Below are 111,884 nucleotides of genomic sequence, written 5' to 3' on the forward strand. Positions count from 1 at the left end.
CCGGTCCCATCCCGAACCCGGAAGCTAAGACCCACAGCGCCGATGGTACTGCACCCGGGAGGGTGTGGGAGAGTAGGTCACCGCCGGACATACATTAGGTCGAGAGCCTCCAACCACCAGGTTGGAGGCTCTCCCCCTTTAACCCCAAAAACGTATAGCGCCCCTCCCGCACTCCCGGCGTGCACACCACCGACCCTTGTAAAGTTGATGCCTATGGATAACCTCTTCAGCCACGCCGCGGCAGCCCCGGAACCCGAGCCGGCCGAAGGGCTGGAGCCGGTGGTATGCACCGTCGTTGTCCCCGGCCCCGTGGCTCGGGCTTTCATGGGTTTCACCGAGCACACGCACCTCTGGTGGCCGCTCGAGGGCCACAGCGTCTACGGCCTGGGCTCTTATGTTGAGTTCGAGGAAAGCCTCATTCTTGAGACCGCAGACGACGGCAGGACCGCCATCTGGGGGTCCATCGACGACTGGCAGCCACCCTTGTCCTTCCACGCCACCTGGCATCCCGGGACGCAGGCCCTGTGGTCCACGGAGCTGCGGGTGGCCTTCCTGGCCGTTGAGGGCGGCACCGAGCTCCGGTTGGTGCACAGCGGCTGGGAGGGCGCGCAGGACCCCGCCGCTACGCGAGCGGACTACCAGACGGGCTGGCCCGGCGTGCTGCAGCGGTTCGTCCGGTTTATGGGCGGCGCCGATGACTGACGGTGAGCTGCCGGTGACCCGGCCCGTGATCCGTCGGTTCGAAGCGGGGGAGTGGAAACAGTACCGCGCCCTACGGCTGGAAATGCTGGAGGATGCGCCCACGGCTTACGTGGAGAGCCTCGACTCGGCCCGGGAGCAAACGGACCGGCAATGGCAGGAGCGCGCCGCGCTGATGGCGGCTTCGGGTTGCGTATCCCTCGTGGCCGGAGATGCCGCGGAGCCGGCTGATAGCCCGCATTCCGCCTCGCCGCTCCCTGCCGGCGGGGTGCCTGCCGAGGTCAAAGTGCCTGCCGGTGAAGACCTTGCCGCTGCCAGGCTGCGGGCACTGATGCGCGTTGTGCCGAAGGTCCCGCAGGATCCTGACCGTCCGCGCCAGGCAGTGCTGCTCAGCGTCTACGTGGGCCCGGAGTTGCGGGGCTCCGGCCTGGCCGACGAGATGCTGCGGCGGGCCATCGCCGGTGCCCGGGATGAGCTCGGCGCCGTCGTGCTGGAACTTGGCGTGCACGAGGCAAACGGCCGTGCCCAGGCGTTCTACTCCCGGCACGGGTTCAAGGACACCGGACGGCGGGAACCCTACCCGCTTGATCCGGACCGCTCGGAGATCATCATGGAACTTCCCTTGGACGCGCCCTGCGCACTAGAAGCACCAGAAGCTACAGAAGCGCCGGCAGAGTACAGCTAGCGCAAGGGTGCGGCGTCGGCCGGCGGGACGGCCGTGCTGGAACGGATCACAAATTTCGTCGGATACTCGGTGTCCGCCGCCGCCGTGTCCGCGCCGCCGTCGAGCCCTGCGAGCAGACGGCGGACCGCCATCGCCCCTTGACCGCGAGGATCCTGGTCGATGGTGGTGAGGCCGAATAGTTCGCCCAGTTCGTGGCCGTCGATGCCGATGACGGACAGATCCTGGGGAACGCGCAGTCCGAAGTCGCGGGCGGCGAGGATGGTGCCGATCGCCATCTCATCCGAGGCCGCGAAGACCGCCGTGGGGCGTTCCGGGGAACTGCCGAGCAGCTGACGGGCGCTGGCGTACGCACCCTGGATGGTGAAGTCGGCGGAGACCAGCCATTCCGGACGGATCGTCAGCCCGGCGTCGCGCATGGCCTTGGTAAAGCCGCCCTGGCGCGTGCCCGGCAGCCGGAAGTCCTTCTCATACGCCGCGTCACCGGTCATATGCGCAATCCTGCTGTGGCCAAGCTGGATCAGGTGCCGGGCGGCCGCCTCGGCGATGCCCGAGTCGTTGATCCGGATCGTCGAGGCGCCCGGCAGGGGCCCGCCAATCCCCACGATGGGGCGGTGGATGGCGAGCAGCTGCTGGATCTCGGCCTCGCTGAGCTCCAGGGAGACCGCAATGACCGCGTCCACGCGCTTGCGCAGCAGGAAGTCGTTGAGCACGCTGTGCCGGCGCTCCTCGCCCTCGCTGACGTTGTACAGCGTGAGGTCGTAGCCGGCGTCGAGCAGGGTCGCGGATACGCCCTCCACCACCGAGGAGAAGAACCAGCGGTGCACGGACGGAACCACGACGCCGACGTTGTGGTTCCGCCCGGACGCCAGGCTGGAGGCGTGGTAGGACAGGACAAAGCCGAGTTCGGTTGCGGCGGCCTGGGCGCGCTCACGGCTCTGGGCCGAGACATTGCCCTTGCCGCTCAAGGCGCGCGAAACGGTGGCGATGGAGAGGCCGGCCCGTTCCGCGACGTCCTTGATGCCGGGCATTTTTAGCTCTCCGTGTCCTCGATGTAGATTTCCAGCCAAACAGTTTCACCTGAGCTTAACCGATGGGCGTCTTCACCCTGTTCCCCCGACACGGAGCTGCGCAGCAGCACCTGTCCGGCGGGCAGTTCGAGCGGTTCCTGCCCGACGTTCAGCAGCACCGCGGTGGTGCCGTTGAGGTAGGCCAGCGAGGTGTCCGTGCACCAGTTTTCAATCCAGTTGAGGGAGCCCTGGCCGAGGCTGAGCTCGCGCCGGAGCGCCAGCATCCGCCGGTACAGGGACAGGTGCGACGACGGCGACGCGGCCTGCGCGTCCCGGGCCAGCTCTGCGAAGCTCGCCGGCTGCGGCAGCCACGGATCCGCTCCGGCGCCGAAGCCCGCGTGGGGCTCGCCGGAACGCCATGGCAGCGGCACCCGGCAGCCGTCCCGGCCCAGACGCTCGCCGCCGGTCCGACCGAAGGTGGGGTCCTGGCGCTGGCTGTCCGGAATGTCGATGCCGTCGGGGAGGCCGAGTTCCTCGCCCTGGTAGAGGTACGCGCCGCCGGGCAGGCCCAGCATGAACATGGAGGCCGCCGCAGCCCGGGAGCGTCCGAGTTCCTCGTCCGGCTGCACGTCGGCGGGGCCGATGCCGTCCCCGTCGCGGGGCGCTGGTCCGTTGTAGCCGAAGCGGGTGGCGTGCCGAACGACGTCGTGGTTGGACAGCACCCAGGTGCTCGGCGCACCGACGGCGTCCAGGGCGGTCAATGACTCCGTGATGACGTGGCGCATCCGGTGCACGTCCAGGCCGGCGTGCAGGTAAGGGAAGTTGAAGGCCTGGTGCATTTCGTCCGGGCGGACCCAGTCGGCGAGCCGGGGGAGCGGGTCCACGTTCGCTTCCGCGCAGAGGATGCGGTCGGGGCCGTATTCGGCCAGGATCCGGCGCCAGGTCCGGTAGATGTCATGCAGCGCCGGCTGGCCGAACATCGGGGCTTCGTGCCCGGGGAAGCCGTGCGAGCTGTTGCCGTCGGCGCGGCCGCCCCATTCGGGCAGGCCCGGCGCCTTGACGAGTGCGTGGGCGACGTCGACCCGGAAGCCGGAGACGCCGCGGTCCAGCCAGAAGCGCAGGACGCGTTCGAATTCGGCGTGGACGGCGTCGTTGTCCCAATTGAAGTCGGGCTGGGAGGTGTCGAAAAGGTGCAGGTACCACTGGCCGGGGGTGCCGTCCGGTTCGATGATCCGGGTCCACGCCGGTCCGCCGAAGTGCGACTGCCAGTTGTTCGGGGGCTGCTCGCCGGAATCACCGCGGCCGTCCCGGAAGATGAACATGTCCCGCTCCGGGCTGCCAGCGGGGGCTGCCAGCGCCGCCTGGAAGGCGGAGTGCTGGTCCGAGCAGTGGTTGGGCACGAGATCCACGATCAGCCGCAGCCCGAGGCGCGTGGCCTCGGCCATCATGGCGTCGAAATCCGCCAGGGTGCCGAACAGGGGATCGACGTCGCAATAGTCGCTGACGTCGTAGCCGGCGTCGCGCTGCGGGGAGCGGTAGAACGGCGAGAGCCAGACCGCGTCGATCTCCAGCTCGGCGAGCTGCGGGAGTTCGGCGGTGATGCCGGCCAGATCGCCGACGCCGTCGCCGTTCAGGTCCCGGAACGAGCGCGGGTACACCTGGTAGATCACGGCGGAGCGCCACCAGCCGGGGGTGTCATCTGCAGCGTGCACCAGGGTCAGCGGGCCGGCCAGTGCGGCGGGGGCTGTGAGTACTGAATCAACGGACATGCCGGTAATCGTAAGTCCCCGACGTCCAAATTGAAAACGCTTCCAGTCAATAAATCTTTTGAGTCTGCTCGGGGAGCCTGGGGTGGATCCGCGGCATGGGCCCGTATGTTCCGCGCCACTAGGCCTTCTAGAGGTGTCTCGCAGTCTCCCAGCGTGGTCGCCGCCCCGCGACACGCCACGCTAGAATGACTTTCCAAAGCGTCCATCACCGTGTAGCTTGGAAGCGCTTGCAGCTGTGAGCCACATCACCGACGATGCCACCGGGCCCAGGAGACTTCCGAAGAGCCCTACGCGTGGATGCAGGATTTTATGAAAGGGACACCAATGAAGGTGCAGAACACCCTCACAACCGGAACCAGCCGCCGGGTATTCACGGCCGGTGCGATCTCCGTTGTTGCAGCGCTGGCGCTCAGCGCCTGCGGCGGCGCAGCAGCCTCCGGTCCGGCCACGGCCACGGCCTCCGCCTCCGCGAAGCCGGACCTCAAGTCCGGCGGCGCCGGCACGATCACCATGTGGGTCGACGCCGAGCGTTCACCCGCTCTGAAGGACATCACCGCGAAGTTCAAGGCTGACACCGGAATCGACGTGAAGCTCGTCGTCAAGGACTTCGCAGCTGTGCGCGACGACTTCATCACCCAGGTCCCGACGGGCAAGGGCCCGGACCTCATCGTCGGCCCGCACGACTGGGTAGGCAAGTTCGTCCAGAACGGCGTGATCGCACCCGTCGAGCTTGGCGACAAGAAGGACGCCTTCCAGGAGTCCTCGATCAAGGCCATGTCCTTCAACGGCTCGGTCTACGGTGTTCCCTACGCGATCGAAAACATCGCACTGCTGCGCAACACGGCCATCGTGCCCGACGCGGCCAAGACCATGGACGAGGTCATTGCCAACGGCAAGAAGGCAGTCGCAGACGGCAAGGCCAAGTTCCCGTTCCTCGTCGGCATGGACCCGAAGCAGGGCGACCCGTACCACCTGTACCCGCTGCAGGCCTCCATGGGCTCGCAGGTCTTCGGCAAGGCTGCCGACGGCGGCTACGACCCGAAGCAGCTCCTGATCGGCGACGCTGCCGGCGTCGAGTTCGCCAAGAAGCTCACCGCCTGGGGCGACAAGGGCGAAAAGATCATCAACTCCAACATCACCGGTGACATCGCCAAGGAGAAGTTCCTCGCCGGCGAGTCCCCGTACTACCTGACCGGCCCGTGGAACCTCCCGGACGTACAGAAGAAGGGCATCAAGTTCGCCGTTGACGAGCTGCCGACCGCCGGCGACCAGCCGGCCCAGCCGTTCATCGGCGTCAACGGCTTCTTCATCAGCGCCAAGAGCGCCAACGCCCTGGCCACCAATGAGTTCGTCACCAACTACCTGACCTCCGAGGCAGCCCAGGACTCCATGTACAAGGCCGGCGGCCGCCCGCCGGCACTGAAGGCCTCCTTCGACAAGGCAGCCAGCGACCCGGTTGTTGCCGCCTTCGGCAAGATCGGCGCCACCGGCGTCCCGATGCCGGCTATCCCGGAAATGAGTGCTGTCTGGGCTGACTGGGGAGCCACCGAGCTCGCCCTGATCAAGGGCCAGGGCGACCCGGCTGCTGACTGGGCCAAGATGGCAGCCAGCATCAAGAGCAAAATCAAGGGTTAGTCCCCGCGCCGGTTCCTGACGCTTCCACGCGCCGGGAACCGGCAGCACCGGGCCGGGCGGCCACCAGGCTGCCCGGCCCGTTCCTGCATCACCCCAGCTTCTCCCAAGGACTGTAGACAGCCATGTCAGAAACCGAACTCCGCGAGGACACCGAGCCCGCAGCGTCGTCCGCCCCGGACCCCGCCACCACAACCTCCGGCCGGCAGGCCAGAACCCTCCGCCAACGCCGGACCGGCCCCGAGGGGGTGAAGGGCACCATCGCCAAGATCGTGCTGCTGGGCCTTGTCGATGCCCTCGCTGTCTACGTCCTGATCATGCTCTTCCTGAGCCAGTCCTGGCTGGCCCTGGGAGTCTCCGCCGCCGTCGTAGTGGTGATCAACTGGATCTACCTGCGCAAGGGCGGCCTGCCCGCCAAGTACCTGGCCCCGGGCGTGCTCTTCCTGCTGGTTTTCCAGGTCTTCGTGGTCATGTTCAGCGGCTACATCGCCTTCACCAACTACGGCGACGGCCACAACAGCACCAAGGATGACGCGATCGCCGCCATCCAGCTCACCGCACAGAAGCGGGTACCCGACTCCCCGGCCTACAAGACAGCCGTGCTGGCCAAGGACAACTCCTTCTACCTGCTCTTCACGGACCCGCAGGGCAAGGTCTCGCTCGGCAGCACCGAGACGCCGCTCAAGGAGGTCTCCGGGGCCGTCAAGGACTCCACCGGCAAGGCCAAGACGCTGGACGGCTACCAAACCCTGAACTTCCAGGAAATCGTGGCCAACCAGCAAAGCATCCTGGACATCACCGTGCCGGTCTCCGCGAACCCGGCCGACGGCACGCTGCGCACCGCGGACGGCAGCAACGCCTACCAGTTCAAGCCGGCGCTGAAGTACGACGCGGCCGCTGACACCTTCACCGACACCACCACGGGTGCGGTCTACCGCGACAACGGCAAGGGCGCCTTCGCCGCGGACAACGGTGAGACACTGTCCACCGGCTGGAAGATCGACGTCGGGATGGAGAACTTCGCCCGCGCCTTCACCGACCCGAGCCTGCGCGGACCCCTGCTGGGCGTCATCCTTTGGACCTTCACCTTCGCCGTGGCCTCCGTCGCGCTGACCTTCGCCATGGGCCTGTTCCTGGCCATCACCTTCAACCGCGAAGACCTCAAGGGCAAGAAGGTGTACCGGATCCTGATGATCCTGCCGTACGCTTTCCCCGCGTTCCTCACCGGCCTGGTCTGGTCCGGCATCCTCAACCCGGAGTTCGGCTGGCTCAACCAGACCCTGCTTGGCGGGGCCTCGATCGGCTGGCTTACGGATCCGGTCCTGGCCAAGATCAGCGTCCTGGTGGTCAACCTCTGGCTCGGCTTCCCCTACATGTTCCTGGTCTGCACCGGCGCCCTGCAGTCGCTGCCTAACGAACTGGACGAGGCCGCCCGGATGGACGGCGCCGGCCCGTGGCGCGTGTTCCGCTCCATCAAGCTGCCGCTGCTGCTGGTCTCGATCGCCCCGCTGCTGATCTCCTCCTTCGCCTTCAATTTCAACAACTTCAACGTGATCTTCATGCTCACCGGCGGCGGACCCCGGTTCGCCGACACCGACCGGGACATCGGAGCCACCGACATCCTGATCACCCTCGTCTACAAGGTTGCCTTCGGGCAGGGCACCGGCCGTGACTACGGCCTGGCCAGCGCCCTCGCCATCATCATCTTCATCATCGTGGCCACCGTTTCGGCCATCAGTTTCAAGCAGACCAAGGCACTCGAGGACGTGAACTCATGAACGGGTCAGCACCGCGCACCGCGGCTCCGGCGCACCAGGCCGAGCAGGGCATCACCACCGGCACCACCGACGTCGAATACCTCAAGTCGCTGCAGCGCCGGCGCCCCTTCGGCGTCTGGTTCAAGGACAAGGGCTGGCGCCACCTGGTGGGCGTCATCGTGACGATCTTCGCCGTCTTCCCGCTGCTCTACGTGCTCTCGGCGGCACTGAACTCCACCGGCACCCTGGTGGGTTCCAACGCGCTGTTCAGCAAGATCGACTTCGGGAACTTCACCGCCCTGTTCGACATGCCCTCGCGGCCCTTTGCGCAGTGGTTCCTGAACACCATGGTGGTGGGCGGCGTGACCTCCGCGGCCACGGTGTTCCTCGGGGCGATGGCCGCGTATGCCTTCTCCCGGATGCGCTTCACGGGCCGCCGGGTGGGCCTGCTGAGCCTGCTCCTGCTGCAGATGTTCCCGCAGCTGCTGGCCGTCGTCGCCATCTTCCTGCTGCTCAGCGGCATCTCCGAGGTCATCCCCGCCCTGGGCCTGGGCAGCCAGCTGGGCCTGATCATGGTCTACCTGGGCGGCGCCCTGGGCGTGAACACCTACCTGATGTACGGCTTCTTCAACACCGTGCCGCAGTCCCTGGACGAGGCCGCCAAGATTGACGGTGCGAGCCACAGCCAGATCTTCTTCGGCATTATCATGCGCCTGGTCACGCCGATCCTGGCCGTCGTGGGGCTGCTGTCCTTCATCGGCATCTCCGGCGAATTCGTGATCGCGTCCGTGGTGCTCACGGACCCGGACAGCCAGACCCTCGCCGTCGGGCTCTACTCCTTCGTGGCGCAGCAGCGCTCCGAGAACTGGGGTGTCTTTGCCGCCGGCGCGGTCATCAGCGCCATCCCGGTGATGGCCCTGTTCCTGTTCCTGCAGCGCTACATCGTCAGCGGGCTCACGCAGGGCTCGGTGAAGGGCTAGGCATGTCCGGCGCTGGCATGGCCGGGCTGCTGCCGCACCACGACGGGTCCGGCCTGCACGCACCGCAAACGGTGGAGGCCGGAGCCGCGGCCCGGCTCCGGATCCGCATCCCGGACGCGTGGGGCCGGGCCAGCCGGGTCTGGCTCCGCTCCGTGCACGACGGCGAACCCCGGTACACGGGCTGCGTGAACATCGGCGAGGCCGACGGCTGGGTGTGGTGGGAAGCTGACATGGCGGTCACCAACCCGGTGGCCCGCTACCGGTTCCTGATCGAGGCCGACGCGCGGTACTGGACCCTCAACGCGCAGGGCCTGTTCAGCAGGGACGTCTCCGACTACGCGGACTTCCGGCTGACTACGTTCCCGGCCGGCCCGCCGTGGCTGCGCCAAGGCACCATGTACCAGGTCTTCCCGGACCGTTTCGCGCGCTCGGCCCGGGCAGCGGCGCAGCCGGTCCCGGACTGGGCCGTGCCCAGCGACTGGGACGGCACCGAAGTGCAAGGCTCGTCCGCCGAGACACCCTTCCAGTTCTACGGCGGCGACCTGCACGGTGTCACGGAACACCTGGACCACATCCAGGGGCTCGGGGCGGACATCATTTACCTGACGCCGTTCTTTCCCGCGCGGTCCAACCACCGCTATGACGCCTCGACCTTTTCCATGGTGGACCCGCTGCTGGGCGGCGACGCGGCCCTGGTCGAACTCGTGGAAGCGGCCCACGCCCGCGGCCTGAAAGTGATGGGGGACCTCACCGCCAACCACTCCGGCGACGCGCACGAATGGTTCCAGCGCGCCCTGGCGGCACCGGACTCCGAGGAAGCCGACTACTACTACTTCAACGAGGACCACAGCTCCTACGAGGCTTGGTACGGCGTGCCGTCGCTGCCCAAGCTGAACTGGTCCTCGGCCGGCCTGCGGGACAAGTTCGTCTTGGACGACAAATCCCCGGTAGCCCGCTGGCTCCGCCCGCCGTTCAGCCTGGACGGCTGGCGGATCGACGTCGGCAACATGACCGGACGGCTCGGGGCGACCGACCTCAATCAGGAAGTGGCCCGGCTGATCGCGGAGCGGGTCCGCGGGATCAACCCGGACGCGGCGCTGCTGGCGGAGGCGACCAACGACGCCGCTCCGGATTTCAGCGGCGAACATTGGCACGGCGCCATGACGTACTCCAATTTCACCCGCCCGCTGTGGGCCTGGCTCTCCGGCGACGCCGGGCACGTCAACTTCTTCGGCACACCGCTGCCCGGGCCCAACCGGATCGGGGCTGAAGATTTCCTCGCCACGCACCAGGACCTGGCCGCCGCCTTCAGCTGGGACGTCCGGCAGCAGAACATGAATGCCCTGAATAGCCACGACACCGCCCGGGCCGCCACGGTCATGATCGACGGCGGCCAGCAGCTGGGCGCTGTGCTGATGTTCACCCTGCCCGGCGTGCCGGTGGTGTTTGCCGGGGACGAGTTCGGGCTCAAGGGCGACAACGGGGAGTTTTCCCGCACGCCCATGCCCTGGACCGACCCCGCGCGGATCCTGGCCGACCTCCGTGGCACGTATGCCGCGCTTACCGCGCTGCGCCGGGAACAGCCCGCCCTCACCGGCGGCGGACTCCGCTGGCTGCACGCGCAGGGGGACGCGCTGGCCTTTGTGCGGGAAACCGCGGACAGCACGGTGCTGGTGGTCGTGGCCAGGACCGCCGCAGACGTCGAACTCGCCACTGGCCTGCTCTCCGCCGGGCAGCTCGCCGCGCTTGCGCAACCGCATGTCTTTGCTGCCGGCGACATCGTGGCGGAGCCGGGGGCCGCAGGCGCGCTCTTCCGCAGTGGCGGCCCAGCGGCCGCCCTCTGGGTGCTGCCGGGCGTGGTGCTGCCGGCACCCTAGACTGAAGGGCGAGACTGACGGCCGGATTCGACGGAGAACTGGAGAGCGCATGCGCGGCATTGTTGAGGAGTTGACGTCCGCCCTGGGCGGGGCGAAGGTCACCGTGGATGAGGCGGCCCTGGCGGCGTACGCCGTGGACCAGGCGCCTGTACTGGACTACCAGCTCCCGCAGGCCGTGGTCCTGGCCGAATCGGTGGCGGACGTCCAGGCCGCCGTCCGTGCCTGTGCCGCCCACCGGATTCCACTGGTGCCCCGCGGCGCGGGCACCGGGGTCTCCGGGGGCGCCCACGCCAGCGAAGGCTGCGTGGTCCTCAGCCTGGAACGGATGAACCGCATCCTGGACCTCAACCCGGACGACGAGACCGCCGTCGTCGAACCCGGCGTCATCAACGCCGCACTGAACGACGCCGCTGCGATGCACGGCCTGATGTACGCGCCGGACCCGGCCAGCTACCGGATCTCCACCATTGGTGGGAACGTCGCCACGAACGCCGGCGGCCTGCGCTGCGCGAAGTACGGGGTAACGCGGGACTCCGTGCTGGCGCTCGACGTCGTGCTGGCGGACGGCACGCTGATCCATACCGGGCACCAGACCTTCAAAGGTGTGGCCGGCTACGACCTCACGGGCTTGTTCGTGGGCTCCGAGGGCACCCTCGGGATCGTCGTCGGGATCACGGTGCGGCTGAAGTACCTGCCCCGGGAAGTCCACACCATCGCCGCGTTCTATCCCGACTTCCGCAGCGCCGCGGCGGGCGTCCTCGCGGTGGGCAAGGCGCGCGTGCAGCCGGCCATCATGGAACTGCTCGACGGCGGCTCGCTCGCCCAGCTCGACGACGCCCACGGCTCGGACCTGGCCTCGCGGGGCGCCTCGCTGCTGCTGATCCAGACCGACGGTTTCGGCGCCGCCGCGGAGGCCGCCGCGATCCGGCCGCTGCTGGCCGCAGGCGGAGCGGTGGTGACCATGGAAGCCAGTGCCGAGGCCGAACAGCTGGTGGAACTCCGCCGCAACAGCCGCGGCGTCGAGGTCGACGACGAATACCGGGTGGGCGAGGACGTCGCCGTGCCGCGGTCCCGGCTGGTGGACTACGTTGCGGAGCTGGAGGCGATGGCCGTGCGGCACCAGGTCGAGCTCAAGGTGGTGGCCCACGCCGGTGACGGCAACCTGCACCCCACCTTCTGGGTGGACCGGGCCGGCGATGCGGTGGACGCCGCGGCCATGGAACGGCTGGGAGCGGCCCTGGACAACTCGGTCACCGTGGCCCTCGCGATGGGCGGCACCATCACGGGGGAGCACGGCGTCGGCCAGTACAAGCTGCGCTGGCTGGGCCTGGAGCAGAAGGAACCGGTGCGCGAACTGCAGCGCCGGATCAAGGAGCTCTTCGACCCGGCCGGGATCCTTAACCCCGGCAAGGCGATTTAGCCCGGCTGTGCCGGAACCGGTTCCACCCAACTAGCTCGCAATAGTTGTCGTTGTGAACTCTCAAAGCGACAACTAATGCGAGCTAGTTGGGCCGGGAAGCGGGTGTTCAGTCGTCGGAGTCCGGGTATTCGTCGATCGCCTCGTCGTCGCCGTACCGGGACTCCTCGGTTTCGACTTCCAGGATCTTGAGCAGTTCGGTGTCCGGGTTCAGCATGATCGCGGCCTCGTCCCGGCGGTGCCGGAGCTCGGAATCGATGTAGGACTGCACAGCCTCGGCCAGCGGAATGTGCCGGTTCTCCTTCTCGGACATGTACCAGCGGTGTTCCAGGATCTCGTGCACGGCCTCCGCCGGTTCGAGCTTCCCGGAGAGGTCGCGCGGGATCGACCGGACGATCGGCTCGAAGATCTGGCTTACCCACAGGTGCGCGCTGTATTCCTCGTCCATGCCGGGGTTGTTATCCGCCCGGAAGGAGTCCATGTCGTTCAGCAGCCGCCGGGCCTGGTTTTCCTGCGCATCGAGGCCGGTCAGGCGCAGCAGCCGGCGCTGATGGTGCCCCGCGTCCACCACCTTGGGCTGAAGCTGGATCGTGGAGCCGTTCTGCGTGGTCTTGATGGCGTATTCCTCGACGTCGAAGCCCAGTTCGTTGAGCCGGCGGATGCGTGCGGCCACCCGCCAGCGCTCACCGATTTCGAAGGATTCCTTTTCCGTCAGCTCGGTCCAGAGCCGCCGGTAGCTCTCCATGATGAGCTCGCTGGTGGCGACCGGATCGACCTTTTCCTCGATCAGGCCACCGTCGAGCAGGTCCATCAGTTCTCCGGCGATGTTGACCCGGGCGATTTCCAGGTCGTACTCGCGCTGTCCGGTGGACAGGTCCGGGTACAGCTCGCCGGTTTCGGCGTCCACGAGGTAGGCCGCGAAGGCGCCGGCGTCGCGGCGGAAGAGCGTGTTGGAGAGCGAGACGTCGCCCCAGTAGAAGCCGATCAGGTGCAGCCGGACCAGCAGCAGGGCCTGGGCGTCGATCAGGCGGGTCAGGGTGTCTTTGCGCAGCATCTGCGAGAACAGCGCGCGGTACGGCATGGAGAACTTCAGGTGCCGGGTGACCAGCACGGGATTCAGCGGCCGGCCCTCCGGGGTGGTGCGGCCGGTGATGACAGCGACCGGCTCCACGCAGGGGACATCCAGCCGGGCGAGCTTGCGGAGCATGTGGTACTCGTGCCGGGCGATGTGCTCCGAGGTTTCCTTGATGGCGATCACCGAGCCGCCCAGGTGGGCAAACCGCACGATGTGCCGGGAGATGCCGCGGGGGAGGGCGGCGAGGTATTCCGCCGGCCAGTCCTCCAGGGCGATGTGCCAGGGCAGGTCCAGCAGTTCGGGCTCCGTGGCCGCGGCGGTGATGCTCAGCGAACTGGAGACGGCCTTGTCGTTGGCGCTGGCGGCCTCGTACCGGGGCAGCTTGCCGATCTGGCCGTAGTCAGTGGGTTCGTCGTGCCACTGGGCACCGTTGTCCTCGGTCATGCGGTTTTCCTCGGTCATAACGCAATTCTCCCGTACGAGGGCGGGCCTCGCCTAAAATCTGCCGGTTAACGGCCGACGGCGGCCCTCCCGGAGGAGGACCGCCGTCGGATGCTGACGTGGGCCCACGCCGGCAGGGATCCCTAACCGAAGCGATGCGAGGTTAGGGGGCCGGTGGGTGGGCCCACGCCGGCAGGGATCCCTAACCGAAGCGAAGCGAGGTTAGGGGGCCGGTGGGGACTATTCGCCCAGGCGCAGGCCGGTCTTGGTGTCGAACAGGTGCACGTGGCCCGACTGCGGGCGGACCCAGACGGTCTCGCCCTTCATCGGGGGACGGCGGCCGTCGACGCGGGCCACGATGTCGTGGTCCTTGCCGTCCAGCGTGGTGTGGCCGTAGACGTAGGCGTCGGCGCCGAGTTCTTCGACGACGTCGACCTCGACCTGGAGGCCCTCGCCCTGCGGCGCAGTCTCGAGGTCTTCCGGACGGGTGCCCAGCGTGACGGTGGAGCCGGAAGCGTCCTCAAGGACATCGCGCGGGACCGGGTAAACGGTGCCCCCGAACTGCACGCCGCCGTCGACAACGGGGAGTTCGAGCAGGTTCATGGCGGGGGAGCCGATGAAGCCGGCGACAAAGACGTTCTTCGGCTTGTCGTAGAGGTTGCGCGGGGTGTCCACCTGCATCAGCAGGCCGTCCTTGAGCACAGCGACGCGGTCGCCCATGGTCATGGCCTCGACCTGGTCGTGGGTGACGTAGACGGTGGTGACGCCGAGGCGGCGGGTCAGCGACGCGATCTGCGTGCGGGTCTGCACGCGGAGCTTGGCATCCAGGTTGGACAGCGGCTCGTCCATCAGGAACACCTGCGGGTTACGCACGATTGCGCGGCCCATGGCGACACGCTGGCGCTGGCCGCCGGAGAGGGCCTTCGGCTTGCGGTCCAGGTACGGCTCGAGGTCCAGGAGCTTGGCGGCTTCACGGACACGCTCGGCGCGTTCTTCCTTGCTGACGCCGGCAATCTTAAGCGCGAAGCCCATGTTGTCCGCGACCGTCATGTGCGGGTACAGGGCGTAGTTCTGGAAGACCATGGCGATGTCGCGGTCCTTCGGCGGGACGTCCGTGACGTCGCGGTCACCGATCAGGATCCGGCCGGAGTTCACGTCCTCAAGGCCTGCGAGCATGCGCAGCGAGGTGGACTTTCCGCAGCCGGAGGGTCCAACGAGGACCAGGAACTCGCCATCGGCGATTTCAATGTTGAGCTTGTCAACAGCGGGCTTCTCTGTGCCCGGGTACAGACGCGTAGCGTTATCAAAAGTAACTGTAGCCACAGTTATCAATCCCTTCACCGGCAGGTACGTGCCGGACGATCCGTAGTGAATGGTTCTTCATATTCAGTTGTGGCATCCGGAGGTGGATGCGCATGCTCCCCGGCCAAGGCCGAGGAGCATCCAATGACGCCGCACGGTAGTTGTGCGCCACATCACATACAGAGTATGTCAGATTTTTGGCTTTTGGGCTAAAAAGTTACGGATGTCACAGGTGAGGTTGCGCACTCAGGCTCTCCGGGCGGTCTGTATGCTGTGCCCATGACGGCCTTGCAGATCTATGTCAGCTTCCCCGGCACGGCGCGGGAGGCGCTTGGCTTCTACGCGGACGTTTTCGGCGGGGGCTTGTCCCTGTTTACGTATCAGGAGTTCAACCGCACCGACGGCCCGCCGGATGCCATCGCGCACGGGCAGCTTAACGGCCCTGTAGCCCTGGCGGGATCGGATGTGGCGGCGGGCCAGCAGGGTGTCCGGTGCGAAGGCCTGATGCTCTCACTCCTGGGGACCGCCGCGCCGGCCGTCCTGCACGAGTGGTTCGACAAGCTCTCGGCCGGCGGCCGGGTGGTGGACCCCCTGGGCCCGAAGCCGTGGGGCGCCTCAGACGGCCAGGTCGTCGACCGCCACGGACTTCACTGGCTGATTGGTTACGAACCGGAGTCCGCATCCAGCTAATGGGCGTTGAGGCCTTGATCGTCAGCTAATGTGAGTCAGTTGGGTTCGGTTCCGACTCTTTTCGCGGGCGGGCTTTGCGCGTGGGGTCCACCGTGCCATCGGTCCCGTAGTTGCCCTCGGAATACCGTCCGACTTCCGAGTCCGCGGTGCGCGCCGGCGCAGATCCGGCCCCGCCGTAGTCCGCCCTGACGTAGCGTCCCGATTCCCGGGCCTTGTCGCCTAGCGGTTCGGGCAGTCCACCTTCGGATCCCGCCGCGCCGTAGTTGCCTTCAATGTACTGGCCTTCCTCGTCGTCCGCGTGCCGGCCGGACTGTGCGCCGGACTTGCCGAAGTCGCCTTCGACGTACCGGCCCCGGAGGTCTTTTTCCTCGGGGTTCGTGCCGGAACCGGCTGCATCCGAGGTGTTTTCCTTGCCGCTGTTCTTGGTCATGATCGTTCCTTCCCGAAACGAAATCTGCGTCTTGTGCGGCGCAATTTAAGTCTAGCGAGGGCAGGCGGTCATCAACAGGATGTGCCGGGAGCGCCGTGGTGAAGGCGTCCAGGAGCGGAGCGGCGACTGCCTAGGCGCCGACGGCCTTTCGCCGTTCCCGCAGCAGCGCTTCCAGAAACTCGGAGACATGCACAGGCGCCTCCACCCGGAACTCAGCCTGGGTGAAGTCCAATCCGACCTTGACGCCCAGGTCCCCGCGGATGAGGCTGCCCAGGGCGTCCTCGTCCGTGGTGTCGTCGCCGGCGAAGACGACTGCGGTGGCCCCGGTGGCCTGGCGGAGGAATGAGATCCCCTCGCCTTTGGAGGCGTGCACGACGGCGGTTTCCAGCACACGGTTTCCGGTCTTGAGGAAGACGCCCGCGCGGTCCTGCAGGGCGGCCTTGGCGGCCGCCACGGCATCCTCGGCGACGTCGTCGGCGGCCAGGCGGGTATGCAGCACGACGCCGGCGGGCTTGTCTTCGAGCAGGGTGCCGGGCGCGACGTCCACGATCTCGGCCAGGATCCGCCGCACGTCCGCGAGCAGTTCCCGCTGCGCGTCGTCGAGCTGGAGTGCGGTGGAACCGGGGCCCATCCAGACTTCCGCGCCGTGGCTGCCGATCAGCAGGGTGTTCTCCGGCGGCGAGGCGACCGCCCGCAGGCTGTCCAGGGCCCGGCCGGAGATGAGCGCCGTCGTCGTCCGCGGCAACTCCGCGAGGGCGGCGAAGGCGGCGGCCGAGCGGGGCAGTGCCCGGGCGTCCCCCGCATGGTCCACCAGCGGGGCCATGGTGCCGTCGAAGTCCATGGCTACCAACAGCTGTTCCGTGCCGGCGACGCGGTGCACGGCCGCCAGCAGTTCGGGGGAGAGGGAGAGGCTGGTCCGGGCTGGGTTGGGCTCAGGAGTCATCGCGGACCACCTTTTCCTTGAGCGCGCTGAGGAAGTCCGCGGACCAGAGGTCGACGTCGTGGGTGAGGATCTGCTTGCGCATCGCGCGCATCCGGCGAGCGGCCTCGGCGGGCTGCATGTTGACCGCCTTCATGATGGTGTCCTTGAGGCCGTCGATGTCGTGCGGGTTCATCAGGAGCGCCTGTTTGAGCTGGTCCGCGGCGCCGGCGAATTCGCTGAGCACCAGGGCGCCGTCGTTGTTGGTCCGGGCCGTGACGTATTCCTTGGCGACCAGGTTCATGCCGTCTCGCAGGGCGGTGACGAGCATGACGTCGGCGGCCAGGTACAGGGCCACCATTTCCTCGATCGGGTAGCTGTGGTGCAGGTACCGGACGGCGGTGTTCTGCATCGTGTCGTAGGTGCCGTTGATGTGGCCGACGGTGCCTTCCACTTCTTCGCGCAGCAGTCGGTACTGTTCGACGCGTTCGCGGCTGGGGCTGGCAACCTGGATCAGGGAGGCGTCCTCCACCGTGACCTTTCCGTCCTGCAGGAGTTCCTCGTAGGCCTTGAGCCGGTGCCGGATGCCCTTGGTGTAGTCCAGCCGGTCGACGCCCAGCAGGATGGTCTTGGGGTTGCCGAGGTCGCGGCGGATCTGCTTGGCGCGCTCGATGATCTCCGGCTTCCGCGCCAGTTCACTGATCTGCTTCACGTCGATGGAGATCGGGAAGGCCTGCGCGCGGGCAATGTGCGTGGTTTCGCCGTCGGCGCCCTTGACGTGGACCTGCTGCTGTTTGACGCTGGCCCCGAGGAAGCGGCGGGCGGAGCGCATGAAGTTCCCGGCGTCGCTGCTGCGCTGGAAGCCCACCAGGTCCGCGCCCAGGAGCCCGTCGATGATTGCGCGGCGCCACGGCAGCTGCGCGAAAATCTCCGGCGGCGGGAACGGGATGTGGTTGAAGAAGCCGATCTTGAGGTCCGGGCGCGCCTCGCGGAGCATCTTGGGGACCAGCTGCAGCTGGTAGTCCTGCACCCAGACAGTGGCGCCCTTGGCGGCATGGCGGACGACGGCGTCGGCGAACCGTTTGTTGACCTTGCGGTACGAGTCCCACCAGGCGCGGTGGAACTCGGGAGGGGCGATCACGTCGTGGTAGAGCGGCCAGAGCGTGGCGTTGGAGAAGCCCTCATAGAAGAGCTCGATGTCCCGCGTGCTGAGCTGGACCGGGATGAGGTCGATGCCGCCGTGGCTGAACGGCTCGAGGTGCTCGTCGGGGGCGCCGTGCCAGCCCACCCAGGCGCCGTCGGTCTTGGTCATCATCGGCGCCAGCGCGGTCACCAGGCCGCCGGGGGAACGGCGCCAGCCGTCCTCGCAGCCGGGCTCATCCGGGGAGCACCGGTCGACCGGCATGCGGTTGGACACCACCATGAAATCGAAGGTGGCGCCTGGCTCCGACGCGTTGGCGTGCATTTCGGTGGCGGGCTCGGTGTGTTGCCCCCCGTCGGCTGTCTGTGCAGTCTCCTGCTCGGCGCGCTGCTCAACGCTCTCGGTTGCTTGCATTGGTGCCCCCTGGGGTCGCTTGTGGCTCTCATCCACCCTAGCCGGGCGGAATCTTCTGTGCTATTCGTCCGTTGGGCACACGGAAGGAAACTTGAAAGCGCAAGCTCCTCAGGTTTCTCCCCTAAAATGATGAAGTTGCCACCCAGTGGACCATCCCAGGCCGATCGACACGAGGAACCAATGAGCGCCGCAAACGAACCCCGTCAGTCCAAAGCGGAGCGCACCGCCGCGGCCCGCGAGAAAGCCCGTGAGATCCGCGAGGCGCAGCTGAAGAAGGAAAAGCGCAACAAGCTGCTCATCGGCTGGGGCATCGTGGCCGCCGTCGTCGCCATCATCGTGATTGTGGCCCTGGTGGTCACCTCGAACATCAAGAACAACGCCCCGGTAGCCGACTCCGGCCCGACGCCGGCCAACGGCAACGTCCACGGCGGCGTCACCCTGCTGGCCAACACCGCAGTGGCGAAGACCGAACCGGCCACCGTCAATGTCGCGGATCTGCCCTCGCCCGCCGCGACGCCTCCCGCCGACATCAAGGCACCCGGCGCCGAGGCCGAGGCCGGCAAACCGGTCAAGGTGGTCCTCTACATCGACTTCATCTGCCCGGTTTGCAAGAACTTCGAGGCGCAGTACAACCCCACCCTCACCAAGCTGCGCAACGAGGGCAAGATTACGGTCGAGTACCGTCCGCTGGGCTTCCTGGACAGCCGCTCCAGCACCAATTACTCCTCGCGGGCCGCCAATGCCGCGGCCTGTGTCGTGAACGAATCCCCGGAAAAGTACTCGGACTTCGTTGACGCCCTGTTCGCCAAGCAGCCGGCCGAGGGCACTGCGGGCCTCTCCGACGCGGAGCTCAAGACGATGGCGACCGACGTCGGGGCCAAGAGCATCGACAAGTGCGTGGATGACAAGACGTACCGCCCGTACGTGAAGTACACCACCCAGGAGGCGGCGGCCATCGGTGTCACGGGTACGCCGACGGTCTTCGTCGAGGGCAAGCAGTGGGGCAAGGGCGCCAGCGCACAGACCCCGTTCGAGCAGTTCCTGCAGGCCGCGGTGGACGCCAAGAAGTAACCGCCGCACGAAACAGCAGCCCGGCCCCGGATCCGTCCGGGGCCGGGCTGTCTCGTTTCCGGCATTTTTCTCCGGCGGGGGTCCGTGGGCTACCCTTATCTAGCAGTCAGCGTCGGGCCGGATTTTCGGTCAGGCGACGACGGCGGATTGCCTCCTTAGCTCAGTTGGCCAGAGCACCGCTCTTGTAAAGCGGGGGTCGTCGGTTCGAATCCGACAGGGGGCCCCACGAACCCCTCCATTCCCCGCGATTTTGCCCGGGACGGAGGGGTTTTTTGTGCGCTTGGAGCCTGCCTGCGCCGCCGTTTCGACGGTTCCCTGCCCACTCGATGCTTCTCAACGTCGAGTGCGCAGGGAACCGTCGAAACGGGTCCCTGGGGAAGGCCGGGTTGACTTGCCAGGGCTGCTGACCGAGCAGGCAAGCCTCAGGGAGGGGGTGCCCCGGAGCCGCCGCCACTGCTTCGCCGCCGGAGCAGCCGGACTGCCCACGCGACAAGCAACGTCACGCCCTGCACCACAACGGCTGCAGCCACCAGGAGTAGCAGGAAGACCGTGATGTTCCAGCCCTCGACTCTCATGGAGCGGTGATCCTGATCCCGGCAACCGCCCCGGTCCAGGAGCCGTCCGGGTGGACGCGGGTGAGCTGGGCGCCGACGGGCCCTTCCGCCAGCTGAACTACCTGCGTCTGGGTCCGTGAGCAGTCAACCTCGAATACCGTATGCTCGGTTCCGCTGTCCGTGTCCTGGGAGAGGTAGATCTGGGCATGCGGAATGCCGACGCAGGCCATGGTGACAGTATGCTGACCGGCCGCCGGGACGGCCGCAGCCTTGCTGAATCCCACTCCCGGACCGTCGGCGGGGCCCGAGTCGGCCAGGATCACAGGCCCGAAAGCCTTCGCCAAGCGCCGCTCCAGTTCCGCGTAGTTGCGCGCCTCCACCGCCAGGACATCGGGATCCTTCGTCGCAGTGCTGGGCGCCGCCCCGTGGCTTTGGCTAGCCGTGCGTTGCGGATCGCCCGGATCCTCGTAAGTGCAGCCGCCCAGGCCCGCGGCCAGCAGCAGGCTGATGGTGAATGCCGCAATGGAGCGGACTGCCTTCGTTCCCCCAAAACCAGACATGCGCCGAGTCTACGGCCCCATTCCGCCACTTCGACGGTTCCCTGCGGATTCGACGCCTTGAAACGTCGAATTGGCACGGAACCGTCGAACCGGCCACTCACCCGCTCCTCACCCGCCCCTCACCCCTCCGGACGGGTGGCCTCTTCCAGGATTTCCAGCAGGTGCCGGTAGGAGTGGCCGGTGGCCTTGGACATGCCCAGTTCGCAGGTGCGGTTCGTTGAGGCGTAGGCGTCGAACTCGCGTTCGTTGATTTCCCGGGCCTGCTTGTCCGTGGCGGAGTCGGTCAGTTCCGGGTGCAGCAGGCCGCGGTCGCCGGCGAAGGCGCAGCAGCCCCAGTTCAGCGGCACAAACACGTCCCCGGTCACGGCCCGGGCGATGTCCATCAGCGCACCGTTGGTCCCCAGCTGGGTGGAAGAACAGGTCGGATGCAGGGCCATGGATCCCACCGGCGCGGTGACGGTCAGTTGCCCGAGCACGTGCTGGTGCACGAACTCCACCGAGTCCACGAACCGCAGCCCGGCGTACCGTTCCCCGCCCTCGGCCGCGAGCCGCTTCATGGTCTCCAGGCCCTCGGTGCAGGAGGCGGCGTCGCACACCACCGGCAGCCGGCCCTGGCCGCTGGCCTCGTAAAGGCCGTCCAGGACCTTCGCGGACATCGCCGCGTAGCCCTGCGCGAAGCCCTTGGATTTCCACGGGGTGCCGCAGCACAGGCTGCCGATGTCGTCCGGAACGGTCAGCCCCACGCCGGCGCGCTCGCAGAGCTCGAGGAACGCCTGGGCCGAGCCCTTGGCGGGGCCGCCCGCACCGCCCTCAGCGCCACCGGGCGTGTCCGCGGGGCCGAACATGGTGCCGATGCAGGCGGGGAAAAACACGGCGACGCTGTCCGGGTCGCGCCGCGGCCGGCGCCTGGAGCCGCCGCCGGGCAGCACTGCGTCGTAGGCGGGAACGGTCTCCGCGCCCAGCAACGCACGGCCGACGGCGGTCGCTGCCTTGGCCAGCGGCGCGGGCATCGCCTTCGCCACGGTCAGGGCCACGCCGCCGCCGGACGTGACCGCGCCCCAGTGGTCCGCCGCGGCGCTCCAGCCGGCTTCCGCGACGGCGTTCGCGTTTTCCTTCCGCAGCCGCCGCACCAGGTCCCCGGTATTGATCAGCACCGGGCAGGCGGTGACGCACATGCCGTCGGCCGCGCAGGTCTGCACGCCGTCGTACTCGTAGTCCTTGCGCAGCCGGGCGGCCAAGGCGTCGTCGCCGCGCAGTTCCGCGGCGGCCATCTCGCGCCGCAGCACGATGCGCTGGCGGGGCGTGAGAGTGATGTCCTTGCTCGGGCAGACCGGTTCGCAGTAGCCGCACTCGACGCAGCGGTCCACCTCTTCCTCCACCGTCGGCGCCACCTTGAGGTTCTGAACGTAGGAAAGCGGCTCCTCCGCGAGCAGCACGCCGGGGTTGAGGAGATTGGCGGGGTCGATCAGCCCTTTGATCTCCTGCATGACTTCATAGAGCTCGTCGCCGTACTGGCGGCGGACGAACGGGGCCATGATGCGCCCGGTGCCGTGCTCGGCCTTGAGCGAGCCGCCAGCGCCGAGGACCAGGTCCACCATGTCGTCGGTAAAGGCCTGGTAGCGCAGCAGCTGGGCGGGGTCGTCGAAGCGCTCGTTGAGCATGAAGTGGACGTTGCCGTCCTTCGCGTGGCCAAAGATCACCGAGTCCTCGTAGCGGTGTTCGGCGAAGAGCCGGGTCAGTTCGCCGCAGGTATCCGCCAGGGCTGGAACCGGAACCACGATGTCTTCCAGCAGCGCGTTGGTTCCGGAGGGGCGGGCGCCGGCCACCGTCGTGTAGAGGCCCTTGCGCACGTGCCAGAGTGCCGCGCGGTCTTTCGGGTCCGTGGTCAGCGCGAACGGCGAGGCCAGGTCCAGGGACGCGAAGAGCGGCTGCGAGTTGTGACGCTTGCCGGTCAGTTCCGCGGCGTCGGCGCCCTGGTGTTCCACCAGCAGCGCGGTGTGTCCCTCGACCGGGAGCGAACGGATGGCCGCGGGCGCGTCGGCAGCGAGCTGCGCGACCTTCAACGCGGCGGCGTCCATCAGTTCGATGGTCGCCAGGCCGGATGCCACCAGCTCGGGCAGGGCGGCCGTGGCTGCGGCGAGCGTGTTGAAGACCAGCAGCCCGGTGGCGACGGCGGGCTTGACCTCGACGGTGCGGAAGACCGCTTCCGCCACGAAGCCGAGGGTGCCTTCGCTGCCGATCATCAGGTGCATCAGGATGTCGACGGCGCGTTCGTAGTCCAGGAACGAGTTCACCCCGTAGCCCATCGTGTTCTTCATCGAGAACAGCGAGGTGATGGTGCGCACCGACTCCGCGTTTCCGGCCACCCGGCGGCGCAGCCGCAGCAGGCCCTCGTGGAGTTCCGGCTCCAGTTCGCGCAGGCGCGCGTCCGCGTCGGCGTCGGCGGTATCGATGACCGTGCCCGAGGGCAGCACCAGGACCATGGATTCCAGGGTGCGGTAGGTGTTGAACTCCATGCCGCAGGCCATCCCGGAAGAATTGTTGGCGATCACGCCGCCCACGGTGCAGGCGATTTCGCTCGCCGGGTCGGGGCCGAGTTTGCGGCCGAACGCGGCCAGGCGGGCGTTGACGCTGCGGATAGTGGCGCCGGGCTGGACGCGGACGCGGGCGCCGCCGTCGAGGACCTCGATGCCGCGGAAATGCTGGCGGGTGTTGATCAGCAGGCTGTCGCTGAGCGCCTGGCCGGAGAGGCTCGTGCCGCCGGAACGGAAAGTGGCGGGCAGGTTGAGCTCGCGGCTGCGGCGCAGCAGCTGCCCGACGTCGTCGGCGTTGCGCGGGGTGGCGACGCCCTGGGGGATCAGCAGGTAGTGGGACGCGTCGTGCGCCATGGCCCGGCGGTCCAGGTCCCGTGTGCTGACCGTGTCGAGGTTCAGCTGGTCGATCAGGGGTGCGGCGGCGGCCGTGGCGGTCATGGGGTGCTCCAAGGTGTTACGGGGTGGGAGGGGATTGCGGCGGGGTGGCTTCCTGCGCCCGAAGGTAGAACCACTCGATGTGTTCGCGCAGCAGGCGGCCCGCAAGCTCGCCGTCGCGCGCCCGGACGGCATCGAAGATGCCGTGGTGCTGGCTCCGTAGCTCGCAGAGGACATCCGGCCAGGACTCCATCGCGTCCATGGCGCCCTTGACGTAGCCGACGATGGAGCCGCTGAGGGACTCCATCATGGTGGCGACGACGGCGTTCCCGGCGAGCGAGCTCAGCGCGACATGGAACCGGGCATCCAGTTCGTGGAAGGTCGCCCGGTCAATCCCTGGATTGTCCATGGCGTCCAGCAGCGCGGCAGCCTGCTCCAGCTCTTCCTCCGTGCCGCCGCGGGCAGCCCCGGCCTGGGCCGACCAGGTCTCGAGCAGGATGCGGGTCTGCACGATGTCCTCGACGGGCAGCCGATTGCTGGCCACATGCAGGCGCAGGGCGGAGGACAGGCCCGCGGACGGGTCCGAGATAACGATGGCCCCGGAGGTTGGCCCGGAGCCGACGGAGCTGCGCAGCACGCCCATGGCGTCCAGGATCCGGATGGCTTCGCGGACCGAGGCCCGGGAGATCCCGTAGCTTTCCGCCAGGGTCCGCTCGCCCGGAAGGCGGTCGCCGAGCTTGATCTTGCCGGAGCGCAGATCGGCCTCGATGTCCTGCAGGAGCGCGTCATAGGTACGACGGCGGGGGGCTGCTCCTGCTTCGGCGGCTGTCACGGGCTTTTCCTTCCGGGCGGGAGTGCGGGCCGTGGCGCGGCCCGCACTCTTGATTGCGTGGGGGCTGGCGGCTAAGGCAGCATCCAGCCCAGGACGGGGGTGGACTGCAGGAAGGCAAGGGTGCACAGGACCAGCAGGAGAGCCACGCTCCACCCGACCACCTTACGCAGGATCACCGACTCCTGGCCGTCAAGGTTGACGGCTGTCGCCGCGATGGCGAGGTTTTGCGGACTGATCAGCTTGCCCACGACGCCGCCGGAGGTGTTGGCGGCCACCAGCAGGTTCGGATCGATGCCCGCCTTCAGGCCCGCGGTCTGTTGCAGCTTGGCGAACAGCGCGTTGGCGGATGTGTCCGAGCCGGTCACGGCGGTGCCCAGCCAGCCGAGCACGGGCGAGAGGAAGGCGAAGAAGCTGCCGGTGCCGGCCAGCCAGGTTCCGATCGAGACCGTCTGGCCGGAGTTGTTCATGACGTACGCCAGGGCGAGCACCGTGATGATGGTCAGCCCTGCCCAGCGCATCTTGAAGATGGTCCGTCCGATCTCCCGGACCGCGTCGCCGACCGAAAGGCGGAAGCGGCCGCCGTCGTCGTACTTGGAGTAAACCAGAGCCACCAGCAGCCCGGTGATCAGCAGCAGCGTGCCCGGGCTGGACAGCCACTGGAAGGTGTACACGGTGGAGGAGACCGGCTTGCCCTCGGCGTTGACCAGGGCGTCGTGCAGGATCGGCCAGGGGATCTTGATGTCCGTGGCGGCGAGGAACGCGGGCAGGTCGAGCCCGAGCTTCCAGAGCTTGGCGATGCCGAACACGACGATCACGAGGAAGTACGGAAAGAGGGCCAGCCACGTGCGCGTCGGGGTAAGGCCGCCGTCCGTGGCCTTTTCGGCGGTCACGACGCCGGCCTTGCCGGCATCCTGCGAGCCGCTGCTTCGGGCGGCGGTGCCGCGGGCAACAGCGTCGGCGGCAACGCCAAGGCGCTCGCGGGCGGCCGCGCTGCCCTTCGGCTTCCACATCCGGAAGAACACCACGGCGGCGCCGAGGCCCACAAGCGAGGCCAGGATGTCGGTGAGTTCATAGGAGAAGAAGTTGGAGCACAGGAACTGGGCGACGGCGAAGGAGCCGCCGACCACCAGCGCGGCGGGCCAGCAGTCCTTCAGGCCGCGGCGGCCGTCGATGATGAAGAGCAGGATCAGCGGCACGAAGGTGGCCAGCAGGGGAGCCTGGCGGCCCACGATGGAGGCGATGTCGGTCGCGTGCAGGCCGGTCAGTCCGGCGGCGGTCGTAATCGGGATGGCCATCGCGCCGAACGCGACCGGTGCGGTGTTTGCCACCAGCACGGCGGCGGCAGCACGCAGCGGCGGGAGACCCAGGGCCAGCAGCATGGTGGCGGTGATCGCCACCGGGGCGCCGAAGCCGGCGAGGGCCTCAAGCAGGCCGCCGAAGCAGAAGGCCACCAGGACGGCCTGCAGGCGCACGTCGCCGCCGCCGATCACGTCGAAGACGCGGCGCAGGTCCTCGAACCGGCCGCTGAGGACGGTCACCTGGTAAAGCCAGACGGCCATAACGACGATCCAGAGCACCGGGAAGGCGCCGAAGACCCCGCCCTGGGTGGCCGAAAGGATCGCCAGGCCGGCCGGCATGTGGAAGGCGGCGATGCCGACCACGAGGGCGGCCAGCAGGGCGAAGGCACCGGCCACGTGGGCCTTGGTCTTCACAACGGCCAGCAGGATGAAGAAGGTGAGCAGCGGCAGTAAGCCAACGATGGCCGACCAGGCCACGCTGTTCAGCACCGGGTCGGTGGTGGGGGTGAAGTGGTCCACGGAAGTTCCTCTGCGTTGAGAGACGACGAGTTCTTTGGTCAGACCACTGTGGTCGGACCATGAGAGTGTAGCGCAGATCTCATTCGGCGTGTGAGGGGGTTCACTTCCCTGTTCAGGTTGGGAGTGGCGGGCATCACGTGCTTTACTATGGTCAGACCACACACGTCGGCGCTGCTCGAAAGGCTGTCATGAGAATCGCTTTGTTCGCCACCTGCATCGTCGATGCGATGTATCCGCGCACCGCGCAGGCCACCGTGAGCATCCTGGAACGGCTGGGGCACGAGGTCGTGTTCCCGTCCGGCCAGGCCTGCTGCGGGCAGATGCACGTCAACAGCGGCTACCTCCAGGAAGCCGTCCCGGTCGTCGCCAACCACGTGCGCGCCTTCGACACCGGGGACTACGACGTCGCCGTTGCGCCGTCCGGGTCGTGCGTCGCCTCGGTCCAGCACCAGCACCCGATGGTGGCCCGCTCCTGCGGCGACAGAGCGCTGGAAGCCAGGGCTGCCGCCGTCGGCGCCAGGACCTACGAGCTCTCCGAGCTGCTGGTGGACGTGCTGGGCGTGACCGACGCCGGCGCCCAGCTGGGCTCCTACTTCCCGCACCGGGTCACCTACCACCCCAGCTGCCACGGTATGCGCCTGCTCCGCCTCGGCGACCGCCAGGCCCGGCTGCTGCGCAGCGTCCAGGGAATCGAGCTGGCCGAGCTGCCCGAAGCGGACCAGTGCTGCGGCTTCGGCGGCACCTTCTCAATGAAGAACGCCGACGTGTCCTCGGCCATGCTCGAGGACAAGACCGCCAACGTCCGCTCCACCGGCGCCGAGCTGTGCACGGGCGGGGACGCCTCCTGCCTGATGCACATCGGCGGCGGCCTGTCCCGGCAGGGCAGCGACGTGACCACCCTGCACCTGGCCGAAATCCTTGCCAGCACCGCGGAAGCGCCGGCGTCCGTCACCGGCGAGGTACGCGTTTCCACCGGAAAGGCAACACGATGAGCACCTTCCTGGGCATGCCCTCCCTTCCCGTCTTCGGCACGGGTAACCTGCATGCCGCCGAATCGTTCCCGACGGCGGCGCACCGCGAGCTGGGCAACGCCCAGCTGCGCGCCAACCTCGGCCACGCCACCCACACCATTCGCGACAAGCGTCTCCAGGTCGTCTCCGAACTGCCCGACTGGGAACAGCTGCGCGACGCCGGATCCGCCATCAAGGAATCCGTGATGGCCCGGCTCCCCGAACTCCTCGAACAGTTCGAGCAGCATTTCACCGCCCGGGGCGGAGTCATCCACTGGGCGCGCGACGCCGACGAGGCTAACGAAATCGTCGCGGGACTGATCCGGGACACCGGCGAAACAGAAGTGGTCAAGGTCAAGTCCATGGCCACCCAGGAGATCGGGCTCAACGAATACCTCGAACAGCAGGGGATCACGGCGTTCGAAACGGACCTGGCCGAGCTGATCGTGCAGCTGGACCACGACAAGCCCAGCCACATCCTGGTCCCCGCCATCCACAAGAACCGCACCGAAATCCGCGACATCTTCCTGCGCGAAATGCCCGGCGCGGACCCGGAGCTGACCGATAACCCCGCGGTGCTGGCCATGGCGGCCCGTGCGCACCTGCGCCGCAAGTTCCTCACGGCCAAGGTGGCCGTGTCCGGGGCCAACTTCGCGCTCGCCGATTCCGGCACCCTGGCCGTCGTCGAATCCGAGGGCAACGGCCGGATGTGCCTGACGCTGCCGGAGACCCTGATCACCGTGATGGGCGTGGAAAAACTGCTGCCGAGCTGGCAGGACCTCGAGGTGTTCATGCAGCTGCTCCCGCGCTCCTCCACCGGGGAACGGATGAACCCCTACACCTCGTTGTGGACCGGTGTCACCGAGGGGGACGGGCCGCAAAACGTGCACCTGGTGCTGCTCGACAACGGACGCAGCGCCGCGCTCGCGGACGAGCTTGGCCGCTCCGCACTGCACTGCATCCGTTGCAGCGCGTGCATGAACGTCTGCCCGGTGTACGAGCGGACCGGCGGCCACGCCTACGGCTCCACCTACCCCGGTCCGATCGGCGCCATCCTTTCCCCGCTGCTGACCGGCATCGAGTCGGAGGAAAACAGCTCCCTGCCCTACGCTTCCTCACTGTGCGGCGCCTGCTACGACGCCTGCCCGGTGAAGATCAACATTCCGGACATCCTGGTGCACCTGCGCAGCGTGGACGTGGACAGCAAGCGCGGAAAGAAGAAGCTGCCCAGCCAGATGGACGTCGGCATGAAGGCCGCATCCTGGGCGCTGTCCTCGGGGAAGCGGCTCGGGCTGCTCGAAAAGGGCCTTCCCGTGGGCCGCCTGGTGGCCGGTCCGGACAAAAAGATCACCAAGCTGCCCGGCATCGCCGCCGGCTGGACCCAAAGCCGCGACATCCCGGCGCCGCCGCAGAGATCCTTCCGCGACTGGTGGGCCAAGGAACACCACGGCCCGGAATCCGGCGGCACCCCCGCGGATACCCACAACAACGCCCAGGACAACGCCCAGGACAAGGAAGACAGAGCATGAGCGCGCGCGAAGATATCCTCGGCCGGATCCGTTCCGCGCTGCGGGACGCACCCGTAGCACCGCAGATTCCGCGGGAATACCGCGCATCATCCGAGCTGGACCAGGATGCGCTGATCCATCTGCTGGTGGACCGTTTGGTCGACTACAAAGCCCGGGTCTGCGTGGTGGACGCGGCCGAGGTGCCCGTGCGAATTGCCGAACTGCTCGCGGACGCCCGCAGCTACGTCGCGCCGGCGGGGCTCGACGACGGCTGGACCGCCGGCATCGGCTCCGCCCCCGACAGCGATCGCCGCCGCGTGGATTCCGTCTCTGAGCCGCTGACCGTTGCCGAGCTGGACGCCACCGACGCCGTCGTGACTGCCAGCGCCGTCGCCGTCGCCGAAACGGGGACGATCATCCTGGACGGGAGTCCCAACCAGGGCCGCCGCGCCATCAGCCTCGTCCCGGACCACCACATCTGCGTCGTGAACGCCGCCGACATCGCCGGCATCCTCCCCGAGGCGCTGCGGCGGATCGACGGCACCCGGCCGCTCACCATGATCAGTGGACCGAGCGCCACCAGCGACATCGAACTTGAACGCGTCGAAGGGGTCCACGGTCCGCGCACCCTCGACGTGATCATCGCGCGGTAGTCGCGGCGGTCCTGACCAACGCCGCAGGAAGGAAGCGTCCGTGGCCTATTACTGCCATCACGCCTGGCACGACCTGGTCGGCCTCGTCGTGGAGGTCCGCAGGGAAGGCGCGGTGGTCCGCGAAGGACTCGTCGACGCCGCCATGGCGGATTCCTCCGCCCTCTGGATCGCCGCCGACGGATTCCAGGACCGGGTGCTGATCGAAGCCGCAGAGGGCTATGAGGTGTGGCTGGAACCCCGTCCGCTGGACGGCAAGTCCGCTTATCGGCTGGCTCAGAGCTGGCCGGCTCCCCGGAGGCCCGGAATGGCATCTTCCTTGGTGGGGAAGTAGCCGAAGAGGACCTGCCGGGGCTGCCCCCGAGTCCACTTTCTGCCAAACGCGACGACCGCCGGCGGGACGTTCGGCCCTTGACCCTCCCAAGGTCGCGGCGAAGTGTAGGCCTATGACTGATTCACATCCGGAACTGACGCCGGACATCAAGTCCACCGACCTCGAGGAAAAGCCGACGGCGGTGCTGCGCGAGACCGTGCCCATGAATGCGCTGCGCGAATTCTTCGACCGCGCCTACCGTTCCGTGATGACGGCCGTGCAGCAGCAAAACGTCCAGCTGGCCGGGCCGCCGTTTGCCCTGTATCGCGGCATGCCCACGGACGTAGTCGACGTCGAGGCAGGCTTTCCGCTGGCCGCGCCGTATCCGGGCGGGGGAGCCCAAGCGGAAGAGTCCGGCGTGACGGCGGGCACGCTGCCTGCCGGGCGGGCTCTCGAGGCGATGCACGTGGGGCCATACGAGACCTTGCCGGAGACCTACAATGCCGTGATGGCCAGGATGCAGGCGGAAAGCCTCACTCCGGGCGACGCCATGTGGGAGTACTACCTCAGCGACCCCGCCACGGAACCGGATCCGGCGGTTTGGAAAACCCTCATCGTCTGGCCGGTGGCCTGAGCCCGGACGGAACCGGGCGCTAATCGGCGTCGATCTCTTCGAGGAGCTTCCGGGCTGCTTCGGCGATATCGTCGTGGCCGTGTTGCGCGGCCCGGCTCTCCAACGAAATGACGGCGCAGCGGTGGACTTTCTTGAAGTCGCCGAAGGGAAAGGTCACGCTGCCCTTGGTTCCCTCAGAAGCGTCCGGGTCCACCCCCAGATGCCAGTGGGAGAACTCCGCGAATCCGTTCTTTTCAATGAACTTGTTCTCCTGCTCGGCTGACGGTGCGTGCTCGCTCCAGTCGTCCCGGGTGTCCCGCTGGACCTTCCCGTCTTTGACCAGTCGGCGGGCGAGGGTGAGCGCTTGTTTGTTCAGTTTCGTAGCCATCATTGCCTCCAGATTGACCCTGTCCGGCGACGCTTAATGTCGCTTTCACCACACTATTCTTCATCTCCAAGGATGATGCCCTAAACTGCTTCACTGAGGTGCCTGAAATGGCGCTGCGCAGCAACGAAAGTGAACCCCGCTATGGCTACCGATTACGACGCCCCACGCAAGACAGAAGAAGAGTCTCCCGCTGAATCGCTGGAGGCCCTTCAGGCATCCCGTGGCGGCGGTGCCCAGACTGCTGTTATCGACGTCGACGAGAACGACACCGCTGAAGGCATCGACCTTCCCGGCGCCGACCTCTCCGGCGAAGAACTGACCGTCATTGTTGTTCCCGAGCAGTCCGACGAATTCACCTGTTCCTCCTGCTTCCTGGTCCGCCACCGGTCCCAGGTGGCCAAGGAAAAGAACGGCCTGAAGTACTGCCGCGACTGCGAAGGCTAAAGCCCTCCCGCTCGGACCCCCGGGCTCGTTTCGAGAATTTTGATTTACCCAAAGCAAAGCGCCGGACGCCCGCCAGGGCCCGGCGCTTTGCCGTACCCGCCCGCTGCCGAACCCACCTGACTCGCAGCAGGTGTCGTTTTGAACCCTCAAAACGACACCTGCTGCCAGCTAGTTGGGGCTAACGACCTCTCGTCAACCCAGACGGGCGGTTCTACTCTTGAGGTATCCGGGTGAGGTGGATGTCCGGATGATTCGAGGGGGCGGCTGTCGTGACAAAATCCCGAGCGAACAGGCTCACCGTCTGGCTGGTGGCCTTGCTGACGGCGGCCGGGCTGGGGCTCCTGGCGCCCGGGCCGGCCGCGGCGTCACCCTACTGCGGACTCGTCTGGGGATCCCTGGCCAAGGCCGACGCCGCGATGAGCCAGGCAAAGGTGGTCAACATCCGGACCGGCCAGCACTACTGCTTCGACCGACTCGTCATCGACCTCAATGGCCGCGCGGCCGGCTACTCGGTGCGGTATGTACCCCAGGTCGTTCAGGACGGTTCCGGCCTGCCGGTTCCGCTGCGGGGGCAGGCGTTCATCCAGCTCACTGTCAACGCGCCTGCCTACGACGCAGCCGGAAAGTCCACCTACAACCCGGCCAACAAGGCCGAGCTGAGCAACGTCAGCAGGTACCAGACGTTCCGGCAAGTGGCGTGGGCCGGAAGTTTCGAAGGTTACACCAGCCTGGGGCTCGGCGTGCGGGCTCGGCTGCCTTTCCGGGTCTTCACACTGGCCGGGCCCGGTTCGGGCTCACGTCTGGTCATCGACGTCGCCCACTTCTGGTGAACCGGCTCGGCTGAGCCTGTGGCGCCCGACGGCGGTAGCGGCTACAGCGCGCCGAGCTCCGCCCGAAGCGGGTATTCCTTGCCGTCCAGCACCAGCTGGGTGCAGCGCCTGGTGGCCGGGTTGAAGACGATCGGTGCCATCAGGTTCACCGTGGTGGAGACGGGGGAGTGGTTGACCACCACCAGCACCTGGGGCGCCTCGCCGTCGCTGAGTTCCAGGGCCTCCATCGCGGTGCCGGGGACCGGCGGGGTGTAGCCCGGAACGAACACCGCCGCGTCCGCGAGGAACAGCCGCACGGGTGCAGAGCCGGACTCGAGGGCGAACAGGCCCGGCGCGCTGTCGATGTTCCGCAGGGCGAAGTCGTGCACGTTCTCCAGCCCCGGCATCGGGGCGGTGAAGGTCACCGGGGTGCTGCTTAGGACGGAGTTCATCGCAGGAAGTCCATCAGGGTGGGCTGCAGGACCTTCGCCGTGGCGGCCAGGGCCACCTGGTAATTGGTTTCCTGAAGCTTCAGGTCCATGATCACGCTGCCAAGGTCAGCTTTTTCAATCCCGGTCCGCTGGGCGTCCAACGAAGCCTCCAATTCGGTGTTGACGTTGCCGGCACGTTCCAGCTGTGCCTGCCGTGTTCCAATTTCAGCACGGCCGTTGACGATGTTCTTGAATGCGGTGTCGACGTCGGCCACCCGCGGGGCGACATCCGTGCCTGTCCGCAGGTCGGCCGCCAGCTTGCCCACGATGTCGAAGACGGAACCGGTGCCGTTGCCGAAAATCGCCGCGCCGTCGGCGTCCACCCGCACAGTCTGGGTGGCGCTGATCCGGCGCTCCACCGGGTTGTCACCCGTCCCGTTAAACGTCGGCGGGGTGCCGGTGTCGCTGCGGATGGCGGGGTTGCGTGCGGTGCCGGGAGTGAAGGCACCAGCGTCATCCGAGTTACCGGCGAAAATGTTTCGGCCCAGATGCTGGGTGTTGGCGATCGAAATCAGGTCCGTCTTCAGCGACTCCAGCTCGGCGGCGATCGCGTCCTTGCCGGACTGGTTTAGCGAGCCGTTGCCGGCCATCACGGTGAGGTCCTTGACCCGGCGCATCACGTTGGTGGCCTGCTCCAGCGCGGAGTCGGCAGCGGTGAGCCAGGTGTTGCCGTCGTCGATGTTCCGGCCGTACTGGGCGTTGGCCGCCTGGAGGGACCGCGTAGCCAGCGCCTGGGCCGTGGCGGCAGGGTCGTCCGAGGGCCGGGAGATCTTGTTGAGCGAGGTGGCCTTGTCCTGCAGTTCGGCCAGCTTGGCCTGCTGGAACTGCAGCGTCCGCTGGGCGTTCGCGTTCATGGTCAGGTTTGTTACCCGGTTCAGCATGGTTATCTTCCTACCAGTCCGGTGCGGTTGATCAGGACGTCCAGGGCCTCGTCGACGGCGGTCATCACGCGGGCCGCGGCCTGGTAGGCATGCTGGTTGGTGAGCAGGTTGACGTTCTCTTCGTCCAGGCTCACCGACGACTGCGAGGCGCGGCTGGTCACCGCGGAGGCCTGGGCGGCGGACGTGAGGGATTCGCGCTGTTGCGCGCCGCGGGACTGGACGCCGATCCCGGTGACGATGCCGGACCACACTTTGTCCGGTGAGGCTGCTCCGGTACCAAGCTGCGAAATCTGGTCTGCGATGCTCGTGTCGAGGGCACCCGAGTCCGGCGCCCTGAGAGCAATGCCGGCGGTGCTGGCCGGACCTTTGATGCTGAGGGCGGCTGGGCCCGTGCCGCTGAGGGCGAAGAAGTCCTGCTTCGTTGCACCCGGATTCCCGGCGGAATCGTTCGGCAGCTGGCCTAGCTTATGAACGTCGTTGACCGACTTTGCCAACTCCTGGGCGAAGCCGTTGTACTTTTCGGCGGCCTCGGCAATAGCACCGCCGTTGCCCCCGGCAGCAGGAGCCAGCACGGAGAGGGCGCCAGCGATTTCACCGCCGTCGGAGGAAGCCACTCCCGCCGGGTTCTTCCAGAGCAGTTGCACGGTGGATCCGAGGGCATCCCCGGCCTGGCTGCCGGAGAGTTCCAGTTCCCGCACGGAGGTGCCCATTACGAGGGCATTGCCGCCGACATGGACGTCCACTGTGCCATCCGGCTGTTCGCGCACGGTGCCGCCGGCAAGCCGGGAAATGGTTTCGGTGAGTTTGGCGCGGGCGTCGATGAGTTCGTTCGCGGATCCGCCAGACGCCAGGGTGGAGCGGATGGTGGCGTTGTAGGCGGCCACCTGGTTGGCGGCGGCATTGACGACGCTGACGGCGTCGGCAGCCTGCGCGCGGACACTGCTCCACTGCCCTTGAAGGGCCTGGTAGGCGGAGGAAATCTTGGTCGTGAGGGAGTTGGCGGCGTTCAGCAGCAGACCCTTGGGGCCGTCCTCGCCAGGCTGGTTCGCGGCACCCTGCCACGCGGACCAGAACCCCTGGAGGGCGGCGGAGATGCCGTTGTCGCCGGGTTCCTGCAGGGTGGCCTCGATGCCTTGCAGGGCCGAGGAACGTATCCCGGCGTAGCCAGCCTGCGCACTGGCGGAGCGGACGCCGGCATCGAGGACGCTGCTGCCAAGCCGCGCGATGGCGTCAACCGAAACGCCCTGGCCCACCTGGACCGTGCCGCCGCTGAAGAGTCCGCGGGCCGGCGCGGCCAGAGCGGACTGCTCGACGCGCTGGCGGGTGTATCCCTCGGTGGCGGCGTTGGCGATGTTCTGGCCGGCAACGTTCATGCCCTGCTGGGCAGCAGTCAGCCCGCGGTAGGCGGTATTCAGGGCGCCGAAGGTGCTCATGGTCGCTTCCTTAGAATTGCTTGTCGAAGATGCGGGAGCCGGCGGATTCCCCGGTCTTGCCGTGGGCGTCGTACGTGCCGGGAGTGGCTGGCCGCAGATCGGCGAGGGACTCCTGGGTGGAGCGGACCGCGGTGCGCAAGTACTGCTCATTCGCATCGCGCAGTTCCTTGATCAGGGCAGTCTGGCGGGTCAGGGCTGCGAGATGCGCACTGAGCACCTCGGCCCAGGCGCCCTCCGGGGCCGCCTCAGCAAGCTCGCCGAGCGTGGCGTCGGTGGGCAGTCCCCACATTTCGGCGACGACGGCGGCTTCGATGGTGCGCGCGAGGCTTGCCTGGGAGAGGTGCCCCAGGACCTGCTCCACTTCCCGGGTGCCGTGGGGCAGCCAGCGGGACTTGCCGGAGGTGAGCAGCAGCTGCTCCTCTTCCAGCTTGAAAGTCAGAACGTCCAGAAGTTCACGCTCCCGCCACAGCAGGGCAGAAAGTTCGTGGATGGCCATGGTCCGGACGGCTCCCTCAGGTGTGTGGATAATACGGGCGAGTAACGCATTGGTGCAGAGGCGTTGTTGCATCGTGCGGACGGTGCAGTCTGCAGCAGGGTTCGTACAAACTATCGGCAGGGTTTCCGGACCCGTTAGCAGGAATAAGGCTGATGCCACGTGGATTAGGACAGGCGGGAAATTCCGAAAAGAATTTTGGATTTCTCCTTACCTGTGCAACACAAGTGGCGATAGCTACTGCTGAAGGCCCACGGATGGGCCATCGCTTACAGTCCCAAATCACGGAGGAAATACCATGGGCTTCGTTATTAACAACAACCTCGCGGCGAACAACTCGTACCGCAACCTCAACGCCACGCAGAACGACCTCTCCAAGTCCTTGGAGAAGCTGTCCACCGGCCTGCGCATCAACCGCGCCGGCGATGACGCAGCAGGCCTGTCCATCTCCGAGGGCCTGAAGGCACAGGTCACCGGTTCGGCCCAGGCCGCCCGCAACGCCCAGGACGGCATCTCTGTCATCCAGACGACTGAAGGCGCCCTGACCGAGGTTCACTCCATCCTGCAGCGCATGCGCGACCTCGCTGTCCAGGGTGCGAACGATACGAACAMCGACAAGGCCCGTGACGCGATCAAGGCCGAAGGCGACGCTCTCGGCAAGGAACTGAACCGCCTCACCGAAGCTACCAAMTTCAACGGCATCGACCTGCTGAAGGGTGCCTCCGGCACGGGAGTTACCGCAGACGCTACCGTCGCCACTGACGGCATTCTGAACATTCAGGTTGGCACGGGCAAGACGGCTGGAACCGATAGCATCGCTGTCAAGATTGGCGACGTCAGTACTGCTGTTGGTTCACTCTCAGGCACGGCTGATGCAGCCGACTTCCTGGTCGACAGCAGCACCAACGCCCAGACGACGATCGGTAAGATCGATGCCGCAATCGAGAACATTTCCAAGCAGCGTTCGGATCTGGGCGCTTCGCAGAACCGCCTCGAGCACACGATCAAGTCGCTGAACGTTGCCGGTGAGAACCTGCAGGCCGCTCAGTCCCGGATCGCCGACGTCGACATGGCTCAGGAAATGGTCAAGTTCACCAAGGCGAACATCCTGTCCCAGGCCGGCACCGCAATGCTGGCCCAGGCCAACCAGTCCAGCCAGGGCGTTCTTTCGCTCCTGCGCTAGGCCGGATCCGGTAGTCCAGCAGTGCGGCTGCCACTCTGATCGGACGAAAAGACACCCCCGATCATCAAGCTGCGGAGGGGCCGGACGATGGCAAAACCATCGTCCGGCCCTTACGTGCAACACCGATACTTCGGACTCAGCACCACCAACGAACGTTCTTGACAGCAAGGAGAGGCAGCGATGGGAATCTCACTCGACGGACTGGCCAGCGGGCTCGACACCACCGCCCTCATCAGCTCCATCATGCAGTCGGAGGCCCTCCCGCAAACGCTGCTCAAAAACAAGTCCTACGACATCCAGTCCATGGTGTCCGCCCTCCAGGGGCTCAACGGCAAGGTTGCCGCGCTGGCAACCCAGGCCACGGCCGCGGCCAAGCCCTTCGCCCTGGACCTCTATGCCGCGACCACGAGCAGCGACAAGGTCGTCGCCACCACTACCGCGGCTGCCAAAGCGGGCTCCCTCGACTTCCAGGTCACCAAGCTGGCCCAGACCCAGGTCACCGTGACACCCAAGGTCAACGCTGTTACCGGCTGGCCGTACACCACCATGACCATCAACAGCGGCGGCAAGGATTTCACGATCACCCCTGCGTCCAACAACCTGGACGACGTCGTGACCGCTGTCAACGCCGCCGGTGCCGGCGTCACCGCCAGCAAGGTCGACGTCGGCGGCGGAGACTTCCGGATCCAGTTCACCGCGACGAAGTCCGGCGCAGCCGGTGCGTTCACCATCACGGACCCTGGAACCACCTTCACCAACGTCAAGACCGCCCAGGACGCAGAAATTTCGCTCTGGCCGGGCACGACGGCAGCGCAGACCGTGACGTCGTCCAGCAACACCTTCACCAATCTTCTGCCGGGCGTCTCCATCACCGCCAAAGACGTCACCACCACGCCCGTGACCCTCACGGTGTCCCGCGACAACGCCGGCATCACGAAGCTGGCCTCCGACCTGGTTGACGGAGTGAACGGCATTTTCTCACTGGTTGCCAGCAAGACCGCGGTCAGCACCACCACAAACACCAGCGGCAGTAGCGTCTCCGCCGGAGTCTTCGCCGGCGACAGCACCGTGCGTTCCGTGAACCAGAGCATCCTCTCCGCCGCCTCGCTGCCCGTCGGCACCCCGCCGCGGTCGCCGTCGGAGATCGGCATCAGCATCACCAAGACAGGTTCGATGGAGTTCGACGCCACCAAGTTCGGCGCCGCCCTGGCCGCCGACCCGGCCGGCACCGCCGCCAAGGTGCAGGAACTTGCCGGCCGCATCGCGACCGCGGCTACCAACGCCTCGGACAAGTACACGGGCACGCTGACCACCAAGATCACCGGCCAGCAGTCCGAGGTCCGGGATCTGGCTGACCGGATCAGCGACTGGGATATGCGGCTCGCCTCCCGCAAGGCCACCCTGCAGCGCACCTACTCCGGCTTGGAAACCGCACTGAGCAACATGAAGGCGCAGCAGTCCTGGCTCACCTCCCAGCTCGCGGGCCTCTCCGGCGGGAGCGCCCAGTAATGACCAGCACGCCCTTCGGCGGCGGCTTCGGCGGCGCCGCCCAGCGCAACCAGTACCTCGCGGACTCGGTCCTCTCCGCCCCGCCGGCACGCCTCCTCACCATGCTCTACGACCGGCTCCTGCTGGACCTCGGCCGCGCCGAGAGCGCCCAGCAGGCCGCCAACTGGCCGGTCGCCTCGGAGAACCTGCTGCACGGCCAGGCGATCATCGCTGAGCTGATTTCCTCGCTCAAGACCGATGCCTGGGACGGCGCGGACGGCCTGCTGGGCCTCTACAACTATGCCTTCACGGCTCTCGTCAACGCCAACATCCAGCGGGACGCGGCACTGACGCGTGAAGCGATTGATTTGCTCGAGCCCCTGCGCCAGGCCTGGCACGAGGCCGCCGCGGCGATCCCGGCAGCCCAGCCGGCGTCTTCGGCCGCAGCCCCGGCAATCAAGCCGTTTGCAGCAGCCGGCGCCTGGGCCACGCAGCCGGGCTCCGGAGGCGGGAGCCTTGGGTTTGGCTGAGCCAGCCTTTCGGGGGGAATACGCGGCGGAATTCCCGCCCGCGGCGGAGCTTGCAGAAGATCCTGCCCTCGCCGCGTGGATGCTGGTGCTGGACGTGCTGGAGATGGCCGTGGTCGCTGCGGAGAAGACGCTGAAAGATCCGCTGGGACCACTCTCCTCGCCAGAGCAGCCGGTAGCGGCACTGCCGGCCGAGCGCTGGTCTCCGCCAACACTGAGCACGCCTTTGCCGCCGGAGGCGCGGCGCCGCGCCATGGCGCTCTCGGCGGCCCAGGAGCGCGTCGCCCGGCGACTGGAGGCAGCGAAGCACGACGTCGGCAGGCAGTTGCAGGCAGTCAGTTCGGTGCCCGGCATCGGCGACCCGGCGGGGGCAATTTACCTCGACGTCAACAGCTGAGCCTGCTGCAAAAACCGCCGTCGAACGGTTCATTGAAAAAACCCGAATAAACCTTTCACATTTTCTCTAACGCGGCGCTGAACAGTGCCGATAACCACAGTAAGAGCACGGATCGCTCGTTTACCGGCCACGGATCGGCCACCCCACAATTCCCCAGGCAGGACTCTGTGCTCGAATCCGTGACTTCCGCAGCCCTGGCCAGCGCCATGGACGGGCTGGCTTTGCGCCAACGCGCCATCGCGAACAACATCGCGAACGTCAACACACCGAACTACCACGCCAAGCGCGTCAGCTTTGAAGCTGCCCTTGCCGCGTCCGTGCAGTCCGGGGACGGCCACGCCGAGGCCACGACGGCGACCTCGCTCGAGCCCACCCAGCTCAACGGCAACAACGTCAATCTGGACACGGAAACCCTTTCCAACATCGACACGGTGCTGCGCTTCCAGTTCGCCGCCCGCGCCATCGGTGGGGAATTCAGCGCCGTCCGCGCCGCTATGAGGACCAACTAATGACCTTCGACGCAATCGGCATCGCCGGCTCCGCCCTCACCGTGCACCGCAAGTGGCTCGACGCGGTTTCGGACAACCTGGCCAACATGAACGACGCCTCCGCCACGTCCGGACCGGCGTTCCGCGCCAAGTACGTTGAAGCAGCCGAAGGCGCCGACGGCACCGGCGTGTACGTCAAAAGCACCCAGCTGGGCGACGGCGCGGGCCGCATCGTCTACCAGCCGGACCACCCGCTCGCCGACGCCAACGGCAACGTGAAGTACCCGGACATCGACATGGCCGAGCAGATGGGCGCCCTGATCATCGCCCAGCGCGGCTACCAGGCCAACGCCCAGGTCGTGGACCGCGCCCGCGAGACCTATCTCGCCGCACTTGAGATTGGAAGATCCTGATGCCTGTTTCGCCCATCGCGCCGGTCCAGGGCGTACTGCCCACGGACTACCTCTCCGGTGCCGCCTCGGTGCCTGCAACGGACGGTTCCGGTTTTGCCTCTTCCCTCACCGGCGCCGTTGACAACCTCCAGCAGCTGCAGTCGACGTCGAAAGAGCTCGCCGTCTCCGCCGTGACCGGCAACCTCGACGACATCCACAACGCCACCATCGCCGCCAGCCGGGCACAGATCACCCTTGAACTCGTGGCCACGGTCCGGAACAAGGGCGTTGACGCGTTCAACGAGATCATGAGGATGCAGGCCTGATGCCTCCGCAGATCACCGTCTTCTTCCAGCGCTTCGGCGCCGGCCTCAAGAGCTTCACCACCGGCCAGCGCACGCTAGCCGTCATCGGCGCCGCACTGCTGATTGTTGGCGTTGTCGCGCTCTCCGCCTGGCTCACCCGGCCCACCCTGGCGCCGCTGTTCTCCGGCCTCAAGGACACGGATGCGAACGGCATCGTGGAGCAGCTGCGCAAGGACAACGTCCCCTACGAGCTCAGCGACGGCGGCTCCACCATCCTCGTGCCGCAGGACAAGGTCTACGACGAGCGCCTCAAAGCCGCCGCCGCCGGCCTTCCGACCGCCGCGGCCACCGGCTACTCGCTGCTGGACAAGATGGGCGTCACGTCCTCCGAGTTCCAGCAGTCCGTGACCTACAAGCGCGCCCTCGAAGGCGAACTGGCCAGCACCATCTCCGCCATGGACGGCGTGAAGACTGCCGCGGTCCGGCTCGCCATCCCGGAAAAGACCGTCTTCGTCTCGAAGACCCCGGACACCACGGCCTCGGTCTTCGTCGAGACCGCGCCCGGCGTGACCCTCTCCGGCGACAAGGTCCAGGCCATCGTGCACCTGACCTCCGCCGCGATCGAGAACCTCAAACCTGCCAACGTCTCCGTGGTGGACTCGCAGGGCAACGTCCTCTCCACGGTGGGCGGCGGGGCAGCGGGATCCTCCTCCAAGCAGGCCGCCGACTATCAGCAGCGCACCGGCGACGCCGTCCGCGCCGTCCTGGACCGCGTAGTGGGTCCCGGCAACTCCACCGTGGCGGTCGCGGCAGATGTCACCGGAGAATCCGCCCAGCAAAAGAGCGAAACCTTCTCCAACACCCCCGGCGCGCTGCCGCTGAGCGAATCCTCCAAGACGGAAAAGTACAGCGGAGGCGCGGGCGGTGCCGCCGGCGTCCTCGGACCGGACAACATCGCGGTCCCCGGCGGAACCAGCGGCAACGGCAGCTTCGACTCCACGACCGCGACCAAGAACAACGCCGTCAACAAGGTCACCGAGGACCGGGTCATCCCGCCGGGCGCCGTGAAGCGCCAGACCATTTCGGTGGCTGTCAGCCAGTCCGCCGCGGGCGGGCTGAACATCGGCTCACTCACCGCGCTGGTGACCTCCGCCGCCGGCGTCGACAAGGCCCGGGGCGACACCGTCACCGTCGAGGTGATCCCGTTCAGCACCGCGGCCGCGGATGCGGCCAACGCCTCCCTCGACGCGGCCAAGGCTGACCTCGAGGCCCAGAAGCAGCAGGCGTTCTTCGCAACCCTGGTCACGGCCGGCAGCATCCTGCTCGGACTGCTGATCCTGGCCCTGGTCGTCACCATCATCCTGCGCCGCCGCCAGAAGCGTGAGCCGGTGGACCTGGGCGAGCGCCTGGACCTGCTGCCGGCGATCCCCGCTGTGACGGCCATCGATCCGGCCCCCGCGACGTCGGCCATCCCGCTGACGGCCCTGCCGCTGCAGCCGCTGCCGGCGCCGCCCATGGAGGTGCTGGAAGCCGAACGCCGCATGCAGGAGATCGACAACATGGTCGCCGCCAACCCGGAGAAGGCAGCCGACTACCTCCGCAGCCTCATGGATGACAGGCAGCCCGCATGAAACTCGCCGAATCGACCCTCACCGGCACCCAGCGCGCCGCCGTCGTCCTGATGCAGATGAGTCCGCCCAACGCGGCCCGGGTGATGGCACAGTTGACGGACTCCGAGGCGGAGGAAATCGCCGCCGAGATTGTCCGCCTCCGCAAGGTGGATCCGGAGGTCGCCGAGCAGATCATGAAGGACTTCCACGAGGCTGCCCTGAGCAGCCCGCGGCAGGCCCGCGGCGGCCGTGAGCTCGCCGAAGGCCTGCTCGAGGCCTCCTTCGGCTCGGAAAAGGCCGCCGGCCTGATCAACCGGCTGACCGTCAACATGGCCGGCAAATCGTTTGAGTTCCTCGAAGACATCGAACCGGTGCAGATCCTCGCGCTGATCGACGGCGAACTTCCGCAGACCATCGCGCTGGTCCTGGCCCACCTGAGCCCGCGCAAGGCCTCGGCCGTGATGTCCGGGCTGCCCGGCTCGCTGCGGGCCGACGTCGCGCTCAGCATCGCCACCATGGGCTCGGGCGCGCCGGAAGCCATCGGCATCGTCGCGGACACCCTGAAGCTGCGCGGCGGCGCGGCCGTCTCGCAGCAGGCCTCCAAAGTGGTCGGCGGCATCCAGCCGCTGCTGGAAATCATCAACCGGACCGACGCCGGCACCGAACGCTCCGTCCTGGACGGGCTCGACCTGCTGGATCCGGACCTCGCCGTGGAAATCCGCGCCCAGATGGTGACCTTCGACGACATCGTCAAGCTGGAACGCCGCGACGTGCAGCTGGTGCTCCGCGGCCTGGACGCCTCCGTGCTCGCCGTGGCCATGAAGGGCGCCACCGAACCGGTGCTGGAAACCATCACCACCAACGTCTCCGGCCGCAACCTCGAAATCCTCGAATCCGAGATGGCGGCACTGGGACCGCTGCGCGCCTCGCAGATCGAGGAGGCGCGGGCCGCCGTCGTCCGCTCCATCCGCGAGCTCGAAGCCGAAGGCCAGATCACCATCCAGCGCGGGGACGAAGAAGACTATGTTTACTGACGGGTCGTTTACGGACGCCGGCTCCGCCGAAAGCGCCCCGGCCCGCATCGTCTTCCCCTCGCTGCGGTCCAGCGGACCGGCCAACGAGCAGGCCGGCTACACCGAGGGCCACGCCGCGGGCTACGCCGCGGGTGTCCGCGCCGCCGCCAAGGAACAGCGCCGCTGGCGCGACCGGATGGCTGCCGAGCAGGCCGCCTCGCTCGCCGCCGGGCAGCAGGACCTGGACCGTGCCGTCCGCGCCCTCGCCGTGGCCCGCACCGACTTCGCGCACCGCAACGTCCAGGCCCTGTACGACGCCGAAGAGGTCCTGGCCCGTACCGCGCTGGAACTGGCCGAGGCCATCCTCGGCTACGAACTTGCCGAGGGCACCCGGACGGCCCGCGCCGCCCTGGACCGCGCCCTGTCCGGAAACGACGCCGCCACCGTGCTGGCCATCCGGCTGCACCCGGCCGACATCGAGGTGCTCGCCAAGGAAGGCCAGGACCTGCCGGCCGGCCTTCCGCTGCTCGCCGACGCGTCCCTGCAGCGCGGCGACGCGAAGGTGGAATACCAGCAGGGCTGGCTGGACGCCAGCCTGGGCAGCGCCCTGGCCCGCGCCAAGGCGGCCCTGATGGGGGACCAGCAGTGGCCCGCCGATGCCCCGGATTCGCTCTCCGGCGGGCAGCCATGATCGCCCAGTGGCGCCCCAAGGGCGACGACTTCGCGGCTGCCCTCGCCGCGGCCGCGCCGCAGCGCGTCGGCACCGTCACCTCCGTGATGGGCCTGGGCCTGGAAGTGTCCGGCCTGGACTGCGCCCTCGGTGACCTGGTCACCGTGGGGGAGAACCCCGGACTCGACGCCGAGGTCGTGGCGGCCCTGGACGGCTCCGTGCGCTGCATGCCGCTCGGGCGCCTCGCCGGCGTCGCCGCCGGAGACCCGGTCCGCGCCAAGGGCGGCACCGTGCTGGTCCCCACCGGTGCGGGGCTCTTCGGCCGCGTCATCGACGGCCTCGGCCGCCCGATCGACGGCAAGGGCCCGCTGCTCAGCGGACCGCGCGTGCCGATCGACAACGAGGCGCCGAACGCCATGAAACGCGCACGGATCGACACCGCGCTGCAGACCGGCGTCCGGGTGCTGGACACCATGACCACCCTGGGCAAGGGCCAGCGCATGGGCCTCTTCGCCGGCTCCGGCGTCGGCAAGTCTTCACTGCTGTCCATGATCGCCCGCGGCACCGACGCCGAAGTATCCGTGATCGCCCTCGTGGGGGAGCGCGGCCGCGAAGTCCGCGAATTCCTGGAGGACGACCTTGGCCCCGCCGGGCTGGCCCGCTCGGTCGTCGTCGTCGCCACCTCCGATGAGCCGGCGCTGATGCGCATGCGCGCCGCGTTCACGGCCACCCGGATCGCCGAGTCGTTCCGGGACCAGGGCCAGGATGTTGTGCTCATGATGGATTCGCTGACCCGCGTGGCCATGGCCCAGCGCGAGATCGGCCTCTCCGCCGGCGAGCCCCCCGCTACCCGCGGCTACCCGCCGTCGACGTTCTCCGTCCTGGCCCGGCTGCTGGAGCGGGCCGGCACCGCCGAGGCCGGCTCAGTGACCGGCATCTACACCGTGCTGGTGGACGGCGACGACCACAATGAACCCATCGCCGATGCCGCCCGGTCCATCCTCGACGGCCACGTGGTGCTGGACCGGAAGCTCGCCGTGACGGGACACTTCCCCTCGGTGGACGTGCTGGGTTCGGTCTCGCGCGTCGCCTCCAAGGTCAACGCCCGTCACCACCTCGACGCGGCCTCCACGCTGCGCAGGGTCCTCGCGGCCCGCAAGGCAGCCCAGGACCTGATCGACGTCGGCGCCTACCAGGCCGGGACCAACCCGCTGGTGGATGCCGCCCTGGCGCATGAGGACTCCGTCAGCGGCTTCCTGCAGCAGCCGATGGACGAGTCCACCCCCCACCCCGAGTCCTGGCGTCAGCTGGACCACCTCACTTCGATCCTGGGAGCCGCGGCATGAACCGGCAATTCTCGCTCGCGGGGCTGTTGCGCCTCCGCCAGATCCAGCAGGACCAGGCGGCGTCCGGGCTGGCCCGCGCCCGTTCCCGGTCCACTTCGGTCCGGGCCCGGGAAGCCTCGGCCCGCCGGCAGCTGTCCGCCACCGACGAGGACATCGTCAGCTCCGCGTCGCTGCGCGCCGTCGCGGCGTCCCGCGCGGCGTCCCACAGCATGCTGGCGGACCTGGAGAACCTGGCCCGCGCGGCCGAGACGGACGAGGCCGCGGCGCGCGAGGAATTCATCGCCGCCCGTACCCGGTCCGTCGGCCTGGAAAAGCTGCAGGCCCGCCACCACGCCGAAGTGAACACCGCGGAGTTGCGCGCCGAACAGTCCACCCTGGACGAGATTTCCTCGACGATCTGGCACCGGGACGAGCAGCAGGTGCGCTCATGAGCATGACCGAGGCGCTGGGCCGCATGCAGGGCATCCAGTCGATGATCGCTGAGCTCACCCGTTCCACCCAGACCGAAAGCACCGCCGCGGCGCTGAAGTCCGCCGCAGCCACGTCCCTCGCGACCGGGACCGGCACCGGCGACGCCGGCTCCTTCACGGAGGCGCTCACCGCGGCCCTCGGCGGAAGCGCAAGCGCCTCCGGAACGGATCCCTCATCCCTGGCCGGCGGCCTGGGCCTGGGCGGCACCGCGGGCATCGGCGCCTTCAAGGGGCTCACCGCACCGGCACCCGCTGTGCCGGTAGCTGCAGGCAGCGCGACCGGCACGGACGTGGTGGCCATGGCCAAGAAGTACATCGGGGTGCCCTACGTCTGGGGCGGCACCAACCCGGCCACCGGGATGGACTGCTCTGGCTTCACGCAGCGGGTCTTCAAGGACCTCGGCGTCGAGCTTCCGCGGGTCGTCAGCGACCAGATGAAGCAGGGAACCCCGGTGGCGTCCCTGGCCGAGGCCAAGCCCGGCGACCTGCTGATCAGTTTCGGCGGGAACCACATCTCCATCTACCTCGGCAACGGCAAAGCCATCGACGCGCCCGTGCCAGGCAAGACCATCCAGATCCGCGACGCCTGGGAGCAACAGTCCAACCTGACCTCCATCCGGCGGATCGTCCCGGCGGGAGGCGCCTCATGAAGGGCATGGCTTCGATGGACCTGGCGACTGCGCTCGCCGGGTCTCCGGTGCAGGCCCGCGGCGCCCAGCAAGGGAGCCGCGCGCGCACAGACAGTGGGGCGCCCGACGCCGGCGGCTTCGGGTCCGTGCTGAGCGACGCGGTGAGCTACGAGGCAGCTTCCGCTGCCCCGTCGTCCGTCGCGGCTGCCCCCTCGTCCACCGCCACGGCGCCCGGCACCGCTACTGCGCCCGGCACCGCCGCGGCGCCCGGCGAGGCCAAGACCTCGAAAGACGGGGCCCCGGCGGACGCCCCCGCCCAGGACGCAACTGCTGCCACTGAGGGCTCCGCCGCTGCGTCAGCGGCCGATGCCGGCATCCTGGCCGCTTCGGCCCAGTTCGCCGCGGCGATCCAGCCCGCCGCGGCCGCGGGGGAGACTACGGCCGCGACGGCGGCACCCGGCGGCATCGCCCCGCCGTCTGTGAGCCCAGCAGCAGCTTCCGGCCAGCTCTTTGTGGACCCGCGGCTGGCGCCCCCGACCGGCGCTGTGACGGCCCCGTCCGCGGGGGAGACTGCGGCGGCGCCCGCACCGGTCGTGGCGTCCGTTGCCGGCGGTGTCGCCCTGCGCCACGAACCGGCGAGCAACACAGCAGCGGGCCCCGCAGCAGCCGGCCTCGCCACACCACCGCAACCTGGTGCGGCGCTTCCGGGCATCGTCCTTCCGGCCGCCGCGGCTCAGGCTGCCCTCCGCCCGGCGGGCGTCCCGGCGGGTGGCAAGCCGGCCGCTGGCACGGCTGCCGGCGTCGTTCCCGCCCAGGCTGTTGCCGCGGCTGGAGCCACGACCGCCCCCGCCGCGCCCGCGGATCCCGCTGCGGCGCTGCCCCCGGCAGCCGCTCCGGCGACGGGAGTTCCGCCGACGGCGGCGCAGACCGCAGCGGCGCCCACCGCTGCCGGCACGGCGGCACCGGGCCTGCCCGGCGTCGTCGTCGGGACCGGAGGGAGGCTCCCCGGCGGGGCCCCCGACGCTCCCGCCGAGAGCCGTCCGGCTGCTCCCGCAGCGACGGACAGCGTGGCCGCTGCCGGCGCCGCGGCGGTGGCCCCGCCCGCGCCGGGCCCGGCCCGCAGCACGGCACTACCGGCGGCCGCGACTCCGGCCCAGCAGCCCGCCCTCACCCCGCAGCTGGCAAAGCCGCTGTTCACGCTCGCAGCGGCCCCGCACGGCCAGCACATCATGACCCTGAAAGTTACCCCCGAGGACCTCGGTCCGCTGACCGTGCGCGCCCACATCGACGGCGCCGGCGTTCGGATCGAACTGTTCGCTCCCGGGGACACCGGCCGGGAAGCGCTGCGCGGGATCCTGCCGGAACTGCGCAAGGAACTTGCCGACGCCGGCTTCGGTGCGACCCTCGACCTCTCGGACCACAGCGGACCGGCGGGCCGGGGCCAGGACGCAGGAGGGGACGCGGGACAGGGTGCAGCCGGCCGCGAAGCCTCCGACGCCGGCAGCGCCGGCTCGGGACCCGGCGGCCGGAACGGGCCCGGCGAACCGCGGCCCGGGCACCGGTGGGACGCCCTGGCGGACCAAGCGTCGCTGCGCAGCACCAGGATCCTGAACGGTCCCCAAACCACCCTCGACATTCTCGTCTGACACGAAGGAACCCGACCCATGACTATCCAGCCCATCGCCCCGCAGCCGGTTACGGCCGCGGGGACGACCCCGCAGGCTGCCGCCGTCCGGGCCCCCGTGCAGTCCATGGACGCCAACGTGTTCATGACCCTCCTCGTGGCCCAGCTCAAGAACCAGAACCCCAGCGCCCCCATGGATACGAACCAGATGATGGCGCAGACCATCCAGCTTTCCATGATGGAAAAGATGACCGAACTGACTTCCAACAGCAAGGAGGGATTCTCCCTCCAGATGCGCTCGGCAGCATCACAGCTGATCGGCCACTCCGTTGACTACAAACTCGCCGACGGCACCACCGGCACCGGAATCGCCAGCTCGGTTTCCTTCGCCGACGCAGTACCGACCGTCAAGGTCGGCGATCTCTCCATCCCCCTCGACTCCATCACCGGCCTTACCGCGCCGGCCGCTTCCTGACCAGTTTCCTCCCGTAGAAAGGCAGTTCCCATGCTCCGCTCGCTGTACTCCGGAATCTCCGGCCTTCGTGCCCACCAGACCATGCTGGATGTCACCGGCAACAACATCGCCAACGTCAACACGGCCGGCTTCAAGGCGTCCTCCACGCAGTTCCAGGACACCCTCTCGCAGCTGACCCAGGGCGCGTCCGCGCCGCAGGGTGAGTCCGGCGGCAGCAACCCGGCGCAGATCGGCCTCGGCGTCCGCGTCGCCGGCGTCAGCACCAACTTCGCCCAGGGCTCCTCGCAGAGCACCGGCCGCGCCACGGACATGATGATCTCCGGCGACGGCTTCTTCGTCACCAGCAAGGGCGGCCAGCAGCTGTTCACCCGTGCGGGATCCATGACGTTCGACGCTGCCAGCCAGCTCGTCAGCCCGGACGGCGGCATCCTGCAGGGCTGGACCGCCAACAACGGCAAGGTGGACCAGGCGGGTGCCATTGGCGACATCACGCTTAACCCCAACACCATGATCGCGACCCCCACGACCTCCATGACGCTGGACGGCAACCTGCCCGCGGACGCCGGTTCGGCGTCGTTCGACCGCGTGGTCAAGGTCTACGACTCCGTCGGCGCCGCCAGCAACCTCACCCTCACCTTTGTCCAGCAGCCTGGCGGCTGGGGTGTGTCCACCGACGGCGGCGCCACCATCGCGGACCGGATGAGCTTCACCGACGGCCGGCTGACCTCTCCGGGCAAGCTCAACGTTGCGGGCAAGACCATCGACGTAAGCCAGGTGTCCTCCTTCGCAGGCATGAGCTCGCTCACCGTCAGCGGCCAGAACGGCACCCCGGCCGGGAAGCTGGAATCCTTCACCCTCGGCAATGACGGCTCCCTGATCGGGTCCTTCAGCAACGGCACCAAGCAGGTCCTCGCCAAGATTGCGCTGGCGAAGTTCACCAACCCGGCCGGCCTCGAGAAGGCCGGCGGCTCCTCCTACGTCGCCACCGCCAACTCCGGCAACGTCCAGCTGGGCGCGGCCGGCGACCCGGGCATCGGCACCCTGGCCGGCGGCTCGCTGGAGATGTCCAACGTGGACCTGTCCCAGGAATTCACCAACCTGATCGTCGCCCAGCGCGGCTTCCAGGCCAACGCCCGCATCATCACCACCTCGGACGAGGTCCTGCAGGAGCTCGGCAACCTCAAGCGCTAACCCCTGGCGCACCGCGGTCCAAGGTCGCCAGCGAGGGGCGCACGGAAGACAGCCACGGGACTCATCCAGCTCCGAGGACCCGAGCTGTCCGCCGCATGCACCCGTTCGACGGCAGACGCGGTGCCGGCCGTGCTTTTTCGCACCGGTTTTGGAAAAACGCGGCGCGGGCGGCCTGATGCGCCCCGGATCCGGGGCGCGCAGGTCCGTTTCCGCCGCGGGTGTCCGTTGCCGTAGCGAAATTCGGGCGAACGAAGGCCGTGGAACGGCGGGCCACATGGAAGGGGTCCCTTGGGGACCCCTTTCGTGTGTCCGCGGCGCCTAACGAAAGCGCGGGGGCGGCCGACAGTAAGGGGAGAACACCCCTACCCGCCGCTTGGCCGCACCGCCAGGCAGTCCCCAGAGCAGAATCGGCCCATGATCGTTGTCACACGCCTCAACGGAACGCGCTTCGCGGTCAATCCGGACCTGATTGAACGGATCCACGAGAGTCCGGACACCCACCTGGTCACGCTCGACGGCGCCGCTTATGTTGTGCTCGAAAGCCTGGCCGAGGTGGTCGAGCTGATTGCCGACTACCGCGCCTACGTCCTGAACAAGGCGCGGGATTTCCCCGCCGTCACGGGCTACCCCTTGAGCCTGGTCCCGCCTGCCGGACCGGACGACGATGCCGACGCCTCCGCACCTGAACCACCAAGGAAGTAAGCCATGGATCCCGCAACAATCATTGGACTGCTCCTCGCGTTTGGTTCCGTCGTCACCATGGTGGTCATTGAAGGTGGCAGCATCTCCGGCCTGCTGCTGCCCGGGCCCCTGGTCCTGGTCTTCGGGGCAACCCTGGCCATCGGGCTGGCCGGCAACACGCTCAAGGACGTGATCCAAGCGTTCAGGGCCGTGCCGGCAATGTTCATGGGAAAGACGTCGAAGCCCCAGGAAAGCATCGACCAGATGGTCCGCTTCGCGGAAAAGGCGCGCGCCGAGGGCCTGCTCTCCCTTGAGGAAGAGGCCGCGAGCGTCAAGGATCCGTTCCTGGCCCGAGCCCTGCAGAACATCGCAGACGGCACCGACGCCGAGGACCTCCGGCTGCAGATGGAGGACGAGATTGACACGAAGTCCCGCAGCGACCACGCGTCGTCGAAGTTCTTCGCCAGCCTCGGCGGCTACGCCCCTACCGTGGGGATCGTCGGAACTGTCGTGTCCCTCACCCACGTCCTCGAAAACCTCTCCAAGCCGGACGAACTGGGGCACATGATCGCCGCCGCCTTCGTCGCGACCCTGTGGGGCCTGCTCTCGGCCAACTTCATCTGGCTGCCGTTCAGTTCGCGACTGGCCAGGCTCTCCGAGTTGAACATCGAACGCATGACCCTCGTGATGGAGGGCATGCTCGCCGTGCAGTCCGGCGCCCAGCCCCTGCTGCTGGCCGAACGGCTCCGTTCCATGGTCCCGGAGCACCAGCTCAAGAGCGCCGACAAGGGCCGCAAGGCGCCCAGCGGTGACGGCACCGCGGAGTCGATGGACACCGCAGCGTGAGCGGACGCCGCCGGCCCCGCAAGAAACCCGAAGCGCACCACGTCGACGAACGCTGGATGGCTTCCTACATGGACATGGTCACCGTGCTCATGTGCCTCTTCATCGTCCTTTACGCCATGTCCACGGTCGACGCGAACAAGTTCGAGAAGCTGCGCAACTCGCTCGCCACCGGGTTCGGCGCGGTGGCCTCGGAAACCGTGGACACCGCCTCCGGGACCGTGGTCCCGCCCGAATTCGTCAACAAAGACCTCGAGGCCTTTGCCGCCGTCCAGTCGGACGACAAGAAAGCCCAGGACGCAGCCCTCGCCGCCGCGAAGAAAGAAGTGGACCGGCTGCGCGCCCTCGAGAAAAAGATGAAGGCCGGCCTGGCCGCCGCCGGGCTCAGCCAGAACGTGGAGTTCCAAATCGACCAGCGCGGCCTGACGGTCAAGCTCATCGGCTCCCAGGCCTTCTTCGCCCCCGACCGGCCCGAGCTCACCAACCGCGCGTCCCAGGTGCTGCACATCATCTCGCCCATCCTCGGCCCCGCGGCGCTGGAGATCATGGTGGAAGGCCACGCAGCGAAGGGCATTACCGCGTACCCGTCCACTTGGGAACTGTCCTCGGCGCGCGCGGTCAACGTGCTGCGCTACATGGTGGACCGCGGCGGGATCCCGCCGCAGCGGATCGGGGCCGTCGCCTTCGGCTCGGCCCGCCAGGTCAACGACGATTCCACGCCGGCGCTGATGGAGCGGAACCGGCGGGTGGACATCGTAGTCATCTCCGACAAGCCCGACGTCGTCCGGGCCCTCATTCCCCAGGCCTTGAAGCTGACCCAGAAATAGCGGCTCTTTCGCGTGCTGTCTGACGCCCCGTTTATTGCCTGGGGCAGACTGCTTACGACGGCGGATCCCTTGCCGATAGTGGCAACCGTGAGTGTTCTGGATGAGCGGGAAGTGGTACGGGAGCGGACCGTCAGCGTCTATGACTTCCGGCGTCCCGCGACGCTGGCGCGAGAGCACAGCCGCGTCCTGGAACTCGCCTTCGAGACGTTCGCCCGCCAGTGGGGCACCCAGCTGACCGCCAAGGTCCGCGTGAAGTCCGTGGTGCGGCTCGAGGACGTCGGCATGCAGAGCTACGACGAGTACGCCGCCTCCCTCCCGGCGGTGACCGCCATGGTGCTGTGCACCGTGGAGTCGCACGATGCCAAGCTGGTGGTGCAGTTCCCCGCTCCTTCGGCCCTGGGCTGGATCAACCGGATGCTGGGCGCCTCGAACGACACGGTGATGCCGGACCGGAAGTTCACGCAGATTGAACAGGCCCTGGTCAAGGGACTTATGGACGAGGCCCTCGAGGACCTCGGCTACTCGCTCGGGCCGCTGTTGAGCGAAACCATCCGGGTGGACACCGTCCAGTACAACTCCCAGTTCGCCCAGGCCGCAGCGCCCAGCGAACTCATGATTGTCGCCTCCTTCACGATCAACGTCGGCAACATCAGTGCCCCGGCCACCCTGGCGGTGCCGGCGGGAATCCTGCTGGGCCGGCTGAAGAAGGTCAACCCGACGGACAACCGCGGGGACGCCGCCGCCCGCATCAGCTCGCAGTTGGAGCGCGTCCCGGTGGAACTCTCGGTGCGGCTCTCGACGTCGTACGTCACCCCCAGCCAGGTGCTGGGCCTCGCGGTGGGGGACGTCCTGACCCTCCCGCACCTGGAAAACCGGCCGTTCGACCTCACCCTGGATGGCACGAGGCTGGCCACCGCCGCCCCGGCCCGCAACGGGTCCCGGGCCGCAGCCGTCATTGTCACAATCGAGGAGAATAACCAATGAGCATCACCCTGACCAAGCATGAATCGTCGGCGGAACGGCTCGTTGAGGAACTGCCGAGCCCGGTAGCCCTGAAGGTCGTCGCGCTGGTCCCGGCCCGCGCCGCAGCCCCCTACGCCCGCCAGGCCGTCACCGCGACCTTCGTCGGCTCCGTGACCGCAGACCTCGCCCTGATGCTCAGCGACCGCACGTTCCTGGACGAGGCGGCCGGGGGAATGGCCGGCGGCCAACTCGGCGTCGTCTCCGTCACCGATGTCCTCCGCCCCGCGATGGAAAGCGCAAGCTCGGTCTTCGGCGCCGGCGTGCTCTCGGACCTGCGCGAGTCCGACGCGTCCGGGCTGCTTTCGGACCCCGACACTGCCGTCTTCGAACTCTCCGACGGCACCAGCCCGGCGGCATGGTTCGCGGTCCGGCTGCGCGAACACGGCACCAGCCAGGACCGTGCCGGCGACCTCTTCGGCGGCGGCGACACGGTGGCCGGCCGGCTGGGCCGCATCAACAACATCGAGATGGCCCTGACCGTGGAGATCGGCCGCACCCGCATGTCCGTCCGCGACGTGCTCTCGCTCGAACCCGGCAAGATCATCGAACTGGACCGCTCCGCGGGCGCCCCCGCCGACGTTCTGCTCAACGGACGGCTGATCGCCCACGGCGAGGTTGTGGTCCTGGACCAGGACTACGCCGTGCGGATCACCCGGATCCTCGACGTGGCCGAGGGGCTTAGCTGAATGGACTCGCTGATCCTCGGGCTGCGGGTAGCCGTAGCCCTGGGCGCGGTGCTTGGACTGATCTGGCTGCTGCAGCGCCGTCTCGGCAAAGGCACGGGACGACGCCGCGCTGACGCCGCCTTGAGCGTCGTCAGCCGCCAAAGCGTCGGCCAGCGTGCCTCCGTAGTGGTGGTCGACGCCGGTGGCCAGCGCTTCCTGCTCGGCGTCACCGACCACGCCGTCAACGTCCTGCACACCGGCGACATCCCGGCAGAGGCCGCAGAGGCCCTGGATCCGGAGCCCCGCCGCGCCGGTGCCGCCGGCGCTTTCGCGCAGATCCTCGCAAGCGCGGGAGCCGGAGCCGGAGCCGCTGCCTCCGCCGCACCCGTGAACGGGGCCGGGACCGCGGACCAGGTCGGCAGCCTTGCTGCTGGCGAGCCCGGGGCACCGGACCGGCCGCTGTCCCGCCGCAACTCCATCCGCCGCGAACCCCACCCCCGGACCGCCCCGGGGCGCGGGACCGCGCCCGCCGCGTCCCACCCGCCGCTGCACGGGTCAATTCTGGCCGGTTCCACCTGGAAGCAGGCCGCTGCCGCTCTCAGGAGCGGACGCCGCAATTGATCCGCCCTGCCACCGCCCGCTCCGCCCGCGTCCCGTCAACCAGCAGCAGCCGAACCGGCATCAGCCGAACCACAAGGTTCCTGGCCATCGGCGTCGCCGCCGTGCTCTGCGCCGTCCTGCTGCTCTGGCTTAACGCCTCCGCCGGCCATGCGACTGCCCCCGTGCCGCCGGTTCCGCCAACCCCGCCGGCCAGCCCGGACACCGGCAGCGTCAACATCGAGATCAACGGCATGGACGGAAAGCCCTCCACAGCGGTCCTGACCCTGATCGGGATCACCCTGTTGTCCGTCGCGCCCGCGCTGCTGCTGATGATGACCTCGTTCACCAAGATCTTCGTGGTGCTCGCGATGACCCGCAACGCGCTCTCGCTCCCGTCCATACCGCCCAACCAGGTGCTGGCGGGCCTGGCCCTGTTCCTGTCGATCTTCGTCATGTGGCCGGTCATCAACGAGATGAACACCATCGGCGTGCAGCCCTACCTGAACGGCACCTTGGATTTCAACGGCGCGCTCAGCGCCGGCTCGGGCCCGCTGCAGCACTTCATGCTGGCGCACACCCGCGAGGAAGACATCGCGCTGATGACCCGCGCCGCCGGCATGGAGAACCCGGCCACGCCGGAAGCGGTGCCGCTGCAGACGCTCATCCCGGCGTTCATGATTTCCGAACTCCGGGCCGCCTTCATTATCGGCTTCGTCATCTTCATCCCGTTCCTCGTGATCGACCTCGTCGTCTCCGCGGCCCTGATGTCGATGGGCATGATGATGCTTCCGCCGGTGATGATCTCGCTGCCGTTCAAGATCCTGCTCTTTGTCCTCGTGGACGGCTGGGGCCTGATCATCACCTCGCTGATCCAAAGTTATGCAGGCTCGGGATGAACGCCAACGCCGTCCTGGACATCTGCCTCCAGGCCATGATCGTGGCCGCCAAGCTCTCGGCCCCGGTGCTGGTGACCGCGCTGGTGGTGGGCCTGGCGATTTCCCTGCTTCAGTCCATCACCCAGCTCCAGGAAGCCACCCTCTCCTTCGTGCCCAAACTGGCCGCCGTGGCCGTGGCGCTGCTGATCTGCGGGCACTGGATGATCTCGGAGATGGTCGCGTTCACCAACGACCTCTTCGCCAAGATCCCCTCCCTGCTCGGAGGCTTGTGAGGTGGGCATCCCGATCGATCAGACGTGGCTGGAAGTCCTCCTGCTGGCCACCGTCCGGATGACGGCATTCCTGATCGTGGCACCGCCTTTCGCGCACCAGGCCTTCCCCGGGCGGATCAAAGCCATGCTGGGCGTCGGCCTGGGCCTGGCCGTCTCGCAGCGGCTCTCCGCCGGCTACGTCGCCCGCGACACGGCAGGCTTCCTCACCGGAGTGGTCCTGGAACTCGTCACCGGCCTAGTCCTGGGCTTCCTGGTGATGCTGGTCTTCGCGGCCGTCCAGTCCGCCGGCAGCCTGATCGACCTCTTCAGCGGCTTCCAGATGGCCCAGGCCTTCGACCCGCAGATGATGGTCAACGGCGCCCAGTTCACCCGGCTGCTGCAGATGGCGGCGCTCGCCCTGCTGTTCTCCTCGGACGGCTACCAGCTCGTCATCGGCGGCCTGACCGGAAGCTTCACCGCCCTGCCGCTGGCCGGCGGCCTTGACCTGGCCCAGCCGGTCCAGGCCATGACCTCCGCCGTCACCGGCATGTTCCTCGCCGCCGTCCAGATCGCCGGCCCGCTGCTGGTGGTGCTGTTCCTCGCCGACGTCGGGCTCGGCCTGCTGACCCGGGTGGCCCCGGCACTGAATGCCTTCTCGCTGGGCTTCCCGCTCAAGATCATGCTGACCCTCTCGTTGGCAGGATTCCTCTTCCTCGCCCTGCCCAGGATCGTCTCCACCCTCGCCGGGCAGGCCGCCAAGACTGTGCTGGGGGTGGGCTGATGGCGGATTCACAGGAAAAAACCGAACAAGCCACCGACAAACGCATGCGGGAGGTCCGCTCCAAGGGCCAGCTCTCGCGCTCCCAGGACCTCACCGCCTGGCTGGCGGTCGGCGCCGCCGCCGTCATGATCCCCGCGACCGTGCAGCGCGGGGCCAACGCGGCCACGGACCAGCTCTTCAGCGTCCGGGGCGTCATGGCGCAGCCCGACCCGGCAAGGGCCGTGAAGGCCCTCGAGGACGGCCTCGGCGCGCTCGCCGGAATCCTCGGACCGTTGCTAATCGTCGTGCTCCTTGTCGTCCTGGTGGGTTCGGCGCTGCAGGGCGGCATCCACCTGAAGAAGTTCCGCCTGGACTTCGAGAACTTCAAACTGCTCAGCGGGCTGAAGCGCATCTTCGGCACCCAGGCGCTGTGGGGCGGGGTCAAGGCGCTGCTGAAGGCCAGCGTTGTCGGCCTCGTGCTCTACTCCGTCGTTCAGGGGCTCATCCCGGTGCTGCTCACCGCCGGCGGCCTTCCGGTGTCCGGCGTCGTGGCGGCGGCCGGGAGCGGCATCTCCTCCCTGGTCCAGTTCGCCGTCTTCGCCGGCATCGCGCTGGCGGCCGTGGACTTCTTCGTGGTGATGCGCCGGAACCGGAAGAAGACCCGGATGTCCAAGAAGGAAGTCCAGGACGAGAACAAGAGCAGCGAAGGCGATCCGCTGATCCGCTCCCAGCGCCGGGCCCGGCAGCTGTCCATGAGCCGGAACCGCATGATCGCGGCAATCGGGGACGCCGACGTCGTCCTCGTCAACCCCACGCACGTCGCCGTCGCGCTGAAGTACGAGCCCGGAAAGTCGGCCCCGCGGGTGGTGGCCAAGGGTGCCGGCCACGTCGCGTCGCGGATCAGGCAGGAGGCCGAGGCGAAGAACGTGCCCATGGTCCAGGACATCCCGCTCGCCCGGGCGCTGCACGGCGCCTGCGAGCTGGGGCAGGAGATCCCGGTGGATTTCTACCACGCCGTGGCCGGGGTGCTGGCCTTCGTCATGTCGCTCAAGGCCCGCGGCGCCGGAGCCGGGCTGCACCGGATGGCCGGAGCCGCGCTATGAGCATCTTCGCGAACATTTTTGGAACCAGCGTCTGTGAAAGGACCGCATCATGAACAACAGGCTCGCCCGGCTGGCGGTGCCGATCGGCATCGTGGGCATCGTGCTGCTGCTGGTGGTTCCCGTGCCCGCCCCGCTGCTGGACTTCCTCATCGTGTGCAACATCCTGCTGGCGCTGCTGGTGCTGCTGACCAGCATGTTCGTGAAGAAGCCGCTGGACTTCTCCGTGTTCCCCTCGCTGCTGCTCGTGGCCACGCTGTTCCGGCTGGGCCTCAACGTTGCCTCCACCCGGCTGGTCCTGGGGAACGGTTACGCCGGCCAGGTCATTGAGGCCTTCGGCAAGGTGACCGTGGGCGGCTCCATGATCATCGGCGCCGTCGTGTTCCTGATCCTGGTGGTTATCCAGTTCGTCGTGGTCACGAAGGGCGCTGAGCGCGTCGCCGAAGTGGGGGCGCGGTTCACCCTGGACGCCATGCCGGGCAAGCAGATGGCGATCGACGCCGACCTCAACGCCGGCCTGATTACCGACACCCAGGCCCGGGAGCGGCGCGCCGAGGTCTCGGCAGAGGCCGACTTCTACGGCGCGATGGACGGCGCTTCGAAGTTCGTCAAGGGTGACGCCATCGCCGGCATCATCATCATCATCATCAACTTCATTGGCGGCATCGCCATCGGCATGCTGCAGCGCGGCATGGAAATCGGCGACGCCCTCAACACCTACGGCCTGCTGACCATGGGTGACGGACTTGTCACCCAGATCCCGGCGCTGCTGATGGCTGTCTCCACCGGCATGATCGTGACGCGGTCCAACGCGGAGGCGGACATGGGCCGGACGGCCTCCACGCAGCTCCTGCAGTCGCCCAACGCCCTGATGATCGCGGGCGTGGCCGCCCTCGCCATGGCCCTCATCCCCGGCATGCCGCCCATTCCGTTCGTCCTGGTCGGCGCCGGCCTGATCCTGGCTTCGCGCCGCACCGCCGCCGGCCAGCAGCAGGCGGAAAAGGCCCGCGACGCCGAGGCCGCCGCGCTGAACTCCCCGCAGCTGGACCCCAACGAGAAGCTGCTGGAGGACATGCGCGTCCACCCCGTGGAGATCCTGCTGGCCCCCGACCTTGTCGACATGGTCTCCGGCGCCTCCGACGACCTGCTGGCCCGGGTCCGATCGCTGCGGCACAAGATCGCGATGGAACTGGGCCTGGTCATCCCGCCGGTCCGCACCCGGGACAGTGTGGATCTCCCGCCGGCCACCTACGCCATTCGGATCGCCGGGGTGGAGGCCGGCCGCGGCACCGCCCCGGGCGGCCAGATGCTGGCCCTCGGCGACTCACTGGACTCGCTCCCGGGCGTCGCCATGATTGAGCCGGTCTTCGGGCTCGCCGGGAAGTGGATTCCGGCCGAGATGCGGCACAACGCCGAGATGACCGGGGCCACCGTGATCGACCGCGTCTCGGTGCTGGTCACGCACCTGTCCTCCATCGTCACGGGCAATGCTGCCCGGCTGCTCTCCCGCGAGGATGTCCGGGTGCTGACCGAGGGCGTCCGCAAGCAGAGCCCCTCCGCCGTGGACGAACTGACTCCCGCGCTGCTCTCGCTCGCCGAGCTGCAGCGGGTGCTCCAAGGCCTGCTCGACGAGCAGGTCCCCATCAACGACCTGGCCCGCATCTACGAGGCGCTTACCCTCCGGGCCAAGGTTTCCACCGACCCGGAGTCGCTGGTGGAGGCGGCCCGCCAGGCACTCGGTCCGGCGCTGACCGCCAAGTTCATGGAGGGCCCGGTGCTCAACGTGATCATGATCGACCCGCTCCTGGAACAGTCCATGCTGGAGGATATGCGGCCGGCCGAGGGCGGCAGCCAGATCGTGATGGGACAGGACCGGCTCGACGCCGTGCTCCGCTCGGTGCGCAACGCGGTGGACTCCGCGGCCGCCGCCAACCGGCAGGCCGTCCTGGTCTGCGCCCCGGCGCTGCGTCCGGCCATCCACCGGCTTATCGGAGCCCAGCCCGGGTCCGTCCCGGTGCTGTCGTACCGCGAAGTCACTTCCGCCAATGTCCGGATCGAAACTGTAGGAGTCGTGCGCCATGCCGAACCGCTATCGGCTTAAGGGAGCCTCGCTGGAGGAAATCCGCAGCAAGGCCGAGGCCCAGTACGGCCCGTCGGCCCGCATCGTTTCCGCCGAGCGCGTGATCAGTCCCGGCATCGCCGGGCTGTTCGCGGCGAACCGCTACGAGGCCATCGTCGAGGTCCAGCCCAAGCACGACGTCGTCACCGGCGAGGTCGTGCCGGATGCGGACATCCTGTCCGAGGGTGAGATCGTGGAGCGGGCCGCCGCCACATCGGCAGAGGCCCCGCGGGATAACGTCCGGGAAGCGCCGCGGCGGACGGAGACGCCGCCCGGCACGCGGATCGCCGCGGCCCCCGCTCACCAGCTGCAGGGCGACGCGATCGCCGCCCTGCTGGCCGAAGCCGACGCCGCCGAACTGACCCTGCACCGGACCGGCACCCCAGGGGTCTCGACCGAGTCGCAGGACTTCGCCGAACTGCTGGACCAGCTCGGATCCGGGCTGCGGCCGACGTCGGCCGGAGCGGGACAGCCCGACCCGGACCGGGCGGCACGCCCGGGGAACGGCGCGGGGGAGCGCACCGCACCGGCCCCCGACCGCGTGGCGCCGTCGCCGTCCGTGCGAAATGCCGCGCCGGCGCGCGAGCCGGTGCCGGTCCCGCTGAGCGGCACCGGGGACCTGGTGGTGCTGGTCGGCCTCGGCGACGACGCGATGGACACCGCCCTGGCCATGTCCATCGCCGCTGGCGGCGCGGACGTGCGCACCGCCGGAGAATTGAGCGCTTACGGCCACCTGCACCTGGACGGACGCCAGAGCGCGACGGCGGCCCGCGCCCACGCCGTGGAGACCGAGCAGACGGTGCTGGCCGCCTTCGGGCTCGGCAAGGCCCGCAATACCCTGGCGCGGCTGCAGGCGATCTCGGCGCTTTCCCCGGACCAGCTCTGGGTTGTGGTCGACGCCGGGCGCAAGCACGAGGACACCGCCCGCTGGGTGAGCCTGCTGCGGGCCCGGCTCGAGGTGGCCGCGGTGGCCGTGGTGGGCGCAGCGGACACCGGGACGCCCGAAAGCGTGGACGCCCTCGGCCTGCCGGTGGGCTGGATCGATGGCCGGCCGGCGACCCGGCCGACGCCGTGGGCCGCAGCGTCCGGCCGCGAAGGGTAGATTGAGAGAATGCTGGTACTAACACGCAAGCCGGGCGAACAGATCATGATCGGCGACGGCATCGTCATCACTGTTCTGGAAGGGCGCGGCGACGGCGTCCGGATCGGCATCGAGGCGCCCCGCGGCGTTCCGATCCAGCGGCGGGAAGTAATCGAGGCCATTGCTGCGGCGAACCTGGCGGCAGCTGAAGCAGGCGCCGAATCCGGTCCCGGCACCGAGGACGCGCTGCGCGGCCTGCTGCCCCCGGCGGCCGCCCGCGACTAAAGGCTGTCAGTGCGAGTTCGCGTCGTCGCCTAGGTACTGGGCCATGAGCGGCTGGGTCGCGCGGCGCGTAATGGCAAGGGCACGCTCAATGTTCCCGGCAACCGTCAGCTGTTCGAGGATTCCGGCAGGATCGTTCGGGCCCGTGGGCCGTTGCAGGCTTCGAAGCAGCTCCTCGTTGGCGCGGGCGGCCTCGCCAAGCCGGCCCATCAAGCCGCGCAATCCGTCCAAATGCTCCTGCAGGACGGTGGACCACGACCCCTGCGGCGCGGCGGCAATCAGTTCAACCAGCGTTGCCTGCGCCGGCAGGCCCCATTCGGCCGCCACCGCCGCGGACTCGACATTGCGGGCCAGCGCTTCGAAGCGCAGCCGGTCCAGGACGGCTTCCACCTCGGAAGCGGTGAAGGTCAGCCAGTGGGTGTTGCCGGCGGCCACGTGCAGGCGCTGGGTTTCCAACCTGAACAGGAGCAGTTCCAACTGCCGCCGTTCCTGCCACAGCGCCGCCGAAAGATCCCCTGCACCCATGGGCCCCATTTCCCCTGCCATCACGGCCAAATTACGGCTTTCCGCATTTTCCGCCAAGCTTTTCCCTGAGGGTACACGCAGATGCCGGATCAGGTGATAGGTTTCGTTCTGGGTGCTGCGCCCGAGCTTCGAACACCGCCTCCCATGGGGGGAGCGCTGGACCGTTTGTGGGTGCGGCTCTCAGGGATTTAAAGCTCCTGATCCGTCTCATGGGGGGACACACTATTGAATCGCGTGGAACGCAACGAGATGGTCACCCAGCACCTTCCGCTGGTCGGCTATCTCGTCTCAGATTTGTGCTCGAAGGCGTCCCACCTCTCGCGCGATGACCTGGCATCGGCTGGCGCCGTGGCCTTGATTACCTCGGCCGATTCCTTCGACCCTGACCTTGGCGTGCCCTTCGGCGCCTTCGCGCGCCGCCGCATCCTTGGCGCGTTCGCCGATGAGATGCGCGCCAGCGACTGGGCCACGCGCTCGGCACGCCGCCGGATCAAAGAGACCATGTCCGTTCAGGAAACCTTGGCGGCGGCTCTCGGACGCACGCCCTCGGTTGACGAGATCGCCTCCGCGCTCGGCGTCCAGCAAAGCGTCGTCGAAGCCGCCCTCGCGGACGCGTCGCGCACCCTCACACCGCTCGACGACGCCGTCGTTGACACCCTCGCCGCGGAGACCCTGTCCCCGGAAAGCTCGGTGCTCGCGGACGAACGGCTGCAGTACCTCCGTGCCGCCGTGAAGTCGCTGCCGGAACGGATGCGCTACGTCGTCGAGGAGATCTACTTCGGCGACCGGACGGTCAAGGACCTGGCAGCCGAACTGGGCTCCACGCACGCCGCCGTGTCGCAGCAGCGCGCCGAGGCGATCCGCCTCATGCGTGATGGCCTCACCGCCCACTACGCGGACGACCCGGACCAGGGCTTCGAGCCGCAGTCCCGGATCACGCCGCGCCGCCGGAACGACTACCTCGCCCAGCTTTCCGAAGCCACCGCCGGGGGGATCACCCGGGCCATCTTCCCGCAGGGGCCGATGCTGAACCAGGCCGTCTGAGCCGGCCCCGGGAGGCTTACTAAGCTTACTTAGTAAGCTGAACGTGAAATTGCGCCGCGACCATCGCGTGCCGTCTGCTCGGTGGGGTAGCGTCTGAGGCATAACGCCAAGCCGTTCCTATCAAGGAGGATGCATGAAAGCAACGCCCACCCTGACGAGCAACCTGCAGGCCGTTCTCGTGGACCTGATCGAACTCCATGTGCAGGGCAAGCAGGCGCACTGGAACATCGTGGGGACGAACTTCCGCGACCTTCACCTGCAGCTTGACGAGATCATCGAGGCCGCCCGCGGCTTTGCCGACGACCTGGCCGAGCGTATGCGCGCCCTCCACGCCCTGCCGGACGGCCGCAGCTCCACCGTTTCCAAGACCACCGCACTCGCAGAATTCCCGACCGGCCTGATCAACACCAAGGACGCGATCGACAAGATCGTCGCCGCCCTTGAGGCTGCCGTCGGTACGATGCGCAAGGTGCACGATGAGGTGGACGAGGAAGACCCCACCACCGCCGACCTACTGCACGCGTTCATTGCCAAGCTCGAGCAGTACGCCTGGATGGTCAACGCCGAAACCATGCGTGCCACCGCCAGCGTCACCACGCCGGACACCAAGAAGTAGCCGCTTCCTTCTACGCGCTTACTTCCACGCGTCCGACGCCGGGTTCCGTCCCGGCGTCGGACGCTTGCCATTTAACGCCTTGCCGGCCGCTGCCATCTGAACAGAGGTGCCCTGCACCTGACGCCTAGTTCGCCGTCGGTACCTTGCGCAGCACGACGGCGGCGAGGGCCGCGGCGCCGGCCATCAGCACCAGCGCGATGGCGGCCGTGATGTGAACGCCGGAGTCGAATGCGGCCCGGGCGGCAGCCATCACGGCCTCGGCCAGCGGAGCCGGGAGGGTATGCGCCAGTTCGGCGGCCCCGGCGAGGGTCTCGCCGGCCTGGGCCGCGGTTTCCGCCGGTGCCGTCCCGGCGACGCCGGCGGGCAGCTGCAGGTTGCGCTGGTAGGAGGCGGTCAGGATGGAACCGAGGATGGCGGTGCCGAGCAGGGAGCCTACCTCGTAGCCGGTTTCCGAGATGGCGGACGCTGCGCCCGATTTCGCCGCCGGCGCCGCCCCAAGGATCAGGTCGTTGGAGATGGTCTCGGCCGCGCCGACCCCCAGGCACAGCACCAGCAGGGCGGCCAGCAGCACGCCGGGCCCGGCGCCGTGGTCTCCGAAGGCCACGAGGCCATAACCCGCAGCGCTAAGGAGCAGGCCGCCCGCCACCACGAACCCCGGACGGACCTTGCGGACCAGCGGGACCACGAGCAGCCCGGCGACGACGGTGGCGACGAGTGCCGGGATCATCGCCATGCCGGATTCCGACGGCGACTGCCCCTCGAGCAGCTGCAAATGCTGGGCGAGGAACAAGATGAAACCGTTGTACGAAAACAGGGCCAGGACGTTGGCGGTGATCGCGGTGCTGAAGACCGGGTTGGCAAAGAGGCTGAGGTCCAGCAGCGGAGCAGAGGATGCCGAGGCCGCCAGCCGGCGCTGCCGCCGGACGAAGGCGTACCCCATCAGCAGCCCGATCCCGAGGGCCGCGAGCGGCTCCAGCGCCACGCCGTCGGTCGCAAGGATCTTGATGCCGTAGACCGCCGGACCCATGGCCAGCAGGGACAAGACGATGCTGGGCGCGTCCACCCTGCCCGGGTTGGGGTCCCGCGATTCCGGAATCAGCGCGGGTCCCAGGACCAGCAGGGGCAGGATGATCGGCACGGCGACCAGCAGGACCGCGCCCCACCAGAGGTGCTCCACCAGCCAGCCGCCGAAGATCGGGCCCAGCGCGGCGCCGCCGGAGAAGCCCGCGGCCCAGATCGCCACCGCGAGCCGCCGCCGGTTGGGCTCCGGGAAGATATTGCGGATCAGGGACAGCGTGGACGGCATCAGCATGGCCCCGAAGAAGCCCAGGCCGGCCCGTCCCGCGATCAGCCATTCCGCGCTGGGCGCGAAAGCCGTCACCGCGGAAACCAGGGCGAAACCGGTGCTGCCGATGAACAGCAGCCGGCGCCGGCCGATCCTGTCACCGAGGCTGCCCATCGCCACGAGCAGGCCGGCCAGCACCAGCGGATACGCATCGACGATCCACAGCAGCTGCACCCCGGTGGCGTCCAGGCTGCGGGCGATCGCCGGCAGGGCAAAGGTCAGCGCGGTGTTGTCCACGGCTACGAGCAGGACCGGGAACATCAGCAGCGACAAGGCCAGCCAGTCGCGCCAAGGCGCGCGCGGGGCCTGTTCGGTGCGGGTGGCTGCGGACAGGGATGCGGTGCTCATGACGGTTAACTGTACCGTCCAGACGGTACAGTTAAGAAATTCGCGTCACGGCAGGCATGATGGGAGCCATGGCCAGAAAACCCGTAGCCCGCGAAGCCGTCCTCGACGCCTTCGAATCCCTCCTCATTGCGGAGGGGGAGCGCGCCGCGACACTGGACGCGGTCGCCCGGCGGGCCGGCGTCTCCAAAGGCGGACTGCTGTACCACTTCCCAAACAAGGAGGCCATGATCTCGGTGCTGCTGGAGCGCCTGGACCGGCTCCTCGCCGCGGACCTGGCGGCCATGGCCGCGGCACCGGAAGGAGCGGCGGCGTACTTCATCAGATCCTCCGTATGGGCCGATACCCCGCTGGACCGGGTCTTCGTGGCCGCCACCCGGTTGGCCGAGGTGGCCCACGCCGAGACCCTGCGGCGGATGGCAGGAGTCCAGGCGAGCTGGCTGGCGCTCCTTGCCGCTGATGTGGGCCCCGCCATGGCCAAGCCCGTGCTGTACATGGGGGACGGGCTGTACTTCAACGCCATGCTGGCGCGGGGACCCGGCGAGGCGCCGGCCGAGGTGGCCGGCGACGTCGAGAGCCTGCTGGCCGCCGTCGAACGCCTGCGCAGCTAAGGGCGGCTTTAGGCTTGCCGGGCCGTCAGGTCGAGGCCGGCCAGCCGGAGCCCACAGCGTGCCAGGCGCGGTCGATGCCTTCCAGTGCAGAAGCCGGAAGAGGGCCCCGTCCGGCGGCGGTGATATTGGCGCGCAGGTTGGCCAGCTTGGCCGTGCCGGCAATTGCGGTGTCCACGCCGGGCGCGTACACCGTGAAGCGCAGGGCGAACTCGGCCCAGTCCAGGTCTCCTGGGTCGAGCTCCAGGGCCCGCAGCCGTTCCCAATAGAGCTCCGCGTAGTTCCCGGTGGGTCGTTCAGCGAAGCGCCACGGCGCGTTCGCGATCGGGCGCTTGGCGATGACTCCCGGGCCGAGCCGGGGACGGAGAACGTTTCGGAGATTCCACTGGTCGGCTATGTTGACGCTGGTTTCGATGGCACCGAACCGGCCGGAGTCCACAGCGAATGCGAGCGGCGCGTTGTCTCCGCTGTAGCCGGCGACACCGATCTTGCCGGCGGCGACTGCCTGGTCCAGGGTGTCCTGCAGATCGCCACGCCGCAGGATTTCAAGCGGGCATGAGTGCAGATAGAAGACGTCGAGCCGTTCCGACCGGGTCAAGCGCAGGGACTGTTCGATACTCTCCAGCACGCTGCCCGGCGACCAGTCCCGTTGGCCGTTGATCTTGGGCCCACCCTTTGTGGACAATACGAACTCGTCCCGGCGTCCGCCGAGGTGCCGGCCGATGCGCTCTTCGCTCAGCCCGTAACTGGCGGCGGTATCGATCAGCGTGACGCCGAGATCCAATGCCCCGTTGAGCACCTCGGCGGCTTCGGCCTCGGTGACCTCACTTTCACCGATCTGGCCGGCGCCGAGCCCCACGATGGAGACTTCCAAACCAGTGTTCCCGAATGGCCTTCGCTCCAGCATGAATTGTCTCCTTGAGTAGTAATTTGCCCAGTGGCCGCATGCGCCACCGCCTCGTGGCCACCGCTCTACCGTAACGCTGAAGCGGCCCGGGTACCGGAGTTTGCGGACGTGCCTCCGGCATAGGACAATGGGAGTTGTGACTGCGGTCACGAGCAATTGAATATGCCTTTGATCTGCGGCGGGAGAGTTCTGCAAGTAGGTACAAGCAGGCGCCGTAGGAGCAAACCCTCCCCAGGAATCTCTCAGGCCCATGTACCGCCGCGGCAAGGCAACTCTGGAAAGCAGCAAGTGCGTCACGCGGCGCGCTGTGCTCACCGACGGTGCAAGCGGAGCCTCGCGAAAGCGGCTGCGCGGAAACTCTCAGGTCCAATACAGAGCGGGGAGGAACCCGAATCAATGTGGCGTACCCTGCGCCGCCTTAGTTATGGAGTTCCTTGTGACTGTTACCTCAGCCTCCACGTCCTTCGTTGACCGGCATATCGGCGCCCGGCGCCAGGCCGACGTCGACGCCATGCTGAAGGCTGTCGGCTACGACACCGTCGACGCCTTGGTGGATACCGCCGTCCCGAAGGACATCCGGCAGGACTCCGACCTGGCGCTCGCCGCGGCGCTGAGCGAAGTGGAAGTGCTCGCCGAACTGCGCAAGCTGGCATCGAAGAACAAGACCGCAGTGCAGATGATTGGCCAGGGCTATTACGACACCGTCACCCCGGCCGTGATCCGCCGCAACATCCTCGAGGCACCGGCCTGGTACACCGCGTACACGCCGTACCAGCCCGAAATCTCCCAGGGCCGGCTCGAGGCGCTGTTGAACTTCCAGACCATGGTCCAGGACCTCGTCGGGCTCCCGATCGCCAACGCCTCGCTGCTGGACGAAGCCACGGCCGTCGCCGAGGCCGTGCTGATGATGCGACGGGCCAACAAGAACAAGACGGCCCACGACGGCAAGACCGTCCTCGACGCCGACTGCCTCCCGCAGACCATCGCCATCGTCAAGGGCCGCGCCGAGGCCCTCGGCTTCGAGGTCGAGGTCGCGGACCTGTCCAAGGGCCTGCCCGAGGGCGTCATCAACGGCGTCGTGCTGCAGCAGCCCGGTGCCTCCGGACGCGTGTTCGACCACTCGGACGTCATCGCGGACGCCAAGGAACGCGGCGCGCTCGTCACCGTGGCCGCGGACCTGCTGTCCCTGACCCTGATCACCTCCCCGGGCGAACAGGGCGCGGACATCGCGGTCGGCTCCGCCCAGCGCTTCGGCGTGCCGCTGTTCTTCGGCGGCCCGCACGCCGCGTACATGGCCGTCCAGAAGGGCCTGGAGCGCTCCATGCCCGGCCGCCTCGTGGGCGTCTCCAAGGACAACGCCGGCGTCCCCGCCTACCGGCTGGCGCTGCAGACCCGCGAACAGCACATCCGCCGTGAGAAGGCCACCTCCAACATCTGCACCGCCCAGGCGCTGCTGGCCATCGTGGCCTCCTTCTACGCCGTTTACCACGGCCCGGACGGGCTGAAGGCCATTGCCGAGACCACCCACGGCCACGCCCGGACCATTGCCGCCTCGCTGAAAGCTGCGGGACTGGACGTGCTGCACACCTCGTTCTTCGACACCGTGACCGTCTCCGTGCCGGGCAAGGCCGCGGAATTCATCGCCGCCGCCGACGCCAAGGGCATCAACCTGCGCGCCGTCGACGCCGACACGGTCGGCATCTCCGCCGATGAGGCCACGACGGCGGCGATCGTCGCCGACGTCGTCGCCGCTTTCGGCGCCAGCGTCGCGGATAGTGCCGCAGGCACGGACACTGCGTTTGCCCTGGACTCCGCCGTCGAGCGCACCTCCGACTACCTCCAGCACCCGGTCTTCAACACGCACCGCTCCGAAACCCAGCTGCTGCGCTACATCCGCCGCCTCTCGGACCGGGACCTGGCCCTGGACCGCACCATGATCCCGCTGGGTTCCTGCACCATGAAGCTGAACGCTACGGCCGAAATGGAAGCCATCTCCTGGCCGGAGTTCGCCTCCATCCACCCCTTCGCGCCCGAATCCCAGACCGCCGGCTGGCGCGAACTGATCGAGGACCTCGAAGCCCAGCTGACCGAGATCACCGGCTACGACCAGGTCTCCATCCAGCCGAACGCCGGCTCCCAGGGTGAGCTCGCCGGACTGCTCGCCATTCGCGGCTACCACCTCTCCCGCGGCGACGACCAGCGCAACATCTGCCTCATTCCGGCCTCCGCGCACGGCACGAACGCCGCCTCCGCAGTGCTGGCCGGCATGAAGGTCGTCGTCGTGGCCACCGCCTCCGACGGCACGATCGACCACGCTGACCTGCAGGCCAAGATCGAGCTGCACAAGGACGCCCTCTCGGCGATCATGATCACCTACCCGTCCACGCACGGGGTGTACGACGCCGACGTCCGCGAGGTCTGCGATGCCATCCACGCCGCCGGCGGCCAGGTCTACATTGACGGCGCCAACCTCAACGCACTCGTCGGACTGGCCCAGCCGGGCCAGTTCGGCGGAGACGTCTCGCACCTGAACCTGCACAAGACCTTCTGCATCCCGCACGGCGGCGGCGGACCCGGCGTCGGACCTGTCGCGGCGAAGGCCCACCTGGCCCCGTTCATGCCCGGCAACGCGGCTGATCCGGCCAACGGCGCCGAGGGCACGCCGATCTCCGCCTCCCGCTACGGCTCGGCCGGCGTGCTGCCGATTTCCTGGGCCTACGTGAAGCTGATGGGCGGACAGGGCCTGACCGAGGCCACCAAGTCGGCCCTGCTCGCGGCCAACTACATTGCGGCCCGCCTCAACGATTACTTCCCGGTGCTCTACACCGGCGAGGGCGGCCTGGTGGCCCACGAATGCATCCTGGACCTGCGCGAACTCACGGCCAAGACCGGTGTGACCGCCGAGGACGTCGCCAAGCGCCTCATCGACTACGGTTTCCACGCGCCCACCCTGGCGTTCCCGGTGGCGGGGACCTTGATGGTGGAGCCCACCGAGTCCGAGGACCTCGGCGAGATCGACCGGTTCATCACGGCCATGATCGCCATCCGCGCCGAGATTGACCAGGTGGCCCACGGAGACTTCACCGTGGAGCACAGCCCGCTGCGCAACGCCCCGCACACCGCGGCCGCCGTCATCAGCACCAACTGGGAGCGAAGCTACCCGCGCGAACAGGCCGTCTTCCCGGTGCACACGCTAAAGCAGGACAAGTACTTCCCGCCGGTCGGCCGGATCGATGGGGCCGCGGGCGACCGCAACCTGATCTGCTCATGCCCTCCCCTCGAAGCCTTCGAGGAAGACACAGCAGCCCACTCCGACGACTCCGCCAACTCCGCCTCTAACAACTAGGGACAGCCAACGATGACTGAGAACTACACGGCACTTTACGAAGAGCACAAAAAACTCGGCGCCTCCTTCACGGACTTCGGCGGCTGGCAGATGCCGCTGAAGTACAGCTCCGAACTCGCCGAACACCACGCCGTCCGCAAGTCCGCCGGCCTGTTCGACCTCTCCCACATGGGCGAGGTCTGGGTCACCGGCCCCGACGCCGCCGCCTTCCTGGACTACGCCCTCGTGGGCAAGATCTCCGCCATGGCGGTCGGCAAGGCCAAGTACTCGCTGATCTGCAACGAGGACGGCGGCATCATCGACGACCTCATCACCTACCGCCGCGGTGACGAGAAATTCCTTGTCGTCCCCAACGCCGGCAACGCCAAAGTCGTCTCCGCGGCCCTGGCCGAGCGGGCTGGAAAGTTCGACGTCACGGTCCGGGACGCCTCCGCCGAGACCTCGCTGATCGCGGTCCAGGGCCCCAAAGCGGAAGCGATCCTGCTCCGCCTGGTCCCCGCCGCCCAGCACGAGCTCGTCACCGGCCTGAAGTACTACGCCGCCGTCGACGTCCCGTTCATGGTCAGCGGCGCCAGCCAGGACCTGCTGCTGGCACGCACCGGTTACACCGGTGAGGACGGCTTCGAAATCTTCGTCTCCAACGACGACGCCGCCGCCCTCTGGCAGGCGCTCATCGCCATCGCCGAGGACGGCGAGCTGACGCCCGCCGGCCTGGCCTCCCGCGACTCGCTCCGGCTCGAGGCCGGCATGCCGCTGTACGGCAACGAACTCTCCCTCGAGGGCGACCCGTTCGCCGCCGGGCTCGGCCCCGTCGTCGCGCTGTCCAAGGACGGCGACTTCGTCGGCAAGGCTGCCCTGGCCGCCAAGAAGGAGGCCGGCGCAGGCTCCACCGCCGGGCGCAAACTCGTCGGGCTCAAGGGCCTCGGACGCCGGGCCGGCCGCGGCCACTACCCGGTCCTGAAGGACGGCAACACGGTCGGCGAAGTTACCTCCGGCCAGCCCAGCCCCACTCTGGGCTACCCGGTCGCCATGGCCTACGTCGACGTCGAGTTCACCGAACCCGGCACCGCCCTGGACATCGACCTGCGCGGCAAAACCGAGCCGTTCGAAGTTGTCGCACTGCCGTTCTACAAGCGCCAAAAGTAGCCCGGCTATTCGCGTCCCGGAGCTGTGGCTGGCTCCGGGACCGGCCGTCCCCGGCTCCGGGACCGACTAGCCCCAGTTTTCACGCGTGCTCGCTCGTTCCTCGCTTAGACGCACGCTTTCGAAAACCGCGGCCAGCCGCCCCCTCGTGGACAGCTCACCTTTTAGAACAACCCACAACACCAAAACCAACGGGAGCCATCGCCTTCGAAAGCCAAAGGTGATGGGGCCCGTACCGCCTACCGAGGGTCGGCTCTAAAAGATATCGACGGCCTCTGTTTCTTTCCGGAGAACGGCGGTTTGGCCCAAAACTATTGGCCTCCGGAACTGAACTGGCATTTAGCGGTGGGGGACGTCATCCGGAAGCGTGCGTCTAAGCGAGGGACGAGCGAGCACGCGGAGGATGGCGGGCCGCGCCGCGTAACCCGGCCACGGTCACTCCGCAACCCGGCCACAATTGATTTAGCACCAACGACCACTTCAAGACTTAGGAAAAACACATGGCAAAAGTTGCCCCTGAACTGCAGTACTCCGACGAGCACGAGTGGGTTGCGCGGGAGGCCGGGAACCTTGTCTCCATCGGCATCTCCGCGGTCGCCACGGACGCCCTGGGCGACATCGTCTACGTTGACCTGCCCGAGGTCGGCTCCGCGGTGACCGCGGGGGAGACCTGCGGCGAGGTCGAGTCGACCAAGTCCGTCTCGGACCTGTACGCCCCCGTCACGGGCGAGGTCACCGAAATCAACCCCGCCGTCGTCGACGACCCGGCCCTGATCAACAGCGACCCGTACGGCGCCGGCTGGCTCTTCAAGGTCGCCGCCGAATCGGACGGCCCGCTGCTCTCCGCGCAGGATTACGCGTCCAAGAACGGCGGCGAACTGTGAGCGCCGCCGCGGTCGCAGGTACAAACACCGCGGTATTCGAGCAGGTCGTTTCGCCGAGCCTGGACGCTGAACTGTCCGCGCTGGATCCGGAGATCGCCGCGAAGATCGACGCCGAGCTCAGCCGCCAGCGCGACGGCCTGGAAATGATCGCCTCGGAAAACCACACCGCCAAGGCCGTCATGCAGGCGCAGGGCTCGGTGCTGACCAACAAGTACGCCGAGGGCTACCCGGGCAAGCGCTACTACGGCGGCTGCGAACACGTCGACGTCGTCGAGCAGCTCGCGATCGACCGGGTCAAGGCCCTGTTCGGCGCCGAGTACGCCAACGTCCAGCCGCACTCCGGCGCGCAGGCCAACGCCTCGGTCATGCACGCCCTGATCCGTCCGGGCGACACCATCATGGGCCTGAACCTGGCGCACGGCGGACACCTGACCCACGGCATGAAGATCAACTTCTCCGGCCGGCTGTACAACGTCATCCCGTACCAGGTCCGGGAGGATGACCACCGGATCGACATGGCCGAGGTGGAGCGCCTGGCCCAGGAGCACAAGCCGGCCCTGATCGTCGCCGGCTGGTCCGCCTACGCCCGCCAGCTCGACTTCGCGGAATTCCGCCGGATCGCCGACTCCGTGGGGGCCTACCTGATGGTGGACATGGCCCACTTCGCCGGGCTCGTCGCGGCCGGGCTGCACCCGTCTCCGGTGCCGCACGCGCACGTGACCACCTCCACGACGCACAAGACCCTGGCCGGTCCGCGTGGCGGCATCATCCTCTCCAACGACGCCGACATCGCCAAGAAGATCAACTCGGCAGTGTTCCCGGGCCAGCAGGGCGGCCCGCTGGAGCACGTCATCGCCGGCAAGGCCGTGGCGTTCAAGATCGCCGCCTCGCCCGAGTTCAAGGAACGCCAGGAACGTGTGCTGGCCGGCGCCCGGATCCTCGCCGAGCGCCTGGTCCAGCCGGACGTCACCGCCAAGGGGATCAACGTGATCTCCGGCGGCACCGACGTGCACCTGGTCCTGGTGGACCTGCGCAACTGCGAGCTCAACGGGCAGGAGGCCGAGGACCGCCTCGCGGAAATCGACATCACCGTCAACCGCAACGCCGTTCCGTTCGACCCGCGCCCGCCGATGGTTACCTCGGGGCTGCGGATCGGCACCCCGGCGCTGGCCACCCGCGGCTTCGGCGAGGCCGCCTTTACCGAAGTTGCGGACATCATCGCCGAGGCGCTGACCGCCGACGCCGGCGCGGACCTGTCCGGTCTGCGCTCCCGCGTCGATGCCCTCGCCGCCGCCCACCCGCTCTACCCCTCGGTTGCTAATCTAGGTTGACCGCTGCGGCTGGCTCCGGGGCCGATCTCTTTCGGGTTGGCTCCGGGCCCGGCGGACCGGACTTTGCACGCGTGCTCGCTCGTCCCTCGCTTAGACGCACGCTTTCGAAAAGCCCGGCTCCGCCGGCCCCTCGTGGGCACCTCGCCCCCGCATTGACGTCTCAACCACATAGTGCCGCTCACGGTGACGGCCCCCGGGGAGGGGGCCGAGCATCCGGCAGCATGCGTCAAAGCGACGAAGGAGCAGCATGCAGAGGATGTCCGTCCCCCTCCCCGCCCGACCGCAGTGCCTAGTTAGGATTCAGTAATGGCTGTTGGCGTCTTTGATCTTTTTTCGATTGGGATCGGGCCTTCGAGTTCGCATACCGTGGGGCCGATGCGGGCTGCTGCGGTGTTTGCCGAGGAGCTCAAGGCCTCGGGGGATCTGGACCGCGTGGCGTCGCTCCGGGTTGACCTGTACGGCTCCCTCGCCGCCACCGGCCATGGCCACGGCACCATGACCGCCATCCTGCTCGGACTCGAGGGCTTCCACCCGGAGAAGATCCTCCCCGAGGAAGTCGAGGACCGGCTGGCCGCCATTGCCCAGACGGGCACCCTGCACCTGGCCGGATCCGTCGCGTTGCCCTACGGCGTGAAGGACATGGTGCTGCGCCCGCTCACCATCCTGCCCCGGCACACCAACGGCATGACGTTCACGGTGTCCGACGCCGACGGCGCCGTCGTGCACAGCGCCACCTTCTTCTCCGTCGGCGGCGGCTTCATCGTCCGCGAGGGTGAGGAGGACGCGGCGCTGAAGGAACTCGACGAGTCCAAGAAGGAACTCCCGCTGCCGTTCCGCACGGCCGCTGAACTGCTGGGCCGCTGCCAGTCCAAGGGGCTCTCGATCGGCGAAATCATGTTCGTAAATGAGCGCGCCTCCCGTACCGAAGAGGAGATCCGCGAAGGCCTCCTGCACATCTACTCCGTGATGGAAGGCTGCGTCGAGGTCAGCCTTAAGCGCGAGGGCCTGCTTCCCGGCGGGCTCAAGGTCCGCCGTCGGGCCCCCGACTGGCACGAACGGCTGATGAAGGAAAACCACGGCCAGGACCCGGACTACCGGGACCCCAAGTACTGGCAGGAGTGGGTGAACCTGATCGCGCTCGCGGTGAACGAGGAGAACGCCTCGGGCGGCCGCGTTGTCACCGCGCCCACCAACGGCGCCGCGGGTATCATTCCGGCCGTGCTTTACTACGCGCTGCACTTCGCCCCCGGCATGGATAAAGCCACCCAGGCCGACCGCGACGACGTCGTGGTTAAGTTCCTGCTGACCGCCGGTGCCATCGGGGTGCTCTACAAGGAACAGGCCTCGATCTCCGGCGCCGAGGTGGGCTGCCAGGGCGAGGTGGGTTCGGCGTCGTCAATGGCGGCCGCCGGCCTGGCCGAGGTGATGGGCGGAACGCCCCAGCAGGTGGAGAACGCCGCCGAGATCGCGATGGAGCACAACCTCGGCCTGACCTGCGACCCGATCGGCGGGCTGGTGCAGATCCCGTGCATCGAGCGCAACGCCATCGCCGCAGCCAAGGCGATCAACGCCGCCAAGATGGCCCTCTGGGGCGACGGCTCACACCGCGTGTCGCTCGACGAGGTCATCGTGACCATGCGCGAGACCGGCAAGGACATGAGCTCCAAGTACAAGGAAACCGCCATGGGCGGCCTCGCCGTCAACGTGGTGGAGTGCTGATTTCCCAGTCGTTCCTGATTGTCCTCAGTTGTTCAGTGCCGCCCACAGATTCAGTGACGCGGCGAACACGATCCAGGACAGGTAGGGGAGCAGCAGCAGCCCGGCGGTGCGGCTGATCGGGCCGAAGCGCAGCACGGTGGCGGCCACCGCGACCGCCAGCGCCACGATGATGACGAAGCCGATCCAAAGCGCGGGGGAACCCATGGCGGGGTACAAGCCAAAGAACACCGGGGTCCACAGCAGGTTCAGCACCAGCTGGACGGCGTAAGCGGTGAGGGCGGGCCTGGCGCCTTCCGCCCGGCTGCGCCAGACCAGCCATGCCGCTACGGCCATCGCGATGTACAGAATCGTCCAGACGGGCCCGAAGAGCCAGTTCGGCGGAGACCACGGGGCCTTGTCCGCGGCCGCGTACCATCCGTCGACGTTGCTGGCGCTGGCCAGTCCGCCGAGTGCCGCCACGAGGGCCGAAGCGCCGAGCAGTACCAGCAGGGCCACCGCCTCGACGCCGGGCCGGCGCGTCCCGGCCCCGCCCGGACGGAACTGCCGGCGGACGGCTGACGGTTCCGGCTGCGCATCCATACCTTCAGCGTAAACCCGGTGCGACGGCCGGCACAGGGCCGCCGCGCCCTGAGAGCCGCCGGCCTCCCGATAGACTTGATGCTGCATGCCAGCCATGCCGCCGAAGCTCGTTCCGCAAAGATTGGATACCGCACCCTTGCGAGAATTCACTGCCCGCTTTGCCTCCGCCGAAGAGGTTGCCAACTGGGACGCCCACGTCACCGCGAACCCCAACGGCGGGAATTTGCTTCAATCCGAGGCCTTCGCCGAGGTCAAGCAGCACTTCGGCTGGAAGCCCCTCCACCTGGTCTATGAGACGGCCGACTACACCAGCTACAACCTGGTCCTGGAGAAGTCCTTCCCCCTCCTCGGCAAGCTCTGGTACCTCATCAAGGGCCCGGATGTGGCGTCGGTGGAGGACATCCCCGGCATCGCGGCCGCCAACGCCGACTTCGTCAAGCGCGCCCGGCTGGGGGTATTCGCCATCAAGATCGAGCCCGACATCGTCCTGTCGGAGGACGCGCGGCGCGTCATCGAAGGCGCGGGCCTGGTCAAGACCCACAACCTCCAGCCCAACGACTCCACCGCGCTGCTGGACATCTCGCCGCAGGAAAACCAGCTGCTGCGCAACCTGCACTCCCGCGGCCGCAACGCCGTCCGGCGGGCCATCCGCGAGGAGGTCGAGGTCCACAACGTGGAGCCGACCGAAGAGAACTTCCGGGCGATGTACGCGCTGATGACGAACACCGTGGAGGCCAAGTCCCAGGTCCGGGTCCGCGAGTACGAGTATTACCGCCAGTTCTGGACCAACTTCGTGGACCGCGGCCAGGGCCGGCTGCTCTTCGTCTATGAAAACGGCGTGCCCTCGGTGGGGGCGTTCGTGATCAACTACGGACGGAAGGGCACCTACAAGGACGGCGGTTCCCTGCAGAAGCGCAGCCAGTACGGCGACTCGCACCTGGTCCAGTGGACGGCCATCAACCAGCTCAAGGAACTCGGCTGCACCGAATACGACTTCTGCGGCACGCCGCCCAGCGACAAGCTGAAGGACACCTCCAATCCCTTCCACGGCCTCGGCCTGTTCAAGACCAGCTTCAGCAAGACCGTCACGGACTTCGTCGGCTGCTACGACCAGGTCTTGAGCCCGCTGAAGTACAAGGCCTGGATGGCCGCCGGGGAGCGCGTCGCCCGCCAGCTGTACACGCGGCGCACGGGCCAGCAGTTCTACTAGACCGCCCGCAAGGTGAAATGAGGAGGCCGGAATGACCAAACCACCCGACGGCCGCCGCGGGCCGCAGACGGACGGCCTGCCCCGGACCGAGCCGATGTCGCCCCTGCAGGTGCGCCAGAACGCCGCCGCCAAACGCATGCTCCGCAGGCTGGTCCAAGGTGAGAACCCGCCCACGGCACCGCTGAGCATCGTCGACCGGCTGGCCGGCAGCCCGTACGCCAACCCGATGATCCAGGTCGGAGGCGTGGACACCTCCGCCCGCAAGACCATCGACTTTGCCCTCAAGCTGGCCGAATCGATGTTCCGCTACGGCGCCGGTGCCCTCGAAGTGGAAACCAGCATCATCGCCATTACCGCCGCGCTGGGGCTGAAGAACATCGAGGTGGACATCACCAACCAGTCGGTGGCCATCAACTATGCCCCGAAGGACCAGACACCCATTACGCTGCTGCGCGTGGTGCGGTCCTGGACCAACAACTACGCCGGCCTCGCCCAGGTCCACCAGTTGGTCACGGACATTGTGGCCGGCGGAGTGGGCCGCGAGGAAGCGGTGCGCCGGCTCGAAGAGATCACGCACAGCTCGAAGCCATTCCCGCGCTGGATGGTCACCGTGGCCTTCGGCGTCTTCTCCGCGGTGTTCGTCGGCGTGCTGGGCGGCGGGGTGGCCGCGTCCGGCATCGCCTTCCTGTCCAACCTGCTGATCAGCCTGCTGGCGCGGCAACTGGGCCGCTGGCGCACCCCGGACTTCTTCATCACGGCGTCCTGTTCCTTCGTTGTCACCCTGATCGCCCTGCTGCTCTGGCGCTTCGGCAGCCCGCTGGGAATCCAGATCGCCCCCGCCATCGTGGTGGTCGGCGGAATCCTCCTGCTGCTGCCCACCGGTCGGCTCGTCTCCTCGGTGCAGGACGCCATCAACGGCTTCCCGGTGACCGCGGCCGGCCGGTTCCTGTCCACCATGCTGACCTTCGGCGCGCTGGTCTCCGGGATCGCCGTCGGCTTTGTGGTGGGGGCGATGACCGGGATGCAGTCCATTGACGTCACCGAAACATTCCCGCCGAAGTATCCTTTGTGGGTGCTTGTGCCGCTGGTGGCCATCGCGGTCGTCGCGATCGGCGTCACCGAGCAGACCTCGCTGAAGCTGTTGCTGCCGACGGCGGCCGTCGGCGTCGTGGGTCATCTGGTGCTGATCGGGGGAACAGCCATCGGCATCGGTCCCCGGTTCGCCCCGGCCCTCGCCGCCGTGGTCATCGGCCTCCTGGCCCGCGTGGTCGCACTCCGGATGGGGGCCCCGCAGCTGGTCGTGGCGGTGCCCGCGGCGCTCATCCTGCTGCCGGGCCTGACTATATTCCGTTCCATGTATGTATTGACGATTGAAGAGTCCGAGATCCTGATGGGAGCCGGCGGGATGCTCAACGCCGGGGCAATCGTGCTCGGCGTCGCGGCCGGCATTGTGCTCGGCGACACCCTCGCCCGGCCGTTGACCCGGAGCCTGGCCAGCAACGAGCGGCGCCGCGCCCGCCGCCGCTAACGACGGCGGAGATGGCTCGTCTGCCTACGAGCTGAAGCGCCGCGTTTCCCCACCTTCGCCGGGCTCCGACGGCGTGTCAGCCCGCCGCGCCGGGCTGTCCCGGCGTCGTGGCGGCAAAAGTGGGGAAACTCCGCGGCGCCAGACCGCGTCAGCCGTGGATGGCTGGCTAAATCTTGCCGATCGGCAGCTTCTTTTCGGCCTGGAAGTCGTCCTCCACCCGGCCACTGGCCCAATACCCGGAGAGCGAGACCTGGCCACGTTCGAGGCCACGGTCGGCAAAGAACACCGGGCGCAGGGCCTTCATGTAGCCGCGCTCCCCGTGCGCGAAGACCTGCACTCGGCCCTCGGGCCACTGCGCGCCGCGTACGGCGTCCACCAGCAGGGTCCCGCTTCCGGCCGGAGTCCCGCGGCGCAGCAGCCAGCGCAGTTCCACCCCGGCCGGGGCGTCGATCGCCAGGACGTCGGCGTCGCTGTCCACCTCCAGGAAGGCCAGACCGCGGGCATCCCGGGGGAGTGACTCGATCGCGGCGCTGATCGCCGGCAGGGCGGACTCGTCGCCCGCGAAGAGGTACCAGTCCGCCGCCGGGTCAGGGTTGTAGCCCCCGCCCGGCCCGGTGAAGACAAGGCTGTCCCCGGCCTGTGCGGAGGCGGCCCACGGCCCGGCCAGGCCCTCATCGCCGTGGATGACGAAGTCGATCGCCAGCTCGCCCGCCGCCTCGTCGACCCAACGGACGGTGTAGGTCCGGGTGTGCGGCCACTCTTCCCGCGGGTGGGACTCCCGGATGGCCCAGAGATCCAGCGGCTGCGGATAGTCGACCCCCGGCTGCGGGAACGCGATCTTGACGTACCGGTCCACGTAGCCGTTGTTGACGAAGGCAGCGAAACCCGGGCCGCCGGCGACGATCCGGACCATGTGCGGCGAGAGCTGCTCGCGGCGCAGGACCGTGAGGTTGGTCTGCGGCCGGGAGTTCCGGTTGGCGGTGGTTGTGGCGGGGACGGAAGTCATGGAGCTAAGCCTAGCCAAGAACCGGGTCAGGGCAGCGGCGGCAGTTCCCAGTCCACGGTGCCGTCACCCTGGGCGGTGAGCAGGTCATTGGCGCGGCTGAAGGGGCGTGAGCCGAAGAACCCGCGCGAGGCCGAGAGCGGGCTGGGGTGGGCGCTGGCGATCACGGCGGCCGAGCCCAGCAGTGGCCGCACGCCCTCCGCGTCCTTGCCCCAGAGGACCACCACGAGCGGCGCGGGGCTGCCGTCGTCTCGGCGCCGCTGCGCGACGGCCCTGATGGCGGCCGCCGTGACGGCCTCCCAGCCCTTGTTCCGGTGCGAACCGGCTGCTCCGGCCCGGACGCTTAGGACTCGGTTGAGCAGCAGCACCCCCTGCTCCGCCCACCGGCTGAGATCACCGTGGACGCGGGGCGGCAGCCCGAGGTCGGCGTCGAGCTCCTTGTAGATATTGGCGAGACTGCGCGGGATCGGCCGGGTGCCGCCATCCACCGCGAAGGACAGCCCGACGGCGTGACCCGGTGTGGGGTAGGGGTCCTGGCCCACAATCAGAACCCGCACGCCGGAGAGCGGCTGCCGGAAGGCCCGGAGGATGTTCGACGGCGCCGGCAGCACCTCATGGCCGTCGGCCGTCTCGGCGGCGAGGAACGCGAGGACCGACCGCAGCTGTCCCTCGACCGGTGCCAGCGCCGCGGCCCAGTCCGGCGCCACCAGCCCGTCCAAGGGGAGGTGCGCCATCGCCGCGAGGTCCACCGCCTCTGCGGCGGGGTCAAGTTCGAAGAGCGCGTCGGGATTAGATGAATCAGGCACGGCTTCATTCTCGCAGGAGCCCGGGCAGCCGGCCGGGCCGGCTAAATGACAAGCCTGTTATTCGGCCGTAACATGTGGGGGAGACCTATCGGAACGAGCCAGGGAGTGTGCAGTGGCCGAAGCAGCACCCGAGTACCTGTCGGCGGATGACGCCGACGCCGTGCTGGCGGCAGTCTCCGAAGACTCGCCGTTGAGCAGCCGGGAGCAGCAGATGCTTGCCTTGGAGCGGCAGTGGTGGAAGTACGCCGGCGCCAAGGAACAAGCCATCCGGGAACTCTTTGACCTCTCCGCCACGCACTACTACCAGATCCTCAACGCCCTGATCGACACCGAGGCGGCGCTGGCCCACGATCCCATGCTGGTGAAGAGATTGCGTAGACTACGTACGTCACGACAACGTGCCCGCACTGCACGCCGTTTGGGCTCGGACGCTTAAGAGCACGTGAGGTCCGGCCGGAAGCGCGGAATTTCGCGCGGATTCCGGCGTCGGGCCATCAGCCAGAAATCAGCAAGGACGTCGTTTTACCATGACCAAGTACGCACGGGATGAATTTGATCGGGTCCCGGAGGCCTCCACGCGCCAGGGTGTCCACCGGACGGTCGCCGCTCCCGGTGCCCGCCGGCTGGGCCCCGTCCTCGCCACCGGCGCCGCGGCCCTGGTAGTCGGCCTCGTCGCCTTCCTTCTGCTGCCCAAACTGGGCTTTGGTCCCGCCGGTGGCTCGGCCATGACCGCGGACCAGGCCAGCAACAACGCCGCGGCGTCGCAGGCACCCACAACGTCCGCCGGCTCGAAGCCGTCCCCCAGCAGCCAGCCGACCGGGAGCCTCGCCCCCGCGGGCTCCAAGCCCTCCGCTTCTGCAACGCCGAGCGCCGCCGCGGACCAGTCCGGGGACCAGAAGCTTGACAAGACCCAGCCCGTGGCGATCTACAACGGCACCACGACGCCGGGCTTGGCCGGTCGCGTCGGCTCCAGGATCTCCGCCGCCGGATGGGTCCAGGGCCCGCTCGGCAACTGGGGCGGCGCCCCCCAGCAGACCTCGGTCGTCTTCTACAACGGCCCGGCGCAGAAGGCCAACGCCGCAGAGTTGGGTTCCCTCCTCGGGATTGGCACCCTGGTGGATTCGGCGGAATTCCAGATGCCGCTGGTCATCGTCCTCGGCCCCGGTTTCAATTAGCCCCAGGCTGGCCGCCGGCTTCGGTTACGCCTGAATAACTATTCCCGGCCGGGCCGGGACCCTGCCCGGGCACCGGTGGAAGGCTGTGGGTAGAGTGTCTGCGGACTTCATTTCGCATAACGCGGCGCACATTGGGGTGGGCCGTTCGCAAGCTAGCTGAAAGTGTGGAGAACATGGCACTGGGGACCGTCAAGTGGTTCAACGCCGAAAAGGGCTACGGGTTCATCACCGTCGACAGCTCCGGGGCCGACGTCTTCGTGCACTGGTCCGCGATCGCGGGCGAAGGCTACCGTGCTTTGGCTGAAGGCCAGCGGGTGGAACTGGAAGTCGGCGAGGGCGAAAAGGGCCCGCAGGCCGAAAGCGTCCGGCCCGCCTAGTGGCAGTCTCCGCTGCGGCAGCTGCCCCGAAGAGCGATGGCCGCCGGCGCAAGCTCCGGCGGTTCAGCCGTGCAGCGGCCGCCGGCGTGGCCGCAGCCGTGGCGCTGGCCGCCTGCGCCGGTCCCACCGGCAATGCCCGGGTGGATGCCGCGGAGGCGAGCGGCGACGGAACGCTGCGGATCGGCCTGATCCTGGACAACACCGGCCGGCAGGACTTCCTCAATCCGCCCCAACTGGCGGCGGCGAAGCTGGCGGTCAAGGAAATCAACGCGGCGGGCGGCCACAAGGGCAAGCCCGTGGAACTGCTGCCGGAGTCCATCGGTACGGACACCGCGGCCCAGGCCAAGGACCTGGTGGCGGCCAAGGCCGACGTCGTGATCGGGCCCACCGACTCCAGCCGCGCCGCCGGCGCCATCGACGTCCTCTCCCGCGCCAAAGTCGCCCTCATTTCACCGGCCAACACCGCACCGGGGCTCAGCTCGTACAAGAGCGGCGGCTACTACTTCCGGACCGCGGCCGCCGACATCGCGCAGGCCTCGGTCCTGGTCAAGCTCGCCCAGGACGGCGGCGCCAAGACCCTTGCCGTGGTGCACGAGGAAGGCGACTACGGCAAGGACGTCTCCGTGGCCGTCTCGGCGGCCGCGAAGGCCGCGGGCCTGGGCACCTCCGTCGACGCTGAATTCAAGGCCGGTCAGGCGCAACAGGCGGCCGCGGCGGCCAAGGCTGCCTCGCCGGACGCCGTCGTGCTGGTGGCCCGGGACGGTGCCCAGGGCGCCATTGCCGAGCTCAACAACGCGGGACTGTCCGGAAAGAAGCTCATCCTCAGCGACGGGGCCGTAAACCAGTACGGCGACGGCCTTGGCTCCAAGGCGCTGGACGGCGCCCGCGGGGTCCTGCCGGGCACGTTCCCCTCCGCGCACTTCCAGGCGGAACTCGTGGCCGTCGACCCGGGCCTGAAGGACATGGCGTTTGCCGCCGAGACGTACGACGCCGTCAACCTCGCCGCCCTCGCCGCCGCCGCGGCGGAGGACGACGCGGGGACCTCCATCGCCTCGAAGCTGGTCGCAGTGTCCGGCGGAACGGCTGCCGGCACCGGGGCCCCGTCCGGGGAAGCCGCGGCCTGCAAGTCCTACCAGGAATGCGTGGCCGCGCTCCGCGCCGGCAAGCGCCCCGACTACGACGGCGCCTCCGGCCCGATCAACTTCGACAGCAACGGCGACGTCACCGCCGCCGCCTACATGGTCTACAGCTATGGCCCGGACAACAACGCCGAGATGACCGGCAGCGAAACCGCCCGCAGCGCCGGCTCCTGATCGCTCCTAGCGAAGAGCGCCCGGCGGGGCGCACCCTGACCTCACCACTGCTTGCACTCTCCCCGGGGGAGTGCTAATTATGGAGTTAGCACTCCCGCGTATTGACTGCTAACTCGACGCCCCGGTTCGCCCGGTCGCGTGGAGGCGGCGGACGGGCCGGGAGCGAGAGAAATACCTGGCTGGGGTGAGATCCCCGGCCCGGCGGCGTACAGAGGCTGCCGGGTTGGAATCGTCCGTCGCGGGCACCGCAGCGCAAGGTTCATTCTTAACGACTGTCCCGAAAGGACTACTGCCGTTATGGCCAAGATCATTGCATTTGATGAAGAGGCACGCCGCGGTCTTGAGCGGGGCCTGAACATCCTCGCCGACGCCGTCAAGGTCACCCTCGGCCCGCGTGGACGCAACGTCGTCCTCGAAAAGAAGTGGGGCGCCCCCACGATCACCAACGATGGTGTTTCCATCGCCAAGGAGATCGAGCTGGACGACCCTTACGAGAAGATCGGCGCCGAGCTGGTCAAGGAAGTTGCCAAGAAGACTGACGACGTCGCCGGTGACGGTACCACCACGGCAACCGTGCTGGCCCAGGCCCTCGTCAAGGAAGGCCTGCGCAACGTCGCGGCCGGCGCTGACCCGCTGTCCCTCAAGCGCGGCATCGAGAAGGCTGTTGAAGCGGTCACCCGCGAGCTCCTGGCTTCTGCCAAGGAAATCGAAACCAAGGAAGAGATCGCCGCCACCGCGTCCATCTCCGCAGGTGACAACGAAATTGGCGCCCTGATTGCCGAAGCCCTGGACAAGGTCGGCAAGGAAGGCGTCATCACCGTCGAGGAGTCGAACACCTTCGGCCTCGAGCTGGAGCTCACCGAGGGCATGCGTTTCGACAAGGGCTACATCTCGGCCTACTTCGTCACCGACGCCGAGCGTCAGGAAACGGTCCTCGAGGATCCGTACATCCTGATCGTCAACTCCAAGATCTCCAACGTCAAGGAACTGGTTGCAGTCCTCGAAAAGGTCATGCAGTCCAACAAGCCGCTGCTGATCATCGCCGAGGACATCGAGGGCGAGGCCCTGGCCACCCTGATCGTGAACAAGATCCGCGGCACCTTCAAGTCCGTCGCCGTCAAGGCTCCGGGCTTCGGTGACCGCCGCAAGGCACAGCTGGCCGACATCGCCATCCTCACCGGCGGCCAGGTCATCTCCGAGGAAGTCGGCCTCAAGCTTGAGACCGCCGGCCTCGAACTGCTGGGCAAGGCACGCAAGGTTGTTGTCACCAAGGACGAGACCACCATCGTCGAAGGTGCCGGCGACGCCGACCAGATCGCCGGCCGTGTGTCCCAGATCCGCGCCGAGATCGAGAACTCCGATTCCGACTACGACCGCGAGAAGCTGCAGGAACGCCTGGCCAAGCTGGCCGGCGGCGTTGCAGTCATCAAGGCCGGTGCCGCAACCGAGGTTGAGCTCAAGGAACGCAAGCACCGCATCGAGGACGCTGTCCGCAACGCCAAGGCTGCTGTCGAAGAGGGCATCGTCGCCGGCGGTGGCGTGGCCCTGATCCAGGCCGGCGCCAAGGCGTTCGCCAACCTGCAGCTCGAAGGTGACGAGGCAACCGGCGCGAACATCGTGCGCGTAGCCATCGACGCCCCGCTGAAGCAGATCGCCTTCAACGCCGGCCTCGAGCCCGGCGTTGTGGTGGACAAGGTCCGCGGCCTGCCCGCGGGCCACGGCCTGAACGCAGCAACCGGCGAGTACGTCGACCTGCTCGCTGCCGGCATCAACGACCCGGTCAAGGTCACCCGCTCGGCCCTGCAGAACGCGGCTTCCATCGCCGGCCTGTTCCTCACCACCGAGGCCGTTGTGGCCGACAAGCCGGAGAAGAACTCCCCGGCCATGGGCGGCGGCGACGACATGGGCGGCATGGGCGGCATGGGCGGTTTCTAACCACCCGGCTTCCAAGCCCTGAACGCCTGAACTGACGGTTCTCCGTCAGCGACGGCACGTTCGACGACGGCGGTCCCACCACTGGTGGGGCCGCCGTCGGCGTTTAACCCTCCCGCCCCGGGGCACCTTCCCTCAAGTGGTGGGGTGGTCGGCCGGACGTTCTCTCGGTTGGTGGGGTGCTCTTACCCGGTGTCGGCGCCGGTGCCAGTGCCGGTGGTGCGGGAGCGTCGGGCGGCGGAGGTCTGGCAGGATGGTGCAGTGACGATTACAGCAGCGGCCGACGGTTCGGCTTTAGGAAATCCCGGCCCGGCCGGATGGGCCTGGTACGTGAACGACGACTGCTGGCGTGCCGGCGGGTGGCCGCACGGGACCAACAACCAGGGGGAGCTGATGGCCGTCCTGGACCTCTTCCGGGCCACGGCGCACCTTCCGGGCGAGGACCTGCACATTCTGTGCGACAGCCAGTACGTCATCAACTCGGTGACCAAGTGGATGCCCGGCTGGAAGCGTAAAGGCTGGCGGAAGTCCGACGGCAAGCCGGTGCTCAACGTTGAGCTGCTCAAGGAGATCGATCAGGCGCTCACCGGACGCAAGTACACCTTCGAATGGGTCCGCGGACACGCCGGCCACGACCTCAACGAGGCGGCGGATGACCGCGCCAGGGCCGCCGCCACCGCCTACCAGCAGGGCGTCGCGGCCCGGCAGGGCCCCGGCTTCGTCCGAGCCGGAGACGTTGCCGCCGCCGGCGTGCAGACTGCCCCCGCCGCGCAGCAGGCTTCGGCCGCGCCGGCCCCGGCCTCAGCCCCGGCGCAGTCCCGGCAGGCATCGTCCGCTCACGCCGGAACGCGGGAACTGATCGCTGAGCCGACGCTGTTCGGCGAATCCAGCCTTTTCGCTGAGCCGGATCTCTTCAGCGAACTGGAGGAGGAATCCCGCGTTGCGGCGGCCGGCCCGGAGCAGAGCCCGGAGGCAATCGTCGAGGCGCTGGAGCGAGAGCTGCTGCTCCCCGAGACGCGCTCGGATCTGGGGCGCACAGGAGTGCTGCTGCACCCGGACTTTACCGAGATCGGCAGTTCCGGACGGCTCTGGACCCGCGACGAGACGATGATGGCCCTCGAGGATGATCCCGGTGTGCCCGCCGAGCTGGAGCTTCTGGCCGCGGACCGCCTCAGTGAGGCCGCCGTGCTGCTCACCTACCGCAGCCACACCCGCACGGGGACGGCGTTGCGCAGCTCCCTGTGGGTCCTGGACGGCGCGCAATGGCGGCTCCGCTTCCACCAGGGCACTCCCGAGGCCTAGGGGGCACACAGGGCCGCGGGCGGGCCTCCGCCGCTAGCTGAACCGCTGGGCGTTGCTCAGCTCGGCCTGGGCGTAGCTGGCCGCGGCGGATTTGAGCGCGAGATTGATCGAAGCCAGGGAGGCCTCGACCTTGCCCTGGGTCAGGGTCCATTCTGCGAGCAGGGCCTGGAAATTGGTGGCGGCCGACCCGCGCCAGCTCGCCTGCAGTTCGTCCAGCCCGTGCCTCATGGCCTGCACGTCGGCGCTGATTCTTTCCACCGTGGCCTGGACGTTGGCGGACTTGAGCTGGAGCAGTTCGGTATCGACGGAAATGATGCTCACGGGAGGGCCTTTCACGGGTGCCGGGGATGAGGATGTCCGGATTTTCCGGACACTGTCAGCCTAGGAAGGCGCTGCGGCCTGCCCCAGCGGAGAAGCCCCCTATGTGGAAAACCCGCCGCACGGAAAGGGTTACCCGCGCGCCGCGCCGCCCGACCCCTGGCCAGGCTCCACGCCCGCATTAGCGCCGGACTCAGCGCCGGACTCAGCGTCCGGCTCAGCGCCTTTCAGCTCCGCTTCTGCTGTCTCGGCCTCCGGCGGCTCCGCTTCGGCCAGGAACGGGAGGCTGACCACCAGGGTGGCGCCGCCGCCCTCGGTCGGCTGGACACGGACCGAGCCCGAGTGCGAGCCGACGATGGCCGCCACGATTGCCAGTCCGAGGCCGCTGCCGCCGGTCTCCCTGGTCCGGGAAGTGTCCGCACGGTAAAAGCGTTCAAAGATCCGGGCCGCTTCGTCCTCCGAGACACCCGGCCCGTGGTCACGGACTTCGATCACGGAGCGGCGCGTCCCGTCGGCGTCGGACCGCACCCCCACGGCGAGCTCGATCGGGGTGCCATCCGGGGTGTAGCGCAGGGCGTTGCCCACGAGGTTGCCGACCACCTGGCGCAGCTTCGCCTCGTCGCCCATCACCGGGGCCGACGCCCCCGCGCCGCCGTCGAGGCCCCGGAGCGAGATCACCCGGCTGCGGTCGCTGGCCTGGGTGTCAACCACGGCGTCATGGGCCAGCAGCAGCAGGTCCACCGGCTTCTGCTGCAGCGGGCGCTGTTCGTCGATCCGGGCCAGCAGCAGCAGGTCTTCCACCATCGCACCCATCCGCTTGGCCTCGCTCTCGATCCGGCCCATCGCGGTGGCGACGTCCTCCGGCGTGGCCAGGGCGCCGTGCCGGTACAGCTCCGAGAAGCCGCGGATTGTGACCAGCGGGGTGCGCAGTTCGTGGGACGCGTCGGCGGCGAAGCGGCGCATCCTCTCCTCGGAGGCCATCCTGGCGGCAAAGGCCGACTCGATATGCGCCAGCATGGCGTTGAGGGACCGGCTGAGCCGGCCGACCTCGGTGTCGGGGTTCTCGACTTCCACGCGCCGCGAGAGGTCGCCCGCGGCGATGGCGGCCGCGGTCTTTTCCACCCGCGCCAGCGGCCGGAAGGACCGGGTGACGGTCCAGGTGGCAATGAAGAAGGCCAGCACCAGGGTCAGCAGCCCGACGCCGACCACCACGAGCGCGGCGTGCTCCATCACCGAATCCACCGGATACAGCGGCAGTCCGATCACGACGACGGCGGCGCGCTGGTTGCCGTCCAGCACGTTGACGGCCACCACCCGCCAGTTCCGCCCGTCGGTGCCGCGGACCTGGAACGGAACCTCGCCGCGGTCGTGGGCCTCCTGCGGCGCGATGCTGCTGATGGCCGGCCGTGAGCCCTTGCTGCCGCCGAACACGTAGGCGGACTGGCCCGGGCTGAAAAGCATCAGCGAATAGTCGGTGGGGACGTTCGGGTTCTGGTCCTGCAGCTGGCTGAAGGATTGCTGCTGCCGGGCCGATCCCACGGCGGCCTTGAGCTTGTCATCGACCTGGCCCTGCAGATAGCTGTGCAGCAGGGCAAGCGTGCCCGCGCCCGTGGCGGTGAGGGCCACGAGCATCAGGGCCATCATGATGGCGACCAGCTGCGACCGCAGCGATGCCGCCTTCCATCGGTGCAGCAAGGTCAGCGCTTCTCAGCCGTCCGGAGCACGTAGCCGACGCCCCGCTTCGTCTGGATCAGGGCCGGCGCCGCGGGGTCGATGTCCACCTTGCGCCGGAGGTAGGAGATGTAGGACTCCACGATCGAGGCGTCGCCGTTGAAGTCGTACTCCCAGACGTGGTCCAGGATCTGGGCCTTGGAGAGCACCCGGTTCGGGTTGAGCATGAGGTAGCGCAGCAGCTTGAACTCGGTGGGGGACAACTCGATCACTGTGCCGCCGCGGCGCACCTCATGGGCGTCGTCGTCGAGCTCAAGATCGTCGACCCGGATGACGGCGTCGTCGTCCTGCAGCGGCTGGGTGCGGCGCAGCACGGCGCGGATGCGGGCCACCACCTCGTCGAGGCTGAACGGTTTGGTGACGTAGTCGTCGCCGCCGACGGTAAGGCCGGTGACCTTGTCCTCGGTGTCGTCCTTGGCGGTCAGGAACAGCACCGGGAAATGCTTGCCCGCGGCGCGCAGCCGGCGGGTGACGGTGAACCCGTCCATGTCCGGCAGCATCACGTCGAGGACGGCGAGGTCCGGGGAGTGGAGCTCCGCGGCGGCGAGGGCATCGCGGCCGGTACCTGCGGAGACGACTTCGAACCCGGCGAAGCGCAGCGAGGTAGAAAGCAGCTCGCGGATGTTGGGTTCATCATCGACGACGAGCAGCTTGGCTTCGGGACCGTTCTTTTTCATGGTTCCCATGATGCTCCCAGACTCTGTGAGTTTTCTGAAAGGCGGATGTGTGTTGAATGGGCGTCTGCTAGTTGCCTGCGCCGACGTCCTTGGCGTCCATGATCCGGTAGGCGTAGCCCTGCTCGGCCAGGAAGCGCTGGCGTTTCGCGGCAAAGTCCTGGTCCAGGGTGTCCCTGGCCACGAGCGAGTAGAACCGCGCGGCCCGGCCGTCCTGCTTGGGACGCAGCAGGCGTCCCAGCCGCTGCGCCTCCTCCTGGCGTGAGCCGAAGGAACCGGAAACCTGGATCGCCACCGAGGCCTCCGGCAAGTCGATGGAGAAGTTGGCGACCTTGGACACCACAAGGGTCTGGACCTCCCCGGCGCGGAATGCGTCGAAGAGCCGCTGGCGCTCCTTGACCGAGGTGTCGCCCTTGATCACCGGCGCCTGCAGGCGCTCGCCGATCTCGTCCAGCTGGTCGATGTACTGCCCGATCACGAGCAGCTGCTCGCCGGCGTGTTCCGCCACAAGCCGCTCCACGATCCCGGTCTTGGTCTCGGACGTCGCGCAGAGCCGGTACTTGTCGGCGTCCTCGGCCATGGCATAGGCCACCCGTTCGTCCCGGGGGAGGTCGACCCGGACCTCAACGCAGTCCGCAGGGGCGATGTAGCCCTGCGCCTCGATGTCCTTCCACGGGGCGTCGTAGCGCTTGGGTCCGATCAGGCTGAACACCTCTCCCTCGCGGCCGTCCTCGCGGACCAGGGTGGCGGTCAACCCGAGGCGGCGGCGCGCCTGCAGGTCCGCGGTCATCCGGAAGATCGGCGCCGGGAGCAGGTGGACCTCGTCGTAGATGATGAGGCCCCAGTCGTTGCCGTCGACCAGTTCCAGGTGCGGGTACAGCCCGCCGCGCTTGGTGGTGAGCACTTGGTACGTGGCGATCGTGACGGGGCGGACTTCCTTGACGGAACCGGAGTATTCGCCGATCTCCTCCTCGGTGAGCGAGGTCCGCTTGAGCAGCTCGTCCTTCCACTGCCGCGCGGACACCGTGTTGGTCACCAGGATCAGCGTGGTGGTGGAACTCGTGGCCATCGCGGCGGCACCCACCAGGGTCTTGCCGGCCCCGCAGGGAAGCACGACGACGCCGCTGCCGCCGGCCCAGAAGTTCTCCGTGGCCAGTTGCTGGTACGGGCGGAGCTTCCAGCCGGTTTCGTTGAGCATGATGGGGTGCGGCGTGCCGTCCACGTAGCCGGCGAAGTCCTCCGCAGGCCAGCCGATCTTCAGCAGCAGCTGCTTGAGCTGGCCGCGCTGGGAGGAGTGCACCACCACGGTCTCGGCATCGATCCGCGGCCCCAACAACGGAGCGATCTTCTTGGCGCGGCTGACTTCTTCGAGGACCGGATAGTCGGAGGTGCGCATCACGAGGCCGTGCTGCGGATCCTTCTCCAGCCGCAGCCGGCCGTAACGGGACATGGTCTCTTCGATGTCAATCAGCAGCGAGTGCGGCACCGGGAACCGGGAGTACTTGAGCAGCGTATCCAAGACCTGTTCGGCGTCCAGCCCGGCGGCCCGGGCGTTCCAAAGTCCCAGCGGCGTGAGGCGGTAGCTGTGGACATGCTCGGGGGCGCGCTCCAGCTCGGCGAAGGCCGCGATTGCATGGCGCGCCTCGGTGGCCTGTTCGTGGTCCACTTCCAGCAGGATGGTCTTGTCACTCTGGACGATCAGCGGTCCGTCATTCACTGGAGCAATTCCTCTGTGGTTTCAACATCAATGATCCGGTGGATGGACAGGACACGTTCGGTTTCCTTGGCCGGATCGAACACGCGCACACGCCCGCCATTCACTGCTACCGGAACAACGGTTTCGCGGGTGGCATTCCCCAGGCTGTCCACGATGTTCATCACCACCCGCTGCTTGAGCCGGATGGCCTTCTGCAGGGTCTCCAGGCCCAGTTGCGTCGCGGCCTCGCCGCCGCCCGCCCCGGCCCCGCGGCTTCCGGGGGCGGCGGCATCGGAGAAGGAGGAAGGCGAACCGCCGTCGCGCAGCACCGCGAGCTGGGCGTCGACGTCGGCGTCCGCCGGAGCGGTGCGCGGGGCGGTGTAGACCGGCCGGACGCTGCCTGGCGCCGCGGTGCTGCGGCGCAGCCGGACGGTGGCCGAACCGGTTTCCTCCACCGCGGGGGACAGGCCCAGCCCGCGCAGCAGCTGGGCGGCTTCCCGGGGTGCGGCGTGCGAGACCAGCACGGTCGGGGCGATCCGGACCAGGCCCAGCCCGGACGCCGCGGGGGTGTTGAGCAGCTCCAGCAGGGCTGTTTCATCCTCGCTCTGGATGAAGCTGGCGGCCGGGCCCACCCGGAGCCGGGCGTGGCGCGCGGCGGTGTCCTCGATGAGGTACTGCAGCGGCTGGGGCACGGCGGTGGCCGAGTGCTCGCGCAGGAAGTCCATCAGTGCCCCGGCGTCCTGCCCGGCGTCCAGGGCGCGCCGGACGGACGCCACGGAAAAGCGGTAGATGGTGGCAGGCCCCTGGCCCTCCGCGTCGGCCATGGTCAGGAGTTTCTCGCTCAGTTCCGGGTCCAGGTAGCCGGGGGCGACGGCGGTCAGGTCCGCCTGGAGCAGCACGTGGTTCAGCGCAGCCGGCAGGTGCTCGCCGAGGATGGCCAGGGCTTCGTCGGGCTGTTCGACGGCGATCGCCGCCCCGATCTGGCTGAGGGCGCCCGAGCCGACCAGGCCCAGCATTTCGGCTTCGGCGAGGACGCCCTGGATGAGCGAACTGAAGCGCCGCGCCATCCGCGGCTGCGACCAGTCGGCCCGTTCCAACACGGCGGCGGCGTCCAGCACCGGCGCCTCCCCGTCGGCCGCGGCCGCCTCCTGGGTGAGTTCGTTGAGGATTTCCAGGATCCGTTTCCGGACCACGGGGGCGTCCGGCCGCTGCGCCTCCGCGGAGAGGGCATTGATGGCGCTGCCGGCGGTGCCGCGGTGCGCCTGCGCGGTGGCGACGCCGCTGACCGGCTGTCCGACCAGCGACGGGACCCGTTCGCTGGCAAGCCAGGCGTTGACCAGCCACAGCCACTGCTCCTGCCGGGGCAGCGTCAGCCATTCCAGCTGCGGCGCCTGGATCCAGGCGGAGCTGTCCACGTCCAGGCGGAGCAGCCCGGAGAGGGCGCACAGCTCGGCGAGGACGCCGGCCTCATGCAGCCCGATTCGGAGGGCGTCGGCGAGGCGCTTCATTTCCCGGATGCCCACACCGCCGCTGCGCAACGTGGCGAGCGGCTGCTCGCGCACGGCGTACAGCAGTTCGCCGGTCAGCCGCAGGGTTTCGGCGATGGCGCCGAGCGCGGCATTGCGGCGCAGCGAAGCGCTGGTCTGTCCCAGTCTCGGCACCGGCGGGCTGAGCGCGAAGTGCTCAATGACGAAGCCCCCCCGGAGCGAGACGCCCACGCTGTGCGGGAGCTCCACGTGGGCGGCGTCCAGCGGCACCAGCAGCCCGCGGGCCAGCAGCCAGTCGACGGGCCCGACGTCGGAGCCCTCGTTCAGCACGGACGCGCGGCGCTGCGCCTGGGGCACCGCGCCCATGGCCCAGTTTCCGAAGCGGGCGAGGAGCGCGGTCGTGCGCTCAGGTGCGGTGGCCAGGATCGCTTGCAGGGCCTCCGGCGACGCGGTCCAGTGCTGCAGCGACAGCGCCGCCTCCATCGGGGTGCTGGCGGGGGCGATGTCGGCGCCGGTGTGGTGGAGCTCGCCGACCAGCTGCACCACACGCTGCGCGAAGGCGGGCTGGAGCCGGACGAGCTCCGTGTAGCTGCGTCCCAGTCCCGCCGGGTAGATGCCGATGACGTCCTTGAGGCTGCCGACCGGGAGGTAATGGCGCTGCCGGGCCGTGGCCTGGCTGGCGCCGTGCGGGGGGTCGGCCCGGTGCACAAGCGCCAGTTCCTGCAGGGAGTGCAGCAGCCGGTCCAGCGCGGCGACGGAAGAGCCGTTGATCAGGCGCTTGAGCGTCGCGGCGGACGCGCTGTGTCCGGTGTCCGTGTTGGTGCACAGGTGCAGGGTTTCGAGCACCTGCATTTGCGGACGGTTCAGCCGTTCCAGCGCCCGTTGCACACTGACCCGGCCGCTGGCCCGGGCGGCGAGGGCGGAGAAATCCGGCACCGGCGGGGAAATCAGGTCCGGCCGCGCGGAGAACAGGGCCCGCAACGAGTCGTCGCTGCGGGACTGCAGTTCCTTGCTGAGCGCGCGGATGAGGGACATCAGTCCAACGCTACCTTCCGCCGTGCCCGGGTGTCCGGCGCCGGGCAGCGACGGCGTCGACCACCAGGGCGAGCATGAGCAGGAACGCCACGGGCAGCCCGTAGAGCGCGGTCGACGTGACCCAGGCCGGCGCCACCGTGTTGTTGAAGGCCATGACCATGACGGCTCCGACGGCGGCCAGCGAGAGCGCGGCAACGGTGGCCGCAAGAATCAAGAGGGGCCGCCGGAAGCGCTGTGGTGTCATGGAGGCAACGCTAACAGCCCGGCTTCGCCCGCGCCTCAAGCCGTCAAAGTGGCCAAGGCAGGATAACCTTGGAGGAACAGACCAACACGGTCCGGGCAGTCACACCCTGAACCCGCATATCCATGCGGATGCGGTGACCGCCGGCCGCGTCCCCGCAGAACGAAGAAGGTTGATTACGTGCCTACCGGCAAGGTCAAGTGGTATGACAAGGAAAAGGGCTTCGGATTCCTCGCAGGCGAAGACGGCCAGGAGGTCTTCCTGCCCAAGTCGGCGCTGCCCGAGGGCGTAACCGAGCTCAAAGCCGGAACCCGGGTGGAATTCGGCGTCGCCGACGGCCGCAAGGGAGCCCAGGCCCTGGGCCTGCGGGTGCTGGACAAGACCCCGTCGATCGCCAAGGCCAAGCGACCCAGCGCCAAGGACCTCGCACCGCTGGTGCAGGATCTCGTCAGCGTGCTGGACAACCTCTCGGGAACGCTGTCCGCGGGCAAGTACCCGGAAGGCAACAAGGCCAAGGCGATCGCCGTCGCGCTTCGTAAGGTCGCCGACGAGCTGGACGCGTAAGGCTCTGCGATGACAACGGAACCTGAACAGAACGCCGCCGCGGCGGCCGGTGCGGCCGCCAAGGCCGCCGGCGCCAAAGCAGGATCCAAGCCGCGCTACGGCGTGCCCGTGTGGCGCGTCGGCAAGCCCGACGCCTTCCTGGCCGCGTCCGTCGATGTGGCCCGTGCCGCCGTGGAAGGCATCGCGCCGGCAGAGCAGATCGGCCGGCACCTGGGCGCGAAGAGCGAAGGCGACCGCCTGGTCACGCACCTCTTCGAGTCCAAGCTGCCCGGCTACGGCGGTTGGCAGTGGTACGCGGTGCTGACCCGCAATTCGCGCTCCAAGACCGTGACGGTGGATGAGCTGGGCCTGCTGCCCTCCGAGGATTCCATCCTGGCCCCGGAGTGGGTTCCGTGGGCCGAACGCGTGCGCCCGGAAGATGCGCAGCAGGACGAGGCCGCCGAAGCTCCCGCCGCCGCGGCTGCGTCGGATGAGACCGCCGACGACGGTGCCGCGGAGGCGCAGGCAGAGCCTGCCGAAGCAGGAACCGACGCTGGAGCGGTCCAGGACGAGTCCGCCGTCGAGGTCGACTAACGGTTTGGGGCCGTTCGGGAGCGTGCAGCGGAAGGTCGGGACATGAGGTCCACCTTCAAATCGCTGCACATCCTGAACTACCGGATCTGGTTCATCGGCGCCCTGATCTCCAATATCGGGACCTGGATGCAGCGCACCGCGCAGGACTGGCTGGTCTTTGACCATCTGAGTGCCCAGGACGCCGGCGCCATGGGCATCACGATGGCCCTGCAGCTGGGACCACAGCTCTTCCTCGCCCCCGTCGCCGGGCTGGTCGCCGACCGCTTCAACCGCAAGCAGCTGCTGGTCCTGACACAGTCCTCCATGGCCGTGTTGAGCGCAGCGCTCGGTGCCCTGGTGCTGTCCGGGGCCGCGCAGCTCTGGCACGTCTACATATTCGCCCTGCTGCTGGGCGTGGTCTCCGCCCTGGACGCCCCGGTGCGCCAGACCTTTGTCTCCGAACTGGTGCGCGACGACTACCTGCCCAACGCCGTTGCCCTCAACAGCGCCTCGTTCAACGTGGCCCGGATGATCGGCCCGGCCGTCGCCGGCCTGCTCACCGTGGCCATCGGGCCCGGCTGGGTCTTCCTGGTCAACACCGTCACGTTCCTGGCGCTGCTCCTGAGCCTGGCCAAAATCCCCGCCGCCTCGCTGCGCCAGCTGCCCCGGGCGCCGGCCGGGAAGGGCCGGATCCGCGAGGGCCTGCGCTACGTGCGTTTCCGGCCGGACATTGTGATGGTGCTGGTGGCGGTGTTCATCGTGGGAACCCTGGGGCTGAACTTCGTCCTCTTTATCGCTGCCATGGTCGGCACCGAATTCGGCCTCGATGCCGGCGCCTTCGGCCTGATGAACTCGATCATGGCGATCGGTTCAGTCGCCGGAGCGCTGCTCTCGGCCGGGCGGGGCCGGCCGCGCATGCGCGTGATCTTCGGCGCGGCCGGCGCCTTCGGCCTGACCTCCGGCCTCGCCGCGCTGGCGCCGGACTACTTCTGGTTCGGCGTCGCGCTGGTGCCGGTCGGCCTCTTCGCGATCACCATGATGACCAGCGCCAACGGTTACGTCCAGACCACCACGGACCCGGTGATGCGCGGCCGCGTGATGGCCTTGTATATGGCGATCTTCATGGGCGGCACCCCGATCGGCGCACCGCTGGTCGGCTGGGTGGCGAACGTCGCCGGCGCGCGCTGGTCCATGGGGGTGGCGGCGGCCTCCGGGCTGATCGCGGCACTGATCGGCATACTCTGGATTGTCCGGGCCAAGCAGCTGCGGATCGCCTTCAACCGGCGTGCGCGGGGCCTGCGGTATTTCCGGGTCGTCCCCGGCAGCTCTGTGACCGGCGGCTCGGCGACCGGCGGCTCGGCGACCGGCGGCGCCGCCCGGGAGGAAGACCCGGACGACGCCGTCGACCGCTGACGCGTCCCGGAAGGGACGCCGCGGTGGCTACTTCTTGAGCTCGCCGACGACGAAGTCGATGCACTCGAGCAGTGCGGAGACGTCGTCGGGTTCGATCGCCACGAAGGTGGCGATGCGCAGCTGGTTCCGTCCCAGCTTGCGGTACGGCTCGGTATCCACGATCCCGTTGGCGCGCAGGACCTTGGCGATGGCGGAGGCGTCGATCGAGTCGTCGAAGTCGATGGTCGCAATCACGTTGGACCGGTCCTCGGCCCTGGCTACGAACGGCGTGGCGGAGGCGGAGGCCTCGGCCCAGCGGTAGATGCGTCCGGCCGAGTCGGCGGTGCGGGCGGCGGCGAAGTCGAGGCCGCCGTTGGCGTTGAGCCACTGCACCTGCGCGTCCAGGGTCACGAGGGTGGCCAGCGCCGGAGTGTTGTAGGTCTGGTTCAGCCGCGAGTTGTCGATCGCGGTCTGGAGGTCCAGGAAGTCCGGGATCCAGCGGCCGCCGGCCTTGATCCGGGCCGCGCGCTCCAAAGCCGCCGGGGAGAACAGTCCAAGCCAGAGGCCGCCGTCGGAGGCGAAGTTCTTCTGCGGGGCAAAGTAGTAGACGTCGGCCTCGGCGACGTCCACGTCCAGGCCGCCGGCCGCGGAGGTGGCATCCACCAGCACGAGGGAGCCTGCATCGGCGCCGGCCACGCGCTTGACCGGCGCGGCGACACCGGTGGAGGTCTCATTCTGCGGCCACGCGTAGGCATCGACGCCGGCCTCGGCCCGCGCCTCGGGTCGGGTGCCGGGCTCGGATTTGATGATCGAGGACTCGGCCAGGAACGGTGCCTTGTTGGTGGCCGCGGCGAACTTCGAGCCGAATTCGCCGAAAGACAGGTGCTGCGCCTTGTTTTCCACGAGGCCGAAGCTGGCAATGTCCCAGAACGCCGTGGACCCGCCGACGCCGAGGATGACCTCGTAGCCCTCCGGGGCGCGGAAGAAGTCGCTCAGTCCGCTCCGGACCGATCCCACGAGGTTCTTGACCGGGGCCTGGCGGTGCGAGGTCCCCAGCAGCGTCGCCGCCGCCGCAGACAGGGCCTCCATCTGCTCCGGCCGGACCTTCGACGGGCCGGCGCCAAACCGGCCGTCCTTGGGCAGGAGGTTCGCGGGGATGGTGATGCTGGTGTCGCTCACAGGGGCTCCAATTTTCGGCTGGGTGTGTGGCGTGGCTTGGACGGGCTCTGCCGGGCGTGACCGGGACCCGCTATTTATTCTGCCCGACGGCCCCACGCGGGTGGGAATAAAGCCCGTCATAGTCCGGTCATTGAGACGGCGGCCCGGCGCCGGGCGGGGCGTAGTCCACAGGTCCGCGCGGCAGCCCACAGATTATCCGGACTAATTCAAAATAGGCTAGGCTGTGCGGTGACGTACGGCGGATCTCGCCAGGGCGCAACCCGCACGCTGTACGGTGGGAATGACGCAAGGACGGCGCTCGAGGAGCTGAGCTGAATGACGGATCTGATCGATACCACCGAGATGTATCTCCGGACCATCCTGGAACTTGAAGAAGAGAACATCATCGCCCTCCGCGCCCGCATCGCCGAGCGGCTCCGTCACTCCGGCCCCACCGTTTCCCAGACCGTCGGCCGCATGGAGCGCGACGGCCTCGTGGTTGTCTCCGGCGACCGGCACCTTGAACTGACCGAAACGGGCCGGAAGCGCGCCATCGAGGTCATGCGCAAGCACCGCCTGGCCGAACGGCTGCTTGCCGACGTGATCGGGCTCGACTGGGCCTACGTCCATGAGGAAGCGTGCCGCTGGGAGCACGTGATGAGCGAACGGGTCGAGCGCCGCATTTTCGAAATGCTGGACCACCCGACCGTGTCCCCCTACGGGAACCCGATTCCCGGACTCGCCGAACTGGGCGGGCTTCCGACGCCGGACCGCGGCGCCGTGGTCAACCTGCTTGACGCCATGGCCGGCTACGGCGCCGACTCGCGGATCACCGTGAGCCGGCTGGCCGAGCCGATCCAGGTCGAGCCGGAGCTGCTGGTCCAGCTGGACGAGGGCGGAATCCGTCCGGGCGCCAGGGTGTCGCTGGAGCGGGTGGGGGAGTACATCTCGGTCCGGGTCCCCGACATTGAAGGCGCCCTCGAGCTGCCTCCCGAGGTCGCCGCCCATGTGTTCGTTACGCTCGGGTAACCCGGCGTCAAAATCCTTCCGCCGGACAGCAGGTAAGTTGTGCACAGGCGAGATAACGGAATTATTACCGCCTGCCTTAATCCCCTATAGTTGATGACTAGCACTGATACTAAAGCGTTATCTGATCCGGAGCCGAGCTCTGCCAGCGGATCAGCCGGCGATTCACCTTCTGGCAGAGGCGGGGGAACCACAACCGGCTGTTGATTCAACAGCCTTGGGGTGAAGTCCGCTAGCGGCAAGCAATTCAAACTGGGACCTCCGTGGATGCCCCTGCGTCTGGATGCTTGCACCGGCGGACCGGGTCTTTGATCTCTCTGACCCGAATCCGACAGCTAACTTCGCAGGCTATCCAGAGAGGAACCGTTCTTGACCACCCAGACCGTCAGGGGCCGCCGTCGTGCGACCGGTCCCGCTCCGGAGCCACGCCCGGCCGCCGTCGTCCTCGACGAGCGCCCGCGTGACGCGCACCGCGAAGCGCGCCGCGGCCGGCGCAGCGCGTTCCGTCAGGTAACAGACTTCGCCGCTGTCAGCGGCGTGGGGCAGAAGGCAGGCATTGCCCTGGCCGCCACGGGTTTGGTCCTCACCGTTACAGTTCCGGCCACCGGCCCCGTGATGGCCACCGATGCGGCCAGGTCCGGTTCGGTTTCCGCGGCGGCCCAGCCCGAGGTCAAGGCCCCGGCCGCCGAGATCAACTTCAACCGCACGGCCGTCACCACCAAGGGTGACCCGGACAGCAAGCTCAAGCAGTTGCTGAGCGCGCAGTCCGTCGGCAGCATCACCCGGGCAGCCTCCGCGGGCAGCCTCGGGGCGCCGCTGGATTCCATGGTCACGGCCTCGCCGTTCGGCTACCGGGTCAGTCCCATCACGGGAGCCGTCGGGGAATTCCACCGGGGCCAGGACTACGCGGCCCAGTGCGGCACTCCTGTACATGCCGCCGCGAGCGGCACCGTAACCTTTTCCGGCTGGCACCCCTACGGGGGCGGCAACCGGGTCGTGATCGACCATGGCAACGGCCTGGAGACCACGTACAACCACTTGTCGTCCTCCGACGTCCACGTGGGCCAGCAGGTCTCACGTGGCGATGTGGTGGCGATGAGCGGGACCACCGGCGCCTCCACCGGCTGCCACCTCCACTTCGAGGTGATGGTCAACGGGGAAGTTGTTGACCCGCTCGGCTGGCTTTAGCCAAGCCGAGGGACCACTCGCATTTCTGTGACACGCCGTGATCTGAATGTGACATTGAGTCCCAACTGCTGTACCGTATGAAGCACGCCAACTTCTCCGAAGTTGGCGCTCTTGAGTGGATTGCCTAACTCTGCCACCGCTCAAGGTCCGTTCGCATGACATCGTCTGGCAGGGGCGGGGGAACCAATTTTGGTCTTCGCAAGAAGACCTTGGGGTTAAGTCGCAAAGCTTCCCAGGAAGCAGCGCGGCCGGGTGACTCCCATCCGAATCCGACAGCTCACCTCGTAGGCATTGGGAGAGGCTACTTTCGTGTCTTCACGCCACAATGCTGCGCGTTCTCGCGCTGGCGAGGCTCAGTTGAGCCCGCTGAATTCCATGCTCCGTGCCGCCCTTGCCGGCGCCCGGACTGGATCACACAACGCAGTTCCCGCTTTTGGCGCGTCTTCGCAGTACACCCTTCGCTAAGAAACCCGTTTCGGGGCGATCCGGCGTACCCCCAAGATGCCGGAGCGTCCTCAGTCCCGCCTGCAAGCAGCGCGGACCCAAGGATCACGAAAGAGAGAACTGAATGACTACTCGTGCAACCATTGCACGCCACCGCGCGGAGGTCACCAAGACCAACTCGCTGGCTGTCATTGCTAAGGCCGTCGGCGACAACGCCGGTGGTATGGGTCGCCAGGCCGCGGTTATCGCTGCAGCCTCCGGCCTGGTCCTGACCAGCGGTATCGCAGCCAACGCTGCCGAGACCAACGTTCAGCGTGAATCGACTTCCGCTTCGGCCATGGAAGTACAGTCCAACGCACCGGCCACGATCTCCGCGGCCTCCAGCATCGCGATCTCCTACGAGAAGCCTGCTGTCACCACCGCGCCGGCTCCGGTTGTCGAGGCGGCCAAGCCCGTCGTCAACGTCCAGGAAGCGGACACCGCCGTCACCGGTACCGGAACTGGTACCGGCACCGCGGTCACCGCATCGCTGGCCACCAAGGCTCCGGCCGCCGTCAGCGGCATGGGCGCTTCGATCGCCGCTGCTGCCTACGCACAGATCGGTGTCTCCCAGGACTGCACCATGCTGGCCACCAACGCGCTGGCCGCAGTCGGCGTCCACTACCACGGCTGGCCGGCGGGTTACCTGTCCCTGGGCCGCACCGTGAGCGCCGCCGAGGCCCAGCCGGGCGACCTCGCCTACTACCAGAACGGCGGCATGGGCATGGCCCACATCGCCGTTTACGTCGGCAACGGCATGGCCGTCCATGGCGGTTGGAACGGCGGCACCACCGCGCTGTACAGCGTCAACGTGGGCTCCGGCCCGGTCTTCATCCGCGTCGGCGGCTAGGACTTAGGCGCGTCTAACGCCTGAAGCTTTGTGAAGGACCCCTGCCCTCGCGGCAGGGGTCCTTTGCAGTTTGCGGCTCGTTCGCGCCCGACCGCCGAGGCGCGGCCAGGAAGCCCGGGGAAAGAAAAATTCGGCAATCCGGGCGTTCGGTGTTTACTCTTGTGGTGTCGATCCATAGCCCGACCATGCACAGGGCAGCCGGCCCTCGTGCCCCTGGCGGGTGCGGCCGTGAAGAGGTATGCGGATGCGCACTCTCGTTCTGAATGCTGGATATGAACCGCTGGCGGTAGTCACCTTCCGCCGGGCGCTGGTGCTTGTACTGACCGGGAAGGCCAGCGTGGTGGCCGAGGGGGATGACCCCGTGGTGGGCCCGCAGGATATCCTCGGCCGACCGACGGTGATCCTGCTTAACCGGTACATCAGGCCGCGCTACAACACCCTGACGGCCGTGAGCCGCAGGGGAGTGCTCCGCAGGGACAACCACCGTTGCGCCTACTGCGGCAAGGCTGCCCACACCATCGACCATGTCCACCCCAAGTCGCGGGGCGGGGCGGATTCCTGGGAGAACCTGGTGGCGGCCTGCCTGCGCTGCAACAACGCCAAGGGAGACCACACGCCCGCCGAAATGGGCTGGAAACTGGGCTTCGTTCCCGGGCCGCCGAAGGGCACGATCTGGCAGATCAAGGAACTGGAGAAGCCGACGCCCGCCTGGGATCCGTTCCTGCTCCCCGAAAAGGCGCACTAGGCAGGCGCACCGGGCAGGCGCACTGAGCAGGCGCACCGGCGTCGCGGGCTGACCCGGCCGCGGTGAGGCCGATGCGGCTAGGCTGGGCTGGTGGAATTTGACGCTGTTGTACTCGCCGGGGGCCGGTCCGCCAGGCTTGGCGGCGTACCCAAGGCCCGGCTGACGGTCGACGGCGGCACCCTGCTAAGTCGGTCACTGCAGGCTGCCCGGGGCGCCCGCCGGACCGTCGTCGTCGGCCCCGACCCCGGCGACCTCCCACCAGATGTGCTCGGCTGTCGCGAGGACCCGCCGTTTGGCGGACCCGCCGCCGCGATTGCCGCCGGCCTTTCCGCCCTGGCCGCCGTTGGGCGCGGCGAGCCCGCCGCAGCCGGCGCGGCCTCGCTGACCCTCGTGCTGGCCTGCGACATGCCCCGCGTGGCCGACGCCGTCCGCGCCTTGCTCGACGCACTGGCTGATGTCCTCGCCAATGCCCCGGGTGACGCCGCGGCCGGCCCCGTCGACGGGTTCGTGGCCGTTTCGGCGGACGGCCGCCTGCAACCCCTCGTGGGACTTTATGGCACGGCCGCGCTAGAACGCGCCGTCGCCGACGCGGCGCGGCGGAACGCCCTCGAGGGGGGCTCAGTGTTCTCCCTCCTTGCTAGTCTTGAGCTGCGGCAGGTTCCGGTTCCGTCGGGTTCCACCGATGATGTGGACACTTGGGACGACGCCTCCGCCATGGGGGTGTCCACGCCCGGTCCGGGCCAGTCCGGGGCGCTGGGGCCCAACTCAACTTTGGAGGCAAACGGTGAAGAGCCAGGATGAAACGCTTGAAGACTGGTGCCGTGCGCTGCTCCAGGCCCTTGAGCTCGAAGATGTCGAGATCGACATCAACGAAGTGCTGGGGCTGGCCGGTGTGGCCGCCCACTCCGTCGTCCGGCCGGCCGCGCCGCTGACCACCTTCATCGCCGGCTTCGCCGCCGGCCTGGCGTCCGGATCCGGCCAGGCGCCGGACAGCGTGTCAATGCAGGCCGCCATGGGCGTGGCCCGGAAGCTCGCCAAGGAGTACGCCGCCGCCGAGGCTTCCGGGGCATGACCCCGGAGCCCCCTGACGGCAGCAGCGGCGTCGAGGACGACGATTCCGTGTCCGAACCGTCCGCCGCGCCACCGGATGCCGACGCCTCCGTCGACAATAACGCCCACGACGACGATGACGCCGACGACGGCGCCGCCGCCGTCGCGGAGGCGCCGCACCGGCATGTCGCCCACAGCTGGCAGGAAGCCCGGCAACTGGCCTTCGACTGCGCCGTGCCCATCTCGTCCTCGCCCATTCTGCTCCGGCACGCCTTGGGCCGGACGCTGGCCGTGGACCTGACAGCACTGCATGACATGCCCCACTACGCCTCCTCCGCGATGGACGGCTGGGCGGTCAACGGCAGCGGCCCGTGGATCCTGGCCGAGCCGGGCCAGCGGCTGGCCCCGCACCAGGCGAGCCCGATCAACACCGGAGGACTGATCCCGCCGGGTGCGAAAGCCGTGCTCCGCAGCGAGAGCGGCGTCATCGCCCCGGACGAGGACGGGCTGCCGGTCCTGAAACTGGGCGGTGGCGCCAAGCCCGGGGAACCCCGCAACGGCGAACACATCCGCAAGGCCGCGGAGGAAGCCGCCGCCGGAGAGGTGCTGATCAAGGCCGGCGCCGTGCTCAACCCCGCGCACCTGGCCCTGGCCGCCCTCGCCGGTCACGACGCCCTGCCGGTCCTCGGCAAGGCGATGGTGCGGCTGGTGCTCACCGGCGCCGAAGTCGTCAGCACCGGCGTCCCAGCGCCAGGGGAGGTGCGGGACACGTTCGGGCCGCAGCTCGGCGCCGTCGTGGAAATGCTCGGCGGAATCTGCGCGGGCGAGGTCAAGATCGGGGACAGCGACGCCGAATGGCTCGCCGCGCTCGAAGACACCGAAGACACCGGCGCAGCTCACGATCCGGTGGGCGGCGCGGAGTCGGCCGGCGAGACACTCCCGGCCGACGTCGTGATCACCACAGGCGGCACCGGCCGCTCCGGCACTGACCATCTCAGGCGCACGGTTGCGGAATTGGGCGGCAGGCTGCTGATTGATGGCATCGCCATGCGCCCGGGCCATCCCGCGGTGCTGGCCGAACTGCCGGACGGGCGCTTCGTCATCGGGCTCCCCGGGAACCCGCTCGCCGCCATGATGGCGCTGTCCACGATTGGCGCCCCGCTGCTGGCCGCGCTGGGCCACGGGACGCCGCCGCCGGTGACCGAGGTGCCGTGCGGGACCATGATCGAGCCCGACCCCGGCCGGACCAGGCTGATGCCGTTCCGTATGCTGTACGGGATGGCATCGCCGGCGCAGCACACCGGCCCGGGCATGATGCGGGGACTGGCGGCGGCCGACGGCATCCTGGTGGTCCCGCCGCACGGCGTCCAGCTGGGGGAGCCGGTCCCAGCGTTTGCCCTCCCGTGGGGAGCCGCGCTTCCGGAGCCCGCCCCCGCGAAGGCTGCCGCCAAACCGGCCACCAAGCGCACCGCCAGGAAGCCGGCACCGGAGGGTCCGGTTGACTGGAGCGGTCTGCTTGGCTGACGCCCGGACAGAGTTCATGATGGATTCAGGGGCGAGCCGCCGCAGCTGGCGGCCGAACCCGTACTTAACGCTGATGAGGAGTATCCGATGGGCCGCGTGACACAGCGCCGCAAGGTGCACAAATTTGTCCTGGACGGCTCGCCGCAGGCGCTCGAGTTCCCGGTCCGGCACCGGGAGGACGTGTTGGCGGTCGAGGAGCCGCTTGAGATCCGGCTGGGCAATCTGTCCTTTTCCGTCACGATGCGGACCCCGGGCAACGACTTCGACCTTGTTGCCGGGTTCCTGGTCTCGGAGGGCGTCATCTGGACGCCGGATCAACTCGTCTCGCTGCGTTTCTGCGCCGGCGAGGACGAGGACGGCGTCCAGACCTTCAACGTCGTCGAAGCGCAGCTGCGCCCCGACGTCGTCCGGCCGGACACGGGGCGAAACTTCTTCACCTCCAGCTCCTGCGGGATCTGCGGTACCGACTCGATCGACGCCGTGCGCAAGTCCTCGCACTTCAGCCCGGCAGCGGACCCGCTGACCGTGCCGGTGGAGACCCTCGCCTCGCTGCCGGACCGGCTGCGGGAGGCCCAGGCCGTTTTCGACGTCACCGGCGGCGTGCATGCGGCGGGACTCTTCCGGATTGCCGACGACGGCTCGGCCGAGCTGCTCTGCCTGCGCGAGGATGTGGGCCGGCACAACGCAGTGGACAAGGTGGTGGGCTGGGCGCTGCGCGAAGGCCTGCTGCCCTTGAGCGGGACCGTGCTCCAGGTTTCCGGCCGGGCATCCTTCGAACTGGTGCAGAAAGCCTCGCTGGCCGGGATCCCGGTGCTGGCCGCCGTCAGCGCGCCCTCCAGCCTGGCCGTCGAACTCGCCGAGGACAGCGGGATGACCCTGGCCGGGTTCAGCCGTGGCACCACCTTGAACGTCTACGTCGGCAACGAACGCGTGTCCATGCGGCAGTCATCGGCCAGCGGCGCCCCCGCTTAACAACGTTGGCTTAACCGAGGCGGCCGACGTAGATTTTATCCATCGACTGGACACAGGGGTCGACCACGACTTGGCAACACCGGCACCAGCGCGAAGAGGATCACATTGCACGACGACCGCCGTCTCACGGAAGTCCGGCTGGACCGCTTTCTGCGCGAACGCATCATCCCCGCCGTGTACCCGCGCCGGGTCCCGCTCACGCTGAGCAGCTGGGACGTCGCGGGGGAACCGGTCCCGGTACAGGATGCGCTGCGGCAGACGTTCGTCCCGCAGGATCAAGGGGCGGCGTGGGGACAGCCATGGAGCACCAAGTGGCTGCGCCTCCAGGGCGAGGTCCCCGACTCCTGGGGCAGCCGCGCGGACACCGCCGTCGAAATCCTGGTGGACCTCGGCTTCAGCGGTGACCTGCCCGGGTTCCAGTGCGAGGGTACGGCCTGGCGGGCCGACGGATCGGTAATCAAGGCGATCTCCCCGCGGAACCAGTACATCCCCCTCAAGCTGCTGGGCAGCGGCATGTCCGTGGACTTCTACGTCGAAGCCGCTGCGAACCCCGACCTCTCGCAGGGCTGGACCTTCGCAGCTACCCCTTACGGCGATAAGGCGACCGCCGGCACCGAGCCGCAGTACCGGCTGGGTCCGATCGTCATCGCCGAGCTCAACCAGGCCGTCTGGGAACTGCACCAGGACATTGCCACGCTTAGCGGGCTGATGCACGAACTCCCCATGGAGCTGCCCCGACGGCACGAGATCCTCCGTGCGCTGGAACGGATGCTGGACGTCATGGACCCGGACGATGTCCCCGGCACCGCTGCCGACGGCCGTGCCGCGCTCGCCGAAGTCCTCGCCCGGCCGGCCTACGCCTCGGCCCACCAACTCGTCGCCACCGGCCACGCTCACATCGACTCTGCCTGGCTGTGGCCGGTCCGGGAAACCATCCGGAAGTGTGCGCGGACCTTCTCCAACGTCGTGGCGCTGATGGACGAGGACCCTAGCTTCGTCTTTTCCTGCTCGTCGGCGCAGCAGCTGGCCTGGATCAAGGAGTACTACCCGGAGCTGTTCGGGCGCATCCGGGAAAAGGTCAAAACCGGCCAGTTCGTCCCGGTGGGGGGCATGTGGGTCGAATCGGACAGCAACATGCCGGGAGGCGAAGCCATGGCGCGCCAGTTCCTGGAGGGCAAGAGCTTCTTCCTGGCCGAGTTCGGCGTCGAATGCCAGGAAGCGTGGCTGCCGGACACCTTCGGCTACTCCGCCGCGCTGCCGCAGATCGTCAAGGCCGCCGGCAGCCGCTGGTTCCTGACCCAGAAGATTTCCTGGAACCAGGTCAACCGGATGCCGCACCACACCTTCCACTGGGAAGGGATCGATGGCACCCGGCTCTTCACGCACTTCCCGCCCGTGGACACCTACAGCTCCGAAATCAGCGCCCGGGAGCTGGCACACGCCGAACGCAACTACCGGGACCACGGCCGCGGCACCATGTCCCTGCTCCCGTTCGGCTACGGCGACGGCGGCGGCGGACCCACCCGGGAGATGCTGGCGGCGGCGCAGCGCAACGCGGACCTGGAAGGTTCGCCGAAGGTGCGGCTGGGCTCGGCCGCGGAGTTCTTCGCCGGCGCCGAGGAGGAATACCAGGGCCTCCCGGTCTGGGTGGGCGAGATGTACCTGGAACTCCACCGCGGCACGTATACCAGCCAGGCCAACACTAAACGGGGCAACCGACGCAGCGAGCACCTCCTCCGGGAGGCGGAACTCTGGTGCGCCACCGCCGCGATCCGAGCCGGCGCCGCGTACCCGGCGGCGGAGCTCAAGCGGCTCTGGCGGCTGGTGCTGCTGCAGCAGTTCCATGACATCCTTCCCGGCAGCTCGATCGCCTGGGTGCACCAGGACGCGGAGCGGAACTACGACGCCGTCGCCCGCGAGCTGGAGGCGATCACCGCCGCCGCCGCCGTGGCCGTGTTGGGAGAGGGCGAGCAGGAGTTCCTGCTCAACGCGGCCCCGCACCCCCGCCGCGGTGTCCCGGCGCTCGCCGCCGCCACGCCCGTCAACGCGGCCGCACCCGTGCAGTCCACGGATGCCGACGGCGGCCACGTGCTGGACAACGGGATCATCCGCGCGGTGGTGAACGCAGACGGACTCCTGGTCTCGCTGCGGGACCACGCCAGCGGCCGTGAAGCAATCGCGCCGGGGGAGTTCGGCAATCTCCTCGAACTGCACCGGGACACCCCAAACGAATGGGACGCCTGGGACATCGACGCGTTCTACCGCCGCAACGTCACCCCGCTGACCGAGGCCCGCTCCGTGACGCTGGAACGCGACGGCGGGGCCGCCGTCGTCGTGGTGGAGCGGCTCGCCGGAACCTCCGCCGTGACCCAGCGGATCCGGCTGGAACCGGGTGCGCCGTCGCTGGCGATCTCCACCGCGGTGGACTGGCAGGAACGTGAGAAGCTGCTTAAGCTCGGCTTCGCCCTCGACGTCCGGGCCGATCGCTCGGCCTCGGAGACGCAGTTCGGCCATGTGTTCCGGCCCACCCACCTCAACACCTCGTGGGAGGCCGCCAAGTTCGAGATCTGCGCACACCGGTGGATCCACGTGGCCGAGCCCGGGTACGGCGTCGCGGTCTCGAACGCCGCCAGCTACGGTCACGACGTCACCCGCAAGATCCGCGCGGACGACGGCGGGACGACCACCACCGTCCGGGTTTCGCTGTTGCGGGCACCCAAGTTTCCGGATCCGGACGCGGACCGCGGCCGGCACGAACTGACGGTCACCGTGCGGCCCGGCGCCAGCATCGCCGACGCCGTCGAGGAGGGCTACCGCACCAACCTCGCCCCGCGCGTGGTCAGGGGAGCCCGCGGCGCGGAGCCGCTGTTCACGGTCTCCAATCCCGCCCTCGTGATCGAGGCGGTCAAACTGGCGGAGGACGGCTCCGGCGATGTGATCGTCCGCCTTTACGAGTCACTGGGGGAGCGCTCCGCCGGCACGGTCTTGGCCCAATTCGCCGCCACGGGGGTGCGGACCGTGGACCTCCTGGAACGTCCCGCGGACGCACCGGGCGTAACGATTCAGGACGGTTCCGCGGAGCTGGTCCTGCGGCCGTTCCAATTGCTGACCCTGAGATTCCAGCGCTGAGCCTTCTTTGCCCGGGTCGAGCGGCCAGCCGAAGCTTGATTCCCGTTAAACAGGCTGAGTGGGAGCGGTCCTTGCGGACCGCTACCACTCATCCCCCCAATGGCGCTTGGACGCCCCGCCAGGTTCCGTAAGACTGAATCCCCATTCACGGATGCTGGCCGGCGTTTTCACACATTCATGATTATCTCACGGTCTAATGATTTTGTGAATCCCCTGGCTCACGACTGAGGAAACGTTGCCGGAGTGTTACGTGGCGGGCGGCCGCTTTGCCCGGAGAACCAGAAGGCGAGGAGTCCCAGGACGTATCCCAGCACCGCCAGGTAGTTCACGAACAGCCGGGGCAAATCCCATGACTCCGGGGCGAAGGACACGGGCACGCTCGCGACGGCCGCCACGGCTCCCACCATGGTCAAGGCGGCGCCGGTCCGCACCAGCCGTGGCAGGGCTGCGTTGATGGCTGCCCGCAGTGAAGGGAGCAGGAGCAGCGAAACAAACGCGGGGTAGCTGCGGCCGGCTGCCGCGTAGAGCGGGGCGAGAACGGCGTTCCGCCCGCTGCCTGTCATGTCTTGAAGACCGGCTGAAGAGCCCCGGGTGTCCATCAGGAAGAACGTCACTCCGACGGCCAGGCACGCGGCTGCCAGCGCCCAGCGTCCCGCGCGGCCGGTGATCAGCTCCTTCGCGCGGGTTGCGCCCAGCCCCGCGGCCAGGCGCAGCCCGACCAGGAAGACCATTCCGAACACAATGAAGCGCAGAACCAGGTTGGTGAGGTTCAAGCTCCCCAGCGCACCATCGATCGCCGCGTAGGGTCCGGGGATGCTGAGCAGACTGCAGAGGGTGGCGAGGAACAGGATCCCGAACACAGCCCTGTTGCGACCGCGCAGGGCATCCGGCAGACGCAGTAACAGAACCAGGCCGCAAATAATCAGCGTTCCCCATTCAAGCATGTCCACCTCCTACTCACTCCGGCTTGGGCTCCCGGCGCCGCGGGCCCTTGAACTCTCTCACCTAGTCGCGTCTAATCTCACCCGGAGCCTTAGTTGATGACCCCTGGAGTCGCGGGGCTTTTCCCGCCGCTTTCTCCGGCCGCTGCCGGGTTGCCGCGACCCGCGCCAGCCAGATGACGGTCAGACCAATGCTGAGGCCAAGCGCGGCGGTGAAGTTGATCTTCGCCTGGACCCCGGATGAGCCTGGCGCAAAGAGCGGAAACAGGGCCGCAGCAATCAGTGCTGCGTACCCGAAGGACAAGAGCCCGGCACCGATCCGGATCGCGGCCGGCAAACGCCCCCTGACGGCACGCAGCGTAGCAGGCACCAGGCAGGCTGCCACGAAGGCGGGGTAGACCCTCCCCGCTGTCGCGTACAGTCCGATTAGCTGGGCGTTTTCCGCGCTCCGCAGGGGCAGCCCGTTGAGGCCGGTGGAGGAGCCGGTGGTGTCCGCCAGCAGGAACAGAACCGCAGTGGCAACTGCGATGGCGCCGAGCACGGCCAGCCCCAACGGCCCTGAGACGCGGCGGAGGCCGTTCCCGTCACCGAAGGCCTTCGCGGTGCGGTAGCCGGCCAAGGCCACCGCCCCGTATACGAGAAACCTCAAGATGAGGTTTGCGTAGTTGGCGCTCCCAAGCCACGCGTCGACGGCCAGGTACGGGCCATCGATGCTCAGCAGGATCGCGCCGGCCGAGAGGAGGAAGGCGCCAACAATTGACCGGTTGCGGCCCTTGATGGCGTCGGGGACGCGGGCTAAGGCGACGGCGCCGCAGATCGCCAAGGCCGACCACTGCAGGACCGCGGTCATCTATCTGCTCCGGGGGTCCGGCTTCGCGGCGGACGCTTGGCCGCCAGACGCCCCACCCAGATCAGAACGAGCCCGAGCACAAGGCACAGAATGCCGGTGTAATTGATGACAAACTCCCAGCTGGACAGCCCGGCCGGAATGATCGGGAATGCCAGTGTCAATGCGATGGCCACGGACCCGATGCCCAGGGCAACGGCGCTGCCGCGGATAATCAGCGGGAGCCTGCCGATGGCCGTCCTGGCCAGCGCGGGCAGCAGGGCCAGCAGGACGAAGGCCGGATAGAGCCTTCCGGCGGCGCCGTAGTACTCGGCCAGCACGGCATTGCGGCTGCTTCTGGCCGCCACCCCGGCAAGTCCCGCGGAGGACCCGGCCGTGTCCATCATCAAGAACAGGATGGTGACGGCGGCGCACGACAGTAGCGCCATACCAATCCCCCAAGGACCCGTCAGGAAGCGCCGGGCATCGTCGGCACTGAAGCCTTTCGCGAGCTGGAGGCCTAGAAAGAACACCGCGGCGAACCCAAAGAAACGCAGCACCAGATTCGCTATGTTGAAACCGCCCAGCACCTGGTCAATTGCTTGGTACGGTCCCTCGATGCTCAGCAGGATGGTCAACATGATCAGGACAAGGACGTAGAAGACGGGCCGGTTTTCACCCCGCCGGGCACCGGGGATCCGGGCGAGCACCACCAGGGTGCACACTGCGAAGGTGCTCCATTGCAGGGCGCCGACGTTCATCCGAGGTTCTCCCAGATATTTTCGGCTTGCGCCTGCTCCTGCTCCTGGCGGCGGAGTGTCTTGCCCAGGGCTTGGAGCCGCTCACCGGCCAAGGCAACCAGCTCGCCGTCGGACAGTGCATCCAGCGCGGACTGCCGGGCATCCGCGGGCCAGCCGGCTTCGGCCTCGGTGATGAGCCCCGTCGCGACGAGGCCGCCCGTCAAGCCCACGCCCCCGGCGCGCGAGGTTGCCACCGCAAGTTCCGGCGAGAGCCGGTTCGCGGTCAGCTGGGCTGAATAGTTCTGCGGGGCGACGCCGGTAGCGGCGGAAACGCGGTGGCGGAGTTCGCCGTCGTCGATGGCGTCCACCCAGTTTCGCACCGAGGTGGCGTGCGGAGCCGGGCTGAGCACGCGGAGTGTCCCAGTGCCGTTCTCGTGGTCCTGAGCGGAACGGGTAATGACGGCCCGCAGCAGGTCCATGGTGGCGACCTGGCTGACGAGCTCCGCCGGGGTGGGCGGCTGGGCAAGCCGGGTCAGGTCCGCGTACGTGCTGAAGTCGGCGAGCGATTCAGCGGGGTTCAGGCCGAGGGCCCGGCTGATGCTCACCACGGTGGTTTCGGCGACCTTGCCGCGCACCAGTTGCTGTGCCAAAGTGGTGCGCTTGACGCCGGAGATCCTGCAAATGTCCGCGGTGCTCATTGCCGGGGCAACGCCATGGAGCCAGAGTTGAAACGCTTTGGCGGGTAGTGCCATCTATGACTTTCTGCAGGGTCTTGCGCGGACTTAGCTGCTGGGCCGCTACACCGCCGGAGAAGCGCGGTGCCGCAACCCTCACATCATCATAATTCTTCAGCCGCGATCTTTTCTTGACCTTGCCCGCGGTGCGCGTCGGCCAAGGACGGGCAGTTTCGCGGGCCGCGTCGCGCGGCCACCCTTCCCAGCCAGATCAGGGACAGGCCCACCATCAGCCCGAGCACCCCAACCAAGCTGATGATGTATTGGATGAAGGCCAGGCGCTGGGGCAGGAGGTCGCTGATGGGCAGAAGGATCATGGCGGCGGATCCGGCCGTCAGGAGTGCCGCTCCGCCGCGAACGAGCCCCGGCAGGCGGGATCGAAGGGCCTTGATGGTCGCCGGCAGAAGGCAGGCCGCCACGTATGCCGGGTAGAGCCGGCCGGCCGTCGTATAGAGGGCGATCAGTTGGCGGTTAGGGCCGCTCTGGTCCGGCAGCGTGGCCAGTCCCACTGAGGTGCCGGCGGTATTCGCCATCAGGAACGGCACTGCGGTGGCGAGGCAGATGGTTGCCAGCGCCGCCAGGCCCACGGGGCCGAGGAGCAGGCGGAGGCTGTGGGTGTTCTCAAAGCCCTTGACAATCTTGTACCCGGCCAGCAGGACGGTTCCATAAACCACATAGCGCAGCGCCAGGTTGGCGTAGTTGTAGGAACCCAGGAAACCGTCAATCAGCGTGTAGCTCCACTGGATGCTCAGCACCATGCCCACCGTGACAAGCAGGAAAATGCCGAAGAGCGAGCGGTTTTCTCCGCGCAGCGCCGCTGGCAGGCGGAGGAAGGTGATCAGGGCACAGACAGCCAGGACGAACCATTGCAGGGCACTGATCATGGGCGTTTCCTTTTCCAGCGCGTCCGCACGTGCTTCCGTTTGTGCGTCTTCACTCACGAGGGTCCGGGACGCTGGCAATTTTGCCGTGGGACCCAATTCAACTATGCTAGATGCTCGAACCCGCTGGTCCGTACACCCCCCAAGTCCGGACCAGCGGGTTCTTCTATGCCCGGCGGGATGTCGGCGGATCTGCTACGAATTTCCGGCCCCTGACGGCTGCCTGCGGCCGTCCGTTTTGGGCCTCAGTGAGAGAATGGACTAATGACTGCAACCCTTGTTGCCAAGGACCTTTCCGGTGGTCACGACCACCGGACTCTCTTCTCCAAACTCTCCCTCACCGTCGCGCCGGGCGACGTCGTCGGCGTCGTGGGCGCCAACGGTGCCGGCAAGTCCACGCTGCTGCGGCTGCTCGCCGGCGTCGACCAGCCGCAGGAGGGAACGGTGAGCCTTGCCCCGGCCGACGCGTTCGTCGGGTGGCTGCCGCAGGAGCATGAACGGATCGACGGCGAAACCGTGGCCGGCTACATCGCCCGGCGCACCGGTTGCGGCCAGGCGACGGCGGACATGGAGTCCACCGCGGAGGCGCTGGGAACCGGCGCCCCGGGTTCCGAGGACGCGTACTCGGTGGCGTTCGACCGCTGGATGGCGTCCGGCGCCGCGGACCTGGAAGAGCGGATTCCGCCGGTACTGGCGGACCTGGGCCTCGAGGTGGGACCCGACGCCGCGATGACCGGGCTCTCCGGCGGGCAGGCCGCCCGGGTGGCGCTCGCGGCCCTCCTGTTGAGCCGCTTCGACATCGTGCTCCTCGATGAGCCCACCAACGACCTCGACCTGGGCGGCCTGGCCAAGCTGGAGGCCTTCGTCCAGGGACTGCGCGGCGGCGTCGTCCTGGTCTCGCACGACCGGGAGTTCCTGGCCCGCTGCGTGACCACGATCGTGGAATTGGACCTGGCGCAGAA

Annotated in this window: 108 protein-coding genes, 1 tRNA gene, 1 rRNA gene and 4 riboswitches (1 of these 114 running past the window's edge); of the genes, 76 read left to right on the forward strand and 34 right to left on the reverse strand. The window is 68.2% G+C overall.

Translation table 11 applies throughout. The features are described 5' to 3' along the window. The 3 genes from rrf to AB4Y91_RS09190 all read left to right on the forward strand — a co-directional run. Positions 1-89, forward strand: a 5S ribosomal RNA gene (rrf, locus tag AB4Y91_RS09180); the annotation flags it as partial. Between the two features lie 124 nt (positions 90-213). Further along, positions 214-702, forward strand: a complete 489-nt coding sequence (locus AB4Y91_RS09185) for an SRPBCC domain-containing protein (protein WP_441418183.1) — start codon at positions 214-216, stop codon at positions 700-702. After that, a complete protein-coding gene (locus AB4Y91_RS09190) occupies positions 695-1,384 on the forward strand; it encodes a GNAT family N-acetyltransferase (RefSeq protein ID WP_441418184.1) in 690 nt (229 codons plus the stop codon). Before AB4Y91_RS09185 ends, AB4Y91_RS09190 begins: the two co-directional genes overlap by 8 nt. On the opposite strand, the gene AB4Y91_RS09195 is transcribed toward AB4Y91_RS09190, so the two are convergent. Both AB4Y91_RS09195 and AB4Y91_RS09200 read right to left on the reverse strand, forming a co-directional pair. Then, positions 1,381-2,412 carry a LacI family DNA-binding transcriptional regulator gene (locus AB4Y91_RS09195; protein ID WP_441418185.1) on the reverse strand — a complete coding sequence of 344 codons (1,032 nt, stop codon included), beginning with the start codon at positions 2,410-2,412 and terminating at the stop codon, positions 1,381-1,383. The genes AB4Y91_RS09190 and AB4Y91_RS09195 overlap by 4 nt on opposite strands. A 2-nt stretch (positions 2,413-2,414) precedes the next feature. Beyond that, the gene (locus AB4Y91_RS09200) at positions 2,415-4,160 is read right to left on the reverse strand and encodes a glycoside hydrolase family 13 protein (RefSeq protein ID WP_441418186.1); all 1,746 of its coding nucleotides are present in this window, start codon (positions 4,158-4,160) and stop codon (positions 2,415-2,417) included. 324 nt (positions 4,161-4,484) lie between these two features. On the opposite strand from AB4Y91_RS09200, the gene AB4Y91_RS09205 reads away from it, so the two are divergent. The 5 genes from AB4Y91_RS09205 (at position 4,485) to AB4Y91_RS09225 (ending at position 11,826) form a co-directional block, all read left to right on the forward strand. Then, positions 4,485-5,795, forward strand: a complete 1,311-nt coding sequence (locus AB4Y91_RS09205; protein WP_441418187.1) for a sugar ABC transporter substrate-binding protein — start codon at positions 4,485-4,487, stop codon at positions 5,793-5,795. Between the two features lie 122 nt (positions 5,796-5,917). Continuing rightward, complete coding sequence (locus AB4Y91_RS09210; protein WP_441418188.1) at positions 5,918-7,570, forward strand: ABC transporter permease subunit; 1,653 nt, start codon at positions 5,918-5,920, stop codon at positions 7,568-7,570. After that, positions 7,567-8,529, forward strand: a complete 963-nt coding sequence (locus AB4Y91_RS09215; RefSeq protein ID WP_441418189.1) for a sugar ABC transporter permease — start codon at positions 7,567-7,569, stop codon at positions 8,527-8,529. The genes AB4Y91_RS09210 and AB4Y91_RS09215 overlap by 4 nt, the downstream gene beginning before the upstream one ends. A 2-nt stretch (positions 8,530-8,531) precedes the next feature. After that, the gene (locus AB4Y91_RS09220) at positions 8,532-10,406 is read left to right on the forward strand and encodes a glycoside hydrolase family 13 protein (RefSeq protein WP_441418190.1); all 1,875 of its coding nucleotides are present in this window, start codon (positions 8,532-8,534) and stop codon (positions 10,404-10,406) included. Positions 10,407-10,455: 49 nt separating this feature from the next. Next, the gene (locus tag AB4Y91_RS09225; RefSeq protein ID WP_441418191.1) at positions 10,456-11,826 is read left to right on the forward strand and encodes an FAD-binding oxidoreductase; all 1,371 of its coding nucleotides are present in this window, start codon (positions 10,456-10,458) and stop codon (positions 11,824-11,826) included. 106 nt (positions 11,827-11,932) lie between these two features. On the opposite strand, the gene AB4Y91_RS09230 is transcribed toward AB4Y91_RS09225, so the two are convergent. Together AB4Y91_RS09230 and AB4Y91_RS09235 are read right to left on the reverse strand one after the other, a co-directional pair. Then, a complete protein-coding gene (locus AB4Y91_RS09230; RefSeq protein WP_441418391.1) occupies positions 11,933-13,342 on the reverse strand; it encodes a DUF4032 domain-containing protein in 1,410 nt (469 codons plus the stop codon). Positions 13,343-13,579: 237 nt separating this feature from the next. Then, a complete protein-coding gene (locus AB4Y91_RS09235; protein ID WP_441418192.1) occupies positions 13,580-14,662 on the reverse strand; it encodes an ABC transporter ATP-binding protein in 1,083 nt (360 codons plus the stop codon). Positions 14,663-14,920: 258 nt separating this feature from the next. Here AB4Y91_RS09235 and AB4Y91_RS09240 point away from each other — a divergent pair, with 258 nt between their 5' ends. Further along, entirely contained in the window at positions 14,921-15,331 is a 411-nt protein-coding gene (locus AB4Y91_RS09240) for a VOC family protein (RefSeq protein WP_441418193.1), read from the forward strand. A gap of 25 nt (positions 15,332-15,356) precedes the next feature. Here AB4Y91_RS09240 and AB4Y91_RS09245 read toward each other — a convergent pair whose 3' ends face one another. The 3 genes from AB4Y91_RS09245 to AB4Y91_RS09255 all read right to left on the reverse strand — a co-directional run bounded on the left by AB4Y91_RS09245 (position 15,357) and on the right by AB4Y91_RS09255 (position 18,145). Beyond that, positions 15,357-15,761: a hypothetical protein gene (locus tag AB4Y91_RS09245; RefSeq protein WP_441418194.1), complete on the reverse strand. Its 405-nt coding sequence runs from the start codon at positions 15,759-15,761 to the stop codon at positions 15,357-15,359. 130 nt (positions 15,762-15,891) lie between these two features. Continuing rightward, positions 15,892-16,704, reverse strand: a complete 813-nt coding sequence (gene otsB, locus AB4Y91_RS09250) for a trehalose-phosphatase (protein ID WP_441418195.1) — start codon at positions 16,702-16,704, stop codon at positions 15,892-15,894. Next, entirely contained in the window at positions 16,694-18,145 is a 1,452-nt protein-coding gene (locus AB4Y91_RS09255; protein WP_441418392.1) for an alpha,alpha-trehalose-phosphate synthase (UDP-forming), read from the reverse strand. The genes otsB and AB4Y91_RS09255 overlap by 11 nt, the downstream gene beginning before the upstream one ends. A gap of 270 nt (positions 18,146-18,415) precedes the next feature. Here AB4Y91_RS09255 and AB4Y91_RS09260 point away from each other — a divergent pair, with 270 nt between their 5' ends. Together AB4Y91_RS09260 and AB4Y91_RS09265 are read left to right on the forward strand one after the other, a co-directional pair. Beyond that, on the forward strand, positions 18,416-19,306 hold the full coding sequence (locus AB4Y91_RS09260) for a DsbA family protein (protein ID WP_441418196.1): 891 nt from the start codon (positions 18,416-18,418) through the stop codon (positions 19,304-19,306). Positions 19,307-19,455: 149 nt separating this feature from the next. Continuing rightward, positions 19,456-19,532 (forward strand) — tRNA-Thr (locus AB4Y91_RS09265). A 345-nt stretch (positions 19,533-19,877) separates the two neighbouring features. Here AB4Y91_RS09265 and AB4Y91_RS09270 read toward each other — a convergent pair. From AB4Y91_RS09270 to AB4Y91_RS09285, 4 genes are all read right to left on the reverse strand, one after another. Beyond that, positions 19,878-20,420, reverse strand: a complete 543-nt coding sequence (locus tag AB4Y91_RS09270; RefSeq protein WP_441418197.1) for a hypothetical protein — start codon at positions 20,418-20,420, stop codon at positions 19,878-19,880. A 119-nt stretch (positions 20,421-20,539) separates the two neighbouring features. Further along, positions 20,540-23,392: an FAD-binding and (Fe-S)-binding domain-containing protein gene (locus AB4Y91_RS09275; protein WP_441418198.1), complete on the reverse strand. Its 2,853-nt coding sequence runs from the start codon at positions 23,390-23,392 to the stop codon at positions 20,540-20,542. 16 nt (positions 23,393-23,408) lie between these two features. After that, positions 23,409-24,161 carry a FadR/GntR family transcriptional regulator gene (locus AB4Y91_RS09280; RefSeq protein ID WP_441418199.1) on the reverse strand — a complete coding sequence of 251 codons (753 nt, stop codon included), beginning with the start codon at positions 24,159-24,161 and terminating at the stop codon, positions 23,409-23,411. 71 nt (positions 24,162-24,232) lie between these two features. Further along, a complete protein-coding gene (locus AB4Y91_RS09285) occupies positions 24,233-25,978 on the reverse strand; it encodes an L-lactate permease (protein ID WP_441418200.1) in 1,746 nt (581 codons plus the stop codon). 188 nt (positions 25,979-26,166) lie between these two features. On the opposite strand from AB4Y91_RS09285, the gene AB4Y91_RS09290 reads away from it, so the two are divergent. The 5 genes from AB4Y91_RS09290 (at position 26,167) to AB4Y91_RS09310 (ending at position 30,093) form a co-directional block, all read left to right on the forward strand. Next, the gene (locus AB4Y91_RS09290; protein ID WP_441418201.1) at positions 26,167-26,970 is read left to right on the forward strand and encodes a (Fe-S)-binding protein; all 804 of its coding nucleotides are present in this window, start codon (positions 26,167-26,169) and stop codon (positions 26,968-26,970) included. Then, complete coding sequence (locus AB4Y91_RS09295) at positions 26,967-28,517, forward strand: LutB/LldF family L-lactate oxidation iron-sulfur protein (RefSeq protein WP_441418202.1); 1,551 nt, start codon at positions 26,967-26,969, stop codon at positions 28,515-28,517. The genes AB4Y91_RS09290 and AB4Y91_RS09295 overlap by 4 nt, the downstream gene beginning before the upstream one ends. Continuing rightward, positions 28,514-29,149 (forward strand): LutC/YkgG family protein, encoded by a 636-nt coding sequence (locus AB4Y91_RS09300; RefSeq protein WP_441418203.1) that lies wholly within the window; start codon positions 28,514-28,516, stop codon positions 29,147-29,149. The genes AB4Y91_RS09295 and AB4Y91_RS09300 overlap by 4 nt, the downstream gene beginning before the upstream one ends. Before the next feature lie 40 nt (positions 29,150-29,189). Continuing rightward, positions 29,190-29,480, forward strand: a complete 291-nt coding sequence (locus tag AB4Y91_RS09305) for a hypothetical protein (RefSeq protein WP_441418204.1) — start codon at positions 29,190-29,192, stop codon at positions 29,478-29,480. A gap of 112 nt (positions 29,481-29,592) precedes the next feature. Continuing rightward, positions 29,593-30,093, forward strand: coding sequence for a GyrI-like domain-containing protein (locus AB4Y91_RS09310; RefSeq protein ID WP_441418205.1), 501 nt, complete (start codon positions 29,593-29,595; stop codon positions 30,091-30,093). Positions 30,094-30,112: 19 nt separating this feature from the next. On the opposite strand, the gene AB4Y91_RS09315 is transcribed toward AB4Y91_RS09310, so the two are convergent. Further along, a complete protein-coding gene (locus AB4Y91_RS09315) occupies positions 30,113-30,460 on the reverse strand; it encodes a hypothetical protein (RefSeq protein ID WP_441418206.1) in 348 nt (115 codons plus the stop codon). Between the two features lie 141 nt (positions 30,461-30,601). Here AB4Y91_RS09315 and AB4Y91_RS09320 point away from each other — a divergent pair, with 141 nt between their 5' ends. Together AB4Y91_RS09320 and AB4Y91_RS09325 are read left to right on the forward strand one after the other, a co-directional pair. After that, on the forward strand, positions 30,602-30,904 hold the full coding sequence (locus tag AB4Y91_RS09320; protein ID WP_056741192.1) for a DUF4193 domain-containing protein: 303 nt from the start codon (positions 30,602-30,604) through the stop codon (positions 30,902-30,904). A gap of 269 nt (positions 30,905-31,173) precedes the next feature. Continuing rightward, positions 31,174-31,734 (forward strand): AMIN-like domain-containing (lipo)protein, encoded by a 561-nt coding sequence (locus tag AB4Y91_RS09325; RefSeq protein WP_441418207.1) that lies wholly within the window; start codon positions 31,174-31,176, stop codon positions 31,732-31,734. A gap of 41 nt (positions 31,735-31,775) precedes the next feature. Here the strand turns inward: AB4Y91_RS09325 and AB4Y91_RS09330 are convergent, their stop codons facing one another. From AB4Y91_RS09330 to AB4Y91_RS09345, 4 genes are read right to left on the reverse strand one after another with little or no spacing between them, the layout of a single operon-like run. After that, positions 31,776-32,165: a flagellar assembly protein FliW gene (locus AB4Y91_RS09330; RefSeq protein ID WP_441418208.1), complete on the reverse strand. Its 390-nt coding sequence runs from the start codon at positions 32,163-32,165 to the stop codon at positions 31,776-31,778. Then, positions 32,162-33,085 (reverse strand): flagellar hook-associated protein FlgL, encoded by a 924-nt coding sequence (flgL, locus tag AB4Y91_RS09335; RefSeq protein WP_441418209.1) that lies wholly within the window; start codon positions 33,083-33,085, stop codon positions 32,162-32,164. The genes AB4Y91_RS09330 and flgL overlap by 4 nt, the downstream gene beginning before the upstream one ends. Before the next feature lie 2 nt (positions 33,086-33,087). Beyond that, a complete protein-coding gene (gene flgK, locus AB4Y91_RS09340; RefSeq protein WP_441418210.1) occupies positions 33,088-34,518 on the reverse strand; it encodes a flagellar hook-associated protein FlgK in 1,431 nt (476 codons plus the stop codon). A 10-nt stretch (positions 34,519-34,528) separates the two neighbouring features. Beyond that, positions 34,529-35,014, reverse strand: a complete 486-nt coding sequence (locus tag AB4Y91_RS09345) for a flagellar protein FlgN (RefSeq protein WP_441418211.1) — start codon at positions 35,012-35,014, stop codon at positions 34,529-34,531. A 295-nt stretch (positions 35,015-35,309) separates the two neighbouring features. On the opposite strand from AB4Y91_RS09345, the gene AB4Y91_RS09350 reads away from it, so the two are divergent. The 29 genes from AB4Y91_RS09350 to AB4Y91_RS09490 all read left to right on the forward strand — a co-directional run bounded on the left by AB4Y91_RS09350 (position 35,310) and on the right by AB4Y91_RS09490 (position 59,950). Continuing rightward, on the forward strand, positions 35,310-36,194 hold the full coding sequence (locus tag AB4Y91_RS09350) for a flagellin N-terminal helical domain-containing protein (RefSeq protein WP_441418212.1): 885 nt from the start codon (positions 35,310-35,312) through the stop codon (positions 36,192-36,194). Positions 36,195-36,374: 180 nt separating this feature from the next. Continuing rightward, the gene (gene fliD, locus AB4Y91_RS09355; protein WP_441418213.1) at positions 36,375-37,703 is read left to right on the forward strand and encodes a flagellar filament capping protein FliD; all 1,329 of its coding nucleotides are present in this window, start codon (positions 36,375-36,377) and stop codon (positions 37,701-37,703) included. Beyond that, positions 37,703-38,212 (forward strand): flagellar export chaperone FliS, encoded by a 510-nt coding sequence (gene fliS / locus AB4Y91_RS09360; RefSeq protein WP_441418214.1) that lies wholly within the window; start codon positions 37,703-37,705, stop codon positions 38,210-38,212. The genes fliD and fliS overlap by 1 nt, the downstream gene beginning before the upstream one ends. After that, a complete protein-coding gene (locus tag AB4Y91_RS09365) occupies positions 38,205-38,606 on the forward strand; it encodes a hypothetical protein (protein WP_441418215.1) in 402 nt (133 codons plus the stop codon). The genes fliS and AB4Y91_RS09365 overlap by 8 nt, the downstream gene beginning before the upstream one ends. Positions 38,607-38,773: 167 nt before the next feature. Then, positions 38,774-39,115: a flagellar basal body rod protein FlgB gene (locus AB4Y91_RS09370; protein WP_441418216.1), complete on the forward strand. Its 342-nt coding sequence runs from the start codon at positions 38,774-38,776 to the stop codon at positions 39,113-39,115. After that, positions 39,115-39,507: a flagellar basal body rod protein FlgC gene (locus tag AB4Y91_RS09375; RefSeq protein WP_441418217.1), complete on the forward strand. Its 393-nt coding sequence runs from the start codon at positions 39,115-39,117 to the stop codon at positions 39,505-39,507. The genes AB4Y91_RS09370 and AB4Y91_RS09375 overlap by 1 nt, the downstream gene beginning before the upstream one ends. Beyond that, the gene (gene fliE, locus AB4Y91_RS09380; RefSeq protein WP_441418218.1) at positions 39,507-39,812 is read left to right on the forward strand and encodes a flagellar hook-basal body complex protein FliE; all 306 of its coding nucleotides are present in this window, start codon (positions 39,507-39,509) and stop codon (positions 39,810-39,812) included. Before AB4Y91_RS09375 ends, fliE begins: the two co-directional genes overlap by 1 nt. Then, complete coding sequence (gene fliF, locus AB4Y91_RS09385) at positions 39,812-41,422, forward strand: flagellar basal-body MS-ring/collar protein FliF (protein WP_441418219.1); 1,611 nt, start codon at positions 39,812-39,814, stop codon at positions 41,420-41,422. The genes fliE and fliF overlap by 1 nt, the downstream gene beginning before the upstream one ends. Beyond that, positions 41,419-42,435 (forward strand): flagellar motor switch protein FliG, encoded by a 1,017-nt coding sequence (gene fliG, locus AB4Y91_RS09390; protein ID WP_441418220.1) that lies wholly within the window; start codon positions 41,419-41,421, stop codon positions 42,433-42,435. The genes fliF and fliG overlap by 4 nt, the downstream gene beginning before the upstream one ends. Beyond that, entirely contained in the window at positions 42,425-43,105 is a 681-nt protein-coding gene (locus AB4Y91_RS09395; protein ID WP_441418221.1) for a FliH/SctL family protein, read from the forward strand. The genes fliG and AB4Y91_RS09395 overlap by 11 nt, the downstream gene beginning before the upstream one ends. Beyond that, positions 43,102-44,430, forward strand: coding sequence for a FliI/YscN family ATPase (locus AB4Y91_RS09400; RefSeq protein ID WP_441418222.1), 1,329 nt, complete (start codon positions 43,102-43,104; stop codon positions 44,428-44,430). The genes AB4Y91_RS09395 and AB4Y91_RS09400 overlap by 4 nt, the downstream gene beginning before the upstream one ends. Next, positions 44,427-44,861 carry a flagellar FliJ family protein gene (locus tag AB4Y91_RS09405; RefSeq protein WP_441418223.1) on the forward strand — a complete coding sequence of 145 codons (435 nt, stop codon included), beginning with the start codon at positions 44,427-44,429 and terminating at the stop codon, positions 44,859-44,861. The genes AB4Y91_RS09400 and AB4Y91_RS09405 overlap by 4 nt, the downstream gene beginning before the upstream one ends. Beyond that, entirely contained in the window at positions 44,858-45,550 is a 693-nt protein-coding gene (locus tag AB4Y91_RS09410; protein ID WP_441418224.1) for a C40 family peptidase, read from the forward strand. The genes AB4Y91_RS09405 and AB4Y91_RS09410 overlap by 4 nt, the downstream gene beginning before the upstream one ends. Then, positions 45,547-47,175: a flagellar hook-length control protein FliK gene (locus tag AB4Y91_RS09415; protein WP_441418225.1), complete on the forward strand. Its 1,629-nt coding sequence runs from the start codon at positions 45,547-45,549 to the stop codon at positions 47,173-47,175. Before AB4Y91_RS09410 ends, AB4Y91_RS09415 begins: the two co-directional genes overlap by 4 nt. Before the next feature lie 18 nt (positions 47,176-47,193). Continuing rightward, the gene (locus tag AB4Y91_RS09420) at positions 47,194-47,628 is read left to right on the forward strand and encodes a flagellar hook assembly protein FlgD (protein WP_441418226.1); all 435 of its coding nucleotides are present in this window, start codon (positions 47,194-47,196) and stop codon (positions 47,626-47,628) included. A gap of 30 nt (positions 47,629-47,658) precedes the next feature. Continuing rightward, complete coding sequence (locus AB4Y91_RS09425; RefSeq protein WP_441418227.1) at positions 47,659-48,819, forward strand: flagellar hook protein FlgE; 1,161 nt, start codon at positions 47,659-47,661, stop codon at positions 48,817-48,819. A 414-nt stretch (positions 48,820-49,233) separates the two neighbouring features. Continuing rightward, the gene (locus AB4Y91_RS09430; protein WP_441418228.1) at positions 49,234-49,521 is read left to right on the forward strand and encodes a flagellar FlbD family protein; all 288 of its coding nucleotides are present in this window, start codon (positions 49,234-49,236) and stop codon (positions 49,519-49,521) included. Positions 49,522-49,524: 3 nt separating this feature from the next. After that, positions 49,525-50,346, forward strand: coding sequence for a motility protein A (locus AB4Y91_RS09435; protein WP_441418229.1), 822 nt, complete (start codon positions 49,525-49,527; stop codon positions 50,344-50,346). Next, positions 50,343-51,170: an OmpA/MotB family protein gene (locus tag AB4Y91_RS09440; RefSeq protein WP_441418230.1), complete on the forward strand. Its 828-nt coding sequence runs from the start codon at positions 50,343-50,345 to the stop codon at positions 51,168-51,170. Before AB4Y91_RS09435 ends, AB4Y91_RS09440 begins: the two co-directional genes overlap by 4 nt. A gap of 87 nt (positions 51,171-51,257) precedes the next feature. Further along, positions 51,258-52,154, forward strand: coding sequence for a flagellar motor switch protein FliM (locus tag AB4Y91_RS09445; protein WP_441418231.1), 897 nt, complete (start codon positions 51,258-51,260; stop codon positions 52,152-52,154). Further along, complete coding sequence (gene fliN, locus AB4Y91_RS09450; protein ID WP_441418232.1) at positions 52,151-52,879, forward strand: flagellar motor switch protein FliN; 729 nt, start codon at positions 52,151-52,153, stop codon at positions 52,877-52,879. The genes AB4Y91_RS09445 and fliN overlap by 4 nt, the downstream gene beginning before the upstream one ends. Beyond that, positions 52,880-53,479, forward strand: coding sequence for a flagellar biosynthetic protein FliO (fliO, locus tag AB4Y91_RS09455; protein ID WP_441418233.1), 600 nt, complete (start codon positions 52,880-52,882; stop codon positions 53,477-53,479). A gap of 59 nt (positions 53,480-53,538) precedes the next feature. After that, the gene (gene fliP / locus AB4Y91_RS09460) at positions 53,539-54,354 is read left to right on the forward strand and encodes a flagellar type III secretion system pore protein FliP (RefSeq protein ID WP_441418393.1); all 816 of its coding nucleotides are present in this window, start codon (positions 53,539-53,541) and stop codon (positions 54,352-54,354) included. Beyond that, positions 54,351-54,626 carry a flagellar biosynthesis protein FliQ gene (fliQ, locus tag AB4Y91_RS09465; protein ID WP_175321994.1) on the forward strand — a complete coding sequence of 92 codons (276 nt, stop codon included), beginning with the start codon at positions 54,351-54,353 and terminating at the stop codon, positions 54,624-54,626. The genes fliP and fliQ overlap by 4 nt, the downstream gene beginning before the upstream one ends. A gap of 1 nt (position 54,627) precedes the next feature. Further along, a complete protein-coding gene (locus AB4Y91_RS09470) occupies positions 54,628-55,386 on the forward strand; it encodes a flagellar biosynthetic protein FliR (protein ID WP_441418234.1) in 759 nt (252 codons plus the stop codon). Then, positions 55,386-56,468 carry an EscU/YscU/HrcU family type III secretion system export apparatus switch protein gene (locus tag AB4Y91_RS09475; protein WP_441418235.1) on the forward strand — a complete coding sequence of 361 codons (1,083 nt, stop codon included), beginning with the start codon at positions 55,386-55,388 and terminating at the stop codon, positions 56,466-56,468. The genes AB4Y91_RS09470 and AB4Y91_RS09475 overlap by 1 nt, the downstream gene beginning before the upstream one ends. Before the next feature lie 49 nt (positions 56,469-56,517). Next, positions 56,518-58,566 (forward strand): flagellar biosynthesis protein FlhA, encoded by a 2,049-nt coding sequence (locus AB4Y91_RS09480; protein WP_441418236.1) that lies wholly within the window; start codon positions 56,518-56,520, stop codon positions 58,564-58,566. Continuing rightward, positions 58,544-59,686 (forward strand): hypothetical protein, encoded by a 1,143-nt coding sequence (locus AB4Y91_RS09485; RefSeq protein ID WP_441418237.1) that lies wholly within the window; start codon positions 58,544-58,546, stop codon positions 59,684-59,686. Before AB4Y91_RS09480 ends, AB4Y91_RS09485 begins: the two co-directional genes overlap by 23 nt. Positions 59,687-59,695: 9 nt before the next feature. Then, positions 59,696-59,950, forward strand: a complete 255-nt coding sequence (locus AB4Y91_RS09490; protein WP_441418238.1) for a carbon storage regulator — start codon at positions 59,696-59,698, stop codon at positions 59,948-59,950. 6 nt (positions 59,951-59,956) lie between these two features. Here the strand turns inward: AB4Y91_RS09490 and flgN are convergent, their stop codons facing one another. Next, on the reverse strand, positions 59,957-60,493 hold the full coding sequence (gene flgN, locus AB4Y91_RS09495; RefSeq protein WP_441418239.1) for a flagellar export chaperone FlgN: 537 nt from the start codon (positions 60,491-60,493) through the stop codon (positions 59,957-59,959). A gap of 204 nt (positions 60,494-60,697) precedes the next feature. On the opposite strand from flgN, the gene AB4Y91_RS09500 reads away from it, so the two are divergent. Next, complete coding sequence (locus AB4Y91_RS09500; RefSeq protein WP_441418240.1) at positions 60,698-61,516, forward strand: sigma-70 family RNA polymerase sigma factor; 819 nt, start codon at positions 60,698-60,700, stop codon at positions 61,514-61,516. Positions 61,517-61,649: 133 nt separating this feature from the next. Then, positions 61,650-62,132, forward strand: coding sequence for a Dps family protein (locus AB4Y91_RS09505; RefSeq protein WP_441418241.1), 483 nt, complete (start codon positions 61,650-61,652; stop codon positions 62,130-62,132). 124 nt (positions 62,133-62,256) lie between these two features. Here the strand turns inward: AB4Y91_RS09505 and AB4Y91_RS09510 are convergent, their stop codons facing one another. Continuing rightward, positions 62,257-63,825: an MFS transporter gene (locus tag AB4Y91_RS09510; RefSeq protein WP_441418242.1), complete on the reverse strand. Its 1,569-nt coding sequence runs from the start codon at positions 63,823-63,825 to the stop codon at positions 62,257-62,259. Positions 63,826-63,893: 68 nt separating this feature from the next. Here AB4Y91_RS09510 and AB4Y91_RS09515 point away from each other — a divergent pair, with 68 nt between their 5' ends. Continuing rightward, a complete protein-coding gene (locus AB4Y91_RS09515; RefSeq protein ID WP_441418243.1) occupies positions 63,894-64,433 on the forward strand; it encodes a TetR/AcrR family transcriptional regulator in 540 nt (179 codons plus the stop codon). Between the two features lie 25 nt (positions 64,434-64,458). On the opposite strand, the gene AB4Y91_RS09520 is transcribed toward AB4Y91_RS09515, so the two are convergent. Beyond that, positions 64,459-65,304, reverse strand: coding sequence for an aldo/keto reductase (locus AB4Y91_RS09520; protein ID WP_441418244.1), 846 nt, complete (start codon positions 65,302-65,304; stop codon positions 64,459-64,461). Between the two features lie 202 nt (positions 65,305-65,506). Further along, a riboswitch (glycine riboswitch) is annotated at positions 65,507-65,605 on the forward strand. A gap of 1 nt (position 65,606) precedes the next feature. After that, positions 65,607-65,722: riboswitch (glycine riboswitch) on the forward strand. 39 nt (positions 65,723-65,761) lie between these two features. Here AB4Y91_RS09520 and gcvP point away from each other — a divergent pair. The 5 genes from gcvP to AB4Y91_RS09545 all read left to right on the forward strand — a co-directional run bounded on the left by gcvP (position 65,762) and on the right by AB4Y91_RS09545 (position 73,760). Continuing rightward, positions 65,762-68,683: an aminomethyl-transferring glycine dehydrogenase gene (gene gcvP, locus AB4Y91_RS09525; RefSeq protein WP_441418245.1), complete on the forward strand. Its 2,922-nt coding sequence runs from the start codon at positions 65,762-65,764 to the stop codon at positions 68,681-68,683. 12 nt (positions 68,684-68,695) lie between these two features. Next, the gene (gene gcvT / locus AB4Y91_RS09530) at positions 68,696-69,829 is read left to right on the forward strand and encodes a glycine cleavage system aminomethyltransferase GcvT (protein ID WP_441418246.1); all 1,134 of its coding nucleotides are present in this window, start codon (positions 68,696-68,698) and stop codon (positions 69,827-69,829) included. Positions 69,830-70,326: 497 nt separating this feature from the next. After that, positions 70,327-70,710 (forward strand): glycine cleavage system protein GcvH, encoded by a 384-nt coding sequence (gene gcvH / locus AB4Y91_RS09535; protein WP_441418247.1) that lies wholly within the window; start codon positions 70,327-70,329, stop codon positions 70,708-70,710. Continuing rightward, complete coding sequence (gene glyA, locus AB4Y91_RS09540) at positions 70,707-72,041, forward strand: serine hydroxymethyltransferase (RefSeq protein ID WP_441418248.1); 1,335 nt, start codon at positions 70,707-70,709, stop codon at positions 72,039-72,041. Before gcvH ends, glyA begins: the two co-directional genes overlap by 4 nt. A gap of 306 nt (positions 72,042-72,347) precedes the next feature. Next, positions 72,348-73,760: an L-serine ammonia-lyase gene (locus tag AB4Y91_RS09545; protein ID WP_441418249.1), complete on the forward strand. Its 1,413-nt coding sequence runs from the start codon at positions 72,348-72,350 to the stop codon at positions 73,758-73,760. A 24-nt stretch (positions 73,761-73,784) separates the two neighbouring features. Here the strand turns inward: AB4Y91_RS09545 and AB4Y91_RS09550 are convergent, their stop codons facing one another. Beyond that, positions 73,785-74,339, reverse strand: coding sequence for a TspO/MBR family protein (locus AB4Y91_RS09550; protein WP_441418250.1), 555 nt, complete (start codon positions 74,337-74,339; stop codon positions 73,785-73,787). 136 nt (positions 74,340-74,475) lie between these two features. On the opposite strand from AB4Y91_RS09550, the gene AB4Y91_RS09555 reads away from it, so the two are divergent. Together AB4Y91_RS09555 and AB4Y91_RS09560 are read left to right on the forward strand one after the other, a co-directional pair. After that, positions 74,476-75,549, forward strand: coding sequence for a lipid II:glycine glycyltransferase FemX (locus tag AB4Y91_RS09555; protein WP_441418251.1), 1,074 nt, complete (start codon positions 74,476-74,478; stop codon positions 75,547-75,549). A gap of 31 nt (positions 75,550-75,580) precedes the next feature. Next, complete coding sequence (locus tag AB4Y91_RS09560) at positions 75,581-77,077, forward strand: threonine/serine ThrE exporter family protein (protein ID WP_441418252.1); 1,497 nt, start codon at positions 75,581-75,583, stop codon at positions 77,075-77,077. A gap of 166 nt (positions 77,078-77,243) precedes the next feature. Here AB4Y91_RS09560 and AB4Y91_RS09565 read toward each other — a convergent pair whose 3' ends face one another. Together AB4Y91_RS09565 and AB4Y91_RS09570 are read right to left on the reverse strand one after the other, a co-directional pair. After that, positions 77,244-78,083, reverse strand: a complete 840-nt coding sequence (locus AB4Y91_RS09565; RefSeq protein WP_441418253.1) for a siderophore-interacting protein — start codon at positions 78,081-78,083, stop codon at positions 77,244-77,246. 26 nt (positions 78,084-78,109) lie between these two features. Continuing rightward, on the reverse strand, positions 78,110-78,814 hold the full coding sequence (locus tag AB4Y91_RS09570; RefSeq protein WP_441418394.1) for a uracil-DNA glycosylase: 705 nt from the start codon (positions 78,812-78,814) through the stop codon (positions 78,110-78,112). A 184-nt stretch (positions 78,815-78,998) separates the two neighbouring features. On the opposite strand from AB4Y91_RS09570, the gene AB4Y91_RS09575 reads away from it, so the two are divergent. The 6 genes from AB4Y91_RS09575 to AB4Y91_RS09600 all read left to right on the forward strand — a co-directional run bounded on the left by AB4Y91_RS09575 (position 78,999) and on the right by AB4Y91_RS09600 (position 84,985). Then, a complete protein-coding gene (locus AB4Y91_RS09575) occupies positions 78,999-79,322 on the forward strand; it encodes a DUF3263 domain-containing protein (protein WP_441418254.1) in 324 nt (107 codons plus the stop codon). A gap of 91 nt (positions 79,323-79,413) precedes the next feature. Further along, positions 79,414-80,061: a LytR C-terminal domain-containing protein gene (locus AB4Y91_RS09580; RefSeq protein WP_441418255.1), complete on the forward strand. Its 648-nt coding sequence runs from the start codon at positions 79,414-79,416 to the stop codon at positions 80,059-80,061. 173 nt (positions 80,062-80,234) lie between these two features. Next, positions 80,235-80,438 (forward strand): cold-shock protein, encoded by a 204-nt coding sequence (locus AB4Y91_RS09585; RefSeq protein WP_175322015.1) that lies wholly within the window; start codon positions 80,235-80,237, stop codon positions 80,436-80,438. 86 nt (positions 80,439-80,524) lie between these two features. Continuing rightward, entirely contained in the window at positions 80,525-81,751 is a 1,227-nt protein-coding gene (locus AB4Y91_RS09590) for an ABC transporter substrate-binding protein (RefSeq protein ID WP_441418395.1), read from the forward strand. A 297-nt stretch (positions 81,752-82,048) separates the two neighbouring features. Further along, on the forward strand, positions 82,049-83,686 hold the full coding sequence (gene groL / locus AB4Y91_RS09595) for a chaperonin GroEL (protein ID WP_175322016.1): 1,638 nt from the start codon (positions 82,049-82,051) through the stop codon (positions 83,684-83,686). 258 nt (positions 83,687-83,944) lie between these two features. Further along, positions 83,945-84,985: an RNase H family protein gene (locus tag AB4Y91_RS09600; RefSeq protein ID WP_441418256.1), complete on the forward strand. Its 1,041-nt coding sequence runs from the start codon at positions 83,945-83,947 to the stop codon at positions 84,983-84,985. Positions 84,986-85,018: 33 nt separating this feature from the next. Here AB4Y91_RS09600 and AB4Y91_RS09605 read toward each other — a convergent pair whose 3' ends face one another. From AB4Y91_RS09605 to AB4Y91_RS09630, 6 genes are all read right to left on the reverse strand, one after another. Further along, positions 85,019-85,306, reverse strand: coding sequence for a WXG100 family type VII secretion target (locus AB4Y91_RS09605; RefSeq protein ID WP_441418257.1), 288 nt, complete (start codon positions 85,304-85,306; stop codon positions 85,019-85,021). A gap of 129 nt (positions 85,307-85,435) precedes the next feature. After that, on the reverse strand, positions 85,436-86,998 hold the full coding sequence (locus AB4Y91_RS09610; protein WP_441418258.1) for a sensor histidine kinase: 1,563 nt from the start codon (positions 86,996-86,998) through the stop codon (positions 85,436-85,438). 2 nt (positions 86,999-87,000) lie between these two features. Next, the gene (locus AB4Y91_RS09615; RefSeq protein WP_175322020.1) at positions 87,001-87,711 is read right to left on the reverse strand and encodes a response regulator transcription factor; all 711 of its coding nucleotides are present in this window, start codon (positions 87,709-87,711) and stop codon (positions 87,001-87,003) included. A 67-nt stretch (positions 87,712-87,778) separates the two neighbouring features. Further along, on the reverse strand, positions 87,779-89,425 hold the full coding sequence (locus AB4Y91_RS09620; protein ID WP_175322021.1) for a DNA repair helicase XPB: 1,647 nt from the start codon (positions 89,423-89,425) through the stop codon (positions 87,779-87,781). Next, positions 89,422-91,926 carry a helicase-associated domain-containing protein gene (locus AB4Y91_RS09625; protein ID WP_441418259.1) on the reverse strand — a complete coding sequence of 835 codons (2,505 nt, stop codon included), beginning with the start codon at positions 91,924-91,926 and terminating at the stop codon, positions 89,422-89,424. Before AB4Y91_RS09625 ends, AB4Y91_RS09620 begins: the two co-directional genes overlap by 4 nt. Before the next feature lie 10 nt (positions 91,927-91,936). Beyond that, positions 91,937-92,170: a hypothetical protein gene (locus AB4Y91_RS09630; protein WP_441418260.1), complete on the reverse strand. Its 234-nt coding sequence runs from the start codon at positions 92,168-92,170 to the stop codon at positions 91,937-91,939. A gap of 177 nt (positions 92,171-92,347) precedes the next feature. Here AB4Y91_RS09630 and AB4Y91_RS09635 point away from each other — a divergent pair, with 177 nt between their 5' ends. From AB4Y91_RS09635 to AB4Y91_RS09645, 3 genes are read left to right on the forward strand one after another with little or no spacing between them, the layout of a single operon-like run. After that, a complete protein-coding gene (locus AB4Y91_RS09635; RefSeq protein ID WP_175322024.1) occupies positions 92,348-92,731 on the forward strand; it encodes a cold shock domain-containing protein in 384 nt (127 codons plus the stop codon). Positions 92,732-92,740: 9 nt separating this feature from the next. Next, positions 92,741-93,304, forward strand: a complete 564-nt coding sequence (locus AB4Y91_RS09640; protein ID WP_441418261.1) for a DUF3027 domain-containing protein — start codon at positions 92,741-92,743, stop codon at positions 93,302-93,304. A gap of 42 nt (positions 93,305-93,346) precedes the next feature. Further along, positions 93,347-94,696 carry an MFS transporter gene (locus tag AB4Y91_RS09645; RefSeq protein WP_441418262.1) on the forward strand — a complete coding sequence of 450 codons (1,350 nt, stop codon included), beginning with the start codon at positions 93,347-93,349 and terminating at the stop codon, positions 94,694-94,696. A 27-nt stretch (positions 94,697-94,723) separates the two neighbouring features. Here AB4Y91_RS09645 and serC read toward each other — a convergent pair whose 3' ends face one another. After that, positions 94,724-95,854: a phosphoserine transaminase gene (gene serC, locus AB4Y91_RS09650; RefSeq protein WP_441418263.1), complete on the reverse strand. Its 1,131-nt coding sequence runs from the start codon at positions 95,852-95,854 to the stop codon at positions 94,724-94,726. Positions 95,855-96,169: 315 nt separating this feature from the next. Here serC and AB4Y91_RS09655 point away from each other — a divergent pair, with 315 nt between their 5' ends. The 9 genes from AB4Y91_RS09655 to AB4Y91_RS09695 all read left to right on the forward strand — a co-directional run bounded on the left by AB4Y91_RS09655 (position 96,170) and on the right by AB4Y91_RS09695 (position 106,800). Next, positions 96,170-96,862 (forward strand): metal-dependent transcriptional regulator, encoded by a 693-nt coding sequence (locus AB4Y91_RS09655; RefSeq protein WP_175322028.1) that lies wholly within the window; start codon positions 96,170-96,172, stop codon positions 96,860-96,862. 142 nt (positions 96,863-97,004) lie between these two features. Then, a riboswitch (cyclic di-AMP (ydaO/yuaA leader) is annotated at positions 97,005-97,224 on the forward strand. Between the two features lie 4 nt (positions 97,225-97,228). Continuing rightward, positions 97,229-98,047 (forward strand): M23 family metallopeptidase, encoded by an 819-nt coding sequence (locus tag AB4Y91_RS09660; protein WP_441418264.1) that lies wholly within the window; start codon positions 97,229-97,231, stop codon positions 98,045-98,047. A 146-nt stretch (positions 98,048-98,193) separates the two neighbouring features. Continuing rightward, positions 98,194-98,352: riboswitch (cyclic di-AMP (ydaO/yuaA leader) on the forward strand. Positions 98,353-98,615: 263 nt separating this feature from the next. Next, positions 98,616-99,380, forward strand: a complete 765-nt coding sequence (locus tag AB4Y91_RS09665) for an NlpC/P60 family protein (RefSeq protein ID WP_441418265.1) — start codon at positions 98,616-98,618, stop codon at positions 99,378-99,380. A gap of 244 nt (positions 99,381-99,624) precedes the next feature. After that, entirely contained in the window at positions 99,625-100,125 is a 501-nt protein-coding gene (locus AB4Y91_RS09670; RefSeq protein ID WP_441418266.1) for an HNH endonuclease, read from the forward strand. Between the two features lie 90 nt (positions 100,126-100,215). Then, positions 100,216-100,926, forward strand: coding sequence for a molybdenum cofactor guanylyltransferase (gene mobA, locus AB4Y91_RS09675; protein WP_441418267.1), 711 nt, complete (start codon positions 100,216-100,218; stop codon positions 100,924-100,926). Then, positions 100,910-101,197: a DUF6457 domain-containing protein gene (locus tag AB4Y91_RS09680; protein WP_349627252.1), complete on the forward strand. Its 288-nt coding sequence runs from the start codon at positions 100,910-100,912 to the stop codon at positions 101,195-101,197. Before mobA ends, AB4Y91_RS09680 begins: the two co-directional genes overlap by 17 nt. Beyond that, the gene (locus tag AB4Y91_RS09685; RefSeq protein WP_441418268.1) at positions 101,194-102,699 is read left to right on the forward strand and encodes a molybdopterin-binding protein; all 1,506 of its coding nucleotides are present in this window, start codon (positions 101,194-101,196) and stop codon (positions 102,697-102,699) included. Before AB4Y91_RS09680 ends, AB4Y91_RS09685 begins: the two co-directional genes overlap by 4 nt. Positions 102,700-102,786: 87 nt before the next feature. Next, positions 102,787-103,671, forward strand: a complete 885-nt coding sequence (fdhD, locus tag AB4Y91_RS09690; protein WP_441418269.1) for a formate dehydrogenase accessory sulfurtransferase FdhD — start codon at positions 102,787-102,789, stop codon at positions 103,669-103,671. Positions 103,672-103,776: 105 nt separating this feature from the next. Next, complete coding sequence (locus AB4Y91_RS09695; RefSeq protein ID WP_441418270.1) at positions 103,777-106,800, forward strand: alpha-mannosidase; 3,024 nt, start codon at positions 103,777-103,779, stop codon at positions 106,798-106,800. Positions 106,801-107,018: 218 nt separating this feature from the next. On the opposite strand, the gene AB4Y91_RS09700 is transcribed toward AB4Y91_RS09695, so the two are convergent. The 5 genes from AB4Y91_RS09700 to AB4Y91_RS09720 all read right to left on the reverse strand — a co-directional run bounded on the left by AB4Y91_RS09700 (position 107,019) and on the right by AB4Y91_RS09720 (position 110,925). Next, the gene (locus AB4Y91_RS09700) at positions 107,019-107,744 is read right to left on the reverse strand and encodes a hypothetical protein (protein ID WP_441418271.1); all 726 of its coding nucleotides are present in this window, start codon (positions 107,742-107,744) and stop codon (positions 107,019-107,021) included. 61 nt (positions 107,745-107,805) lie between these two features. Next, complete coding sequence (locus AB4Y91_RS09705) at positions 107,806-108,591, reverse strand: hypothetical protein (RefSeq protein ID WP_441418272.1); 786 nt, start codon at positions 108,589-108,591, stop codon at positions 107,806-107,808. Further along, positions 108,588-109,328 carry a hypothetical protein gene (locus AB4Y91_RS09710; protein ID WP_441418273.1) on the reverse strand — a complete coding sequence of 247 codons (741 nt, stop codon included), beginning with the start codon at positions 109,326-109,328 and terminating at the stop codon, positions 108,588-108,590. Before AB4Y91_RS09710 ends, AB4Y91_RS09705 begins: the two co-directional genes overlap by 4 nt. Continuing rightward, a complete protein-coding gene (locus tag AB4Y91_RS09715) occupies positions 109,325-110,059 on the reverse strand; it encodes a hypothetical protein (protein WP_441418274.1) in 735 nt (244 codons plus the stop codon). The genes AB4Y91_RS09710 and AB4Y91_RS09715 overlap by 4 nt, the downstream gene beginning before the upstream one ends. Positions 110,060-110,145: 86 nt before the next feature. Further along, positions 110,146-110,925, reverse strand: a complete 780-nt coding sequence (locus AB4Y91_RS09720; protein ID WP_441418275.1) for a hypothetical protein — start codon at positions 110,923-110,925, stop codon at positions 110,146-110,148. A gap of 261 nt (positions 110,926-111,186) precedes the next feature. Here AB4Y91_RS09720 and AB4Y91_RS09725 point away from each other — a divergent pair, with 261 nt between their 5' ends. Beyond that, positions 111,187-111,884: the 5' end (the start) of an ABC-F family ATP-binding cassette domain-containing protein gene (locus AB4Y91_RS09725; RefSeq protein ID WP_441418276.1), read on the forward strand. 973 nt of this gene lie beyond the right edge of the window; 698 of the gene's 1,671 nt are visible here — the first part of the coding sequence; it begins with the start codon at positions 111,187-111,189; its stop codon lies off the right edge, out of view.

The organism is Arthrobacter sp. YAF16 (assembly GCF_052113385.1).
Lineage (GTDB): Bacteria > Actinomycetota > Actinomycetes > Actinomycetales > Micrococcaceae > Arthrobacter.

Excerpts from the sequence above, each read along its gene's own strand:
- AB4Y91_RS09625 (WP_441418259.1), bottom strand. The coding sequence starts at position 91,926 with ATGTCCCTCATCCGCGCGCTCAGCAAGGAACTGCAGTCCCGCAGCGAC.
- AB4Y91_RS09420 (WP_441418226.1), top strand. The coding sequence starts at position 47,194 with ATGACTATCCAGCCCATCGCCCCGCAGCCGGTTACGGCCGCGGGGACG.
- AB4Y91_RS09425 (WP_441418227.1), top strand. The coding sequence starts at position 47,659 with ATGCTCCGCTCGCTGTACTCCGGAATCTCCGGCCTTCGTGCCCACCAG.
- AB4Y91_RS09225 (WP_441418191.1), top strand. The coding sequence starts at position 10,456 with ATGCGCGGCATTGTTGAGGAGTTGACGTCCGCCCTGGGCGGGGCGAAG.
- fliE (WP_441418218.1), top strand. The coding sequence starts at position 39,507 with ATGCCTGTTTCGCCCATCGCGCCGGTCCAGGGCGTACTGCCCACGGAC.
- AB4Y91_RS09550 (WP_441418250.1), bottom strand. The coding sequence starts at position 74,339 with ATGGATGCGCAGCCGGAACCGTCAGCCGTCCGCCGGCAGTTCCGTCCG.
- AB4Y91_RS09715 (WP_441418274.1), bottom strand. The coding sequence starts at position 110,059 with ATGGCACTACCCGCCAAAGCGTTTCAACTCTGGCTCCATGGCGTTGCC.
- AB4Y91_RS09270 (WP_441418197.1), bottom strand. The coding sequence starts at position 20,420 with ATGTCTGGTTTTGGGGGAACGAAGGCAGTCCGCTCCATTGCGGCATTC.
- AB4Y91_RS09560 (WP_441418252.1), top strand. The coding sequence starts at position 75,581 with ATGACCAAACCACCCGACGGCCGCCGCGGGCCGCAGACGGACGGCCTG.
- fdhD (WP_441418269.1), top strand. The coding sequence starts at position 102,787 with ATGGGCCGCGTGACACAGCGCCGCAAGGTGCACAAATTTGTCCTGGAC.
- AB4Y91_RS09220 (WP_441418190.1), top strand. The coding sequence starts at position 8,532 with ATGTCCGGCGCTGGCATGGCCGGGCTGCTGCCGCACCACGACGGGTCC.
- AB4Y91_RS09330 (WP_441418208.1), bottom strand. The coding sequence starts at position 32,165 with ATGAACTCCGTCCTAAGCAGCACCCCGGTGACCTTCACCGCCCCGATG.
- AB4Y91_RS09410 (WP_441418224.1), top strand. The coding sequence starts at position 44,858 with ATGAGCATGACCGAGGCGCTGGGCCGCATGCAGGGCATCCAGTCGATG.
- AB4Y91_RS09645 (WP_441418262.1), top strand. The coding sequence starts at position 93,347 with ATGAGGTCCACCTTCAAATCGCTGCACATCCTGAACTACCGGATCTGG.
- AB4Y91_RS09685 (WP_441418268.1), top strand. The coding sequence starts at position 101,194 with ATGACCCCGGAGCCCCCTGACGGCAGCAGCGGCGTCGAGGACGACGAT.
- AB4Y91_RS09190 (WP_441418184.1), top strand. The coding sequence starts at position 695 with ATGACTGACGGTGAGCTGCCGGTGACCCGGCCCGTGATCCGTCGGTTC.
- otsB (WP_441418195.1), bottom strand. The coding sequence starts at position 16,704 with ATGACTCCTGAGCCCAACCCAGCCCGGACCAGCCTCTCCCTCTCCCCC.
- AB4Y91_RS09405 (WP_441418223.1), top strand. The coding sequence starts at position 44,427 with ATGAACCGGCAATTCTCGCTCGCGGGGCTGTTGCGCCTCCGCCAGATC.
- AB4Y91_RS09290 (WP_441418201.1), top strand. The coding sequence starts at position 26,167 with ATGAGAATCGCTTTGTTCGCCACCTGCATCGTCGATGCGATGTATCCG.
- gcvH (WP_441418247.1), top strand. The coding sequence starts at position 70,327 with ATGGCAAAAGTTGCCCCTGAACTGCAGTACTCCGACGAGCACGAGTGG.
- AB4Y91_RS09705 (WP_441418272.1), bottom strand. The coding sequence starts at position 108,591 with ATGACCGCGGTCCTGCAGTGGTCGGCCTTGGCGATCTGCGGCGCCGTC.
- AB4Y91_RS09310 (WP_441418205.1), top strand. The coding sequence starts at position 29,593 with ATGACTGATTCACATCCGGAACTGACGCCGGACATCAAGTCCACCGAC.
- AB4Y91_RS09195 (WP_441418185.1), bottom strand. The coding sequence starts at position 2,412 with ATGCCCGGCATCAAGGACGTCGCGGAACGGGCCGGCCTCTCCATCGCC.
- AB4Y91_RS09580 (WP_441418255.1), top strand. The coding sequence starts at position 79,414 with ATGACCAAGTACGCACGGGATGAATTTGATCGGGTCCCGGAGGCCTCC.
- AB4Y91_RS09585 (WP_175322015.1), top strand. The coding sequence starts at position 80,235 with ATGGCACTGGGGACCGTCAAGTGGTTCAACGCCGAAAAGGGCTACGGG.
- AB4Y91_RS09415 (WP_441418225.1), top strand. The coding sequence starts at position 45,547 with ATGAAGGGCATGGCTTCGATGGACCTGGCGACTGCGCTCGCCGGGTCT.
- fliO (WP_441418233.1), top strand. The coding sequence starts at position 52,880 with ATGGACTCGCTGATCCTCGGGCTGCGGGTAGCCGTAGCCCTGGGCGCG.
- AB4Y91_RS09700 (WP_441418271.1), bottom strand. The coding sequence starts at position 107,744 with ATGCTTGAATGGGGAACGCTGATTATTTGCGGCCTGGTTCTGTTACTG.
- AB4Y91_RS09515 (WP_441418243.1), top strand. The coding sequence starts at position 63,894 with ATGGCCAGAAAACCCGTAGCCCGCGAAGCCGTCCTCGACGCCTTCGAA.
- AB4Y91_RS09315 (WP_441418206.1), bottom strand. The coding sequence starts at position 30,460 with ATGGCTACGAAACTGAACAAACAAGCGCTCACCCTCGCCCGCCGACTG.
- flgL (WP_441418209.1), bottom strand. The coding sequence starts at position 33,085 with ATGCTGAACCGGGTAACAAACCTGACCATGAACGCGAACGCCCAGCGG.
- AB4Y91_RS09670 (WP_441418266.1), top strand. The coding sequence starts at position 99,625 with ATGCGCACTCTCGTTCTGAATGCTGGATATGAACCGCTGGCGGTAGTC.
- AB4Y91_RS09375 (WP_441418217.1), top strand. The coding sequence starts at position 39,115 with ATGACCTTCGACGCAATCGGCATCGCCGGCTCCGCCCTCACCGTGCAC.
- AB4Y91_RS09615 (WP_175322020.1), bottom strand. The coding sequence starts at position 87,711 with ATGAAAAAGAACGGTCCCGAAGCCAAGCTGCTCGTCGTCGATGATGAA.
- AB4Y91_RS09260 (WP_441418196.1), top strand. The coding sequence starts at position 18,416 with ATGAGCGCCGCAAACGAACCCCGTCAGTCCAAAGCGGAGCGCACCGCC.
- AB4Y91_RS09245 (WP_441418194.1), bottom strand. The coding sequence starts at position 15,761 with ATGACCAAGAACAGCGGCAAGGAAAACACCTCGGATGCAGCCGGTTCC.
- fliS (WP_441418214.1), top strand. The coding sequence starts at position 37,703 with ATGACCAGCACGCCCTTCGGCGGCGGCTTCGGCGGCGCCGCCCAGCGC.
- AB4Y91_RS09545 (WP_441418249.1), top strand. The coding sequence starts at position 72,348 with ATGGCTGTTGGCGTCTTTGATCTTTTTTCGATTGGGATCGGGCCTTCG.
- fliF (WP_441418219.1), top strand. The coding sequence starts at position 39,812 with ATGCCTCCGCAGATCACCGTCTTCTTCCAGCGCTTCGGCGCCGGCCTC.
- AB4Y91_RS09490 (WP_441418238.1), top strand. The coding sequence starts at position 59,696 with ATGCTGGTACTAACACGCAAGCCGGGCGAACAGATCATGATCGGCGAC.
- AB4Y91_RS09720 (WP_441418275.1), bottom strand. The coding sequence starts at position 110,925 with ATGATCAGTGCCCTGCAATGGTTCGTCCTGGCTGTCTGTGCCCTGATC.
- AB4Y91_RS09505 (WP_441418241.1), top strand. The coding sequence starts at position 61,650 with ATGAAAGCAACGCCCACCCTGACGAGCAACCTGCAGGCCGTTCTCGTG.
- AB4Y91_RS09640 (WP_441418261.1), top strand. The coding sequence starts at position 92,741 with ATGACAACGGAACCTGAACAGAACGCCGCCGCGGCGGCCGGTGCGGCC.
- AB4Y91_RS09320 (WP_056741192.1), top strand. The coding sequence starts at position 30,602 with ATGGCTACCGATTACGACGCCCCACGCAAGACAGAAGAAGAGTCTCCC.
- AB4Y91_RS09345 (WP_441418211.1), bottom strand. The coding sequence starts at position 35,014 with ATGGCCATCCACGAACTTTCTGCCCTGCTGTGGCGGGAGCGTGAACTT.
- fliG (WP_441418220.1), top strand. The coding sequence starts at position 41,419 with ATGAAACTCGCCGAATCGACCCTCACCGGCACCCAGCGCGCCGCCGTC.
- flgK (WP_441418210.1), bottom strand. The coding sequence starts at position 34,518 with ATGAGCACCTTCGGCGCCCTGAATACCGCCTACCGCGGGCTGACTGCT.
- AB4Y91_RS09215 (WP_441418189.1), top strand. The coding sequence starts at position 7,567 with ATGAACGGGTCAGCACCGCGCACCGCGGCTCCGGCGCACCAGGCCGAG.
- gcvT (WP_441418246.1), top strand. The coding sequence starts at position 68,696 with ATGACTGAGAACTACACGGCACTTTACGAAGAGCACAAAAAACTCGGC.
- AB4Y91_RS09655 (WP_175322028.1), top strand. The coding sequence starts at position 96,170 with ATGACGGATCTGATCGATACCACCGAGATGTATCTCCGGACCATCCTG.
- gcvP (WP_441418245.1), top strand. The coding sequence starts at position 65,762 with ATGGAGTTCCTTGTGACTGTTACCTCAGCCTCCACGTCCTTCGTTGAC.
- AB4Y91_RS09710 (WP_441418273.1), bottom strand. The coding sequence starts at position 109,328 with ATGAACGTCGGCGCCCTGCAATGGAGCACCTTCGCAGTGTGCACCCTG.
- AB4Y91_RS09480 (WP_441418236.1), top strand. The coding sequence starts at position 56,518 with ATGAACAACAGGCTCGCCCGGCTGGCGGTGCCGATCGGCATCGTGGGC.
- AB4Y91_RS09665 (WP_441418265.1), top strand. The coding sequence starts at position 98,616 with ATGACTACTCGTGCAACCATTGCACGCCACCGCGCGGAGGTCACCAAG.
- AB4Y91_RS09295 (WP_441418202.1), top strand. The coding sequence starts at position 26,967 with ATGAGCACCTTCCTGGGCATGCCCTCCCTTCCCGTCTTCGGCACGGGT.
- AB4Y91_RS09485 (WP_441418237.1), top strand. The coding sequence starts at position 58,544 with ATGCCGAACCGCTATCGGCTTAAGGGAGCCTCGCTGGAGGAAATCCGC.
- AB4Y91_RS09300 (WP_441418203.1), top strand. The coding sequence starts at position 28,514 with ATGAGCGCGCGCGAAGATATCCTCGGCCGGATCCGTTCCGCGCTGCGG.
- AB4Y91_RS09230 (WP_441418391.1), bottom strand. The coding sequence starts at position 13,342 with ATGACCGAGGACAACGGTGCCCAGTGGCACGACGAACCCACTGACTAC.
- AB4Y91_RS09570 (WP_441418394.1), bottom strand. The coding sequence starts at position 78,814 with ATGGCGCACCTCCCCTTGGACGGGCTGGTGGCGCCGGACTGGGCCGCG.
- fliD (WP_441418213.1), top strand. The coding sequence starts at position 36,375 with ATGGGAATCTCACTCGACGGACTGGCCAGCGGGCTCGACACCACCGCC.
- groL (WP_175322016.1), top strand. The coding sequence starts at position 82,049 with ATGGCCAAGATCATTGCATTTGATGAAGAGGCACGCCGCGGTCTTGAG.
- fliQ (WP_175321994.1), top strand. The coding sequence starts at position 54,351 with ATGAACGCCAACGCCGTCCTGGACATCTGCCTCCAGGCCATGATCGTG.
- AB4Y91_RS09400 (WP_441418222.1), top strand. The coding sequence starts at position 43,102 with ATGATCGCCCAGTGGCGCCCCAAGGGCGACGACTTCGCGGCTGCCCTC.
- AB4Y91_RS09200 (WP_441418186.1), bottom strand. The coding sequence starts at position 4,160 with ATGTCCGTTGATTCAGTACTCACAGCCCCCGCCGCACTGGCCGGCCCG.
- AB4Y91_RS09275 (WP_441418198.1), bottom strand. The coding sequence starts at position 23,392 with ATGACCGCCACGGCCGCCGCCGCACCCCTGATCGACCAGCTGAACCTC.
- AB4Y91_RS09510 (WP_441418242.1), bottom strand. The coding sequence starts at position 63,825 with ATGAGCACCGCATCCCTGTCCGCAGCCACCCGCACCGAACAGGCCCCG.
- flgN (WP_441418239.1), bottom strand. The coding sequence starts at position 60,493 with ATGGCAGGGGAAATGGGGCCCATGGGTGCAGGGGATCTTTCGGCGGCG.
- AB4Y91_RS09430 (WP_441418228.1), top strand. The coding sequence starts at position 49,234 with ATGATCGTTGTCACACGCCTCAACGGAACGCGCTTCGCGGTCAATCCG.
- fliN (WP_441418232.1), top strand. The coding sequence starts at position 52,151 with ATGAGCATCACCCTGACCAAGCATGAATCGTCGGCGGAACGGCTCGTT.
- AB4Y91_RS09185 (WP_441418183.1), top strand. The coding sequence starts at position 214 with ATGGATAACCTCTTCAGCCACGCCGCGGCAGCCCCGGAACCCGAGCCG.
- AB4Y91_RS09475 (WP_441418235.1), top strand. The coding sequence starts at position 55,386 with ATGGCGGATTCACAGGAAAAAACCGAACAAGCCACCGACAAACGCATG.
- AB4Y91_RS09565 (WP_441418253.1), bottom strand. The coding sequence starts at position 78,083 with ATGACTTCCGTCCCCGCCACAACCACCGCCAACCGGAACTCCCGGCCG.
- AB4Y91_RS09395 (WP_441418221.1), top strand. The coding sequence starts at position 42,425 with ATGTTTACTGACGGGTCGTTTACGGACGCCGGCTCCGCCGAAAGCGCC.
- AB4Y91_RS09255 (WP_441418392.1), bottom strand. The coding sequence starts at position 18,145 with ATGCACGCCAACGCGTCGGAGCCAGGCGCCACCTTCGATTTCATGGTG.
- AB4Y91_RS09435 (WP_441418229.1), top strand. The coding sequence starts at position 49,525 with ATGGATCCCGCAACAATCATTGGACTGCTCCTCGCGTTTGGTTCCGTC.
- AB4Y91_RS09240 (WP_441418193.1), top strand. The coding sequence starts at position 14,921 with ATGACGGCCTTGCAGATCTATGTCAGCTTCCCCGGCACGGCGCGGGAG.
- AB4Y91_RS09210 (WP_441418188.1), top strand. The coding sequence starts at position 5,918 with ATGTCAGAAACCGAACTCCGCGAGGACACCGAGCCCGCAGCGTCGTCC.
- AB4Y91_RS09205 (WP_441418187.1), top strand. The coding sequence starts at position 4,485 with ATGAAGGTGCAGAACACCCTCACAACCGGAACCAGCCGCCGGGTATTC.
- AB4Y91_RS09630 (WP_441418260.1), bottom strand. The coding sequence starts at position 92,170 with ATGACACCACAGCGCTTCCGGCGGCCCCTCTTGATTCTTGCGGCCACC.